The following is a 115,343-nucleotide window of genomic DNA, read 5'->3' as shown; positions in this document are numbered from 1 at the left end:
ACAAGGACCACGCCGGTGACTCCCGCTCCGAGCTGGACGCCGGTGGGTCGCAGGACGGGGGTCGGGTTGCGGATGGTGACGCCGGTGAGGGTGGCGCCCGAGGCGGTCACGGTGACGATCGCGCCGGTGTTGGCGGCGCCGATGCTGACGTCGTCGGCGAAGGTCGCACCGCCTCCGCTGACGGTGAACCGGCTGTAGAGCATCGAGGCGGCACTGCTGTCGAGGGTCATCGCCCTGGGGATCGTCAGCGCGCCCGTGAAGGCGTAGTCGTTCGGGTCGAACGAGACAGTGCCTTCCGACGGTGCGGCGTTGATCGCCGCCTGGAGGGTGAGCAGGGCGTCGTCGTCCGGGCGCTCGCCCGGCGTGCCGACCCACGCCATCCGGATCGTGTTGGCGTTCGGCACGATGTCGGGGGACGCGGGCGGAGGCATCTCGACGATGCTGTCGTCGGGCAGGGGGGAGGGCTCGTCGAGCCCGTCGGGCGTCGTCGGGTCGGCCGGGGGAGGCGGATCGCCGGTCTCGGTGGTGTCGGGCGGCGACGCCGCGACGGCCGGCGACGGCGCGGCAGGCAGCATCGCGGCGGCGAGCGACAATGCGGCGATGCCGAGTGCTGCGGCGCGCGCGCCGCCGCGGGGCGCCCGGGTGGAACCGTTGCGCCTGCGTCTCATCCCGACCTCCGGCAGTCCGTGGCGCGCGACCACGGGCCGCTTGTGAAGAATCGTGCGCTGACCGCGCGGCATCGGCAACCCGTCCGACCCGGGACCAGCGCGGGACGATCAGCCGCGGTTCCCGCGCAGCACGCGCTCGACCAGGGGGACGGCGCCGGTCGCCGGGGTCGGCGGCCGCACCCGCGAGACGGTGCCGGTCAGCGGCCGCGCCCCCCGGTCGATCTCGAACCACACCGTCTTGCCCTCCACCACGCCGGAGTGCCGCCCGACCGCGTCGGAGCCGTCGTGCCGCAGCACGCCCCACCGCGACGCGAGGCGGTCGAGGAACAGCACCCCGCGGCCCGACAGGTCCTGCGGCTGCGGGGACTGCAGCTCGGGCTCGGCCGTGCTGCCGTCGCGGACGCCCACCCGCAGGCGACGGCCGTCCACCTCGACCGTCGCGGTGATCGGCCCCTCGCCGTGCTCCAGCGCGTTGGTCAGCACCTCGCTGGTGAGCAGCATCGCGGTCCGTCGCTGCTCGTCGGACACGTCGCACGACTCGAGCACGTCGTCCACCCACCGGCGCGCGGGCCCGAGGTCGCTCAGGTCGTCGTCCGCGACGCGGCGCTCCGCCTTCGCGGGCCCGGCCGACGTCGGCGGGCCGGACGGCGCGGGCACCCGCACCCGCAGCGCCAGCACGGCGACGTCGTCGCGCTGCGTGTCGCCCACGAGGCCGCGCACCAGCGCGCGCGGGACGGCGGACGTGGCCTCGCCGTGCGCGGAGCGCAGCACCTGCTCGAGGTCGGACAGCCGCTGGTCGCTGGGCACGCCGCGGCGCTCGACCAGCCCGTCCGTGTAGAGCACGAGGGTGTCGCCCGGCAGCAGGCGGACGGTGCGGTCCTGGCGGGGGGTGGTCGGGACGACGCCCAGCAGCAGGTCGGGGGTCTCCGACAGCCGCTCCACCCGGCCGTCGCGGCGCAGCACCATCGGCGGCGGGTGTCCGGCCACGGACCAGGTCAGCGTGAACGCGCGCTCGGGCGGGTTCGCCGCCGTGCCGCCGCCCTCCGGCACGTCCTGCGGGCACGGCGCCGGGTCGCGGTCCAGGCGCGCGACGACGGCGGTCGCCATCGCGCGCGGGCCGAGCCGCGCGTTCGCCTTGTCGAGGCGGGTCAGCAGCCCGGCCGGCGACTCGTCGTGGCTCCACGCGAGCGCCCGCAGCATCGAGCGCAGCTGGCCCATCTGCGCCGCGGCGTGCACGTCGTGGCCCGCGACGTCGCCGATCATGACGATCGCGGTGCCGTCGTCGCGCACCACCGCGTCGTACCAGTCGCCGCCCACCTGGTCGGTGCGGGCCGCGGGGGAGTAGGTGGTCGCGATGTCGAGGTGCGCCACCGTGGGCGGCGCGGTGAGCATCGACTCCTGCAGCGTGGTCGCCACGCGGCGCCGCGCCTCCAGCAGCGCCACCCGCTCCAGGGCGAGGGCCACGTACCGGCTGATCGTGGACTCCAGGGCGGCCGTGTCGGCGTCGTGCTCGCGCGCCTGGTCCCACACGCAGGCGATGACGCCCACGACCGTCCCGTTCGACATCACGGGCAGGAACGACCGGGCCCCCTCCGATACCGACCCCACCGGGCCCATCTCCGGGTAGGTCGCCACCATCTCCGCGTGGTCGCGGAACCGCAGGGGCGCACGGCTGCGCACGACGTGCGTGTCCGGCCGGGGCGCGTCGAGCCGCGTGCTGCGCAGCGCCGGCTCGCCGGGGTGGTGGTGCCCGACGGTGAAGAACGACAGGTGCCGCCGGTCGGCGTCCACCAGCGCCAGCGACACCCACCGGGCGCCCGTGCCCGTGCCGATGACGTGCGCGATGGCGTCCTCGACCTCGTCCAGGGTGGTGACGCGGGCGAACCGTTCGGACAGGCCCAGCAGGAAGCGCGACCGGCGGTGCGCGCGGAACGCCACCTGCTCGGCCAGCCGCGCGCGCTCCCGCTCGGCACGCAGCCGCAGCTCGCCCGACGCCGCGGCGGACAGGTCCGCGAGGGTGGCGAGGTCCGTCTCGGTCCAGGTGCGCGGCACGGACGACACCGCCCACAGCGCCCCCACGACGTGGCCGCGGGCGTCCTCGATCGGGTAGCCCGCGTACGCGGCCAGCACCAGGTCGCCGATCGTGTGCCGCCCCGACACGCGCGGGTCGTCCTCCGCGTCGGGCACGACCAGCGGGGTGCGCGTGCGGGCGACGATCGTCGTCAGCGGCCGGGGGAGCTCGAGGCGGCGGCTGCGCTGGGCGTCGTCGGGGAAGCCGACCGCGCCGGGGAGCGTCTTGACGTCGCCGTCGTCCGTGACCATGACCACGGCCGCCGCGGGCACGCCGAGCTGACGGTGCACGAGCCGCGCGATGCGGTCGAACACCTCGTCTGCGACGGGCTCACCGTGGGCCGGACCGGGCGGCGGACCGGCCACGCGATCGGACGCGGGACCGGGTACGGGACCGGGCGACGGACCGGACAGGGAGCCGACAGCCTGAGCTTCCGGCACGCGCCCAGTATGGACCTTGGGCGGTCAGACGCCGATCAGCCCGCGCCGGTGCGCGACGGCGACCGCCTCCGCCCGCCCCGAGACGCCGAGCTTCGCGAGCAGGTTCGACACGTGCACGCTGACCGTCTTGGTGGAGATGTACAGGCGCTCGCCGATCTGCCGGTTGCTCAGACCCTGCGCGACGAGGATCAGCACCTCCTCCTCGCGCTCGGTGAGGACCGACGTCGTGCGTCGGGTGCCCGGCAGCGGCACCCGGGCCCGCCGGCCCCACGCGTGGATCGCGGCCGTCAGCGGCGCGGCCCCCATGGACACGGCCTCGCCGAGGGCCTCGGCCGCCTCCACCTCGGCCGCGGGCACGTCGCCCGTCGCCCGCAGCGCCTGCGCCCAGCGGAACCGGGAGCGGGCCACCTCGTAGCGGTAGCCGAAGTCGAACTCGCGCACGGTCGCCTCCCACAGCGCCGGGTCGGCCGGGTCGTCGGTGAGCGCCGCGCGCAGCCGCGCGTGCTCGGCGTCGGCGCGCCGCAGCCAGGCGCGGCCCTCCGGTCCCAGTCGCCCGCCGCGGGGGCGGCCCCGCTCCGCGGTCTCGTGCGCCACCGCGAGCAGGGTGTCGCCGCGCTGGAGGAGATCGGCGGCCCGACCCTCCGCCACCGGGCGCGTCTCGGCGCTCTCGGCGAGGGCCGCGAGGGCCAGGGCGGTGATCCAGATGCGGCCCAGGAAGAACTCGGACCAGGCGGCCCCCAGGTGGGCGGCGACCTCCTCGGCGAGCGCGACCGCGTCCTCGTACCGACCGGCCCACGTCATGGCGTCCACCAGGGTGCCGCCGGCGATCAGGGCGACCTGGCCGTCGGAGTCCCAGTGCGGGCGTAGAGCCTCCGCGCGGGCGGACGCGTCGGCGCCGTCCCGGGCTACGGCCGCGTACAGGCGGCCCGCGTCGAGATAGGGGAGCACCCAGGCGGGGGTGCCGGGCGGGACCTCGCGCTCGGTCAGGTCGCCTCTGAGGTAGGGCAGGATCTGGGTGAGGTCGACCATCTCCACGCCGTACGTGGACCACACCATGCCGGTGGCGCGCGCCCGGGCGAGCCCCTCGTCGAGGGTGGCGCCGGCGGCGTCGAGCCGGCCGGCGTAGAAGTGGGTCGCGGACAGGTTGTACCAGGAGCGCAGCTCGGTGGGGAGGTCGCCCGCGTCGGCGGCCCGGTCCCGCGCCGCCTCCAGCCGGCCGGCCGCCGCGTCCGGCTCGGCGACCTCGAGGATGGCGAGCGTCGTCTGGGCGTCCGCCTCCGCGCCGGCGGCCCCGGCACGCCGCGCGACGTCGACCGCCAGCTGTGCGTGGGTGCCGGCCTCGTCGTCCCGGTCCACGCTGAGCAGCGCCCGCGCCCGAGCGGCGAGGGTCCACGCCAGGTCTGCCGTGGCCGCGGCTTCGTCGATCTCCGCCCCGCCCGGCCCGTCCGGGCCGGTGGCGCCCGGCAGGAGGACGTCGAGCGCGAGCGCCGTCTGCTGCAGCGCGTCGTTCGTCGCCTCGACGTTCAGCAGGTAGCGCACGAGCACGTGCCGCAGGCGGGCCTGTCTCTCCGGGTCGTCGCCCAGCCCGTCGACGGCCCGCCGCGCGAGCTGCTCCGCCCGGGTCGCCTGGCCCGCGGAGCTGGCCGCGGCCGCGGTGTCGAGGGCGACGGCGACCCGGTCGGTGCCCAGCAGGTCCTCGGCGTCGGACACGGACTCCCACAGCGACAGCACCTGCTCCAGGTGGCGCAGCTCCTCGGCCGGGGCGAGCAGCTCGGCCGCGGCGAGGGCGGCGTCGCGGGACGCGACGAGGGCGGCCGGCAGGTCATGACCCTGCAGGGCGTGGTGGGCGCGCTTCGCCGACGAGCCGAGGGCCGGGTCCGCCGTCAGCGCCTCCAGGTAGGCGCGGTGCATGGTGGTGCGCTCGCCCGGCAGCAGGTCGAGCACGAGCGCCTCGGCCACGAGAGCGTGCCGGAACGCGACGTGCTGGCCCTCGACGCCCAGCACCTGCTGGGTGACGGCCTCGCGCAGCGCGGCGTCCGCGGCACCGGGAGCGTCGAGGCCCGGCAGACGGGGCGCGGTGGCGCGCAGCAGCGCCTCGTCCACCTGGCGCCCGGCCACCGCGGCCAGGCGCACCAGCTGCTGGACCCCCGGGTCGAGCCGTTGCAGCCGCGTGTGCAGCACGTCCGTCAGCGACCAGGGCAGCCCGGCCGACGGCTGCCCCGCGTCGAGCAGCTCCTCCGCGAAGAACGCGTTCCCGTCGGACCGGGAGCGCACCGCGTCGAACTCCTGCTCGTCGAGCGGCTCGCCGCGGGTGGCCGTGGTGAACTCGCGCAGCTCGTCGGGGGTGAACGGGGACAGCTCGACGTGCTCCACGGGCCGCTGACGGTGCAGCTCCGCGAGGACGGGGCGCAGCGGGTGGCGGCGGTGCACGTCGTCGCTGCGGTACGTCACGACGAGCAGCAGGTGCTCCGAGCGCAGCCGGGCGACGACGAACCGCAGCACGTCGCGCGTGGACTCGTCCGCCCAGTGCACGTCCTCCACCACCAGGACCAGGGGCGAGCCCGCGTGCCCGGCGGCGGCGAGGCTGCCCGCCACGCCGTCCAGCAGCTGCAGGCGCTCGCCGTGCTCGTTGCCGTCGGAGCCGCCGTCGCCCCCGGCCGGGTCGAGCAGGCGGGCGAGGGCGGGGCGCTCGGCGACCACCTCGGCGACCGCGGGGACGCCCCGCAGCTGCGTCAGCGCCTCCGTGAACGGCAGGTACGGGATGCCGACGTCACCGAGGTCCACGCAGTGCGCGACGACGACGCGCGCCCCGGCGTCGCGGGCGACGTCAGCGAGGTGCGTGACCAGGCGCGTCTTGCCCACCCCGGCGTCGCCGCCGAGCAGCAGCACGCCGGGCTCGCCCTCGGCGGCGTGCTCCAGCGCACCGCGGAAGGCGGTGACCTCCGCCTGGCGGGCGATCAGGGGGACCTCGCTGGAACGACGCACGAGGTGATCGTCCCACCGGGCGCCCACACCCGCCGCCACGGTGGCCGAGCCCGCCGGGATCCTGGTCCCGACGGGCTCGACCGAGAGGGCGCTCGTCCCCACCACGGTCAGGCGGCCCGGCGCGCGGCGCCGTCCTGAGGGCGCAGCGCCTCCAGGCCGTGCGAGATCTGGTCGGCCCGGCGGGTCACCTGGATCTCCCACGCGTCGGCGTCGGTGCGCGCCGCCACCGCGTCGATCGTCGCCCCCAGCCGCTGCACCGCGTCGCGGGCCACGGCCCGGGCGCGCACCCGCCGCACCAGGCCCTTCGCCCAGCGGCCGGCGGCCCGCACCCACGCGGGCGTCCCACGCTGGTAGGTCTCGGCCAGCCGTGCCTGCCGGTAGTCCAGCTCCGCCAGGACGGTCAGGTCTCGCGACGTCATCCGGTTCATGTCCTCGTCCCCTCACCGGCCGGGGTGCCCGGCCCTGTGTCTGCTGCCTGCCGGCCACCGCCGGCTTCTCGTCGATCTCGTGGTGACGACGTTCGTCCTGAGGCCCCCGACCGTGGATCGGTCAACCGCCCCGTCTTCGGCCCCGGGGTACCTCAGACGGGGCCGTCACCAGGGCGTCGGCCCGTCTGAGGTGCCCCCGGGAGCGCCGGGCGCGCCGGTCGGGCAGCCTTCGCCCGCCCTATCCGTTGCGACCTGGGTCACACCCGTCGCACACTGGGGGTGACCGGACCGATACGGGGGTGGACTCGTGGCTGGATCTGTTTCAGGCGCTTTCGACGCGCTGCCGATGCTGGGGCGGGGGAAGCACCGCAACCCGAAGAAGGGCGCGTGCTTCATGGAGCTCGCGTCGTTCCTCGCCGGCGAGCGCTGGAGCGACCATCCCCAGTGCACGCACCCGCTGCTCGCGATGCTGGCCCGGGCCGTGAACGACCTGACCTCCGACGGGAACCGGCCGCAGCTGGCGCCGCTCATCCCGTCCGTGATCGGGCTCACGAGCCCCGACCCGCGGTGGGACGTGCAGATCGCGCTGCGCGCCGCGCAGACGGCGCTGCCCGTCGCGCCCGCCGACCGGCAGCAGACCTTGGCCGTCGCGATCATCGGCGCGGAGCGGATGCTCGACGTGCTCGACGGGCGCCCCGAGGGCACCCTCGACCCCGCCAGCGCCGACGCGCTCGCCGCGTCGCCGCGGACGGCCGAGTGGGCGTACCGGTTCTGCGAGGGCACGCGCGTGCGGCCCAAGCGGTTCGTGCGGGACGCCGCGCCGTCCGTCGTGTCGACGGCGGTGCAGGGCATCAGCGAGGCCTTCGTGCCCGACACCGACGCCCGGCTGCGCGGCCTTCTCGCGGCCACCATCGAGGACGCCCGGCGCTGGGCCGGGCGCACCGACGACGACCGCCCGGTGCTCGCCCCGGACGAGTGGGAGCCCGTCGTGAAGCGGGCGGCCGCGGCTGGCTGAGCCCCGCGTACGGTCGAGCCTGTCGGGACCAGGACCGGTCTCGGCAGGCTCAGCCGTGGGTGCGACGGTCTGGTAGACCGGAGCCGTGACCGACAACCCGCTGGAGCAGCTCACCCTCGACGACCTGCGCCGCCGGACGTCCGTGAAGTGGCGGGCGTACCCGCCGGACGTGCTGCCGCTGTTCGTGGCGGAGATGGACACGCCCGTCGCGCCACCCGTGGTGGACGCGGTGCAGCGGGCGCTGACCCTCGGCGACACCGGGTACGACGTCGGCACCGCGTACGCCGAGGCGCTCGCGCCGTTCGCGGAGCGCCGCTGGGGGTGGACGCCGGACGTCGCGTCCAGCCGCACGATGCCGGACGTCATGGTGGCGGTCGTCGAGGTGCTGCGCGTCCTGACCGCCCCGGGCGACGCCGTCGTCGTCACGCCGCCGGTGTACCCGCCGTTCTACGGCTTCCCCGGCAACGAGGGCCGGCAGGTCGTGGAGGCGCCGCTGGACGCCGAGCTGCGGCTCGACCTCGGCACGCTCGAGGCGGCCCTCGCGCGCGCCACGGGCGCGGCCGCCCACGGCGTCGGGCCGGGCTCCGGGCGGCGCGCCGTGCTGCTGCTGTGCAACCCGCACAACCCGACGGGCACCGTGCACACGCGGGCCGAGCTGGAGGCCGTGCTGGCGCTCGCGGACCGGTACGGGGTGCGGGTGGTGGCGGACGAGATCCACGCCCCGCTCACGTTCGCGCACCTCGACGACGCCGCGCCCGCGTTCGTGCCGCTGCTGTCGGTGACGGGGTCCGAGCGGGCCGTCGCCGTGCAGTCGGCGTCCAAGGCCTTCCACCTCGCGGGGCTGCGCGCGGCGGTCGCGCTGGGCGGCCCGGGCGCCGCCGACGACCTGCGCCGCATCCCCGAGGAGGCGGGCCACGCCGTCAACCACCTGGCGGTGCTGGCGCACGCCGCCGCCTACCGCGACGGCGGGCCGTGGCTCGACGCGCTCCTCGCCGGCGTCCAGGAGAACCGGCGACTGCTCGCCCGCCTGCTCGCCGAGCACGCCCCGGCCGTCCGGCTGCAGCCCGCCGACGCCACCTACCTGGCCTGGCTGGACCTGCGTGCCGCCCTGCCCGGCGGGGTCCCCGCGGCCGACGCGGCCGGGCACGTCCTGGAGCACGGGCGCCTCGCCCTCGAGGACGGTGTGCGCTTCGGCGCGGGCGGCGCGGGGTGGCTGCGGCTCAACCTCGCGACGTCGACGGCGGTCCTCACCGAGGCCGTGGAGCGGCTGGGCCGCGCGCTGGCCGCCTGACCCCGCTGGTCGAGCCCGTCGGGGCCCGGTCGGTGGGTTTCGACAGGCTCACCCGCCGGTCGGCGCGTAGTCGGGGGCCGGGGCGGCGCCGAACGCCTCCTCCAGCGTGGGGGTGTCGGCGAGGTGCATGAAGGTGGTCAGCGCGGTGCCCACGTAGCGCAGGTGCCAGGGCTCGGGGCTGTATCCCGTCACCGCCTGCTCGCCCTTCGGGTACCGCACGACGAACCCGTAGCGCCAGGCCTGGTCGGCCACCCACCGCCCGGTCTCGGTGCGCCCGAACCGCGTGTACGAGGTGCCCGCCTCGGCGACGTCGGCGGCGAGGCCGGTCTGGTGCTCGGAGAACCCGGGACGGGCGGAGAAGGTGTCGGCGGCGCGGCGGCCGTGGGCGTCGACGTAGCGGGCGTACAGCCGGCGCTGGTAGTCGGCGGAGCGGTAGCCGGAGGCGAGGACGAGCTCGTGACCGGTGGCGTCCTCGGCCGCGGCGGCCAGCCGCTCGAGGGCCCGCGCGGCGTCGGCGCGCAGACGGTCGTGCTCCCCGAGAGCCGTCACGTCGGGGCGCACGAGGTCGTCCGGCGCCCAGCCCGCCGGCGAGACGGGGTGCGCCTTGTTCACCAGGACCAGGGGATCGGCGGGGTCGAGGGCCGGCGTCCATGTCCGGCTCAGGACGGACTCGCCGCCCGGCCGTGGGTCGGGGAGCGCGGCGTGCGCGACGGCTCCCGGCGCGACGGTCCCCGCGATCGCCAGGGCGCCCACGACGGCAGCGCCGCGAAATCTTTGCAGGACCGTGACCGGGACACGGGGGGGCATGCCGACCAGAATGCCAGGAAGCCGATAATCTCGCCAAGGTGCACCGTCGCTACCGCCTCGCCCTCGCCGTCCTCCTGACACCGGTCGTGGGCCTGCCCCTGGTGGCCTGCACCGGGACCGACGTACCGCCCGCCGACGAGGCCGCCGCGGCGCTCGCCGCGGCGCTCCGTGCCGGCAAGGTGGGCGACGTGCCGCTGCAGGCTCCCGGATCCGTCGACGTGCAGACGCAGCTGTCCGAGGTGCTGGAACCGCTCGTGGACGCGGCCGGGACCCGGGAGCACACCGTGACCGTGGCGGACGTCGGCAAGCCCGTCACCAAGGACGGGGCGACGACCGCCGTGGCCACGCTGGACTGGTCGTGGCCCGTGGGGCGCGACGTCACCTGGGCGTACTCCACCGACGTCGACCTCACGTACGCGGTGCCGGAGAGCGAGGACGGCACCGGCACCTGGCGGCCGGTGTGGAGCCCGGACGTGCTGGTGCCCGACCTGGCGCCGGGCGAGCGGCTGAAGGTCACGACGCTCGACGCGGACCGGGGTGACCTGCTCGACGGCGACGGCGAGCCGATGGTCACCGAGCGGGGCGTGTGGCACATCGGGGTGGACAAGACGGCGGTCGAGGGCCTCGGGCAGGAGTCGGCGGCCCGCGACCTCGCGCAGCTCGTCGGGCTCGAGCCGAACGAGTTCTTCGCGCAGGTCGACGCGGCCGGGGAGAAGGCGTTCGTCGAGGCGATCACGATCCGCAAGGAGAACCCGGGCACGGACTTCTCGCTGGAGGACGCCCTGGACATCATCGGGGTCCGGGCGGTCGAGGACTCCCTGGAGCTGGGGCCCACCGGCGACTTCGCCAAGCCGATCCTGGGACGGGTCGGGGAGGCGACCGAGGAGGTCGTCGAGGAGTCCGACGGGGCCGTGCAGGCCGGCGACGTCGTGGGGCTGTCCGGCGTGCAGCGCGCCTACGACGACCGGCTCACCGGCTCGCCGGGCGTCCTCGTGAGCGTCGTGGCGGCCAGCGGGGCGGACGGCGACGTCGGCCTGGACGGCGAGCCCGACGAGGACGAGGACGAGGGCCGCGAGCTGTACCGCGTGGACGCCGTGGACGGCACCCCCGTGGCGACCACCCTGGACCAGCACCTGCAGAAGCTCGCCGAGAACGTGCTCGACGACGTCGACCCGGCCAGCGCGATCGTCGCGGTCCGCCCGTCCGACGGCGCGGTCCTCGCCGCGGCGAGCGGCCCGGGCAGCGAGGGCTGGTCCACCGCGACGCTCGGGCAGTACCCGCCGGGGTCCACGTTCAAGGTGGTGGACGCGCTGGCGATGCAGCGCGCCGGCCTCACCCCGGACACCGAGGTGGCCTGCACGGACACCATCACCGTCGACGGCCGGACGTTCGGCAACGTGCCCGGCTACCCGTCGTCCGCCACGGGCGACGTGCCGCTGCGCACGGCGTTCGCGCACTCGTGCAACACCGCGATGATCGCGCAGCGCGACAAGGTGGCGCAGGCCGACCTCGCGACCGCGGGGTCCGACCTGGGCCTGCTGGACGACGAGGCGGCGGCGGCGGCGATGGGCGTGCCGGCGTTCCTCGGCTCGGTGCCCGCCAAGGCGGACGGCACCGAGCACGCGGCGTCGATGATCGGTCAGGGCAAGGTGCAGGCGTCGCCGCTCGGGATGGCGACGGTCGCCGCGAGCGTCGCCGCGGGCCACCGGGTGGAGCCCGTGCTGGTGCAGGACGACGCGGCCGAGGAGGGCAGCGACGCGTCCGCGTCGCCGTCGGCGGAGGCCGAGAAGGAGCCCGCGACGCCCGGGGTGTCGGACGGCGAGGCGCAGGTGCTGCGCGACCTCATGCACGGCGTCGTCACCGACGGCAGCGCCGACATGCTGCAGGACGTGCCCGGCATCGTCGGGGCCAAGACGGGCACCGCGCAGTACGGCGACGGGTCGCAGCAGCACGTGTGGATGCTCGCGATCGTGGACGACCTCGCGGTGGCGGTCTTCGTCGAGGACGGCCACCGCGGGTCGGACACCGCCGGCCCGCTCATGGAGGACTTCCTCGACGACCTGTGACGGCCGGTGACGGGTCAGCGGGCGAACCGCTGTGACCGCTCGCGCACGCGGCCGGCGCCGCGGCCGTCGTCCGCGGTGCGGTCCCACGTGTAGACCTCCGTGCCCGTGACGAAGACGTGCTCGGCGCGCGACCCGACGTCGAGCGGGTCGCCCGACCAGACGACGACGTCGCCGTCCAGCCCGGGCGTCAGCGCGCCCACCCGGTCGTCGAGGCCGAGGAACGACGCCGGGTTCACCGTGAGCGCCTCGAGCGCGACCTGCGGGTCCAGGCCCTCCTTCACGGCGAACGACGCCTGGTGCACGAGGAAGTTGATCGGCACCACCGGGTGGTCGGTCGTGATGGCGACCCGCACCCCGGCCTCTGCCAGGCGGGCGAGGTTGGCGACGTCCCGGTCGCGCAGCTCCACCTTGGAGCGCGACGTGAGCATGGGGCCGTAGATGACCGGCACGTCCCGCTCGGCGAGCACGTCGGCGATCGCGGCGCCGTCCGTGCCGTGGTTCACCACGAGCCGGTAGCCGAACTCGTCGGCGAGGCGCAGCGCGGTGGCGATGTCGTCGGCTCGGTGGGTGTGCTGGTCCCACGCCAGCTCGCCGGCGAGCACGCGGGCGAGGGTCTCCTTGCCGAGGTCGCGGGCGAACGGCTCGCCCTTCAACTCCGCCGCGTCGCGCTGGGCGGCGTAGTGCTGGGCGTCCAGGAAAGCCTGGCGGATGACGGCCGCCACGCCCAGGCGGGTGGACGGCTGCTTCTTCTGCTCGCCGTACACGCGCTTGGGGTTCTCGCCGAGCGCCGACTTCACCGACACGGCGTCGCTGATGACCTGCTCGTCGACGGTGCGCCCGCCCCACGTCTTGATCGCGACCGTCTGGCCGCCGATCGGGTTGGCCGAGCCGGGCTTCACGACGACGGACGTCACACCGCCCGCGAGGGCGTCGCGGAAGCCCTCGTCCTCCACGTTGATCGCGTCCAGCGCGCGCAGGTGCGCGCCGTCGGGCCCGGTCTTCTCGTTGGTGTCGTCGCCGGCCCACCCCTCGGCCTCCTCGTGCACGCCCACGTGCCCGTGCGACTCCACGAAGCCCGGCAGCACCCACCGGCCGCCCGCGTCGAGCGTCGGCACCCCCTCGGGCACCTCGACGTCCGGCCCGACGGCGGTGATCACGCCGTCGGTGACCAGGACGGTGCCGCCGTCGACGGGCAGGCCGTCCACGGGGACGACGTAGCCGTTCGTGATCGCGACGGAGGAGCGAGCGGTGCGGATCGGTGTGGTCATGCCCGCCATCATGCCGCCGACCCGTGGTCCCTACAGGTAGTGACCGACGGCGGGGGACGGCTTCCAGCGGCCGGTCGCGGTGATGTCGAGGATGCGGCGCGTCGTCAGACCCTCGATGCCGTGCTCGAGGACGGCGCGGCGCGCGACCTCGCGGATCTCTGCGCCCGTCGCACCGTCGAGGCTCCCGGCGATCGCCGCGAGGTCGAGGCCCTCGCCCTGCCGCGGCAGGTAGATCTTCAGGATGGAGACACGCCCCTCGTGGCTCGGCAGCGGCACCTCGAGGATCGTGTCGAACCGACCGGGCCGCTTCACGGCCGGGTCGAGGGAGCCCGGGTCGTTCGTGGTCGCGAGCGTGAGGACGTCGTTGCGCACCCGCGCGCCGTCGAGCGCGTTGAGGAACTCCGAGAACCCCGACGAGCTGCGCATGTCGGCGTTCGCGACGCCGTCGATGTCCTCCATGACGACGAGGGTGGGGCCGAGCCGCTCGACCTCCTTGTAGAGGTTCTCCGACGCCTGCCGCAGCACGTCCGGCTCCACGATCATCACCGTCATCGCGCCCGCGACCTCCGCCGCGAGGATCCGGCCGAGCTTCGTCTTGCCCACGCCGGGCTTGCCCGCCAGCAGCAGGCCGCGCGTCGTCGGCAGGCCGAGGGAGAGCAGGTCGGCGCGGCGCGTCGTGCCGGACGACAGGAACAGGTCCACCTCGCCCCAGACGGCGTCGGCGAGCACGAGGTCCGCGCGCGTCTCGTGCGTCGCGGGCACCGGCTCGAACGCCACCTGGTTGCCGTAGCTGCTCACCGACACCTGGAGGATCCGGCCCCGGTACGGGTTGCCCTCGCCCTTGAGCGCGGTGAGGAAGTCGTCGAGGACGGCCTCGGCGAGGTCGCGCCGGCCCTTGCCGGCGTAGACGGTGATGTCGGCGGGATGCCCGCCGCAGATGTGGATCGCGACCGGCTCGTCGCGCAGGGTGCCCGCGGGGAAGAACACCGACAGGTGGAAGGGCACCGACACGGTGTGGTCCTCGCCGAGGCTCAGCGGACGCCACTCCGGCGTGCTGCCGTGGGGCCCGAGGATCTTGACCGCGGCCTGGTGCTCCGTCATCCAGCGGGCCAGGACATGCCCGTGCAGCAGCAGCTGCGAGTCGGAGAGCTCCCGCTTGACCTCCGACAGGGCGGCCTTCTTCACCCCCAGCTTGCGCGCGGCCCAGCCGGAGCTCGACGTCGGCTTCGACTTCTTCTTGCGCGGCGCGCCGAGGATCTCCGCGAGCACGCGGATCGTCTCGCGGACCTCGGTGGGGTACGGGCCGAGCTTGGGCCACAGCAGCGTGTCCTGCTGCCGCTCCGGCGTCGCGACGCCGTCCGTGGTCGTCCCCGAAGGCTGCCGCTCGCTCATGTCGCTCCCCGCGCTCCCTGCCGCCGTCCCCGGCGGAACGGCCCGAAGCACCTTATCTGCCTGCACCGACGCCTTCGGGGCCCGATAGCGTCGGTCGCATGCCGACCCGACACCTGCACGTGCTGCGCCACGGCGCCGCGGACCCGTTCGGCGAGCTGACCGGGGTGGGGGAGCGGCAGGCCGAGCTGGCCGGCCGCCGCCTGGCGGCGCTGCCCGTCGACGCCGTCTGGCACTCACCCCTGCCGCGCGCGGTGCGGTCCGCTCAGGTCCTGGGGGCGCAGCTGCCCGGCGTTCCCGTCGCGGAGGCGGCCGAGCTGGTGGACCACGTGCCGTTCATCCCGGACCCGCTCCCGCCGGCCTGGGCCGGGTTCTTCGACGGCGAGGACCGGGCCGAGGCGGCCGAGGGCGAACGGCTGGCCGCGGCCCTCACGGCCCGGTTCGCGTGCCCGGCCGAGACCGAGACGCACGAGGTGCTGGTCACGCACGCGTTCCAGGTCGCGTGGCTGGTGCGCGACGCGCTCGCCGCCCCGCCCGCGAGCTGGCTGGGGCTGCCGTACGGCAATGCCGCCCTCACGACCCTCGAGTACCGCGACGACCGCTCGGCGTCGCTGATCGTCTACAACGACATGGGCCACCTGCCGCCCGAGCTGCGCTGGACCGGGTTCGGGCCGGCCGCGCGCCCCTGACCGCAGTGTCAGCCCGCCAGGCGGAGGGGCACCAGCCGGTTGAGCGACACGTGCTGTTCCGCAGCCTCCACGGCGAGCTGACGGTGCAGCTCAGGCGGTCGGCACGTTCTCCTCCAGCTCGGCGAGCCAGGCGGCGGCGGAGGCGTCGGACGGCATCCGCCAGTCCCCGCGCGGTGACAGCGAGCCGCCGGCGGCGACCTTGGGGCCGTTCGGGATGGCGGAGCGCTTGAACTGCGACGAGAAGTAGCGGCGGAAGAACACCGTCTCCCACTTCCGGATGGTCGCCAGGTCGTAGGTGGACCGCTCGTCGTGGGGGAAGTTCGGCGGCCACTCGCCGGCGTCGGCGTCACGCCAGGCGTGCCAGGCGAGGAACGCGATCTTCGACGGCCGCAGCCCGTGCCGCAGCGTCCAGAACAGGGTGAGGTCCTGCAGCGCGTAGGGGCCGATCGTCGCCTCGGTGGACTGCGGCGCCTCGCCCTCCTCCGCGGGCACGAGCTCCGGGGAGATCTCCTGCCCCAGGATCTCGAGGAGCAGGGTGTTGGTCTCCGCCTCGAACCGTCCCGAGTCCGCCACCCAGCGGATGAGGTGCTGGATGAGCGTCTTCGGCACGCCGGAGTTCACGGCGTAGTGCGACATCTGGTCGCCCACGCCGTACGTGCACCAGCCCAGCGCGAGCTCCGACAGGTCGCCGGTACCGAGCACGATGCCGCCGCGGTGGTTGGCGAGGCGGAACAGGTAGTCGTAGCGCAGTCCGGCCTGGACGTTCTCGAACGTGACGTCGTAGACCTTCTCGCCGGACCCGTAAGGGTGGCCGAGGTCGCGCAGCATCTGCTCGGCGGCCGGGCGGATGTCGAGCTCCTCGAAGTGCACGCCGAGCGACGTCGCGAGCCGGGTGGCGCGGTCCTTCGTCTCGGACGACGTCGCGAAGCCGGGCATCGTGATCGCGTGGATGTCGGTGCGCGGCCGGCCGAGCCGGTCCATCGCGCGGGCCGCGACGATCAGCGCGTGCGTCGAGTCCAGGCCGCCCGAGACGCCGATGACGATCTTCGGCTGGCCGATCGACCGCAGCCGCTGCTCCAGCCCGGCCACCTGGATCGAGTAGGCCTCGTAGCAGTCCTGGGCGAGGCGCTCCGGGTCGTCGGGGACGAACGGGAACCGGTCCACCTTGCGGCGCAGGCCGACGTCGCCGGACGGCGGGTCGACGGTCCACGACACGGTGCGGAAGCCCTCCACGCGGGAGCCGAGCGCGCGGCGGTTGTCGTCGAAGCTGCCCTGCCGCAGACGCTCCTGGCGCAGCCTGTCGAGGTCGACGTCGGCCACGGAGCGTCGTGCGCCGTCCGGGAAGCGCTCGGTCTCGGCGAGCAGGTCGCCCACCTCGTAGACCATCGTCTGGCCGTCCCACGACAGGTCGGTGCTCGACTCGCCCTGCGCCGCCGCGTACGCGTAGGCGGCCAGCCCGCGGTGCGACGCCGAGCGGACCATGAGCCGCCGGTCCTCCGCCCGCGCCACGGTGATGGGGCTCGCGGACAGGTTGAGCAGCACCGTCGCGCCCGCCAGCGCCGCCTCGGCCGACGGGGGCACCGGCACCCACAGGTCCTCGCACACCTCGACGTGCACCACGAGACCGGCCACGTCGTCGGCGGCGAACAGCAGGTCGGGGCCGAACGGCACGGGTCCGTCCACGAACGGCAGCGTCACGGTGGCGCCGCGGCGGTCGTCGCCGGGGGCGAACCAGCGCTTCTCGTAGAACTCGCGGTAGTTCGGCAGGTACGACTTGGGCGCGACGCCGAGCACCCGGCCGCCCTGCACGACGACGGCGCAGTTCAGCAGCCGGTTCCCGACCTCGAGCGGGGCGCCCACGACGAGCAGCGGGCGCAGGTCCGCGCTGGCCTCGACGATCGTCGCTAGGGCGTCCGACGTCGCCTCCAGGAGCGTGTCGGCCAGGTGCAGGTCGTCGATCGCGTACCCCGAGACGCAGAGCTCCGGGAAGACGGCGACCGCGACGCCGTCGTCGTGGCACGCGCGCGCCTCGGCGAGGACCGCGGCCGCGTTCGCGCGGGGGTCGGCGACGGTGACGGGGACGGTGCAGGCCGCCACGCGGGCGAAGCCGTGGGCATAGGCCGAGGTGAAGTCCACCCCCCGAGTGTAGGAACGCTGCCCGTGCCCGCGAGACTTGTCAGACCCAGGACGGTCCATACCCTCTGTGGCTCTGACAGGTCGCGAGCCCCAGGAGTTGTCCGAGCCAGGGCGGGGCATACCCCCACGTGGCTCTGACAGGTCGGCGGGTCGCTAGGGTCGGGCCGTGCACCCCCAGACCGCGCGCCGCCGTCGCGCCCTCGTCGCCCTGCTCGCCGTCGCGCTGGCGCCCGTGCTCGGCGTCGCCGTGGCACAGCCCGCCAGCGCGCACGACCGGCTCCTCTCGTCCGACCCGGCGGACGGCGCCTCCGTGGACGGGGCGCCCACCGAGATCGCGTTGGTGTTCAGCGCCGAGGTGCTGGAGGCGGGGGCCCAGGTCGCCGTCACCACGCCGGACGGCACCGTGGCCGCGCAGGTGAGCGTCGACGGCGACGAGGCCACCGCGACGCTGCCCGACGACCTGCCCGGCGGCGACTGGGACGTGTCGTGGCGCGTCGTCTCCTCCGACGGGCACCCCATCGAGGGCGAGCTCGCGTTCAGGGTGGCGGGCGTCGCGACGCCGTCGCCCAGCCCGAGCCCGACGTCGAGCCCGACGCCGAGCCCGTCGGCCAGCCCGACGCCGAGCGCGACGACGTCCCCGGACGCTGCGGCGACGGCCGGGCACGTGCACGAGAGCGGTGGCACCCCGGGTGTGGACCTGAACTCCGACGGCGAGGCCGGGTGGGCCACGGCGTGGCTGTTCCCGGTGGTCGTGCTGGCGGCCGTGGGCGTGGCGGCGGCCGTCCTGCTGCAGCGCCGCCGTCACGCCGGCGCCGGCGAGCGGCACGACGCCGTCGACGGCGCCGACGGTATGGACGAGCCGGGCGAGCCGGGCGAGTCGGGCGAAAACCGCGAACCGGGCGACACGCCCGACGACGGGGGCCGTCCGACGCTCTGAGCGACTGCCGTCGAGCACGCGATCTGTCCCGTCATGACGGCAGATACCGGGACAGATCACGTGCTCGAAAGGTTCCCGGATCGAGGTGTACGGCACGCCACGCGCGGAAAAGTCGCAGGAATCCGCGGATGTTCCCTAGTGTGTTCCCCGTCCTCCCGGCGCGAGCCGGGTTGGCGTCGAACGTGACGACGCGCGGGTCGCGTGCGTCGTGAACCGGAGAAGGGATTCACATGTCGCTGAACAAGTCCGAGCTGGTCTCGGCCATCGCCGGCAAGGCTGAGCTCAGCAAGGCGGAGGCGGAGAAGTTCCTCAACGCCTTCCAGGCGGTGCTCGAGGAGTCGCTCGCCAAGGGTGAGGCTGTCAAGGTCACGGGTCTGCTCTCGGTCGAGCGCGTCGAGCGCGCGGCCCGCACCGGTCGCAACCCGCGCACCGGCGAGGAGATCCAGATCCCGGCCGGCTTCGGTGTGAAGATCAGCGCCGGCTCGCTGCTGAAGAAGGCCGTCGCGAAGTGATCCTTCGCTGACACGACGTCCGCGTCGTGTCGGCACCCCGGAGGCCCGCCGCTCGCCACCCGCGAGCGGCGGGCCTCCGGCGTCTCCGGACGACGACGGCACGGCGTGGCGTCTGGATCGAGTCCGTCGGCGTCCCGGTCGGCCCGGGCGTGGGCGCCCGTTGTTGCGACCAGCATGACGACGAACCCGATCGACGCCGCCGCGAGCACCGCGGCGGCCCCCACGACCAGCACGACGACGACCAGCCCGACGACCAGCACGACGGCCGGCGCCGCGACGGCGCCCCGCCCGCTCCCGCCGCGCCGCGCGGGGTTCGCGCTCGCCACGATGTTCCTGGGCAGCTTCTCGCTCGTGACGGCGGAGTTCCTGCCGCCCGGGGTGCTCACGCCCGTGGCCCTCGACCTCGAGGTCTCCGAGGGGGTGGTGGGCCTCTCGGTGAGCGTCACGGCCCTCACGGCGCTGCTCACCGCGCTCGGCCTGGGCGCCCTGTTCCCGCGGACCGACCGCCGCACGCTGCTGGTGGTGCTCGCGCTGGGGGCGGTCGTCTCCAACGTGCTGGTGGCGGTGGCGCCCAGCATCGGCGTGCTCATGGCGGCCCGCCTGCTGCTCGGCGCCGCCCTGGGCGGCTACTGGTCGATGTCGCTGGTCATCGCGACGCAGCTCGTCCCGGCCGACCGGGTGGGCCGGGCCATGATGGTCGTCAACGCGGGCACCACGGTCGCGACGGTGGCGGGCGTGCCGCTCGGCGTGATCCTCAGCGCCGCCGCCGGCTGGCGGGTCGTGTTCGTGGCGGCCGCGGTGGTCACGGTGGTGACGGCGGTGGCGATGCGCGTCGCGCTCCCGCCCGTGGCCCCGACGCCCGGCATCGGCTGGTCGGCGACGGGTCGGGCGCTGCGGTCGCCGGGCGTCGGGCTGGGCCTGGTGGCGATCGTCGCGGTGATCGGCGGGCACTTCGCCGGCTACACGTACGTGCGGCCCGCGCTGTCGCTGCTGCCGGGCTCGGACGTCGGGACGATCGCCGTGCTGCTCGCGCTGTTCGGCGTGGGCGGGCTGGTCGGCAACTTCGCGATCGGGGCGCTCGTCGACCGGCACCTGTCCGTGCTGCTGCTCACGGTGCCCGTGGCCATCGGTGCGGGCGTCGCCGCCGTGGGGCTGTCCGCGGCCGTTCCCCTGCTCGTGTACCCCGCGGTCGTGGTGTGGGGCGCGGCGTTCGGCGGTGTGCTCAACGTGGTGCAGGTGTGGATCACGCGGATGATGCCGGGCCAGGTCGAGGCGGGCAGCGGGCTCGTCGTGGCGGCGTTCCAGACGGCGATCATCCTCGGCTCCGCCGTCGGCGGCCTCGGCGTCGACTCGGTCGGGGTCGGCTGGACCTATCTCGTGGCCGCGGTGGCCGCCGTCGCGGGCGGGGTCCTGGTGCGCAGCACGCTGTCGCGGCGGTACTCGGACGGCGTCGCGCCGGTGTGACGGCGGAAGGCGCGGCCGAACGCCGTGTCCGATCCGTAGCCCAGGCGGCGGGCGATCGTCGCGACCGGGAGGTCGCCTGCCGTCAGGAGGCAGCGGGCGTGCGACACGCGCACCTGCGTCAGGTAGCGGCCGGGGGTCAGCCCCGTGGCGCCGCGGAACCGGGCGGCGAACCCGGAGCGGGAGGCGAGCGCCACGCGGGCCAGGTCGTCCACCGTCCACTCGCGGCCCGGGTCGGCGTGGATGGCCGCGACGGCGCTCGCCAGCCCCGGGTCCTCGCGCTGCATCAGCCAGCGCGCCGGGGCGCACCCGCGTGCGTACCAGGCGCTGATCGCCATGGACGCCACCAGCGTGACGACGCGGTCGCCCAGCACGCTGCGCGGGGCGCGGTAGTCCTCCACCAGCGAGCGCAGCATCGTCGCGGCCGTCGGCTCCGTCTGCGGCAGCTCGGTGAGGAGCACGACGGCGGGCAGCACGCCCGCGCCGCTGTCCGCCCCGACCGGCGCCACCCGCACGCACTGGACGGCCGCGTCCGACAGCGCGTGCACCTCGAACCGCGGGCCGTGCGGCAGGAACAGGAAGTCGCCGGGGGCGAGGTCGGCGATGTCGCCCCCGGCGCGCACGCGCACCAGACCGTCGGTGACGAGCAGGAGCGCCGCGTCCCCGGAGGTGTGCTCCGCCCACTCGCCCGCGGCGAGCGTGTGCCGCGCCCGGGCCACGAACCGCCACTGCAGCCCGGCGAGCACGCGGTCGAGCTCCTCCGCGGCGGCCGACGCGGAGGTCGACGACGTCATCGAGCCGGGGCCGTCGGGGCTGACGTCGCACGACGGCGTCCGCAGGTCCGTCACGGTCATCGCGCCTCCCGGGGGCGACGACCGGCGCGTCCGGCCCGGGCCCTCCAGGAGCATCCCACGCGCGCTGACCGCCCGCGCGACCGTCCCGGGACGCGCACCCGGGGCGGTCCACGGTCGGCCGGCGTCTCGCGGCCGGCGGGCGGTCGTGACTACGCTCCGGGGGATGCCCCGCGACGACCTGGAGAACGTTCTCGACCCGAACCCGTCGCAGCTCGCCCTGCTGACCGCCACGGAGCGTCTCGTGGCGCGCCACGGCCTCCAGGGGGCGAGCTCGCGGGCCATCGTCCGCGAGGCGGGGCACCGGAACCACTCCGCGGTGACGTACCACTTCGGCTCTCGCGAGACCATGCTCGACGCGCTGTACCACTGGCGCAGCAAGCCGATCGAGGCCCATCGCTCGCACCTGGTCGCCGAGCTCGTCGCCGAGGGCAGGGAACAGGACCCGGAGGCCCTGGTGCGGGCGTACGTGGTCCCGTTGGTCACGGCCGTCGAGGGGCTGCGGCCCAGCGCGTGGGCCCGCTACACGCAGGCCGTGCTGCAGCACCGGCCGCTGGTCTTCATGGACTGGGTGCGGCGCGACGTGAAGCGCTACGAGGGGGTCGACGTGCCCGTGGTCGGCACCCTCGACCTGCTCGACCGGATGCGCGCGGTGACGTGCGACGGCGTCGAGCCCGTGGCCGCGCTGCGCGTCGCGATGGTCTCGCGCGCGGTGGTCGCGGCCGTCGCCGCGTGGGAGGCGGACGACGAGCGGGGCGACCTCGACGTCCCGCCGCTCGACGTCCTCGCCGACCAGCTGGTGCGGTCCGCCACGGGGATGCTCGCCGCCTGACCGCGGGGTCGCCCCCGGCGGTCAGGCGGCGAGCGTGACGCCGTCCCCCCGGACCGACGTCAGCTCTCGGCCGCGCCCGTGCCCCGCCGGCGCGACGCGCGCAGCAGCAGCCCTCCCGCGGTGACCAGCAGCAGCGCCCCCAGCGCGGCCGCGCCGACGTCGGCGCCTGTCGCCGGGAGGCTCCCCGTGCCGTCCGTCGTGGCGGGTCCGTCGCCCGACGCCGCGGGTCCGTCGCCCGGCGAACCGGGGTCGGGCAGCGGCGCGGTCGGGCTCGCGGACGGGTCGGGCGACGGGCTCGGCGCCGGGGTGGCGTCCTGCGCGGCGAGCACGAAGTCGAGCCCGGTCACCTCGCCCCCGACGACGTCGAACGGCAGCGACGCCTCGCCCTCGACGACGTAGCCGTCGGGCGGGGTGACCGTCGCCGTGTACCCGCCGTCCGGCAGGTCGGCGGTCCACGCGCCGTCCTCGTCGGTGGTGGCCGTGGCGACCTCCGCGCCGTCCGCGTCGGTGACGGTCACCTCGGCGTCGGGGACCGGGCCGCCGTCGGTGTCGGTGACGGTGCCGCCGACCGGCTGGGCCGGCGGCGCGACGACCTCGCGCTCCAGGGCGAAGTCGATCCCCGTCACGTCGTCGGTGCCCACATTGACGTCCTGCGTGGCCGGGCCGTCCACGGTGTAGCCGTCCGGCGCCTCGACGGTCACGGTGAGGTCGCCGGGCAGCACGTCCTCGAACGTGTAGGTGCCGTCCGCGCCCGTGGTGGTGCTGCGGTCGCCGAGCGTCACGACGACCCCCGCCACGGGCTCCCCGCCCGCCGTGACGGAGCCGGAGACGGCCGGCGGCCCTTGGACGATGAAGTCGTTGCCGGTGCTGGCCTCCTCCTGCCCCACGTCGACCGTGAGGTTCGGCGGTGCGCCGGTGACGACGTGGCCCTCCGGCAGGTCGCTCAGGGTGAACTCGTACTCCTGCGGCTGCTCGTTCTCCACGTCCCACGCGACGTCGTCCACGAGGTACTCGCCGCGCGAGTTCGTGACGGCCGTGATCGGCTCTCCGCCACCCACCGGCGTGAGCGTCACGGTGGCGCCCGGCACGGGTTCGCCGTCGTCGTCGAGCACGGTGCCGCTGACGGCGACGGGCTCGATGTCGCGGGCCTGGAAGTCGGCGACGCCGTCCGTGTCGGTGAGGTCGACGTCGTCGACGACGGACGAGCCCACCGCGACGAGTCCGAACGGGTGGTCGTCCGACGGACCGGGCAGCTCGGTCAGCTCCACCCGGTAGCCCGGCGCGGCGGTGTAGCCCTCGAAGGCGTACGCGCCGTCGGCGGCCGAGGTCGTGGTGGCGAGCGCGGTGCCGTCGGGTCCGAGCAGCGTGACGGTCGAGCCCTCGAGCGGGCTCCCGTCGTCGAGCGTGACGGTGCCGGTGATGTCGCGCGCGAGCGAGGCGAACCACGTCTGGTAGACGGGGAACCCGGACCGCCAGGCGAACTCGATCGTGAGGCTCGTGACCGGCACGGAGGGCTGGAACCAGCCGCTGGCGCCGTTGGTGTCGGTGGCGGTCGCGTTGCCCGTCAGCGTGCCGGTGGCCGGGTCCGAGGTGGGGACGTCGACGTCGGTGCACGACGGGGTGCCCGCGCCCTGGCAGTAGTTGAAGGCCTCCTGCCAGCCGAGCTCGTCGGCGCTCAGGGGCTGCCCGTCCTCGCCGAGCGCGGAGACGCGGACCCGGTCGGCGTCGATGTCGCCGAGCACGAACGCCCAGCCGCCGGCCGGTGTCGGGCGCTCGAACGTGTAGGTGGTGGTGGACGGCGTCGTCGGCCGGTCGGCCTGCGGGCGCAGGTTGAGGTAGGGCTGGTTGCGGCTGGAGCCGAACGTCTCACCGGGCGGCGTCGAGGCGGCCAGCCACGACGAGGCCCCCGAGATGACGCCGACGCCGCCGCCGCGCGAGTTGCTGGTCACCGTCGCGGCGGGAAAGTCGCCCGCGGGCAGCTGCATCGTCGTGGACCAGTCGCCGGCCGACCCGGTGAGCGGGTCCCACTCGGCCCAGCCCGCGGTGGTGGCCGCGGTGGCCGTCGTGGGTGTCACGACGGCGGACAGTGCGGCGATCGAGAGCGCCGCGAGCGCGCTGAACATCCCCCTGGCACGGTTCACGGGGCCACGCTATGAGACGGCTGTCTTGAGCGCGCGGCGGGCGGGGCGCCCTGAGGCGACTCAGAGGTCGCCCGTCTTCTCCAGACGCCGCATCGCCACCCAGCCGATCGGCACGCGCGCCCAGTAGGTGACGACGCGGTAGAGGATGGTCACGGAGAACGCGAGGGACGGGGGGATTCCGGCGGCCGTGAGCCCGGCGATGAGCGCGCCCTCCACGCCGCCCAGGCCGCCGGGGGTGGGCACCAGGGCGCCGACGGAGTTGCCGACCAGGTAGATCACGGCCACGTCGACGAGCTTGAGCGACTGCCCGAACGCGGCGAGGGCGGCGTCGAACGCGAGCACGTAGCCCAGCGTCATGATGACGTTGCCGCCCAGTCCGAGCGCGAGGCGGGTGGGCTGACCGAGCATCTGCGACAGCCGCGGCCACACCTGCTCGAGCGTGGGGCGGGCCTTCTCCCACGCCCACCGGCGCACCGACGGCACCAGGAGGGTCGCGACGACGGCGACGGCGACTCCCGTGATGGCGAGCAGCACCGTGGTCGAGGGCAGGTCGATGAGGCCGCCGGAGCCGGTGGACACCGACAGCACGACGAGCAGCAGCACCGTGACGACGAACTGCGACAGCTGCACCAGGGCGACGGTCGCGACCGCCATCGGGGTGGAGACGCCACGGCGGGTGAGCATCCGCAGGTTGAGTGCCGCGGGACCGATGCCGGCGGGGGCGGCGAGCGCGACGAACGACCCTGCCATCTGGGTGAGCGTGGCCCGCCACAGCGGCAGCTTCTCGGGCGCGAACGCGCTGAACGTCAGGGCAGCGCCGAACCAGGTGATCGCGCCGAACGCGAAGGATGCCGCCACCCACCACGGGTTCGCCTCGGTGATCGCCGAGGCGATCTCCTCGAAGTTCATCGTCGTGACGATCACCGTGACGGCGACGATCGTGAGCGTCAGCATGATGACCGTGCGCGCGCCGAAGCGCGTGATGTTCTGCGGCTGCACGTCCGCCTGGGGCAGCCGCTCCACGAGGGCGTCGCGCAGCTCGTTCAGCAGGCCCTTGGCCTTGCGCACCTCCTCGCGCGTCGGGCTGGGCAGGGCGATCGACTGCAGCAGCGGCCCGATGGCGGCGATGTCGTCGTCGGGCAGGGCGCGCACGGCGGAGGCGAGCGCGCGGCGGGCGCCGACGCGCAGGGCCAGCAGCGCGAGCATCTGCGTGAGGTCGAGCCGTCGCGACAGCGTGCCCGACGCGATCTCGCCCTGCTCCCACCCGGTGAGCCAGACGTGCGGCTCGTCGCCGGTGTCGTGGTGCACCAGCACGACGTCGGGGGTCAGCGCGTGATGGGTGAGGCCGGCGTCGTGCGCGCGGCGCAGCTGCTCCCACGCCTCGGCGAGCACCGCGTCGCCGCGCGGCCCCTCGAGCTCGGCGTCGTCCATGTCGCGGAGGGAGACGGCGCCGCGCGCGTGCTCCTGGACCAGCACCACGGAGTCGTCCGCGACGCCGATGCCCTCCAGCCGCGGGGTGCGCACGCCGGCGGCGGTCGCCGCGTACGCGAGCAGGGCGGTGCGCTCGGCCGCGGCGCGCAGCGAGATCGACGCCCGGCCCTCGAGGCCGCGCAGCCGCAGCGCGCGCCACAGCCGCTGCACGGTGGTCAGCACCTGGCGGTCGCCGTCGAGCACGACGACGTCGCGGCGGGGCTCGTCGTCCGTGAACAGCGCGTACACCCGGTTGTCGCCGGACCGGGTGAGGGCCACGGCTGCCGCGTCGGCGGTCGTGGGGTCCGGCGGGAGCGTCTGGCCGTCGTCCTCCGGCGCGTCCACGGCGTCGCCGTCGGCGTCGTAGGAGGCGACCGGATCCTCGGGCAGCGCGGGCGCGCCGTCGGCGTCCACGTCGTCGACGACGGCGGAGACGTCGCGCACCCGCACCAGCGCCGTGGGGTGGAAGCCGGCGCGCCGCACCGCGGCCACGAGGTCCGCGCCGTACGCACGCTCGCTGCGCACGCCCGAGACGTACTGCACGGCCTGCCCGGCGAGGCGGCCGAGCAGCAGGGCGACGAGCACCCCCGGCAGCGACACCTGCCCGGTGATGAGCACGATGAACAGGGCCAGGTACAGCACGTTCCACGACCAGCGCACGGTGCGCCGGCGGGTGCGCGGCCCGGCCGTCGTGAGCAGGCCGGCGATCGCGGCGACGTACCCGGGGACGGTGAGCTGCCAGGCGCCGTCGGAGTACACGGACAGCCCGCGCACCAGCTCGTCGCTGCCGAAGCTGGCGATCGTCAGGGTGGTGACGACGCCCAGCACCAGGCCGAGCGCGGCTGCGCAGATCGACTCGACCACCTGTCGTCCCAGCCGGCGCCAGCCCAGCTCGATCAGCACGGCGGCCGGCACGAACAAGGTGATGAGGCCCTCGAGCAGGGCGACCGGCACGAAGAGGATGCGGGCCAGCAGCGTGCTGAAGCCGCGCACGTCCTGGGTGACGCCCTCGGTGGTGGCGTGCGCGACCACCGACAGCACCAGCACGAGCGCCACGGCCAGCGCGCTGACCACCATGCCGAGCATGTCCGAGGGGTGCCGGACCCGGGCCTCGGGGGTATCGACGACGCGCACCAGGTCGGAGCCCGTCCGCTGGTCAGAGGTGTCGCCGCCCAGCAGGGCCTGCAGCGGGCCGGTGGGCGGCGCCGGTTCCTCGGCCGGGTTCCGGTGCGACGGCTCCCGGGCGGGACCCGCGGTGCTCGCTCCGGACATGTCGGGAAGTCTAGGTGTTGCGAGGCCTCACGGCCTGTGACACGAGGCAGAGAGCGGTGGTAGGTTCCCGGACCACGATGCCATCACCGGCCCGGGAGTGACCCACACCCGTGACGGGGGCGACACACCGGCGTGCTAGAAACGCCCGCATCGTGACGAGCCCGCGGCCACCCGCCGCGGCCGGCCAGGACGAAGGGGACCATGACCATGAGTGCCATCAGAGGCTCGCGACGGCTGATCGCCGGCGCCGCAGGGACCGCAGCGCTCGCGCTGGTGCTGACCGCGTGCGGCGGCGGCTCCGACGACGGCGGCAGCGGTGACGGCGGCGGGGGCAGCGCCGAGTCGATGGTCATCGGTACCACGGACAAGATCACGTCGCTCGACCCGGCCGGGTCGTACGACAACGGGTCGTTCGCGGTGATGAACCAGATCTACCCGTTCCTCATGAACACCCCGTACGGCAGCCCGGACGTCGAGCCGGACATCGCGGAGTCGGCGGAGTTCACGTCGCCCACCGAGTACACGGTGAAGCTCAAGCCGGGCCTCAAGTGGGCCAACGGCAACGACCTCACCTCCTCGGACGTGAAGTTCACCTTCGACCGCCAGCTCGCGATCGCGGACGAGAACGGCCCGTCGTCGCTGCTGTACAACCTGGACTCGGTCGAGACGCCGGACGACACCACCGTCGTGTTCAAGCTCAAGAGCGAGAACGACCAGATCTTCCCGCAGATCCTGTCGTCGCCGGTGGGCCCGATCGTGGACGAGGACGTCTTCTCGGCCGACGCCGTCACCGACGACCAGGCCATCGTGGACGGTAAGGCGTTCGCCGGCCAGTACTCGATCACGAGCTACAAGGCCAACGAGCTCATCAGCTACGAGGCGTACGACGGCTACCAGGGCGTCCTCGGCGCGGCCAAGACGCCGAAGATCGCCGCCAAGTACTTCACCGACGCCTCCAACCTCAAGCTCGAGGCGCAGGACGGCTCCGTGGACGTCGCGTTCCGGTCGCTGTCGCCCACCGACATCGAGGACCTGCGCGGCGACGACTCGGTCAAGGTCGTGGACGGCCCCGGCGGCGAGATCCGCTACATCACGTTCAACTTCAACACCCAGCCGTACGGCGAGAAGCAGTCGGACGCCGACCCGAAGAAGGCGACCGCGGTGCGCCAGGCGGTGGCCGACCTCATCGACCGTCAGGCGCTGGCCGACCAGGTCTACAAGGGCACCTACACGCCGCTGTACTCCTTCGTGCCCGACGGCCTGACCGGCGCCACGGAGCCGCTCAAGGAGATGTACGGCGACGGCCAGGGCGGCCCCGACACCGACAAGGCGAAGAAGACGCTCGAGGACGCGGGCGTCACCACGCCGGTCGAGCTGAACCTGCAGTACTCGAACGACCACTACGGCCCGTCGTCGGGCGACGAGTACGCGCTCATCAAGGACCAGCTCGAGGAGAGCGGCCTGTTCAAGGTGAACCTGCAGACCACCGAGTGGGTGCAGTACTCGAAGGACCGCACGGCCGACGTCTACCCGGCCTACCAGCTCGGCTGGTTCCCGGACTACTCCGACGCGGACAACTACCTCACGCCGTTCTTCCTCAAGGAGAACTTCCTGGCCAACCACTACGTGAACCAGGACGTGGAGGACATGATCCTCGAGCAGGCCGTCACGGCCGACGAGGCGAAGCGCACCGAGCTGCTGGGCCAGATCCAGGAGGCCGAGGCCAAGGACCTGTCGACCGTCCCGTACCTGCAGGGTGCGCAGGTCGCGGTCACCGGGGCCGACGTCACGGGCACGGAGGACACGCTCGACGCGTCGTTCAAGTTCCGCTACGCCGCGCTGGCCAAGGGCTGAGAGACGGACTGAGCTCTTCCCGTGGCCTCGCGTAGTACGGCAGGAAGCGCACTGGGACGCTACATCCTGGTGCGCTTCCTGCTCATCATCCCCACCGTGTTCATCCTGGTCACCACCGTCTTCGCGCTCATGCGCGCGACCGGTGACCCCATCACCGCCGCGCTGGGCGGCAAGCTGCCGCCCGACCAGCTCCAGCAGCTGATCCACGCGGCGGGCTACGACCGCCCGATCCTGGTCCAGTACTGGGAGTACCTCACCAACATCTTCTCGGGCGACTTCGGCACCACGATCAGCGACAACCGCCCCGTCACCGAGGTGCTGACCACCTACGGTGCCGCGACGCTCGAGCTCGCGTGCTACGCGGTCCTCGTGGCGCTCGTCCTGGGCGTCCCGTTCGGCATGGTCAGCGGCTACTTCCGCGACCGGCTGCCGGACGCGGTGCTCCGCATCCTCGCGATCCTGGCCTACGCGACGCCCGTCTTCTTCGCCGGCCTCATCCTCAAGCTCGTGTTCTCCGTCTGGCTGGGCTGGTTCCCCGTGGCGGGCCGCGTGTCCACCGACGGGGAGATCGCGATGCAGCTCGCCGGGGCGGACTCCGGGTTCATGCTCATCGACGCCTTCAAGACCGGGGACCCGGCCGTCGTGCTCGACGTGCTGTCCCACGCCGCCCTGCCGGCCATCGCGCTGGGCCTCCTCACCGCCGGTGTGTTCCTGCGCCTCGTGCGCACCAACATGATCGGCACCCTCGGCACGGGCTACATCGACGCCGCCCGGTCGCGGGGCGTCAAGGAGGGGCGTCTGGTGCGCAAGCACGCGTGGCGCCCGGCGCTCATCCCGATCATCACCGTGGCCGGCATGCAGGTCGCGATGCTGCTCGTGGGGGCCGTGCTGACCGAGACCACGTTCGAGTGGCGCGGCCTCGGCTTCCAGCTGTCGGAGTACCTGCAGGCGCGCGACTTCGTGGCCGTGCAGGGCATCGTCGTGCTGATGGCCGTGGTCGTGGCGGTGACGAACTTCCTCGTCGACGTCATCGCCGCCCTGATCGACCCGAGGGTGAGGTACTGATGACCAGCGGAGAGATCACCAGCGTCGGCACCGCCGGCGCGGCCCCGGAGCACGTCGGAGGCCGGGGAGCCTGGTTCAAGAAGCTGCCCGTGGTGCACCAGGTGCGCCAGAGCGTCGGGCTCCAGCGGGGCATGCTCATCGCCGGTCTCGTCCTGACGGCCGTGTTCGTGCTGGTCGCGGTGTTCGCGCCGCTGCTGGCCCCGTACGGCTGGTCGCAGCTGCGCGACCTCGACGGCGCGTTCGGCGCCCAGCAGCCGCCGTCGGCGGAGCACTGGTTCGGCACCACGGTGGGCGGGTACGACGTGCTGTCCCGCGTGATCTGGGGTGCCCGTACGGCGCTGCTGGTCGTGCTGGTCGCCGTGGCCTCGTCGATCGTCGTGGGCGTGCTGCTGGGCCTGGTGTCCGGGTACTTCGGCGGCTGGCTCGACCGGTTGCTCGTGGTCGTCGCCGACGCGATCTACGCGTTCCCGTCCCTGCTGCTCGCCATCCTGCTCGCCATCGTCATCTCCGGCGGGCAGTCGAGCATGTGGGGCGGCATCCTCGCCGCCGCGCTGTCGATCACGGTGGTGTTCGTGCCGCAGTACTTCCGGGTGGTGCGCGCCGAGGTGGTGCGCATCAAGGCGGAGGCGTTCGTCGACTCGGCGCGCGTGCTCGGCACCGGGCACTGGCGCATCATGACGCGCCACGTGCTGCGCAACTCCACGCGCACGCTGCCGCTCATCGTCACGCTCAACGCGTCGGAGGCGATCCTCACGCTCGCCGGGCTCGGCTTCCTCGGCTTCGGCATCGAGCCGACGGCCGCGGCGGAGTGGGGGTACGACCTGCAGCGCTCGCTCGCCGACGTCACCTCCGGCATCTGGTGGACGGCGCTCTTCCCCGGCCTGGCCATCGTGCTGGCGGCGATGGGCATGACGCTCATGGGTGAGTCGCTGAACGACCTGGCCGACCCGCGGCTGCGTTCCCGCGCCCGCTCCGGCCAGGTGTCCGGCGCCGTGGCGGCGACGGCCGTCGAGCCGAACCCGAAGGGAGACGACGCATGAGCGCCGTCGCATCGATCACGGACCTCGCGGTCTCGTTCGCCACGGATGCCGGCCCGGTGCGGGCCGTCGACGGCGTGAGCCTCGACGTCCAGCCGGGCGAGGTGCTCGCCGTCGTCGGGGAGTCGGGGTCGGGCAAGACCGTCACGGCCAAGACCATCCTCGGCCTGCTGCCGGAGACGGCGACCACCAGCGGCGCCGTCGTGCTCACCGGGCGCGACGGCGCGACGACCGACGTCATCTCGGTCTCGGCGGCGCGGCTGCGGCAGGTGCGCGGCCGGGACGTGGCGATGGTGTTCCAGGAGCCCTCCAGCGTGCTCAACCCCGTGTACACCGTGGGGTGGCAGATCGCCGAGGGCATCCGGGCGCACGGCGACGTGTCGAAGAAGGTGGCGCGGCGCCGGGCGATCGAGGTGCTCGGCACGGTCGGCATCCCCGACCCCGAGCACCGGGTGGACCACTACCCGCACCAGTTCTCGGGCGGGCAGAAGCAGCGCATCGTCATCGCGATGGCGCTGGTGCTGGGGCCGAGCCTCATCGTCGCGGACGAGCCGACGACGGCGCTCGACGTCACGGTGCAGGCCGAGATCCTCGACCTGCTGCGCCACCTGCGCGACGAGACGGGCACCGCCATCGTGCTCATCACCCACAACATGGGCGTGGTGGCCGACCTGGCCGACCGGGTCGCCGTGATGTACCAGGGCAAGGTCGTGGAGCAGGCGCCCGTCAAGGACCTGTTCGGGGACCCGCAGGCCGACTACACGAAGGCCCTGCTCAAGGCCGTGCCGCGCGTCGGGGAGGGCACCGCCCGCGCCCTCGAGCGGGCGGCCGCCCGGCCCGAGGGGTGGGAGGCGTCCGAGCCGGTCGTGCGGGCCGAGGGCCTCACGATCACCTATCCCGGCCGGTTCCGGCAGCCGGCGTTCACGGCCGTGAACGGCGTGTCGCTGGCGATCCGTCCCGGCGAGGTGCTGGGGCTCGTGGGGGAGTCGGGGTCCGGCAAGACGACGATCGCCCGTGCCATCGCGGGCCTCACGCCCGTCAGCGGCGGGTCGCTGCGCGTGCTCGGCACCGAGATGCACGGCGCAAAGGGTCGCGACCTCAAGGCGATGCGGCCGCGGCTGGGGTTCGTCTTCCAGGACCCGGCCACGTCGTTCAACCCGTTGCTGACCATCGCCGAGTGCGTGGCCGAGCCGCTGGTGGTGCACGGGCGGGCACGGAACCCCGAGGCCGCGCGCCAGCGGGTCGACGAGCTCCTCGAGGCGGTGCAGCTGCCGCGCAGCTACGGCGACCGCTTCCCGCACGAGCTGTCCGGCGGGCAGCGCCAGCGGGCGTCGCTCGCGCGCGGGCTGGCGCTCGACCCGGAGCTGCTCGTCGCGGACGAGCCGACGTCGGCCCTCGACGTGTCGGTGCAGGCCCGCGTGCTGGAGCTCTTCGCCGAGCTGCAGAAGGAGCTGGGCTTCGCCTGCCTGTTCGTGTCGCACGACCTGGCGGTCGTGGACCTCCTCGCCGACCGGATCGCGGTGCTCTACCGCGGCCAGCTGGTCGAGGAGGGCACGGGCGCGGAGGTGCTGGGCGCTCCCCGCGAGACCTACACCAAGCAGCTGCTGGCCTCCCTGCCGGTGCCCGACCCGGAGGCGCAGGCCGATCACCGGGAGGGGCTCCGCGCGCTGCGGGCGTCCGCGGGCTGACCCGCCGGTCGGGCCTGTCGAGACCCGGGTCCCGACAGGCCCGACGGGCGTGGCAGGTCCGACCGACGGGTCGTGCCGAGCACGACGCCCGCGCCGACGACCAGTGCGCCGGCGACGTCCGCCGTGCCGACGTGGCCGAGCCCGAGCACGACGGTGGTGAGCAGGGCGCCGACGGGGACGAGGCCGGCGAAGAGGCCCGCGCGGTCGGCGCCGAGCCGGCCCAGCGCGTCGTACCAGAGGAAGAAGGCGGCCGCGGTGACGACCGCGCCGAGGTATACGAACGCCGCCGCCTCGCCGGGGGTGGGCAGGCGCAGCGCCGCCGGGCCGTCCAGGGCGAGGCCCGCCACCAGCAGCAGGGGGGCGGCGAGCGCGGCGGGGTACGCGGCCACCCGCAGGGGGCCGAGCTTCGGCAGCAGCGGGACGGCGAGCAGGGAGAAGGCGACCTCGCCGGCGAGCGCGCCGACGGACAGCAGGAGGCCGGTGAGGCTGCCCGAGCCCAGCCCGGCGGCGACGGCGGTGCCGAGCGCGACGACGACGGCGGCCGTCACGGTGCGCGGGGCGGGGCGCCGTCGCTCCAGCAGCGGGCCGGCGAGGGCGAGGACCACGGGCACGCCCCCGATGACGGCGCCGATCATGGCGGGACCCGCGTGCCGGGTCGCCTCGACGAGGCACAGGTTGAAGCCGGCCAGGCCGGTGGCGGCGAGCGCGGCCACCAGCAGGACGTCGCGCGGCGTCAGACGGACACGGGGCGGCCGCCGGTGCCGCAGGACGGCGAGCAGGATCGCCGCGGCGAGCGCGTAGCGCAGGGCCTGCCCGACCAGGACCGGGTAGTCCGCGACGGTCGCGGAGACCGCCGTCGACGTGCCGACGAGCAGCATCGCCGCACCCGCCCCGACGGAGGCGCGGACGGTCGTGCCGCGGGGCGCGCCGACGGACCTCATGCGACCCGCTCCCGCGTGGTGGCGGGAGCGGACAGGACCGTGCGGGTGACGCGCTCGGCGAGGGCCGCGACCAGGGCGCGGGGACGGCGGGGCACGAGGTGCGCGGTGAGGGCGTTGCCGAGGCCGGGCGCCAGGTAGCCGCGGTCGCGGTCCAGGGCGCGCAGGGCGGCGCGCACGACGGGCGGCGGGGTGGTCATGGCGCCGGTGACGGCCGCCCGGCGGGTGCCGATGGTGTCGAAGAACGCGGTCTCGACGGGGCCGGGGCACAGGGTGAGCACGCGGACGCCCCGGTGGCGGTATTCCTGGCGCAGGGCGAGGCCGAAGCTCAGCACGAACGCCTTGGCGGCGCCGTAGACGGCGAAGTACGGGTCGGGCTGGAAGGCGGCGTTGGACGCGACGTTCACGACGGCGCCGTGGCCGCGGTCCAGCATGCCCGGCAGGAGCTCGTGGGTGAGGTCGACCAGCGCGACCACGTCGACCATCAGCAGGTCGTGGTCGCGCTCGGGGGCGATCTCCTCGAACCGTCCGCAGGTGCCGAAGCCGGCGTTGTTGACCAGCAGGTCGACGTGCAGCCCACGGGCGGCCACCTCGTCGGCGACGCGGCGGGCTGCGTCCGGCGCGGCGAGGTCCTGGACCAGCACGTGGGTGGCCACGCCGTGCTCGGTGGCGAGCCGCTCGGCGAGCGCGACGAGGCGGTCGCGCGAGCGGGCCACCAGGATCACGTCGTGCCCGGTGGCGGCGAGCTGGGCGGCGAACTCTGCGCCGAGGCCCGACGACGCTCCGGTGATGAGGGCGGTGGGGTGCACGACTGCTCCTTCGGTCGACGACAACTGAGTCATGACAGTACCGGGAAATACACAATATGCAACAGTTGTGACGCAGTTAGCTGAAATACTGCATCCGGCGTGTACGGTTGGCGTCAGTCCACGGATGAGCGGAGGCGTGATGGGTGAGGCGACGGTGCGGCCCCTGAGGGCGGACGCGGAGCGCAGCGTGCGCGCGATACTCGAGGCGGCCGTGCGGGTGCTCGCCGAGGACCCGGGCGCGTCCATGGATGCGATCGCGGCCGCGGCAGGCGTGGCGCGGACGACCGTCCACCGGCGGTTCGCCAACCGCCAGGCGCTGATCGAGGCGCTGGCGTCCACGGCCGCCCGGCAGCTCGCCGACGCGGTCGACGACGGCCGGCCGGACACCGCGCCGCCGCTGGTCGCGATGCACCGGATCACGGCCAACGTGCTCCAGGTCAAGGGTGCCTGGGCGTTCGCCCTGGAGCTGACGCCGGAGCCCGGCAGCGAGGCCGCCGCGCTCCAGCAGGACATCGACCGGCGCTGCGTCGCCGTGCTCGAGCGGGCCAGGGCCGAGGGGCTCATCGACGCGGGGGCCGACCTGGACTGGGTCCGCCGGGTCTACTACGCCCTCCTCGGCGAGACCCTGCGCGGTGACGCCGACGGCGACCCGGACGCCCTCGCCGCGCGCATCGTCGACACCCTGCTGCGCGGCGCCGGCCCGCGCGCCTGAGCCGTCGGTAGCGGTGCCGGGCGGGCGGGGTCGGCCGGCTACAGCCCGAGCGCGTCCTTCCACTCCTGGGGCAGCAGGGCGTACCCGACGAAGGCGACGACGTCGAGCAGGGTGTGCGCGACGACGAGCGGCACCACCCGCTGCCGCCCCCACCGGCTCGTGTAGAACCACGAGAAGACGATGCCCATGACGACGTTGCCGAAGAACGGCCCGATGCCCTGGTACAGGTGGTAGGAGCCGCGCAGCAGCGAGCTCCACACGATGAACCACAGGCGCGACCAGCCGAGGTCGCGGGTGCGCTCGTGCAGGTAGGCGACGGCCACGACCTCCTCGAGCAGCCCGTTCTGCAGGGCGGCCACGACGAGCACGGGCACCGTCCACCAGTGCTCGTTCAGGGCGCTGGCCTGCACGGACACGGTGATGCCGAGGGCGCGGCCCAGCAGGTAGAAGGCGAGCCCCGGGATCCCGATGGCTGCGGCGAGCCCGAAGCCCCACGCGACGTCGCGGCCGGGCCGGGCGCCGTCGAGCCCCCAGTCGAGCCCGATCCGACGGCGGGTGCCGCGCCACGTGGCGCCTGCTCGCCCGCTCAGCAGGTAGAGCGCCAGTGCGACAGGGACCAGCGCGAAGAAGACGCCCAGCAGCTGGTAGGTGAGGTCGAGCAGCGAGCGGTCGGACTGGCTGGCGTTGAGCGTCGCGGACTGGTCTGCGAGCGGGGTCTCGGCCGTGAGCCGCGCGACGATGTTGACCAGCGCGTACACGCCGCTCTGGCCCAGGCTGAGGCCGAGCACGATCCAGATCTCGGCGGTGGTCCGGCGGCGCTCGGCGGGGGTGGTCGCGGGCGCGACGGGGGAGAGGACGGCAGGTCGCTCGGCGGTCACGGGGTCAGCGTAGGCCGCGCCGCCGGGAACCTCGGCCGCGCGCGCCTGCCTCCGCGGCTGACGTCCTCGAGGGCGCGGCGCAGCGGCAGGCCGATCTGTGCGTTGACGCCGCACCGGCGCTCGTGCCATGCTTGACAAACCAGTTTGCAACGCAAAGTTCTCTGCGAGGTAGCGATGACCGACAGCCCAGACCGACCCGGCGGCGACGCCGTCGAGCTGGGAGCCGCGGACTCGCTGCGGCTCATCCGCGAGCAGCAGGATCGTGCCCGCGCCGCCCTCGAGCCGGACGGCCGCGCGCTCTACGGCGCCTGGGGGGTCGCGTGGCTCGCCGGCTACCTGGTCCTGTGGACCAGCGCCCGGGCCCACGGCGCACCCGAGGCGTGGGCGTACTGGGTGTTCGCCGGCGCGCTCGCCGCGGCCGTCGTCTTCACGATGGTGCACACCATCAGCCGGACCTCGGGCACGCGCGGCGTCTCCGCGCGGACGGGAGCGATGTACGGCTGGTCGTGGATGCTCGGCTTCCTCACCTTCAGCGTCTTCCTCGGCGGGCTCGCCCGCGCCGGCGCGGACGGCGAGCTGATGGCCCTCGTCAGCAACGGCGGCGCCTGCCTGGTGGTCGGGCTGCTGTACCTCGGCGGGGCGGCGGCCTTCGGCGACCGCAGCCTCTTCGTGCTCGGCGCGTGGATCCTGCTGGTCGCCGCGGCTGCGACCATCGCCGGTCTGCCCATGACCTACCTCGTCATGGCGCTCGCGGGCGGTGGCGGCTTCCTCGTGATGGCCGCCGTCGAGCACCTGCGGCTCCTGCGCGGGCGGCGCCGAGCGGACGGGGCGGTAGGCCGTGGCTGACGCCCTCGACCCCGTCATCCACGCGCCCGCCCGGCTGCGCGTCGTCGCGACGCTCGCCGCCCTGGACGCCGGTGACGAGCTGAGCTTCCCCAAGCTGCAGAAGCTGCTCGGCATGACCGCCGGCAACCTGTCCACCCACCTGCGCAAGCTCGAGGACGCGGGCTACGTCCGCGTCACCAAGACCCACGAGGGTCGCACCCCCGCCACGTACCTCGCGCTCGCCCCGCAGGGGCGCCGCGCGTTCGAGGACTACACCGAGGCCCTCACCGGCCTGCTGAGAGGAGCCGGATCATGACCCGCACCCACCCGCCCGAGCGTGCCCCCGTCGTCGCGCCCGCGCCGCCGGAGGCCGCGGCCGCCGTCGTCGCCGTGAGCGGCGTGACGCGCCGCTTCGGCGACGTCGTCGCGCTCGACGACGTGTCGCTCGACGTCGGCGCCGGCGAGCTCGTGGGCCTGCTCGGGCCCAACGGGGCCGGCAAGTCCACGCTGCTGTCGCTGGTCAGCGGCCAGCGCCGCCCCGATGCGGGCACGGTGCGCCTGCTCGGCGGCGACCCGCGCGACGCCGCCAGCCGCGCCGGGCTCGGCATCACCCCCCAGGAGACGGGGCTGCCCCCCACGCTGCGGGTGCGCGAGGTGGTCGACTTCGTCGGCGGGCACTTCGCCGACCCGGTGCCCACCGGCGAGCTGCTGGAGCAGTTCGGCCTCACGGACCTTGCCCGGCGCCAGACGGGCGCCCTGTCCGGCGGCCAGAAGCGGCGGCTCGCCGTCGCGCTGTCCCTCGTGGGGCGGCCGCGCGTCGTCCTGCTCGACGAGCCGACGACCGGGCTCGACATCGGCGCCCGCCAGGCGCTGTGGGACGCGATCCGCGCGTACCACGCCGACGGCGGCACGGTGCTGCTCACGAGCCACTACCTCGAGGAGGTGCAGGCGCTCGCACAGCGCGTCGTCGTCGTCGACCGCGGGGTGGTGCGCGCCGACGACTCGCTGGACGCGATCCTGCGGCGCGTGGGGCTGCGCCGCGTGGCGCTGCGCTCCGCGTCCGACCTCGCCGCGTGGCCCGGCGTCGTGCGTGCCGAACGCCGAGACGACGGCACGCAGGAGCTGTACACCGCGGACGCCGACACCCTCGTGCGTGAGCTCGTGCGCGGCGACGTGGACTTCCACGACCTCCAGATCCGGGGCGCGAGCCTCGAGGAGGCCTTCGAGGAGATGGTGATGCAGGAGGCGACCCGATGAGCGCGACGACGATCCCCGCGACGGGGCCCACGGTGGCGGCCGGGCCCGGCCCGCTGCGGCTCACGTGGCTGCACCTGCGGTACCAGTTCCTCGAGACGGTGCGCGTGCCGATCGCGGTGCTGGGCAACATGCTGTTCCCCGCGCTGGCGATGTTCTTCTTCGTGGTGCCGCAGAGCGACGTCGCCCAGAACCCGCTCTGGGCCACGATGTCGGTGGCGAGCCTCGGCCTGTTCGCCGTCTGCTCGGCCAGTCTGTTCACCTACGGGCTGGGCGTGGCCGAGGACCGGCAGCTCCCGTTCGACCCGTTCCTGCGCTCCCTGCCCGCCGGCCCCGGCCCGCGGATGGTGGCGCGGATCGGCAACGGCGCGATCTTCGCGCTCTTCGGCCTGGTGCCGCTGATCCTCATCGGCTGGCTGTTCACGGCCGCGACGGTGACGGTGGGGCAGCTGTTCGCCGGGGTGGGCACGATCCTGCTGGTCTCGGTGCCGTTCGTGCTGCTCGGCATGGCGGTGGGCTACTCGCTGTCCGCCAAGGCCGCGCTGCCCGTCGTCCAGGTGGTGCTGTTCCCGCTGGCGTTCGCGGGCGGGCTGTTCCTGCCGCCGCAGGCGTTCCCGTCCTGGCTCGACGCCATCTCACAGGCCACGCCCACGCGCGCCGGTCGTGACCTGCTGGTCCAGGCCCTCACCGGTCAGCCGGCGTATCCCGCCGCGTGGCTGGTGCTGCTCGGGTGGACGGCGCTGTTCGCCGTCCTCGCCGTCGGCGCCTACCGCCGCGACGAGGGCCGACGCTTCCGCTGAGCGTCGGGGTGTGCGACCGTGGCCCCGTCTCGACCCGGGACGGGGTCACGGCCGCACCCCCCACGTCTCCGACCCGTCACGCGAGGCAGTCGTCCACGACCTTGCCGACGATGCCGCCGATGGCGCCACCGAGGATCGCTCCGTCCCTGTCGCCGAGCACGCCACCGATCGCGGCTCCCGCCGACGCCAGCGTGGCCTGCCAGCCGAGGGACGACTTCTTGTAGACGACGTGGCCGTCGTCGCTCTCGGCGGAGATGTACGAGCCGACGTCGGCCGACGCGAGGGCGAGCGCGACGGGCGAGCCGCGCTTCACGACGAGCTCGGTGCGCAGGCGGCGGGCCTCGACGTAGGCCGTCTCCGCGTCCGTCGTCCCCGCGGCGGCGTCGAAGCCCAGGTCGTTGAGGCGCTCCAGCACCGTGAGGTCCTCGTCGGTGACGAGGTCCCAGGTCCGGAGCATGCGCAGCAGCGCGACGGTGGCGGCCCGGCGGTCGCCCTTGGCCCGTCTGATGATGCGGACGGCCTCCTGTGCGGCGGCGTCCTGCAGGTCGCCCACCCCGATCCCGGTGAGCTGCATGGTGGTGCTCATGACGTTCCCTCCTCGACGAGGCGACGGTGGCTCTCGGTGCGGACGCATCGGGGGCGCGTCATACCTGGAGGGAGGGAGCACATGCACGGGCAGGACCGCCGACCGGGGGGTGATCGGCGGCCCTGCCCGTGGGGTCGGACGCGGGAACGGTCCGGGCGTCAGCCGGCGCGGCGCAGGCGCAGCGAGTTGCCGACGACGATGACGGACGACGCGGCCATGGCTGCCCCGGCGATCATCGGGTTGAGCAGGCCCGCCGCGGCGAGCGGGATGGCCGCCACGTTGTACGCGAACGCCCAGAACAGGTTCTGCTTGATGACCCGCAGCGTGCCGCGGGACAGGCGGACGGCGGCGGGGGCGGAGCGCAGGTCGCCGCGCACGAGCGTGATGTCGCTCGCCTCGATCGCGACGTCCGTGCCGGTGCCCATCGCGAGCCCCAGGTCGGCCGTGGCGAGGGCGGCGGCGTCGTTCACGCCGTCGCCGACCATCGCGACGACGCGTCCCTCCGAGCGCAGCCGGGCCACGACGGCGGCCTTGTCCTGCGGCAGCACGCGGGCGATCACGTCCTCCTCGGCGATGCTGACCTCCCGGGCGGCGACGCGGGCCGCGCCCTCGCCGTCGCCGGTGAGCAGCACGGGCCGCAGGCCGAGGTCGCGCAGCTCGCGCACGGCTTCGGCGGAGGTCGCCTTGACCGGGTCGCGCAGCACGACCACGCCGCGGGCGGCGCCGTCCCACGCGACGACGACGGCGCTGGCGCCCGTCGCCTCGGCGTCGGCGAACGCGGCCGCGAGGTCGCCGTCGAACGCGACGCCCTGCCCGGTCAGCCACGACGGCTGCCCGACGAGGACCCGCCGGGCGTTGAGCCCGCCGTCGGCGGCAAGCCCGGCGATGCCCGAGTGGGCCCGCCGCACGACCGCCTCGACGCCGCCGCCCGCCGTGGCGCGGAAGTCGAACGCCTGCAGCGTGCCGATCCCGATGCCGTCCGCCCCCGTCCCGCCCGAGTTGTCAGAGTCACGTGGGGCCATAGCCCCCTGTGGCTCTGACAGCTCCGGGACGAGCACGCGCTCGACCTGCATGCGGCCCTCGGTGACGGTGCCGGTCTTGTCCAGCACCACGGTGTCGACGCGGCGCGTGGACTCCAGGATCTCCGGTCCCTTGATGAGGATGCCGAGCTGCGCGCCGCGGCCGGTGCCGACCAGCAGCGCGGTGGGCGTCGCGAGGCCGAGGGCGCACGGGCACGCGATGATCAGCACGGCCACGGCGGCGGTGAACGCGAGCTGCACGTCCGCGCCCGCCAGCAGCCAGCCCACCAGCGTGAGCACGGACAGCGCGATGACGATCGGCACGAAGACGGCGGAGATGCGGTCGGCGAGCCGGGCCACGGGGGCCTTGCCCGTCTGCGCCTGCGACACCAGGCGCCCGATCTGCGCGAGCGTCGTCTCCTCGCCCACGCGGGTGGCGCGCACCAGCAGGTGACCCGACGTGTTGACGGTCGCGCCGGTCACGGCGTCCCCGGGACCGACGTCGACCGGCACCGGCTCGCCCGTGAGCAGCGACGTGTCGAGCGCGCTGGCTCCCTCGACCACCTCACCGTCGGTGGCGACCTTCTCGCCCGGCCGCACGACGAACACGTCGCCGACGGCGAGGTCCGCCACCGCGACGCGCTCGGTGACGCGGCCGCCGTCGGGCCGGGTCCGGGGCGTGCCGTCCGGGGCCAGCAGCACCCGCTCGGCGTCCTTGGCGCCCAGCTCCAGCAGGGATCGCAGGGCGTCGCCCGCCCGACGGCGGGAGCGGTGCTCCGCGTAGCGGCCGGCGAGGAGGAACGTCGTCACGACGGCGGCGACCTCGAAGTACAGCTCGGGCGCACCGCCGGACTCGGACGGGATCAGCGACGGCCGCATCCGCATCCCGAGCTCCCCGGTGCCGCCCAGCGTGAGCGCCCACAGCGACCACAGGGTCGCGGCGACGACGCCGAGCGAGACCAGCGTGTCCATCGTGGAGGCGCCGTGCCTGGCCGCCCGTGCCGCCGCCGTGTGGAACGGCCACGCGCCCCACGTGACGACCGGCAGCGCCGCCGCGGCGACGACCCACTGCCAGCCCGTGAACTGCAGCGCGGGGATCATCGACAGCGCGACCACCGGGACGGTGAGGATCGCGGAGGCGACCAGCCGGCGGCGCAGGTCCGCGCCGCGTGCGTCACCGCTGATGGTCGGGGCTGTCGGTTCGCTGGTCGAGCCTGTCGCGTCGGTGGACGAGCCTGTCGAGACCCGGGTCTCGACAGGCTCGACCGGCGGGGTGTGCTCGACGGGCTCGGCCGACGGCGCCCGCGGGGCGACACCGCGCCGTGCGGTGACGCGGGCGCCGTAGCCGGCCTTCTCGACGGCCTCGACCAGCGCGGCGTCGTCGACGGGCGTGGTGAGCTCGACGTGCGCGCTCTCGAGCGGCAGGTTCACGGTGGCGGTGACGCCGTCGACGCGGTTGAGCCGCTTCTCGACGCGGGCCACGCACGACGCGCAGGTCATGCCCTCGATGGCGAGGTCGATCTCGAGGACCGGTGGCGTGGCCCCGGCCGGCTGGACCGGCGAGGGTGTGGGGGTGCTCATGGGGGGTGACTCCCTGAGGTGCTGGGGCGGAGGTCACCCGCGACGACCCGGGGTGGCGGGGTCGCGGTGGGGGCGCCGTGTCGGTGGACGACGGCGCGGCGCGGAGGGCCTGGGTCGCGGGGGCTCGGGGGAGCGCGGGGCGACGGTTCGGCAGGCGTACCGCGGGCGGTGGCTCGCTCGGCGGTCGGCGTCGGGCGAGCGAGGACTCAGGCGCGCGGGGGGACGGCCAGGTCGTAGGTCTTCTGCGCGGGCTCGTCGGTGGCGGAGGCTTCGCCGGCGCCGCAGCCGCACGCGCAGTTGTGCGCCTCCTGGCGGGCCGGCGCCTGGGCGGCCTGCTGGGCGGCGAGCGCGTCGGTCTGGACGGCGACGGACTCGACGTCGTACCCGGCCTCGTCGACGGCCTCGCGCAGCGCGGCCTCGTCGAGCGGGGCGTCGGAGAAGACGGCGACGTCGGAGGTGCCGCCGGCGTGCAGCTCGACGCTCACGTCGACGACGCCGGGGACGGCGGCGAGGTCCTTGGTGACGTGCGCGACGCAGTTGCCGCAGGTCATGCCGGTGACGCCCAGGGTGGTGACGGTGCTCATGCGTGCTCCTTCATCGAGGGTGGATCAGCAACGGGTGGATCAGGACCGGACGAGGCGGCCGATCGCGTCGGCGGCCTCCTTGACCTTCGCGGCGCCCTCGGCCTCGGACGCGCGGGCGGCGTCGACGACGCAGTGCCCCAGGTGGTCCTCGACGAGTCCGATGGACACGGCCTGCAGGGCCTTGGTCACCGCGGACACCTGGGTGAGGATGTCGATGCAGTACACGTCCTCGTCGATCATGCGCGCGATGCCGCGCACCTGTCCCTCGATGCGGCGCATGCGCTTGAGGTACGCCTCCTTGTCGGAGGCGTAGCCGTGCGGCCCGTCATGCTCGTGCTGGGCGTCCGGCGTGAGGGCGGCGGCGGGTGCGGTCGTGTCGGCCATGACCCCACCATACCCCTAGGGGGTACATCGTCAACCCTTCCGCCCCTGCCATGGACGTGGTCGGCCCCGCCATCCGGCCGGATGACGGGACCGATCACGTCCTCGACGGCGTCAGGAGATGCGGAACGGGGCCACCAGCAGGTCCTCACGACGCGAGCTCGGGCCGACCAGCAGCTCGAACTCGCCCGGCTCGACGACGCGGCGCCCGCCGGCGTCGACGATCGTGCAGTCGGCGGCGGGCACCTCGACCTCCACGGCGACGCTCTCGCCCGGCGCGAGCGGCACGCGACGGAAGGTCGTGAGCTCGCGGTCGGCCCACGTGACCGACGTGACCTTGTCGCTCACGTACACCTGCACGGTCTCGACGGCGGGCCGGCTCCCCGTGTTGGTCACGGTGACGCGGCCGCGCACGACGCCGTCGCGGGCGACGTCCTCGGCGTCCAGCCCCAGGTCGGAGTACTCGACGCTCGTGTACGAGAGACCCTCGCCGAACACGTACGGCGGCCGCTGCGTGAGGTCCGCGTACCGGGTGCCGTGCTGGCCGCGCACCTGGTGGTAGAACACCGGCTGCTGGCCGGCGTGCAGGGCGTAGGAGATCGGCAGGCGGCCCGTCGGCTCGATCAGCCCGAGCAGCAGCTCGGCGACCGCGCGCCCGCCGCGCATGCCGGGGTTGGCGGCGTGCACGAGGGCGGCGGCGCGGCGCGCGGCGTCGGGCAGCACGAGCGGCTTGGAGGCGACCAGCACGACGACGACGGGCGTGCCCGTCGCGACGAGGCGCTCCAGCAGCTCCACCTGGCCGCCCTGCAGCTCCAGCGTGGCCGTGGACCTGCCCTCGCCGGCGAGCGCGACCTCGTCGCCCAGGACGGCGACGACGACGTCCGCCGCGCGCGCCGCCTCCTCCGCCTCGTCCAGCAGGACCGGGTCGGACGGCGCGGGCAGGGCCGCCGGCGGGCGCGGCTGGCCGTCGGGGAAGTGCGTGCCGTCCGGGTCGGGGCCCAGCTCCACGATGTTCGCCCCGCGCGCGTACGTGACCTCCCACGACGACGGCGCGACGGCGCGCAGGCCGTCCAGCACCGTCTCGGTCAGCTCGCGCGGGTGCCCGTCGCGGATCCAGCTCACCTGCCCGGAGGCGCCGGCCCAGTCGCCGAGCTGCGCGTGCGGGTCGTCCGCGTTCGGCCCGACGACGGCGACGCGCAGCCCGTCGGTCGAGCCTGTCGAGACCAGCGGCAGCGTGCCGTCGTTCTCGAGCAGCACGAGCGAGCCGCGCGCGACGTCGAGGGCCAGGTCGCGGTGCTCCGCCGAGCCGACGACGGCCTCGATCCGCTCGGCCACGGGCGCGCGCGGGTCCTCGAACAGCCCGAGGTCCACCTTGAGGCGCAGGATGCGTCGCACCGCGTCGTCGAGCCGTGCCACGTCGATGCGGCCGTCGGCGACGGCCTCCTGGGCGCCCTCGAAGAACGTCGGCGTCGCCATGATCACGTCGTTCCCGGCGTCGACGGCGGCGGCCGACGCGTGCGCGTGGTCGGGGCTGACGAACTGCTCCCACACCATGCGGCCCACGTTGTCCCAGTCGGTGACGAGGGTGCCGTCGAAGCCCCACTCGTCCTTGAGCACGCCCTGCAGCAGCCAGCGGCTCGTCGTGATGGGCACGCCGTCGATGGCCTGGTAGCCGATCATCACGGTGCGCACGCCCTCGCGGACGACGCGCTCGAACGGCGGCAGGAACCACGAGCGCAGCTTGCGCGGCGAGAGGTCCGCCTCGGTGGCGTCCCGGCCGCCCTGCGTCTCGGAGTAGCCGGCGAAGTGCTTCGCCGTGGCGAGCACCGCCGTCGGATCGGTGAGGCCCTCGCCCTGGTAGCCGCGCACCATCGCCGCGCCGAGCTCCCCGACGAGGTGCGGGTCCTCGCCGAACGTCTCGTTCACGCGGCCCCAGCGCAGGTCGCGGGTGAGGCACAGGACGGGGGAGAAGGTCCAGTGCAGGCCGGTCGCCGCGGCCTCGACCGCCGTCGCGCGCGCCGCCCGCTCCACCAGGTCGAGGTCCCACGTGCCCGCCATCCCCAGCTGGCTGGGGAAGACCGTGGCGCCGGGGAAGAACCCGTGGCCGTGGATGGCGTCGTCCGCCACCAGCAGGGGAATCCCCAGCCGCGTCCCGCGGGCCAGCTCGATCGCCTCGACGACGCGTGCCGGCGACGCGTGCAGGATCGACCCGGCCAGCCGGTCGACGACGATCTCGGTGAGGTCGTCCATCGCGTTGAGCTGCAACATCTGCCCGACCTTCTCGGGCAGCGTCATCCGCGCCAGCAGGTCGTCCACCCGCTCGGCCGGGGACAGGGACGGGTCGCGGTACGGCAGGTGGGTCATGGCTCCGAGTCTTCCGTCGAGAGGTGGGGTGCGCCGGCGGCCGGCCGAACCGGCCTCGCCGAGGTAGTTCTCCTCCCCGCGAGGTAGTTCGGTCCTCGGCGAGGTAGTGGACCAGACCACTACCTCGCCGAGTCTCGAACTACCTCGCGGAGCTTCGAACTACCTCGGCGAGGATCGAACTACCTCGGCGGGTCAGCGGACGGTGAGGCCGTTCGCCTGCGCGACCGAGCCGAGCCAGCCGAGCGAGGGCTTCGGGCGGCGCTCGAACGTCTCCTTGTCGAACTCGACCAGGCCGAAGGTCGGGCGGAAGCCGGAGGCCCACTCGTAGTTGTCGAGCAGGCTCCAGTGCAGGTAGCCCCGCACGTCGACGCCGTCCTCGATGGCCGCGTGCAGGCCGGCCAGCGCCCCCTCGGTGTAGTCGACGCGGCGGGCGTCGTCCTGCGTGGCCATGCCGTTCTCGGTGACGAACACCGGCACACCCTCGGTCTTCTCCCACGCGGCGCGGACGCCGTGCTCCAGGGCCAGCGGGTAGAACTCCCAGCCGGTGAGGGTGGTCTCGACGCCCTCGGGCACCTGGCGCGGGCCGTCGGGGCCGATGATGGTGCGGGTGTAGGCCTGGACGCCCACCCAGTCGTCGCCGCGGGCGGCCTCGAGGTACCAGTCGTCGCGCTGGTGGCCGTACTCGTGGGCCACGTCCTCGCAGCCCGGCTCGGGCTGGAAGTCCTGGGTGGCGACGGTCCAGCCCGACTTGATGCCGCCCACGCCGGCGAGGATCTCGCGCGAGCGCCGGTGGGACTCCAGCAGCGTGTCGGCGACCTGCAGGTCGGGGGCGGGCAGGCCGTAGGCGACCAGGTTGGCCGGGTCCTCGCCGCCGGCGATCATCGCGGCGATGTTCGGCTCGTTGATGGTGCAGACGTAGTCGACGTCGTTCCCGAGGATCGGCAGCGCGAGCTCGGTGAAGCGGGCGAAGCGGTCGGCGGCCTTGGGGGAGCGCCACATGCCCTCGTCGTAGAACCAGCGCGGCACGGTGAAGTGCATGAGCGTGACCATCGGGGTGATCCCGAGCTCGAGGCAGGTCTCCACCATCCGGCGGTAGTGCGCGATCTCCGCGCGGGAGACGAAGCCGTCCTCGGGCTCGATGCGCGCCCACTCGATGGAGAAGCGGTACGTGTCGAGGCCGGCGTCGCGCAGGAGCGTCATGTCCTCGCGGTAGCGGTGGTAGCTGTCGGCGGCGTCGCCGCTGGGCTCCACGATCGAGGTGCCGGTGGCGTGCTCGCGCACCCACCAGTCGCTGGAGACGTTGTTGCCCTCGATCTGGTGGGCCGCGGTGGCGGCGCCCCAGCGGAAGCCCTCGGGGAAGTGCAGCACGGGGTGGTCCTTACGTTGCGGTGCGGGTGTGCGTGAGCGCGGTGGCTCAGCGCGAGGTCGTGGTCCAGAAGTTGGCCAGGAGGTCCGCCGTGGCGGCGGGGTTCTCGATGTTCGGCAGGTGCCCCGCGCCGTCGATCACGGCGTAGCGGGCGCCGAGCCGCTCGGCCATGGCGCGCTGCCACGGCTGCGGCCAGGCGGCGTCACAGGCGCCGTGCGCGACCAGCACCGGGAGGCCGGTGGCGGCCAGGGCGGGCGTGACGTCGTGGACGTCGGCGAGGACGTCGACGGCGCCCAGCAGGTTGTCGGTGCTGGTGGCGATCGAGCGGTCGCGGTGGAAGCGCGCGTCGGCGTCGAGACCGGCCAGGGCGGCCGGGTCCTCGGACAGCCGGCGGGCGAGCGCAGGGTTGTCGAGCGTCCACAGGTCGACCAGCCCGGCGGCGGCGAGCAGCCGGTCACGCTCGACGTCCTTGCGCCCGGGCCAGCCGTGCGGGCCGGAGCAGAGCATGGTCAGGCTGGCGAACGCGCGTGGCGCGCGGACGACCGTGGCCGCCGCCACGGTGCCGCCGAAGCTGTGCCCCAGCAGGTGCAGGTCGCCGGGCTCGGTTCCGGTCGAGATGCCCGCGGCCTCGGTCACGACGGCGGCCACGTCCAGCGCGTCGCCCGTGAAGTCGTCCAGGCGGTAGGCGTCCACCCCGTGCGGGGCGACCGAGTCGGCCTGCCCGCGCTGGGAATACGTCCACGCCTCGACGCCGCGCTCCGCCAGCAGCGGCAGCAGCAGCCGGTGGTCCTCCCGCGACCCGGTGAAACCGGGCACGAGCAGGGCCACCGCGCGCCGCTCCACGCCGTCCGGCACGACCGACCGCAGCGCGGTGAGCGGGCCCACCGGCACGTCGAGCACCAGCGGCTCGACGCCGTCCGGCAGCGGCAGCACCGAGAACGCCGCGCCCGGCCGGACCGTGCCGGTGGTCGAGCCTGTCGAGACCACGGACGGGGTCTCGACAGGCTCAACCACCGGCCCGGCGGGCGCGGTCACGACGCCGCCCCGCCGGCGAACCGGCGCGCGGGCTGCGGGATCGCGTCCAGCAGCTGGGTCGTGTACGCGTCCTCGGGGAAGCGCAGCACCTGGGTGGTGCCGCCGGACTCCACGACCTTGCCGTGGTGCAGCACCATGATCTGGTCGGTCACGACGCGTGCCGAGAGCAGGTCGTGCGTGATGTACAGCAGCGAGACGCCGAGGTCGGCCCGCAGGTCCTCCAGCAGGCTGAGCACGCCGGCCCGCAGCGACACGTCGAGCATGGAGACAGGCTCGTCGGCGATGAGCACCTGCGGGTCCGACGCCAGGGCGCGCGCGATGACGACGCGCTGGCGCTGCCCGCCCGACAGCTGGTGCGGCAGCTTGGCCGCGTACTGCTCCACCGGCGTGAGGCCCACGGTCTCCAGGAGCTGCAGCACGCGCTCGCGCGCGGCCTCGCCCTTGAGCCCGGTGAAGTTCTCCACGGGCCGGGTGAGCGTGTACTCCACGGTGTGCAGCGGGTTGAGCGCCGAGTACGGGTCCTGGAAGACCATCTGGACGTCCGCGTGCAGCGTCCTGAGCTGGCGGCGGCGCAGCCGGTCGACCCGCAGGTCGCCGAACGTCACCGTGCCGGACGTCGGGCGCTCGACGCCCGTGACCATCTTGGCGATCGTCGACTTGCCGGAGCCCGACTGGCCGACCAGCGCCATCGCGGCGCCGGGCTCCAGCCGGAACGAGACGTCGTCGACGGCGGTGACCGCCTTCTCGCCGCGGCGCGGCGGCGGGTACACCTTCGACACGTGGTCGACGACGATCGCGTCGTGCGCGGCCGCGCGCTCGGGGCGGGCCTCGCCGTTCCCGCCCGCGCGCTCCGCGGCGGACGCCTTGCGCTCGAAGCCGGGCAGCTCGACGACCTCCGCGCGCGGGTCGGCGTAGTGGCTCAGCAGCATCTGCGTGTACGGGTGGGCGGGCGCGGAGAAGATCTGCCGCGACGCGCCGTCCTCGACGATCTCGCCGTCGTGCATGACGACGACGCGCTCGGCGGACTCCAGCACCACGCCGAGGTCGTGCGAGATGAGCACGGCGGTGAAGCCCTCCGCGGCCTGCAGCTCGCGGACGGTGTCCATGACGGCGTGCTGCACCAGCACGTCGAGGGCCGTGGTGGGCTCGTCGAACACCATGAGCCGCGGCTCGAGCGACAGGGCGAGCGCGATGGACACGCGCTGGCGCATGCCGCCGGAGAGCTCGCCGGGGTACCGGTCGAGCACCGTGGACGGCAGCTGCACCTTGTCGAGCAGCTCGATCGCGCGCTGGCGCCGCCTGCCCTTCGGCACGTGGCCGTGCGCGGCGAAGATGTCGCCGAAGTGGTTCGCGATGCTGCGCACCGGGTTGAGCGCGTTCATGCCCGACTGCAGCACCATCGCGAACCCGCCGCGGCGCTGGGAGCGCAGCTCCTCGGCGTCCAGGTGCGCGATGTCGGTGCCGTCGAACACGATGCGCCCGCCGGAGATGCGCGCCGGGGCCTTCGCGAGCCGCGTGACGGCGAAGCCGAGGGTCGACTTGCCGGAGCCGGACTCGCCGACCAGGCCCACGAACTCGCCCTGCTCCAGGGAGAGGCTCGCGTTCTTGACGGCGTGCGTCGGGACGGCCCCGCGGGGCTCGTAGACGACGGACAGGTCCTGGATCTCGAGCAGGCTCATCGGCCGGTCCCTTCCCGCAGGCGCGGGTTGCTCAACCCGTCGACGCCGAAGTTCACGAGGGTCATGGAGGTCGCCAGCAGCGCGATGCACAGACCCGGGGCGAACAGGAGGATCCACTGGCCGGTGAGGATCGCCATCGAGTTCTGGGCCCAGAAGATCATCGAGCCCCAGCTCACCGTGGCCATGTCGCCCAGGCCGAGGAACGACAGCCCCGACTCGGCGAGCACCGCCGACGTCGCCGCGCCGAAGAACGACCCCGCGATCATCGAGGTCATGTTCGGCAGGATCTCGCGGAAGACGACGCGCGCCGAGCTCTCGCCGGAGAAGATCGCCGCGGTGACGAAGTCGCGCGAGCGCAGCGACTGCGTCTGCGAGCGCAGCACGCGCGCGCCCCACGCCCAGCCGGTGATGACGACGACCAGGATGATCATCGGCAGCCCGCCGTTCTGCAGGTACGCCGCGATGATGATCATCAGCGGCAGGCCCGGCATCACGAGGAACAGGTTGACGAGGAAGTTGACGACGTCGTTGCCCCAGCCGCGCAGGTAGCCCCACGACAGCCCGATGACGACGGCGACCACGGTCGACAGGCCGCCGGCGACGAAGCCGACGAGCAGGGAGACGCGGGCGCCGTAGATCACCTGGGACAGCACGTCCTCGCCGGCGCCGGTGGTGCCGAGCCAGTGCGCGGCGCTTCCGGGCTCGTTGCGGCCGAACGAGTCGTCGTGCGGGGAGTAGGGCGCGAGCAGCGGCGCGAAGATCGCCATGAGGACGAACATCCCCAGGATGACGAGCCCCACGCGGGCCTTCGGGTTGGCCCAGACGGTCGCGAACGCGCGGCCGAGCACCTGGCCGGTGCGGCCGAGGCGCGTGCGGGCGGGCCGCCGGGGGCCGTTGACCGACTCGGCGCCGCGGGCGGACTCGGGGTCGGCGATCGCGGGGGTCGCGGTGGTGGTCGGGTCAGCAGTGGTGTCAGCCATCGGGGTCACCGCCTCGTTCGGGGGTCGAGGACGCCGTAGAGGATCTCCACCAGGAAGTTCGCGAGCAGCACGCTCACGGTGATCATGAGGAAGAGCGCCTGCATCAGCGGGAAGTCCTGGTTGGTGACGGCGTTGAAGAGCAGGTAGCCGACGCCGGGGTAGGCGAACACCTGCTCCACGAGCAGCGAGCCGCCGACGACGCCGCCGAGCGCCATGCCGAAGCCGGTGAGGTTGGGCAGGATCGCGTTGCGGGCGGCGTAACGGATCGCGACCGTGCGGCCGCGCAGGCCGTTGGCCTCGGCGAACGTCACGTAGTCGTCGCCGAGCGTGTTGATCATGGTGTTGCGCATGCCGAGGATCCAGCCGCCGAGGCTCGTGATGAGGATCGTGATCGCGGGCAGGGCCGCGTGGTACAGCACGTCGCCGAGGAACTCCCACGACAGGTTCGGCACCGCGGTGGCGGAGTAGGCGCCCGAGGTGGGGAACCAGCCGAGCACGTAGCCGAGGAAGAAGACGATGAGCAGCGCGGTCCAGAAGTAGGGGAACGCGGAGAGGAAGCTGCCGGCCACGGTGGGCAGGGAGTCCATCCAGGTGCCGCGCTTCCAGGCGGCACCGATGCCGATCAGCGTGCCGAGCACGAACGCGATGACCGTGACGGCGCCGACCATGATCAGCGTCCAGGGCAGGGCGCCGGCGACGAGCTCGGAGACCTGCTGCGGGAAGAAGGTGTATGACACCCCGAAGTCGAGGTGGATGACGTTGTTCAGGTACGTGACGTACTGGTCCCAGATGCTGCCGCCGGGCACGCCGAGCTGAGCCTCGATCGCCGCCTGCACCGACGGCGTCACGGGGCCGTTCTGGGCGAGCTTGGCGATCGCCGCGTCAGCGGGCGAGCCGGGCATGAGGCGCGGGATGACGAAGTTCAGCGTCACCGCCGCCCACAGCGTGAGGACCAGCAGGCCGAGCTTGCGGAGCGCGTAGCGCAACGGAGCCTCCGGGTCGGTCGGGTCGCGGGTCGAGCCTGTCGGCTTCGGTGGTTGAGCTTGTCGAAACCGGGTTTCGAGAAGCTCAACCACCGAGCCGGCTCCACCGGCGAGGGGAAGGTCAGCCCTGGGCGGGCTTGAGGTGCGTGAGGATGAGCAGCGGGGTGGAGTCCCACGTCTTCGGGGAGGCGTAGGGGTCGTCCGCGCTGGGCCAGCCGGTGAAGTTCTTGTTCGAGAACAGGCCCCACGAGCCGCCGTAGAACAGGGCGATCATCGGCAGCTGCTCGTACGTGATCTGCTCGAGCTGGTGCGTGATCTCGAGCTGCTTCGCCTCGTCGGTGGTCACCTTGAGCTCGGCGAGCAGGTCGTCGGCCTCGGCGGACTCGAAGCGGCCGAAGTTGCCGGAGGCCGTCTTGCCGATGTCCAGGCGGAACTCCGACCCCATGAGGCCGTTGTAGTCCTGGAACGGCTGCCCGGTGCCGCCGACGGTGCCCATGATCATGTCGAAGTCGCCCGTGCGGAGCTCCTTCTGGTACGCGGCGGCCTGCGGCTGCACGACGGTGACGTCGATGCCGATCGCGGTGAGCTGGCTCTTGACCTGCTCCACGCCCTGCAGCCAGTCGGACCAGCCGTTCGGGGTGGTGATCGTGATCTTCAGCGGCTTGCCGGACGAGTCGACGAGCTTCTCGCCCTTCTTCGTGTACCCGGCCTTCTCGAACGACGCGAGGGCGGCGTCGGTGTCCTGGTCGACGTAGCCCTGGTTCGGGATCGACGTGTCGAGGATCGCCTCCTGGTTGGGCAGCATGAGGCCGGTCTGGCTGGCCCGGTCGACGTAGCCCTGCTCGGCCTTGTCGGCGATGACCTGCTTGTCCAGCGCCAGCGCGATGCCCTCGCGGAAGTCGACGTTGTCGTACGGCGCCTTGGTCATGTTCGGGATGAGCGAGATCGCCGCGCCCGCCGGGAACCAGTACGTGTTGTTCTCGGGGTCGGCCTTGACCCAGGTGTCGTCGACGTCGCTCATGAACGCGTAGGCCCAGTCGTAGCCGTTGTTGACGATGTCCAGCTCGGAGTTGGCGGCGGGCTGCACGAGCTCCTCGACGGCCACCTTGTCCGCCTGCCAGTACGTCTCGTTCTTGGTGAGGGTGTACTGGTTCGGCGTGAACTCGTCGAGCGTGTAGGGGCCGGACCCGACGGGCTCCTCGTTGGTGAAGGTGACCGGGTCCTTGACCTCGGACCAGATGTGCTCCGGCACGATGAGCTGCTGCGCGAGGATCTTCGCGGCGGGGACGTCCTCGTCCTGCAGGTGCGCGACGACGGTCTTGCCGTCCACCTCGACCGACTTCAGGTGCGACCACGCGCCCTTGAGGTCCATCTCGGGGTGCTTCTTGACGAGGTCGAAGGAGTACTTGACGTCCTCGGCGGTGAGGGGCTCGCCGTCGGACCACTTCACGCCGTCACGGATGGTGAAGACGACCGTCTTCGCGTCGGGCTGCTCGTACCCCGTGGCCAGCCAGGGGGTCTCCTCGCCGCTCATCTCGTTGATGATGACCAGGGGCTCGTACATGTACGTCGTCGTGTTGCGCTTGCCGGACGAGTACGGGTTGAAGTTCCGGTCGAACGTCGGCGAGCCGTTGTCGGCCGCGATGAGCATCGACGTCGCGCCACCAGCGGCGCTGTCGTCCCCCTTGTTCTGCACCGGTGCCGAGCAGGCCGCAGTGGCCAGCACCGCGACGGTGGCCGCGATGGCGGCCAGGCGCCGCCCCGAGCGCGCTGTGCGCGTCATGGACATCCACTCCTCTTCGTCGAGGCCTCTCCTGTGAGGGCCCGCGCACGCCGGGGTCGGCGTGCGACGTCCCGGCGAGTGTATGCGCATACATTTCGGAGCGGCAAACCGCGTGGCCAGTGGCCCGGACGCGGTCCGCGGCGCCCGCTCGCGAGGGTCGTCACGTGCAGCCGCAGCTCTCGCGGAGCAGCACCCGCACGGGCAGGTTCACCGTGGCGGGCGGGGCGGCGGGGTCGGTCAGCCGCGACCGCAGCAGCTCCACGGCCGCCCGCCCCAGCTCGACCATCGGCTGGCTCACGGTGGTGAGCCGGGGGAGCGACGCCTGCGTGGCGTCGATGCCGTCGAAGCCGGTCAGCGCGACGTCGCCCGGCACGTCGACCCCCGCCTCGGTGAGCACGTCGAGGAAGCCGAGCGCGGTCTGGTCGTTCGAGCAGACCAGCGCACGGGGGAGCGCGCTCCCGGTGTCGCCGGGGCCCCGGCCGGTCACGTGCGCCTCGAGCATCGTGCGGGCCAGCTCACGCGCGCCGGCCCGCGTGAAGTCGGAGCGCGCCGCCGGCTCGTCGGGCGCTTCCAGGCCGGCCGCGGTGAGCGCGTCCCGGAAGCCCTGGAAGCGCTCGTGCGCGTCAGGAGAGTCGAAGGGTCCGCCTACGAACGCGAGGTCGCGGATGCCGTGGTCGGCGACGAGGTGGTCCACCAGCGCGCGGGTGCCCGCACGGTTGTCCACCGAGATGTGGTCGTAGGCGTCGTCCTGCGGCGGGCCGGCCATGACGACGACGGGCACGCGGCGGGCGATGTGCGCCAGCAGGTCGTCGGGCACCGACTTCGACAGCACCGCCAGGCCGTCCACGCGCCCCGCGAGCTCGTTGACCGCCTGCGTGCGGCGCAGCCCGCGCGCCACGCCGATCATCACCGCGTGGCCGGTGCGCCATGCCTCGAGCTCGGCGCCGCGCATCACCTCGCCGAGGTACAGGTTGCTCCACCGGGCCGTGACCGGGCCGCCGACGTCGCGCACCACCTCGACGGCCTCGCCCACCCGGACCGGGTCGGGCAGGTCGTCGACCTCGTCGATGCCGTCCACGTCAGGGAAGCACAGGCCCAGCACACCCGTGGAGCGCGCCGCCAGCCCGCGGGCCGCGCCGGAGGGCACGTAGCCCAGCTCGCGGATCGCCTCGTGCACCACCGTGCGGGTGCGCTCGCGCACGTCGTCGGGTCGCCGCAGCACCCGCGAGACCGTCGCGATCGAGACCCCTGCGCGCTGCGCGACGTCGTACACCGTGGGGGCCTTCGCCACCGGAACTCCTTGACCGCGTGCGTCGCCCGCACGGCCGTGCGAGCGGTCCCACGATAGTGACTGCGCATACATCCGGCATCGTGCCTGGTCGCGAGCGTGCGGGCTCGCCGCGCGGTGCGGACGAGTCGCCCATACCGTGTGCTCACCCGCCGCCGACCCGGGGGCGGGCACCATACGCGACGAAGGAGTTGCCGTGCGCAGAACCACCAGGACCACCGCGGCCCTCGCCCTTGCCGGAGGCCTGATCGTCGGCTCGACCGCGACCGCGGTCGCCGTCGGCGAAGGGCCGGACTACGGGGGCAACGAGGTGATCACCACCTCGATCCTGTCCACCTACGACGAGGTCGCCGACTTCCTGCGGACGCAGGACGCGAAGCAGGACGCGATGGAGCTCGAGGTCATCGGCCAGACCGTCAAGGGCCGTGACATCCACCTCGTGAAGTACGTGAGCGACCCCGCCAACCCGACGATCCTCTACCTCGCCCAGCAGCACGGGAACGAGCAGCTCACCACCGAGGCGATGCTGCACTTCGTCAAGTCCCTGGGCTCCGGCCAGCAGGCCCGGATGCTGCAGGACGTCAACATCCTCCTGATCCCGATGTTCAACGCTGACGGCGCCATGGGCGACGTGAACTTCTCCCTGGAGGACTACCTCGCCAAGGGGGAGCGGCACCTCACGCGCTACAACGCGAACGAGGTGGACCTCAACCGCGACCACGTGGCCAAGGAGCAGCCCGAGACCCGCGCGCTGCACGAGAACGTCCTGGGCGCCTACGACGTCGACTACATGATCGACCTGCACCACCAGGGCACGCAGTCGCGCGTCGACGGCGACCTGGTGTCGGGCTCGATCCTCTACCCGACGTCGCCCGGCGCCGACCCGGCGGTCGTCGAGCGGTCCAAGCGCCTCGGCTCGGTCGTGTACCAGAACGTCGACCGGACCGGCTGGGGGCACATCGGCAAGTACGTCGGCGGCACCGCCGACACGATCGGCCGCAACGGCATCGCGGTGGAGTACGGCGTCTCCACGCTCCTGTTCGAGATGCGCGGCATGTCCGACCACGAGTACGCGCCGTACGTGCTCGGCCAGAAGAGCAACGGCTACCTCATCCGGCAGTCGGTCGTGACGCTGACCTCGACGGCGAAGGCCGTGGCGGACGGGTCGGTCGAGACGGCCGACACCTCGTTCTGGGACACGCTGCCCGAGCAGGACTGACCCCGGGCGCGGGGGCGTGCGCCCCCGCGCCCGGCGCTCAGGCGGTGGCGACGGGCACGGCGGAGGGCTCCGTGTCGACGGCGATGCGCAGCGCCGCCACCAGGTCGCGGTACAGCTCGTCCGTGGCGTGCAGCTCCTCGTGGGTGCCGCTCGCTCGCACGCGGCCGTTCTCCATGACGAGGATCCGGTCGGCGTCGAGCACCGTGGACAGCCGGTGCGCCACGGTCACGACGGCCCCGCGGCGGGTGTGCGCGCGGATCGCGTCGTGGATCGCCGCCTCGGTGAGGCCGTCCACCTGCGACGTCGCCTCGTCGAGGAGCAGCACGTCCGGCTCCTTGAGCAGCGCGCGGGCCAGGGCGATGCGCTGGCGCTGCCCGCCGGAGACGGCGGAGGACACGAGGGACGTGTCCAGCCCGTCGGGCAGCGCGTCCAGGTCGGCGGCGAGGCGCACCGCCTCGAGCACGGCGCGCACCTCCTCGTCGGTGGCGTCGGGGCGGCTGAACAGCAGGTTCTCCCGGACGGTGCCCGGCACCACCGGCGTCTCCTGCTCCACGTAGGCGAACCGTGCGCGCACCTGCGCGTGGGTCAGGTCGCGGTACGGCGCGCCGTCCAGCCGCAGCTCGCCCGACGTCGGTTCGAGGAACCGCAGCAGGAGCGACAGCAGCGTCGTCTTGCCCGCGCCGGACGGGCCGACCAGGGCGACGTGCCCCCGCCGTGGCACCTCGAGCGTCACGTCGTGCACCACCGGCGCGCCCTCGGCGTAGCCGGCGGTGACGCCGTCCAGCACGAGGACCGGCCCGGCGTCGTCGCGACCGTCGGCCCGGACCGCGCGGGGCGTACCGGCGCGGGCGGGGACGTCGTCCTCCTCGAGCTCCATGGTCTCCACCTCGCGGATCCGCTCCGCGGCGGCAAGCCCGGACTGCAGCGTGGTGAACGCCTGCGTGAGCTCGGAGATCGGGCCCACGATGTTGAACGCGTAGAGCAGGAACGCGACCAGGCTGGAGACGGCCAGCAGGTCCTCCGACACCCGCCAGGCGCCCAGGCCGAGGATCACGATGATCGCGAGCTGGATGCCGCCCCACGACACGGTCCAGGCCACGGCCTCGGTCTTCACCGCCGTCACCGCGTGCTTCCGCGCCTCCTGCGCGTCGCCGAGGATCGTGCGGCCCTGCCGCTCCTCCGCGCCGCTCGCCTTGACCGTGCGCACGGCGCGCACCGCGCCCTCGACGGCGCCGCCGAGCCGCCCCACCGCCGCCTGCGTGCGGTGCTGCGCCTTGCCGATGCCGGGCAGCAGCAGCGCCATCGCCACCGCGACCACGACGATCGCCACCACGGTGGAGGCCAGCAGCGTGAGGTCGAGCACCGCCATGAGGACGAGCGTGCCGACCAGGGAGATGAACCCGTTGACGAGGCTGACCAGGCTGTTCGACGTGGCCTCGCGCAGCAGCAGGGTGTCGGAGGTGACCCGCGTGACGAGCTCTCCCGCCGGCTTCGAGGTGATGGCGCCGACGCGGGCCCGCAGGTAGCGCGTGACGATCGACGAGCGGGCCTCGTAGACGACGTCCTCCGCGAGGCGGCCCAGCAGGATCCACTGGAACAGCCCCACCACCGACCCGAGGATCATCAGGCCGAGGAGCCAGGCCACCGGCCCGCTCATCGACGTGCCCGAGGACAGGGTGTCGAGCACCCACTTGGTGACCATCGGGGTGGCGAGGCTCATCGCCGTGGCGAGCAGCCCCAGCACCAGGCCGAGGGCGAGCGTGCGGCGGTGCGGGCGGACGAAGCCGAGCAGGATGCGCAGGCGCTCGCGGCCGGACTTCTCGGGGGCGACGGAGGTCGTGGCGTCGGTGGCGGGGTCGGGCGGCGGGGAGTCGGTGGCGGTCATGCTGTCAACCATGGTTGACACTCCTTGATCTCGTCAACCCTGGTTGACGATGCTGACGGCGGTTCGCTGGGGTCGGCCGGATTCCAAAGTGGAACACGAGTGTTCCAACCCGGTCAAGCACCGTTCCATTCCGCGGGTGTAGCGTTCGCCGCATGACGGACGTGCAGGACGTCGAGACGGGAGCCCGCGCGCGCACGCGGCGCGCGATCGTCGAGGCGGCGGTGACCCAGCTCGCGCGCGACCCGGGCGTGGCCCTCGGGCAGGTCGCGGACGCCGCGGGCGTCGGCCGCACCACGCTGCACCGCTACTTCCCCGAGCGCTCGGACCTTCTCGAGGCCGTCGGCGCCGAGACCGTGGCCCGGCTGGGGGAGGCCCACGAGCGGGCCCGGCTCGACCAGGGCACCGCCCGCGAGGCGCTGCGCCGGCTCTGCCCCGAGTACCTGCTGCTCGGCGACCACCTCACGCTGCTGTTCACAGAGGTCGTGCCCGACGCCCCCGCTGACGGGTGCGCGGACGACGACCCGATGGTCGCCCTGGTCGAGCGGGGCCGCGACGACGGCAGCCTCGACCTCGAGCTCAGCCCGTCATGGGTGATCGGCACCATCTGGGCGCAGCTGTACCTGGCCTGGGAGACCCTGCGCGAGGGGCACGAGTCGCGGCACGACGTCGTGCAGCAGCTGATGCGCACGGTGGACAAGGCGCTCGCCCCCTGACGTCGGGGCGGGGTCGAGGTCGTCCGGGTGATCCGTGGGTGACGTTGCCCATGGAACCGGAGAGTCGACTGTCCTGACGATTACCCTCGGTGAGTCACATTGCTCTCGAGGTTGGACCAGAGATGAAGCGCAAGATCGTGGCGTCCGTGCTCGGCGCCGTGCTGGCCGTCGGAGCCGTGGCCTCTCCCGCTGCGGCAGGCAGCGGCTCGACCACCGACAACGACTACGAGGGCCGGTCGGTGAGGATGACCGTCACCACCCCTACGTACGTGACGATCAACCGGGCGGGGTACACCAAGATCCCCGTCACGGCGAAGCTGTCGTTCTCCGGCCCGGGGACGTTCACCGGCTGGTGGGGGAACGCGGGTAGCGCCACCGCCGAGTCCATCAACGGCCCGTTCCAGTGGGAGTACGCGGACTTCACGAACAGCGTGTCGACGACGAAGAAGACCACGATCACGTTCCGCAAGTACGACCACCTCGTGCCGCAGCGGCTCGCCGTCGGCGCCGAGCTCGCCCCGGAGTACGGCGGGTCGCTGCTCTACCCCAGCAAGGACCACCTGACGACCGTCTACCTGCGCAACAAGCGCGCCGTCACGGGCACCAGCGCCTATCGGGCCAGCGGCTCCCGCGCGTACGTGCAGGTGCGCGGCACCGTCAAGGAGAACGTCTGGAAGAGCTCGTACTCGGACTCGGGCACGTGGAGGGGGAAGACGGGCGTGCGCGTCGCGATCCGCTTCAACCCGACCGGCCCGGCCGGGTGGCGCACGGTCAAGCACGTGACGACCCGCACGGGCGGGAAGGTCGTCACCCGGGTGAAGAGCTCGAAGGCCGGCACGTACCAGATCGTCGTGCCCGCGACGACGAAGACGACCGCGGCCAGCGGCAAGGACGGCGTCGCCCGCCGCTGACCCGGGTCAGGCGGTCGCCGCGGCGGCGGCGCGGGCGCCGGCGGGCAGGGCATCGAGGATGCGGTTCACGGCGGCGTCGTCGTGCGCCGCGGAGACGAACCAGGCCTCGAAGACCGACGGCGGCAGGTTGACGCCCGCGTCGAGCAGGGCGTGGAACAGCGCGCGGTAGCGGAAGGCCTCCTGCGCCTGGGCCTGCGCGTAGTCGCGCACCCCGTGCTCCGCGGCGAACGGCCCGAAGAACGTCGAGAACAGCGAGCCCGCGCGCTGCACGCGGTGCTCGACGCCCTCGGCGGACAGGGCCTCCCCGAGCGCGGTGGCCAGGGTGTCGGCGACGGCGTCCACCCGCGCGTACACGGCGTCGTCGGCGAGGCGCAGCGTCGTGAGGCCGGCCGCCACGGCCACCGGGTTCCCGGACAGCGTGCCCGCCTGGTACACCGGGCCGGTCGGTGCGAGCTGGTCCATGATCGACGCCGGGCCGCCCAGGCCCGCCACCGGCATCCCGCCACCCACGACCTTGCCGAACGTGAGCAGGTCCGGGACGTACCCCTCACCGCCCTCGCTGCGGATGCGCGTGTTCTCCAGGCCCCACCATCCGGACGGGCCGACGCGGAAGCCGGTGAGCACCTCGTCCATGACGAACAGGGCGCCGTGCTCGCGCGTGATGCGGCGCAGCCCCTCGTTGAAGCCCTCGGCCGGCGGCACCACGCCCATGTTCGCGGGGCTCGCCTCGGTGATCACGGCCGCGATCCGCGAGCCGTGCTGCGTGAACGCGGCCTCGACGGCGGCGAGGTCGTTGTAGGGCAGCACCAGCGTCTCGGCCGCGGACGCCTCGGTGACCCCGGCGGTGCCGGGCATGGCGAGCGTCGCGACGCCGGAGCCGGCCTCCGCGAGCAGCGCGTCGACGTGCCCGTGGTAGCAGCCGGCAAACTTCACGACCAGCGGCCGCCCGGTGACGCCGCGCGCCAGCCGGACCGCCGTCATCGTCGCCTCGGTGCCCGTGGACACCAGGCGCACGCGCTCGGCGACGGGCACCCGACGACGGATCTCCTCCGCGAGCTCCACCTCGGCCACGGTGGGCGCGCCGAACGACAGGCCGCGCGCGGCGGCGTCCTGCACGGCGGCGACGACCTCGGGGTGCGCATGACCCAGCAGGGCCGGGCCCCAGGAGCAGACCAGGTCGACGTACTCGCGCCCCGCGACGTCCGTGACGTACGGGCCGCGCGCGCTCGCGAGGAAGCGCGGGTCGCCGCCCACCGAGCCGTACGCGCGCACGGGGGAGTTCACGCCGCCGGGGATCGCCGCCTGGGCGCGCAGGAACGCGGCGTGGTTGCTCCGTTCCGAGCCCGTCGAGGTGTCGGTGCTGGCCATGGCGTTCACTTGATCCACTCCGCGATCTCGGGGGCCCAGTAGGTGAGGACGACGTCGGCGCCGGCGCGCTTGATGGCGGTCACCGACTCGAGCACGGCGCCCTTGCGGTCGATCCAGCCGTGCGCGGCGGCCGCCTCGATCATCGCGTACTCGCCGCTGACCTGGTATGCCGCGACCGGGACGTCGGAACGGTCCGCGACGCCGCGCAGCACGTCGAGCGACGTCCCCGCCGGCTTCACCATGACCATGTCCGCACCCTCGGCCAGGTCGAGGTCGGCCTCGCGCAGCCCCTCACGGGCGTTCGCGGCGTCCATCTGGTAGGTGCGGCGGTCGCCCTGCAGGGCGCTGTCGACGGCGTCGCGGAACGGGCCGTAGAAGGCGCTGGCGTACTTGGCGCTGTAGGCCAGGATGCTCACCTGGTCGAAGCCGGCGTCGTCGAGCGCGTCGCGGATGACGGCGACCTGGCCGTCCATCATCCCGGACGGCGCCACGACCTCCGCGCCCGCGCGGGCCTGCGCGACCGCCATCGACGCGTACCGGTCGAGCGTCGCGTCGTTGTCCACCACCTGCTCGCCGGACGGGCCTGCCGTGAGCACGCCGCAGTGACCGTGGTCGGTGAACTCGTCCAGGCACGTGTCGGCCATGACGACCGGGCCGGGGCGGCCGGTGTCGGCCTCGACCTGCGCGACCGCCTCGCGAGCGATCCGGATGCCGCGCTGCAGGACGCCGTCCGGGTCGTCGCCGGCGGAACCGGTCGCGTCACGCTGCGCGGGGATGCCGAACAGCATGACGCCGCCCAGGCCCGCGCGGGCCGCGTCGGCGACGGCGTCGCGCAGCGACGCCTCGGTGTGCTGCACCTGGCCCGGCATCGACGCGATGGGGGCAGGCTCGGTCAGCCCTTCCTTGACGAACAGCGGCAGCACGAGGTCCGCCGCGTGCAGGCGGGTCTCGGCGGCCAGCCGCCGCATGCGCGGGGTGGTGCGCAGGCGGCGGGGGCGGTACACGATGCCGGACGTGCTGCCCGAGGTGCTCACGGGTGCTCCTTCGTGGAGAGGGACGGGGTCGCCGCCGGGTGGGCGGCGAGGGAGTCGGGGGCGGTCGCGTCGAGGGCGGAGGCGACGGCCGCGGCGAGCGCGTCGTCGGTGGGCTGCGCCGCGACGGCGGCGACGGCCAGCCCGGCGTCGCGCGCGGCGTCGGCCGACGGGACGCCGATGGCCACGACGGGCGTGCCGGTCCCGACCTGGGCGGCGATCTCGCGCGCGACCGATCCGGAGGACACGACGACGACGTCGAAGCCGCCGCTGCGGGCGCGGGTCACGACGTCCGCGGGCAGCGCGTGGTGCACCGTCCGGTACGCCGTCACGACGTGCGGCACCCAGCCGCGGACGGCCAGCCCGTCGTCGAGGGTCGGGCTGGCCAGGTCGCCGAGCGGCAGCAGCACGGAGGGCAGATCCGGGTCGGTGACGGCCGGGTCGGGGAACGCCGCGACCAGCCCGGCGGCGGTGGCGTCACCTGCTGGCACGAGGTCGGTCGTGACCCCCGCGGCCTCGAGGGCGCGGGTCGTGGCCGGTCCGACGGCGGCCCAGCGGGCGTGGGACGCCGCGAGGCTCGTGCCGGTCCGGCCGGCGGCGTCGACGAGCGCGTCGACGGCGTTGACGCTGGTCACGACCGCCCACGCGTAGGCGCCGCGTGCCAGGCCGCGGACGGCGTCGTCGAGCGGGGCGACGTCGTCCGCGGGGGCGCGCTCGATCACGGGGGCGACGACGACGTCGTGCCCGGCCCCCTGCAGGAGCCGCGCGAGCGCAGCACCGCGGTCCGGCGCCCGCGCCACGAGCACGGCACGCCGGGGCCCTGCGGCGTCGTCGAGGATCACGCGCCCTCCGGGTCGTCCGTGCCGGTGGACGCGTGCAGCGGCGCGACGTCGGTGCGCGACACGACGTCGTCCGGCGTGGCGCTGCGCGGCTCGCCGGGGCCACCCACGAGCGGGGCCAGGCGGGCGGCACCGTCGGCGAGCAGGGCCTCGGCGACCCGGACGCCCAGCGTGGTCGCGGCGTCGTCCTGCGCGGTCGCGTCGGCCGCGGCGAGGGGCGCCGACGCGCTGTGCGTGAGCTGCTCCGTGCCGTCGACGCGCGCGACCACCGCGGTGAGCTCCAGCTCGCCCGCCTCGACCCGCGCGTGCGCGCCGACCGGGGCGGCGCACCCGGCCTCGAGGCGCGCGAGCACCGCACGCTCGGCCAGCACCGCGAGCCGCGTCGGGTGGTGGTCGAGCGCGGCGAACGCCTCGGCCAGCGGGGTGCCGGCCGCGAGGTCGCCGGTGCGCGCCTCGACGGCGAGCGCGCCCTGCCCGGGCGCGGGGGCGACGACGACCGGGTCGAGCGCCTGCGTGACCACCTCGGTGCGGCCCAGCCGGGACAGGCCGGCGAGCGCGAGGACGACGGCGTCGAGGTCGGCGTCCGGGCCGAGCGCGCGGGCCAGGCGCGTCTCGACGTTGCCGCGGATGTCCACGAGCTCGACGTCGGGCCGCGCGGCCTGCACCAGTGCGGCGCGGCGCGGGGAGCCGGTGCCGACGCGCGCGCCCCGAGGGAGCGTGTCGAGCGTCAGGCCGTCACGGGCGCACAGCGCGTCGCGCGGGTCCTCCCGCTCGGGGGTGACGATCGTCAGGTCGGCGGGCTGCGCCGTGGGCAGGTCCTTGAGCGAGTGCACGGCGACGTCGCATCGGCCGTCGAGCAGCGCCTCACGCAGGGCGGTGACGAACACGCCCGTGCCGCCCAGCGAGGCGAGGGAGCCCGTCTTCACGTCCCCCTCCGTGCGGATGCGCACCAGCTCGACCGGGCGGCCCAGCAGCTCCTCGAGCCGCCGCGCGACCAGTCCGGACTGCGTCGTCGCGAGGGCGCTGCCGCGGGTGCCGAGACGCAGCGGGGCGGGGGCGGGCTCGGGGGTGCTCACCCGTCCAGTGTCGCGCAGCCTGGCGGCCTGTGGACAACTCCGGGCGGACCTGGAGGCCGATCTCACACGGTGCTCCCGACGTCCTGACGCGCGGTCATGACGATGCGTCACGACCCCCGCGGATCTGCGAGCTCCCTCGTGGGTCAGAGGGCGGCGACGGCGGCCTGCGCGTGCGCGACGATCGCCGCGAGGCCGGTGCCGGCCACCCACCCGCCGGTGACGGCCAGCCCGGGGGTGTGCCCGACGGCGGCGGAGAACGCGGCGACCTCCGCGCGGTAGGCGGGGGTGGGCGGGGGCAGGGAGCCGTCCCAGCGCTGCAGCAGGTGGTCGCGCACGCGGTCGGCGAGGTCGACGCCGAGCAGCACGGACGCGTCGCGGGCGGCCTCCTCGGCGGACGGCGGGTCGGTCGGCGTGCCGATCCGGCCGTACGAGAGCCGCACCACGTGCACGCCCGGCCCGGCGGCGGCGCGGACGCGCTCGGCCAGCCACGGCCACTTCGCGGTCGCGTGCGTGAGCGCCTTGGCGCGCACCTCCGCGGCGCCGCCGCCGTCGGGCGCCACGAGGAGCCCGGAACCGCGGGGGGCGGCGTCGAGCCCGGGGGCGTCGAGCAGCAGCGTCGCGAGCCAGATGTCGGCGCCCCGCTCCGGCGTCGGCACGCGCACCCCGCCCGGGGCGGCGTCGCCCAGCCCCGTCACCCACGGGGCCAGCAGCGGCGCGACCCGCGGCGTCGTCACGATCAGCCGCGGTGCGCGCACCGTGTCGCCGACGGTCGTGGTCACCTGCCAGTCCGCGCCGACCCGCTCCACCCCGTCGACCTGCTGCCCCACGCGCACGGCGGCGTGGATGGGGCCGGTCGCGTCGGTGCGCGGGGACTCGGCGAACTCCTCGGCGCTCGCGGCGATCTCGCCGGTGAGCGCCTCGACGAGGGCGTGGATGCCGCCGTCGATGCCCCGCACGGCGGACCCGGCGGGTGCGGCCGCCCGCAGCTCGCCGACGGCGCGGGAGAGCGACCCGGTGCGGGCGAAGGCGTCGAGCAGCCCGGGCGCGACGGCGGCGACGTCGAGCCGGTCCAGGGGCGCGGAGTGCACCCCGGCGGCGACGGGCCCCACCAGCCGCTCGGTGACCCGCCTGCCCAGCCGCGACCGCACGAGCGAGCCCAGGTCGGTCCGGTCGGCGACGACGCGCGGCAGCACGCGGTCGAGGGCCGCCCGCGCGACGCCGGGCCAGCCGATCGCGCGCCGCACGTCGGGCGCCCACGGCACCGACGGGATGCCGAGCACGCCCGCCTTCGGCAGGGGGAAGGACTGCCCCGCCGCGTACCCCCAGGCGGACAGGGGAGCCGGGCTGACGACGTCGAGCCCGAGCTCGTCGGCCAGGTTGGTGACCGCCGTGCCGCGCGCCGCGAACGACTCCGCGCCGAGGTCCAGCCGCACGCGCGGCAGCGAGCCGAACGCGCCACCGCGCACGGGCCCGCCCACCCGGTCGGAGGCCTCGAGGAGCACCACCTGCAGCCCGCGCTGCACGAGGGTGCGGGCCGCGACGAGACCGCCGATCCCGCCGCCGACGACCACCGCGTCGACGTGCTCCGGCGGCCGCGAGGGTCGGCCGGAACGCACGTCGGGGGCGCCGAGCGGCGGGAGGGGGGTCACAGCGAGTGCACCAGCTCGACGACGCGCGTCAGCACGGTCGGGTCGGTGTCCGGCGGCACGCCGTGCCCCAGGTTGACCACGTGCCCCGGCGCGGCCTGCCCGCGGGCGACGACGTCGCGCACGTGCGCCTCGAGCACGGGCCACGGGGCGCCGAGCAGCGCCGGGTCGATGTTGCCCTGCACGGGCACGGCGCCGCGCGGGTGGTCGGCCAGCAGGGCCGCGGCCTCGTCGAGCGGGGTGCGGTAGTCGACGCCGACGGCGGGGTGCGTGACGCCGGCGGCGTCGAGCACGTCGCGCAGGGCGGGCAGCAGGTGCCCGGTGCCGGTGCCGAAGTGGATCGCCGGGAGGCCGTCGCCGGCGCTCCCGTCCGTGCCCGGCGTGCGAAGGTCGGCGACGTGCGCCAGCGCGGCGGTGGACGACGGCGCGACGTGCGCGGTGTAGTCCGCCAGCGCCAACGAGCCCGCCCAGGAGTCGAAGAGCTGCACGGCGGACGCGCCCGCGAGCACCTGGGCGCGCAGGAAGCGGCCGGTGAGCTCCGCAGTCCAGGCGGTGAGCCGGGCCCACGTCTCGGGGTCGGCGTGCATGAGGGTGCGTGCGGCGAGGTGGTCGCGCGACGGCCGGCCCTCGACGAGGTAGGCGGCCAGCGTGAACGGCGCGCCCCCGAAGCCCAGCAGCGGGACGTCGCCGAGCTCGGCGACGGTGAGGCGCACGGCCTCGGCGATCGGCGCGAGCGCGGCGTCGTCGAGGGTCCGCGACGTGAGCCGCGCGACGTCCTCCGCCGTCCGGTACGGCTGGTCCATGACCGGCCCGACGCCGGGCTTGATGTCGACGTCGACGCCCGCCAGCCTCAGCGGCACCACGATGTCGCTGAAGAAGACGGCGGCGTCCACGTGGTGGCGGCGCACGGGCTGGAGGGTGATTTCCGCGGCGAGCGGTGGCCGGAGGCAGGAGTCGAGCATCCCTACTCCCTGACGGACCTCGCGGTACTCGGGCAGGGACCTGCCGGCCTGCCGCATGAACCACACGGGGGTCACGTCCGGACGTTCACCCCGCAGGGCGCGCACCAGCGGGGCGCGCGACGTCCGGCCGTCGACCAGGGGGTGGTCGGCGGGCAGCAGGTGGGTCTCGCGGCTCGGCTCGGGAGTGATCGTGGGGGATGTCACGGTCCATGATTCTGCCCCGCCGGCTCGTCGCTCTTAAAGTGGAGGCACTGTGGTACTCCTCTCCCTCACCGCCTCGCACCGCGAGCTGGACCTGGACGCGCTCGAGCGGCTGTCCACCGGGTCGGGCTCCGTCGGGCGCGTCGCCGTGGGTTCGTGCGGCCCCGTGCGGGGCTCGGTCGTGATCTCCACGTGCAACCGGTTCGAGCTCTACCTGGACGTGGACGCGCCGGTGCACGGCGACGCCGTCCGGCACGCGACGCGGCACGTCGCGGCGCTCGTCGCGCAGAGCTCGGGGGTGTCCCAGGACGCCGCGGCCGACTCGTTCACGGTCCGCACCGGGCCGGAGGTCACCGAGCACCTCTTCACGGTGGCCGCGGGCCTGGACTCGATGGTCGTGGGGGAGCGGGAGATCGCCGGACAGGTGAAGCGGGCCCTCGCGGAGGCGCGCGCCGACGGCACCACGTCCAAGACTCTCGAGCTGCTGTTCCAGACGGCGTCGCGCACGTCCAAGCGGGTCGGCACCCGGACGGAGCTCGGCGCCGCCGGACGGTCCGTCGTCTCGCTCGGCCTCGACCTCGCGGGCAAGGACCTGATGCAGGGCCCGGCCGACCACGACGGGTCGTGGCGGGGCCTGCGCGTCGTGCTCATCGGCACGGGCTCGTACGCGGGCGCCTCCGTGGCGGCCCTGCGTGCCCGGGGCTGCGACGACGTGCGGGTGTACTCGCGCTCCGGCCGCGCCGAGGTCTTCGCCGAGGGGCACGACGTCGAGCCCGCGCGTGACCTCGTCGCCGCGCTGGCCGACGCCGACCTCGTGGTCTCCTGCTCGGGTGCCCGCGGCCGCCGGCCGGCTCCGTCGGTCGAGCCTGTCGAGGCCATGGGCGGCGGCCGGGCCGAGGTCTCCCTGGAGTACGTGCTCGACGCCGCCGCGGTGGTGCGGTCGCGCGAGCGCGCCGCGGCCGCCGCGGGCGACCCTTCGACAGGCTCAGGACGGCGCGAGACCGGCGGCCCCCTGGTGGTGCTCGACCTGGCGCTGCACCGCGACGTCGACCCGCGCGTCGCGGACGTGGAGGGCGTGCTGCTGTACGACCTGGGCACGCTCAAGGCGCACGCCCCGGCGACGGCGGCGGACGTCGTGGACCGCGCCCGCCGGATCGTGGTCGACGCGGCCGCGGACTTCGAGGAGACGCGCCTGGGCCGCGCGGCCGACGCCGCCGTCGTGGCGCTGTTCGACGCCGCGGAGGTCCGGGTCCGCCGGGAGGTCGACGCGGCCGTGGACCGGCTCGCCACCGAGCTCGCGGCCCGCGGGGAGACCCCGGACGAGTCCGACGTCGACGCGATCGCGCGCGGTGTCCGCCAGCGGATCCACTCCGCCCTGCACGGTCGGATCGTGGCCGTGCGCGCCGACGCGCTGGCCCGGGCCCGGGCCGCGGAGGCCGCCGTCGTGTCGGGTGCCGAGGAGCTCGTCGCGGACGCCGGACGCGCCACCCGCCGCTGACCGTCCCGGCTGTCGCGAACCTCCCGGAGCGACCGGTTCGCCGGGTGGAGGCCCAGATCACCCCGTTTCGACGCGCGCGTCCGGCATGTCGCTACTAGCGTTCCGAGCGCGGGCAACGGGTCCGCCACCGGTCGACCTGTCGATGGTTGGGACCGCTCGAAAGGACACCTGCGATGGAAACCTTCTGGGACTTCTTCTGGTACCTCGTCTGGATCTTCCTGTTCATCGCCTACCTCATGGTGCTGTTCCAGATCCTCACCGACCTGTTCCGCGACCGGGAGCTCTCGGGCTGGTGGAAGGCGGTGTGGGTGGTCCTCCTGATCTTCGTCCCGCTGATCACCGCCCTGGTCTACCTCATCGCCCGTGGCCGCGGGATGTCGGAGCGTCAGCTCACGGCGGTGAAGGAGGCCAAGGCCGGCACCGACGCGTACATCCGGGAGGTCGCGGGCTCCCCGGCCGAGCACATCTCAGCGGCCAAGAAGCTGCTCGACGAGGGCACGATCACGCCCGAGGAGTACGAGCGCCTCAAGGTGAAGGCCCTCTCCTGACCGCTCTCGGCTGAACGACCCAGCCCACGACCCGGCCGCACGACGCCCGGCCCCGCCCCGCGGGACCGGGCGTCGTCGTGCCCGGCCCCGCCGCTACGCTCGGCTGCCATGAGCAGCACAGCCACGACCCCGGCGCCCCGCCTCGGCGTCATCGACATCGGCTCCAACACGGTGCACCTGCTCGTCATGGACGCCCGGCACGGCGTGCGGCCGGTGCCGCACGCGGAGCGCAAGATCACCGTGCGGCTCATGCGGTACCTCGACGCCGACGGCGCGCTGTCGGCCGAGGGCGAGCGGGCGATGCTCGCTGCGGTCGACGACGTCCTCGACGTCGCGCGCGAGTCCGCCGTCGAGGAGCTGCTGCCGATGGCGACGTCCGCGCTGCGCGACGCCGCGAACGGCGCCGCGGTGCTCGCGGAGATCTCGCGCCGGGTGGGTCGCGACGTGCAGGTGCTCTCCGGCGAGGACGAGGCTCGGCTGACGTTCCTCGCCGCGCGGCGCTGGCACGGGTGGGCGGCCGGCCGGCTGCTGGTGCTCGACATCGGCGGCGGCTCGCTGGAGATCGCCTCCGGCGTCGACGAGGAGCCCGACCTCGCCGCGTCGGTCCCGCTGGGCGCCGGTCGGACCACGCGGGCCTTCCTGCCCGACGACCCGCCCGGACCCGACGAGGTCGAGGCCCTGCGCGTGCACTGCCGCACCCTGCTGGCGCCCGTCGTGGAGCGCCTCGCGGCCGTGCCCGCCCCCGACCACGTGGTCGCGACGTCCAAGACCTTCCGCTCCCTGGCCCGGCTCGCCGGCATGCAGCTGGAGGTCGTGGGCCCGGACGAGCGCTGGCGGATGCGCCTGTCGCAGCTGGCCGACTGGGTGCCGCGCCTCGCCCGCATCCCCGCCGAGGGCCGCACCGCGCTGCCGGGCGTCACGCCGGAGCGCACCTACCAGATCGTCGGAGGGGCCGTCGTGGCGGAGGAGACGATGCGGGCCCTCGGGGTCGACGAGGTCGAGATCTGTCCGTGGGCGCTGCGCGAGGGCGCGGTGCTGCAGCGGCTCGACCGTCTGTAGGGGTCAGCCGCCCGGGGCCTGCACCCAGGCCGCGCCGGACGCCGAGACGCGAGGACCGTCGGGTCGTTCGACGACGACGAGCAGGACGGCGGTGCAGGTGGCGCAGCGCACGACGGCGCCCATGGCGGTCAGATACACGGTGGCGCGGGCGAAGACGTCGGTGTGCCCGCAGCTCGCGCAGCGCACGACCGCGAGGGTGGCGTCGAAGGCGTAGACCTCGCTCAGCAGACCGGCCAGGGCGGACCCGTCGAGCGTGGGCCTGTCGTGGACGGGCGCGTCGTGCGTCGTCATCAGGCACCTCCGAAGCGTTCGGTGCGGACGCGGCCGGGCGGGTGCCCGAGCCCGGTGAGCAGCCCGGCGGCCGCCTCGACGAACCCGGTGGGACCGCAGACGAACACCGACGTGCCGTCGTCGGGACCGAACCCGGGGGCGGTGAGGTCGGCGGTCGTGATCCGCCCGGGCGGGGTGGGCCAGCCGGGCGGGGCCTGGCGGGTGTAGACCCACCGTGCCTGCAGGCCGGGGTCGGGGGCGTCGATCTCCTCGCGCTCGATCGCGTCGCCGGGGGCGCGCACGGAGCACACGAGGCGGAACGGGGCGTGGCGCCCGGGCTGCTGCCCGGCGCTGCGGCGGGCGCGCAGCATCGCGAGGAACGGCACGACGCCCGAGCCGCCGGCCACGAGGAGCACCGGAGCGGGGTCGTCGTCGTGCCACACGAAGTACCCGCCCAGCGGTCCGCGGATCTCGAGCTGGTCGCCGGGCCGCGCGTCGTGCACGAGGTAGGGCGAGACCTCTCCGCCGGGCACCTCGTCCACCACGAGGTCGACCCGCTCGTCGTGCCCGGCCCGGGCCAGGGAGTAGGCGCGGGTGGCCTGGTAGCCGTCCGGCGCGGTCAGCCGCAGGTCGACGTGCTGGCCCGGCAGCGCGCCGGCGAACCCGGGCGCGGACAGGGTCAGCGCGCGGGCCGTGCCCGTCAGGGGCCGGGCCCCGACGACGGTCGCGACGTGCCAGCTCACGCGTACCGCTGCTCGAGCCAGGGGTCGCCGTAGGCGTGGTACCCGTTCTGCTCCCAGAAGCCCAGGTCCTCGTCGTCCATCAGGTCCAGGCCGCGCAGCCACTTCGCGCTCTTCCAGAAGTACAGGTGCGGCACCAGCAACCGCGCCGGGCCGCCGTGCACCGGATCCAGCGGCTCGCCCTCGAACTCGAACGCCACCCACGCCTGCCCGTCGAGCAGGTCCTGCAGCGGCAGGTTGGTCGTGTACCCGCCGTAGGAGCGCGCCATGACGAACTCCGCACTCGTCTCCACGTCCGCCAGCAGCGTGTCGAGGGAGACCCCCCGCCACGTCGTGCCGAGCTTGGACCAGTGCGTGACGCAGTGGATGTCCGTCTCGACGTCCTCGGCCGGCAGCGCCATCAGCTGCTCCCACGACCACGAGGTGCCCTCGCCCGTCTCCGTGCGGACCGTCAGCTCCCAACGGGACTCGTCCACGTTCGGCGTCGGGCCCGCCGACAGCACCGGGAAGTCGTCGGTCACGAACTGCCCCGGCGGGATCTCGTGCTCCGGCTCGGGCCGTCGCCCCCCGAACCCCCGCGTCACGACCGCCATCGCCGACTCCTCCCGCCGCAGCCCGCCCGGGCGGTGCGCGCCGGGGACAGGTCCGATGAGACCAGAGGCGCGCGCTCCTCGCACCCGGCCGCCGCCGTCACGGCGACGACGGCGGCGGAGACGTCGCCCAGGCCCCGTGGTCGCCGCCCCACGGGTGAGCAGGTGCGGGGTGGTCGTCGTGCCCCGGGAGCGCGGGGCGAGCGGTCGTGACGCGCGGCCGGTGGCCGTGGCTCACGACGGCGTCCGGCCCGGGGACGGCGGCCTCCGGGTGCGCGGCGTCGCGGCCGTCGGCGTCGAGCAGCCACGCGGCCGTGCGGGCCAGCGCGGACGAGACGGTCCGCCCGCGCCCGTCGGCGCCGCGGGCGGCGAGCGCGTCGAGGACCCCGGCCGCGAGCAGGTACCCCGTCGCGTGGTCGAGCGCCTGCGCCGGCAGCGCGCCGGGGGCGTCGCCGTCGGGGGACTCGACCAGGGCGATGCCCGACGCCGCCTGCACGATCGAGTCGAACCCCCGTCGGCGCGCCCACGGCCCGTCGTCGCCCCAGGCGGAGACGTGCGCGACGACGGCGCCGGGCGGCGGGCGCAGCCCGAACACGTCGAGAGCCCCCGGCCGGTAGCCGGTGACCAGCACGTCCGCACCGGTCAGCAGCGCCTGGGCGCGCTCGCGGTCGCCCGGGTCGTGCAGGTCGAGCAGCGTGCTGCGCTTGCCCTGCCCGACGTCGAGGTGCTGGTGCCGGATCTCGGCCGGCACCGGGGGGTCGACGCGCAGCACGTCCGCGCCGAGCGCGGCCAGCGCGCGGGTGGCCACGGGGCCGGCGATGACGCGCGTCAGGTCGAGCACCCGCACCCCCGCCAGCGGGACCGGGCCGCCGGCCGGTGCCGCGGGACGCCCGACGACGTCGTCGCGGACGCCGGCTCGGACGAGCGGCCCCTCGTGCGCTGCCCGGCCGGGCGCCGACCCTCGCCACTCCGCCTCGGCCCGGACCCGGGCGACGACGGCGCCGACCACCGCGGCGTCGTCCTCGAGCGCGCCGGCGGAGGCGTCGGCGAGGCGGGCGGCGAACCCGTCGCGGTCGGTGTCGTCGGGCAGGTCCAGCAGGCGCAGCAGCCGGGCGCGGTGGTGCGGGTAGTTGGCGTGCGTGCGCACCCAGCCGTCGCCGGTGCGGAAGAACCCCGACAGCGGCGCGAACCCCGCCACGGGGCGGCCGTCGAGCCGCAGCAGCCGGTCCGAGCCGAACGACGCCGCGACCCGCGCGGGCGACGGTCCGCGCTCCACCAGCGGCCCCGTCGCGCCCGCCCGGGCGGCGGCGGAGCACAGCGCCGCGACCGACCCGAGCGCCAGGTCCGCCGCCGGCAGCGTCGCCGCGAGCCAGCCGTCGCGCTCACCGTCGAGGTCCGCGGTCCGGTGCGCCGCGCCGTCGTCGCGAGCGTCCGCCGCGTCGTCGTGCGCGAGCCCGCGCGCGACCCCCGACCGGTAGTCCGCCACCAGGCGGCGCCACCTCTCCATCCGGCCACCGTACCGACGCCCGATGCGGACTACCTCGCGCGGGGAGGGGGCGGTGCGGGGCGGATAGGATCGCGGACATGGTCAAGAGCTCTGCTTCCGCCCCCGTCCTGCGTCCGTTCGAGGGTCTTCCCGGGGAGGCGGACTGGGTCGCGCTGCGCGAGGTGGTGCCGTCCGCGACGGCGACGGCGCGGACGACGGCGGACCACGGCGGACGGGACGTCACCGTCACCACCGTCCTGCCGGGCGGCTGGTGCGCGCTGCACCGCGAGGACGGCACGGTGCTGCTGGCGCTGCACGGCATGGGCAGCTCCGACGACCTCAGCCGCGACCTCGCCGCGGCGCTGCTCGTGGCGCTGGCTGCGGAGCCGGGCACGGGCGTGCTGCCCGAGGAGCTGCCGGCCGTGCAGGACGGCGACCCGCGCCTGCAGGACGTGCTCGATGTCGACGTCCCGTTCGAGGTGAGCGTGCACGACGGCTACGACTACTGGATCGACTCCGGCACGCAGATGACGGACGAGATCCGCGAGTCGCTCGCGGAGGCGGCCGAGGCCTCGATCCCGACCGTCAAGCTGGCGTCGGTGCCGGCGGCGTACTGGTGCCAGATGTCGCGCGAGTTCCTGCGCTGGGCGCGCACCGAGGACGAGGACGCCGTCGTCGACGCGGTCGCGCGGCTGCACGCGCGCCGCGAGTCCGGCCTGGCCGGGGGCAAGTTCCTCGGGATGTTCCGTGCCTGCGGGCTCGTCGTGCCGGTCTGGGAGCTGCCGCGCGGCACCGAGGCGGCCGAGCTGGAGGAGCCGGTGGCGGAGCTCGCGCGCAAGCTCGACGAGGCGCTCGCCGTCACCGACCCGCTGGACGCGAACGAGCGACGCGCCCGGGCCGGTATCGTCTCCCGACAGGTGACGCTGCGCTGATGCAGCGGCGCGACCCGGCTCCGCACGATCTTCACGGCATGTCCCGGACGACACCGTTTCTTGACCCGAGGTCGGGCGTTCCGGGGGAGTACAGTTTCTCGGGAAAAGTTTGCTCTTCTGATCCTCGGTGATTCCCCCAAGGGGACACCGCACAGCACGCCGGGCGGGCTGCCCGGCCGACACGGGCGAGACCCAACAGGCAGGGAGTCGTGAACACGGACCACGGGGCGACCCGAACGGGCGCTGAGGTGTCCACCAGCCAGGACGATGCCGGCGAGCGGAATCGCGTCGCCGGCCACGAAGGCAGCGCCGGGGGCGCCGGGGGCGGCGCCTCCGTCGCCACCCGCGTCGGCGCCTTGCCGGTCGCGAAGACCCCACGGCCGCCGACGGCCCAGGGGCGTCGCAACCCGCAGCGCGTCGCGGTGATCATCCCCGCGAAGGACGAGTCCGCGCGCATCGCCGCGACCGTGCGCTCGGCCCGCGCCATCCCGCACGTCGACCTCGTCCTCGTCGTCGACGACGGCTCGACCGACGAGACGCAGCACGTCGCCCGTGACGCCGGTGCCGTCGTCGTGCGGCACTCGCACAACCGCGGCAAGGCGGCCGCGATGGAGACCGGCGCGGCCGTGGTCGCCATGCGCGACGCCGACGGCCGGGCTCCTCGGCTGCTGCTGTTCGTGGACGGTGACCTCGGCGACACGGCCGTGAACACGGCCCCGCTGGTCGCGCCGGTGCGCGAGGGGGTCGCGGACCTGGCGATCGCGCTGCTGCCCCGGCAGACCGGGGCCGGTGGCCGCGGCATCGTCGTCGGCACGGCGCGGCGCGCCATCCAGCACCTCACCGGGTGGAGCCCAAGCCAGCCGCTGTCCGGGATGCGCTGCCTCACCCGCGAGGCGTTCGAGTCGGCGACGCCCCTGGCCCACGGCTGGGGCGTCGAGACCGGCATGACGATCGACCTGCTGCGGCAGGGGTACGTCGCCGTCGAGGTGCCGTGCGATCTCAGGCACCGGGCGTCGTCGAACGACCTCAAGGGGCAGCTGCACCGGGCCGGGCAGTACCGCGACGTGGTGCTCGCGGTCAACGCGCGGCGGGTGCGCGGAGCGGTGGACGCGGTCCGCGGCATCGGCCGGTCGCACGACCACGCGTCGTCATGAGCCTGGACCGGGTCGGCGTCCGATCTGCATCCTGATCTGCACCGACACGTCGCGTCGACAACGTCGCAGGGGCGTGGCTAGGCTCGCAGCGCCGGGACGATCGCGTCCCACCCTGTCCCGACGGAGGCCCGATGCCCACCCCTGACACCGGAATCCTGGGCCCGCTGCGCGGGTCCGACGTCCTCGAGGTGCTCGACGCGCTGGTGTCCGGCGGTCCCGCCGGCGAGCCGGCGGTGGCCGAGGTGACGGGTCTGCCGCGTGTGACCGTCGCCCACGCGCTGTCGTCGCTCGCGGCGGCCGGCGCGGTCGCCACCGACGACGCCGAGGGGCGCTTCCGCGTCGACCCGGACGCCGCGTTCGGGCTCGGCGTGGACGTCGCCCGGGACCGGGTGCGGGTCGCCCTGGTGGACGCCACGGGAGCGGTCCGGGCGCGCGCGGAGCGGCGCGACGTGCAGCGCACGCCGGTGGCGCGGGCGCGCGCGGCGGCGGTGCTGGCGAACTCCTGCCGGGAGGATGTGGAGGCGCGGCTCGAGCCGGGCCGCCGGATCGAGGTGAGCCGCGCGGTCGTCGCCTTCCCCGCCGTGGTGGGGGACGACCGCACCACCGTGCTGCACGTGCCGGGCTACGAGAAGGGCGGGACGGCGCTGCACGACGCGCTGGTCGACGCCCTCGGCTGCCCGGTGTCGCTGGACAACGACGTGAACCTTGCCGCGGTGGCGGAGCAGCATCGTGGCGCCGGCCGCGGTCGGTCGTCGTTCGTCACGATCTCGTTCGGCGAGGGCTTCGGCGCCGGGATCGTGCTGGACGGTCGTCTCCACCGGGGAGCCGCGGGGATCGCGGGCGAGGTCGCGTTCCTGCCGCAGCCGGGGCACGCCCTGGGCGAGCAGGTGCTCGGCGACGCCGCGATCGCCGCCCTCGCGAAGGACCACGACCTGCCGGAGGACGTCACGGTCCGTGAGCTGATCGACCGCGCGGAGGCCGGGGACGGCGTCGCGGCGGAGGTCGTCGCGGAGCTGACGCGCCGGGTGGCCGTCGTCGTCGCGTCCCTGGCGATCGTGCTCGACCCGGAGGCCTTCGTCCTCGCGGACGAGGCTGCCCGCGCCCCGATCCACGCCCCGGTCGCCGCGTACCTGCGCGACCGCGTCGGCGTCCTGCCCGTGCGCGTCGAGGCGTCGCCGCTCGGCGCGGACGGCGCCGTCCTGGGGGCCGCGCACGCGGCGGGAGAGGCGCTGCGCGCCCGCGTGGCGGCGGACGCCGCGGCGGCCGTGCCGGGCGGCGACGCGAGCGTGGACGGGGCGCCCCGGTGAGCGCGGCCGGCGCACCGCTGTCCGACCTCACCGCGCGCCTCGGTCTCGGCCCCGACGCCCGCGCGATCATCCTCAACGCGGACGACCTGGGCATGTGCCGGGCCGCCAACCGCGCGATCCTGCCGCTGCTCGCGGCCGGGCACCTCGACTCGGCGACCGTCATGGTGCCGTGCCCGTGGGCGCCGGACGCCCTGGCCGCTGCCGCGGCCGACCCCGGCCTGGACGTCGGCGTGCACCTGGTCCTCACGAGCGAGTGGACCCGCTACCGGTGGCGGCCCCTCACGGGGGTAGACACGTCGCTCGTCGACGCGGCGGGGTACTTCCCCGCGGCGGTCGACGTCGTCGAGCGGCAGGCGCAGGACGACGACGTCGCGGCCGAGCTCGCGGCGCAGCTCGACGCCGCGCTCGGGGCGGGCGTCGACGTCAGCCACCTGGACAACCACATGGGGTCGGTCTACGGGCTCGTGACGGGGCGCTCGTTCCTGCCGCAGGTGCTCGCGCTCGCGGCCGAGCGCGGCCTGCCGTTCCGGCTCCCGCGCTCCCTGGAGGGGCTCGCGGCCGTCGGCGCGGACCCGGACGCGCCGGGGTCGCAGACGATCCTCGACACCGCCACGGCGGCCGCCGACGCGGCGGGCGTGGTCATCCTCGACCGCCTGTGGTCGCACCCGTTCGAGCTCGTGGGGGAGGGCACGCCCGACGCCGAGAGCTACGAGGCGGTGAAGGCCGGGTTCCTCGACCTCCTGCGGCGCGTCGGCCCCGGGGTCACCGAGATCTTCCTGCACCCGATGCTCCCGGGTGACGAGCTCACCGACGCCGTCGACTACGCGGCGCCCAAGCGCGGCTACGAGGAGCGGCTGCTGCGCGACCCGGACGTCGCCGCCGTGATCGCCGCGGAGGGGCTGGTGCGCCTGGGCTGGCGCGACCTGCGTGCCGTGCAGCGGGGGGAGCGGTGACCTCGCTCGCCGGGCTGCGCGACCGACGGCTCGTGGGCGCGCCCACCCGGACCCAGGCCGTCGCGTACGGGGCGTCGGCGTTCCCGGCGAACCTCATGCTGCAGACGTTCTCGGCGTTCGTCGTGTTCTTCTACGTCGACCGCCTGGGTGTGCCCGCCGGGTGGGTCGCCGGTGCGATGGTGGCGCACGGCATCCTCAACGCGGTGCTCAACCCGCTGGTGGGCGCGGCGTCCGACCGGCGGCGCACGCGCTGGGGCCGGCGGGTGCCGTGGATCGTGCTGGGGATCGTGCCGCTCGTCGTGGCGTTCGCGCTCGTGTGGATGCCGCCGCCACTGCCACCGGCGGGGCTGGTGGTGTGGTTCCTGCTCGTGGTGGCCGTGTTCGACGTCGCGTACGTGGCGGTCGTGCTCAACGTGTCCGCGCTGTTCCCGGAGATCTTCCGCACGACGGCGGAGCGGGCGCGCGGCAACGCGCCCCGGCAGCTCTTCGCGCTGGTCGGGATGATCCTCGGCACGGCCGGGGCCCCGCTGCTGTACGACGCGATCGGCTGGACCGGGATGGGCGTCGCGCTCGCCGTGGTGTGCGCCGCGTTCTTCGCGTGGTCCCTGCTGGGCATGGTGGAGCGGGACGCCGACGACGCGGTGCGCGCCCGGGAGTCCGCCGTCGGGCTGCGCGACCAGCTGCGGTACACGTTCGCCAACCGCGCGTTCGTGACGTACGTGCTGGGGTCGCTGCTGCTGCAGAGCACGACGGCGGTGCTGCTGGCCGGGATCCCGTTCTACGTGAAGTACACCGTGGGCGGCGCCGACGCCGACGCCACGCTGCTGCTGGCGCCGATCTTCGTGGCCGCGATCCCCGCGATCTGGGGCTGGTCGTGGGTGGTGCGCCGGCTCGGGCCGCGCACCACGATGCTCGCCGTCGTCGCCGTCTACGGGCTCGCGACGTGCCTGTACCTGCTGCCCACCACCGTGCTCGGCGCCGCGGCGGCCGGGATCGCCGTCGGCCTCGGCGTCGCGGGCCTCATGCAGGTGCTGGAGGTCGCGCTCGCGCAGGTGATCGACGACGACGAGGGCCGCACCGGCCTGCGCCGCGAGGGCATGTACTTCGGCGCCAACGGCTTCGTGGTGCGCGGGTCGGTGGTGGTGCAGGCGGTGGTCGTGGCGGGCGCGCTCGCCGCGAGCGGGTACGTCGAGGGCGCGTCGACGCAGGTGCCCGAGGTGGCCACCGGCATCCGCATGCTGATCGGCGGTGTGCCGGTGGTCCTCGCTGCCCTGGCGTTCGTCTGCTTCTGGCTCTACCCCTTGCGCTCCGCGGTGCCGAGCACTCCCGTCCCCGCCGTCGGTCCCTGAGCCGGACGGTCGGCCCGCCGGGCGACGAGCCGGTTGAGACGTTCGGACATGAGCAGGCCCAGCGCCACGAGCACGGCGAGGAACAGCGGGAAGATCCAGGTTCCTGCCCAGGTCGAGAGCACGCCGAAGGTGGGCGGAGCGAGCGTCGAGCCGGTGTAGGCCGCGGCCATCTGGATCCCGATCACGGCCTGGGAGTTGCGCGCGCCGAAGTTGACCGGGGTGGAGTGGATGATCGCGGGGTAGATCGGCGCGCACCCGAGTCCCGCGACGACGAGGCCGACCAGGGCAGGCACGGGCGTGCCGGCGGGGAGGGCGATCAGCAGGACCCCGAGCCCGACGGCCGCGAAGCCGCCGCGGATCAGGTGCTTGTCGCCGACGTGGTCGGCGAAGAAGCCGGCGAGGAACCGCCCGCCGGTGATGCCGAGGAGGAAGAGGGAGGCGAACGCGGCCGCGGTGGCGTCCTCGACCCCGCGGTCGGTGACCAGGTACGTCGACGCCCACAGGATCGCGGTGCTCTCGAGCGCGCAGTACGCGAAGAAGGCGGCCAGGATCAGGACGACGCCGGGGATCCGCAGCGCCGTCGCGAGCGGGACGTGGGAGTGTCCGCCTCCCGACGGCCCGGCGCCGGACGGCTGACCGTCGGGGGCCGCGTCGGTCCCGGCCGGAGGCGCCGGTCTGACCTTCCCCCAGAGCGGGATGCTGATGATCAGCACGAACGTGAGCACAGCCTGCGCGAGGCCGACGATGCGGTAGGCGCTGGACCAGCCCAGACCCGAGGTGATGGCGTAGCTCATGATGAACGGGCTGATCGAGGCGCCCAGCCCCCAGAAGCTGTGCAGCCAGTTCATGTGCCGCGCCGCGAAGTGCAGGGCGACGTAGTTGTTGAGGGCCGCGTCCACCGCGCCGGCCCCCAGCCCGTAGGGAACGGCCCAGAGGCAGAGCAGCCAGAACGAGCCCGAGACGGAGAAGCCCACGAGCGCAGCGGCGGTCAGCCCGACGCTGACGGCGGTGACGACGCCGACGCCGAACCGCCTCGTCATCCGCTCGGACGCCAGGCTGGAGAGGATCGTCCCGCCGGCGATGATCATGGTGATGATGCCGGCGAAGGCGACGGGGACGCCGAGGTCCTGGTGCATCACGGGCCAGCCGGCCCCGACGAGGGAGTCCGGGAGCCCGAGGCTGACGAAGGCGACGTAGATGATCGCCAGGAGGAGCGAGTACACGGCGGGGTGGGTCGCCTTTCACTGGCGTCTGGTGGGAGTACGAGCCAGCCGACCACCCTAGGACAGGTGATCGGCCGGCTCGACCGCGGGTGGTGTCAGGCGGGCGTCAGGACTGGAGCCAGGCGGTCGTCCCGCCGGGCAGCGCGCCGTCGGCCAACGGGCCGCTGGTCAGCAGCACCTCGCCGTCGGGCAGCGGCACGGCGTCGGACCCGAAGTTGGTGACGCTGGTCCAGCCGTTCGGGCGGCGGAACGCGAGCACGTCCGGCGAGCCGGTCTCGAGCCACTCGAGCTCCTCGGCGGTCTGCAGCTTGCGCCGCAGGTCGAGGGCGGAGCGGTAGAGCGTCAGCGTGGAGCCCTCGACGCCGTCCTGCACCGCCGCGGCGTGCTCGGCGAACCAGGCCGGCTGGGGCAGGTGCGACGGGCCGTCGCCGAAGCCGAGGGAGGGCCCGTCCGCGGTCCAGGGCAGCGGCACGCGGCAGCCGTCGCGACCGATCTCGACGCCCCGGTTGCGGAAGAACGTCGGGTCCTGGCGCTCGCCGTCGGGGATGTCCGCGACCTCGTGCAGGCCGAGCTCCTCGCCCTGGTAGAGGTACGACGAGCCGGGCAGCGCCAGCTCGAGCAGGGTCGCCGCGCGGGCCTTGGCCAGCCCGGCCTCGCGGTCGAGGTCGGACTCCGGGCCCCCGGCGAGCAGCCAGTCCGTGCCGCCCTTGCGGCGGTCGTCCCCGCGGGGTGGCAGGCCGTACCGGCTGGCGTGCCGCACGACGTCGTGGTTGGAGAAGACCCACGTGGTCGACGAGCCCGACGCGGCGGCCAGCGCCAGGTTGGCCGTGATGATGCGGCGGAACTGCGCGGCGTCGAAGTCGGCCTCGAGCAGGTCGAAGTTGAACGCCTGCCCCAGCCCGTCCCGGCTCGCGTACCGCGCGCGCCGCTCGGCGGAACCCACCCATGCCTCGGCGACGGCGGTGCGCGGCGGGTCGTAGGAGTCGAAGACCTCGCGCCACCCGACGTACACGTCGTGCACGTCGTCGCGGTCGAACAGGGGGTGCTGGCCGTCGCGCGGCAGCGCCTCGAGCTCGGCCTGGGACGGGAGGGGCTCGCCCGGGGCGGGCAGGTCCTTGGTGAGCATGTGCGCGACGTCGATGCGGAAGCCGTCCACGCCGCGGTCGGACCAGAAGCGCAGGGTGCGCAGGAAGTCCTCGCGCACCTCGGGGTTGTCCCAGTTGAGGTCCGGCTGCTCGACGGCGAAGTGGTGGAAGTACCACTGACCGTCGCCCACCGGCTCCCAGGCGGGCCCGCCGAAGGTGGAGGTCCAGTCCGCGGGCGGCAGCTCGCCGTGCTCGCCGAGCCCGTCGCGGAAGAGGTAGCGGTCGCGGGCGGGTGAGCCCTTCGGCGCGGCGAGCGCCTCGGCGAACCACGCGTGCAGGTTCGACGTGTGGTTGGGGACGATGTCGACGACGACGTGGATCCCGGCGCCGTGCAGCGCCGCCACCATCTCGTCGAAGTCGTCGAGCGTGCCGATCTTGGGGTCGACGTCGCGGTAGTCGGCGACGTCGTACCCGCCGTCGGCCAGCGCCGACGGGTAGAACGGGCTGAGCCACACGGCGTCGATCCCGAGGGCGGCCAGGTAGTCGACGCGGGAGGTGATGCCGCGCAGGTTGCCGATGCCGTCGCCGTCGGAGTCCGCGAAGCTGCGCGGGTAGATCTGGTAGACGGCGGCCTGGCGCCACCACGTGGGGTCGGACGTCGCGCCGTCGGCGGCGGGGAGGTCGAGCAGGTCGGTCATGGGTACATGCCCTTCTTCGTGTGGTGCGGTCGGGGTGCGGGACGCGGGGTCAGCCCTTCACGGCGCCCTGGGTGACGCCTTCCATCACCCAGCGCTGCGTGAACAGGTACGCGACGATCGCCGGGGCCATCGCCATGAGGTACGAAGCGAAGGAGACGTTGTAGTTGTTGCTGAACTGGGTCTGGAACAGCTGCTGCCGCACGGGCAGCGTCTGCAGGCCCGGGTCCGAGATGATGAGCGACGGCATCATGAAGTCGTTCCACGCGTAGAGGAACGCGAAGATGCCGACCGTGGCGCTCATGGGCGCGAGCAGCGGGAAGATCAGCTTCCAGAACGTCTGCCAGGTCGTCGCGCCGTCGATGCGGGCGCTCTCCTCGAGCTCCAGCGGGATCGACCGCAGGAACGCGGTGAACAGCAGCACGCTGAAGCTCAGCTGGAACATCGTGGCGAGCACGATCACGCCCAGCGGGTTGTCGAGCCCGAGACGCCCGGTGAGCTGGATCTGCGGCAGCGCGACTACGGGGAACGGGATGAACATGGCGCCGAGGAGGTAGAAGAACGACCACCGGAACAGGCGGCGCTCCCAGTTGCGCATGATCGCGAAGGACGCGACGGCGGCCAGGAGGATCGTCGCGGCCACCGTCCCGGCCGTCACCAGGAGCGACATCGCGAGGCCCACGGGGAAGTCGGTGAGCTGCCAGGCCTGCACGAAGCCCTGGACGCTGACGGGCGCGGGCAGCGAGAACGCGTTGCCGTCGACGGCCTGCTCCGTCGTCTTGAAGGCCATCGAGACGGTCACGTAGAGCGGCAGCAGCACGGTGACCGTGCACACCGCGAGGAGGATCGTGCCGGACGTGTTCCACCGTGGGCGCGACGCGCGGAGCCGGCTGCGGGCGGACGCCGGCGCGGGGAGCTCGGAGCGGTGCGGCGTCGTGGCGAGCGTCGTCATCAGAGGGCGTTCCTTCCGCGGGTGACCGAGAGCTGGAGGAACGCGATGAGGACGGTGACGACGAAGAAGATCGTCGCGTTCGCCATCTGGTAGGCGTAGTCGCCCCCGTTGAACCCGGTGATGATGGTCATCGCGATGCTCCGGGTGGCCGTCCCGGGACCGCCGTTGGTCAGGCCGACGATGATGTCGTAGGCGTTGAGGAAGTTCTTGAAGCCGAGGATGACGTTGATGACCACGTAGCCGGCCACGAGCGGCAGCGTGATCCTCGTCAGCCGCTGCGCCGGGGTCGCGCCGTCGATCTCGGCGGCCTCGTACACGTCGCCCGGGATGGCCAGCAGGCCGGCGATGTAGATGAGCAGCGTGCCGGGGACGGCCTGCCAGGCCGTCACGAGGACGATCGCGACCCAGGCGAGGTCGGGGTTCGCCAGCAGGCTCGTGGACAGGAACGGGATGCCGAGCGCTTCGCCCGCGGCGGGCAGGGAGTTCGAGAACAGGTAGCTGAAGACGTAGGCGATGATGATGCCGGAGACCACCATCGGGATGACGTACACCGCCCGCAGGCCCACCTTGAGCCGGATGCGGGAGGTGAGCCCGACCGCCAGCAGGAACGCGGCGACGTTCACCACGAGCACGGTCACGAGCGCGAACCCGAAGGTGAACAGGTAGCTCTGCCAGATGGCGGGGTCCCGGAACGCCACGGCGTAGTTGGTGAGGCCGATGAAGTTCCAGTCGCCGATGCCGACCGAGTTGGTGAAGCTGAAGAAGATGCCGACGAGCGCGGGGACCGGGATCGCCAGGGTGAACAGGACGAGGCTCGGCAGCAGGAAGAGGTAGTAGATCGGTTCGGTCCGCCTGGCGCCGCGTGGCGCGCGCCGGGCGGCGTCCGGGGCGGCCACGCCCGGCGTGGCCGTCGTGAGGGTGGACATGAGCAGGACTCCTTCGTCGCTCTGCAGGTCGGGCTGCTGCTACTGGCGCCGGGCCAGACGGGCCCAGTCCTCGTCGAGGGTGCGCATCACGTCGTCGACGTCCTCGCCGAACGCGATCCCCTGGGTGTAGGGCATGACCGGGATCGTCTTGGGCACGAGCACCGAGGCGCCCTGGTAGACCTTCCCGTCGTCGTAGTAGTCGGTCATCCCCGCGAGGCGGGGGTCCGAGGGCGGGGGCGCGTCGGCCGTGGGCGTGTAGCCGAGCTGCGACTCGTTGTAGCCCTCGATGACCTCGGGCCGGTAGAGGTACTCCAGGAAGTCGCGTGCGGCGTCCTGGTGGTGCGAGCCCTCGGGGACGATCGCGGCGAGGTCGACGTTGACCCGCACCTTCAGGTCGGCCGGGTCCTCGGTCATGGGCAGGGGAAAGGTGCCGAGCTCGAGGTCGGGTGCGGTCTTGGCGATCTCGCTGAAGGCCCACGGACCCTGGAGGTACATCGCGGCACCGCCCTGCGCGAAGGCGAGGTTGCCGTCGCCGTACCCGCGGCTCGCGGCGTCGTCGTTGACGTAGCCGGCGAGCTGCGTCATCTGCTCCAGCGGCCCCGCGAGGTCCTTCTCGAACGACACGGCCGACCGCGGGCCGACGTCGGCGCCCTCGGCGGCGAGCCGGTCGAAGAAGTCGAGGGTGTCGACCTGCCCGCCCACGGCGTAGTCGAACCACCCCTGGGCCACGGTCCAGTCGTCCTTGAAGGTGCCGTAGAACGGCGTCTCGCCGGCCTGCTCGAGCGTGTCCGCCACCTCGATCAGCTCGCTCCAGGTCTGTGGCACCTCGAGGTGGTGCTCGGCGAAGATCTCCTTGTTGTAGATCACCGAGGCCGCCATCACCGAGTAGGGCAGGGCGCTCGTGCGGCCCTCGCACCGGCCGTACTGGTCCATGAGGGGCTGCAGGTCCGGGCGGATCCGGCTCGCGGCCCGGGTGTCGCCCAGGTCGGTGAGCGTGCAGCGGTCGACGAACCGTGCGACCTCGTGGTTGTAGTTCGCGAGCATGAGGTCGGGCGGGTTGCCGCGGACGAAGCTCGCGGAGACGACGTCGACGCCCGAGGTGTCGAGCTCGACCCGGACGGCGTCCTGCGAGGCGTTGTAGTCGTCGACGACCTGCGTCATGTAGGGGATGGCCTCGCGCTTGCTGAAGGTGAACCGGACGTCCTCCGGGCCGCCGTCGCCCGGCCCGCAGCCGACGAGGAGGCCCGCCGTGAGGGTGATCCCCAGGGCTCCACCGGTCATCCGCGCGGCGCGTCGGCCTCGCGCGGGCGCCGTCGTCCTGGCCCGGGCAGTGCTCGATCTACCGGCCCTCATGCTCGCTCCGTTCGTCGTCGAACTTTGTTGGCGGAGAAAATCTAGCACTAGAATTTACTGCTCGACCATACTGGTCCCGACCTGGCCCCGGCGTCCTCGGGGCCCGGCGACGACGACACCGGAGCGACGATGACCCACGGCGCGGAGGCCACGACGCCCTCGACGCATCTCGTGCGCCGGCTCAACGCCGAGCGCGTGCTGCAGGAGGTGTGGGACGGCGAGCCCGTCACGGCGAGCGCGCTCATGGCCGCGACCGGGCTGGCCCGGTCCACGGTCCTGGCGCTGTGCCGGGAGCTCACCGACCGGGGATGGCTCGTGGAGCTCGACGACGCCCGAGCCGCCGGCGCGTACACGAAGGGGCGTCCGGCGCTGCGCTACGCCTTCCGCCCCGACGCCGCGCTCGTCGTGGGGGTGGACGCGGGGCAGCACCGGGTCTCGGCGGCGGTCGCCGACCTGCACGGACGGGTGGTCGCGGAGGAGTCCGTCCACCTCGACCCGGGGAGCGACGCCGCAGCCCGCCGTGCCAGCGTCCTCGACGCGGTGGGCGTCGCGGTGGCGCGCGCCGGCCGGACCGACCGCGAGGTCGTCGCCGCGGTGCTGGGCGTGCCCGCCCCGGTCGGCACCACCGGCGTGCCCGCGGGGGAGCGGAACCCGTTCTGGGCCCTGATGAACCCCGGCCTGGAGGACCTGTTCGCCGACCGCGGCTGGGACACCGTCGTCGAGAACGACGCGAATCTCGCCGCCGTCGCGGAGGCCGAGCACGGGGACGGCGCCGCGGCGTACGCCGCGCTCCTCGTGGGGGAGCGGTTCGGCGCGGGGATCGTGCTGGACGGCACCCTGCGGCGGGGGCCGCGCGGCGCGATCGGGGAGATGCGGATCCTCGACCTGGTGGAGGGCGTGGGGCGCAGCGACGGGCTCGGCGCGCTGGCCCGTGACGAGGCGCGCCGACGGCTCGACGCCGGTCGTGCTGCCGGCAGCGTGCTGGCGGACGTCCCGCGTGACCGCCTCGACGCCGAGCACGTCCTGGCGGCGGCGGGCGCGGGGGACGCCGTGGCCGGCGAGGTCGTCGACGGCCTCGCCGACCGGCTGGCGCGCGTGTGTGCCGTCCTGTCCGGGCTCCTGGACCTCGACCGGGTGATCGTCACGGGCGCGATGGCGCCCGCGCTCGGGCCGGTGGTCGAGCGGGCCCGCGCGCTGCTCCCGGACCACCTGCACGACCCGTCGGTCGAGGTGGTGGTGTCCGACCTCGGCCCGGACGTCGTGCGGACGGGCGCCGTGCGCCTCGCGGTCGAGCACGTCCGGTCCCGGGCGCTCGACCGCGACCTGCCCGCGGAGGGCTGAGCGGTCAGCGGGAGCGCAGCAGCTCGATGAACTCGTCGGCCATGGCGAGCTTGCGGGCCAGGCCCGCCCGGCGCTCCTCGGCCGCGGCGCGATAGCCGTCCAGACGGGCGCGGGCGTCGCCGGCCCCCTCGCCGTCGAGCGTGCCCGCCTCGAGGGCGTCGGTGATCTCCAGCAGCTCCGCCATCTCCTCGAGCGTGAAGCCCAGCGGCTTCATGCGGCGCACGAGCAGCAGCCGCTCGACGTCGTCCTCGGTGTACAGGCGGAACCCGCCCTCGCTGCGGGCCGACGGCCGTACCAGCCCCACCTCGTCGTAGTGCCGCAAGGTGCGCAACGACAGCTCGGTGCGGCTCGCGACGGCCCCGATGTGCAGCGTGGCGGCAGGGGAGGGGTCGGTCATGGGGTCCAGTCTGACGGATCGCGAGCGGGTAGAACTCTACCCTCACGTGAGGGTAGAGTCGGCGTCGCCGCGGACGCTCGTACCCACGTCCGCCCGCGGCCTCCCCAGCTTCTCGGCGCGACGGCGCGTGCCCTGCCCCGGGTGTGCCGCCGGCCGCCCCTCGACCGAACGGAGCCTCCGCGTGTCGGACGACCTGCGTGCCTCCCTGCCCGATCCCGCGCCCGCGCCGGTCCTCGTGACCGGCGCCCCCGACGCCACCGCCTCGGGGTCGTTCAGGGCGGCGTTCAGCTCGGCGAGGACCCTGCGCACCGAGGTCCTGGCGGGCCTCGTCGTCGCGCTCGCGCTCATCCCCGAGGCCATCGCGTTCTCGATCATTGCGGGAGTGGACCCGCGCATCGGCCTGTTCGCGGCGTTCACGATGGCCGTGACGATCTCGTTCGTCGGCGGCCGCCCGGCCATGATCTCCGCCGCCACGGGCGCCGTCGCGCTCGTCATCGCGCCCGTCGTGCGCGACCACGGCCTCGACTACCTCGTCGCCACCGTGATCCTCGGCGGCATCATCCAGGTCGTGCTCGGCGTCCTCGGCGTCGCCCGGCTCATGCGGTTCGTCCCGCGCTCGGTGATGACGGGCTTCGTCAACGCGCTCGCCATCCTCATCTTCACCTCGCAGCTGCCGCACCTGTTCGGCGACAAGGTCACGGCGGACAACCGCTGGTGGGTCTACGCGCTCGTGGCCGTCGGGCTCGCCGTCATCGTGCTGCTGCCGCGCTGGACCAGGGTCGTCCCCGCCCCGCTGGTCGCGATCGTGCTGATCACCGGCGCCGCCCTGCTGGCCGGGCTCGACGTGCCGACCGTCGGCGACGAGGGCGAGCTCCCGCAGTCCCTGCCGAGCCTGTTCTTCCCGGACGTGCCGTTGAACCTCGAGACCCTGCAGACCATCGCCCCGTACGCGCTGGCGATGGCGCTGGTCGGCATCCTCGAGTCCCTGATGACGGCCAAGCTGGTCGACGACATCACCGACACCCGCTCGAACAAGACCCGCGAGACGTGGGGGCAGGGCGTCGCGAACGTCGTGACCGGGCTCTTCGGCGGCATGGGCGGCTGCGCCATGATCGGCCAGACGATGATCAACGTGAAGGTGTCGGGAGCCCGCACGCGGCTCTCGACGTTCCTGGCAGGCGCGTTCCTGCTGGCGCTCGTCGTCGGGCTCGGCGACGTCGTCGCGACCATCCCGATGGCGGCGCTCGTGGCCGTGATGATCATGGTGTCCGTCGGCACGTTCGACTGGCACTCGGCCCGCCCGTCCACGCTGCGGCGCATGCCGAAGTCGGAGACGGCGGTCATGCTCGCCACCGTCGCGGTCACGGTCGCCACGCACAACCTCGCCTACGGCGTGATCGTCGGCGTGCTCGTGGCCGCGGTCCTGTTCCTGCAGCGCGTCGCCCACCTCACCACCGTCACGCGCCTGGACGCCTCCGACGCGGACGACGAGCGGGTGTACGCGGTGGACGGCGAGCTGTTCTTCGCGTCGTCGAACGACCTCGTCTACCAGTTCGACTACGCCGGCGACCCGCAGCGTGTCGTCGTCGACATGTCGAGCACGCACGTCTGGGACGCCTCCACCGTGGCCGCGCTCGACGCCGTCCAGCACAAGTACGCGCAGCACGGCAAGACCGTCGAGTTCCGCGGCCTGGACGCGGACAGCGCCGAGCGGCTCGAGCGCCTCGCCGGCAGGCTCGGCGCCGGCCACTGACGCCCCGGACGCCCTTGACACCAAGGCCGACGCCATGGCGGCGGGCCGGCGCGCGGTAGGTTCGGGCCATGCCCGCCGCCGGAGGAGTCACCACGTCGATCCCCAGCCCCGACCCCGCGTGGTCGGTGCTCGAGCTCGGGCCCCTGACGATCCACGTCTACGCCCTGTGCCTGCTCGCCGGCATCGCGCTGGCCACCTGGATCACGCACCGTCGCCTCGTCGCGCGCGGCGCCGACCGCGAGGTGACGCTCGACATCGTGATGTGGGCCGTGCCGCTGGGCATCGTCGTCGCGCGGATCTACCACGTGCTCACCCACCTGGGCGACTACTCGGACGGGACCGGTCCGTGGGGCTACTGGGAGTGGGTGCGCGTCTGGGACGGCGGGATCGCGATCTACGGGGCGCTCCTCGGCGGGGCGCTCGGCGTGTGGATCGGGTGCCGGCGGGCGGGCCTGCGGTTCTGGTCGTTCGCCGACGCGCTGGCGCCCGCCATGCTCGCGGCCCAGGCCGTCGGCCGCCTCGGCAACTACGTGAACCAGGAGCTGTACGGGGCGCCGACCACGCTGCCGTGGGGCCTGGAGATCGACGGCGCGGTGGCCGGCTTCCCGGACGAGACCCTGTTCCACCCGATCTTCCTGTACGAGATGCTCTGGAACCTCGTGGGCGTCGCCCTCCTCCTCCTCGTCGAGCGCGCGGTACGGCGGCGCGCCGAGCTCCGGGCCGACGCCGTCGGCGAGCCCGGGTACGGGCTGCGGTGGGGCCGGATGTTCGCGCTGTACCTGATCTGGTACGGGCTGGGGCGCAGCTGGCTCGAGGCGCTCCGTATCGACCCCACGAGCAACGCGTGGCTCGGGGTCCCCGCCAACATCTGGACGTCGTTCGTCGCCGTCGCGCTGGGCGTCGCGCTGTTCGTGGTCCGAGGGCGGATGCACCCCGAGCCCGAGACGTCCGTCTACGTGCCGGGCCGTTCCGCCCGCTCGGCCACCTCCGGCGACGCCGCCTCCGGCGACGTCACCCCTGACGACACGGCCGCCTCCGACGACGCGGGCAGCAGCTCCTCCGCCGCGGGCTGACCGCGGTCGTCGGGATCCTCGGTCATCCCCGTCCGCAGCACGATCAGCCCCACGAGCGGCACCGCCGCGGACAGCATGATCGAGACCATGCGGATGCCGTAGTCGTTGACGACCGCGCCGCCGACGCCGGCGAGCAGCAGGCTGACCAGCACAGGCCGCAGCAGGGGCCAGCGGGCCTCGGACCGCTCCAGCCACCGGGCCCGCAGGCGCGGCCCGCCCCAGAGGACGGCGACCAGGCCGACGAGCACGGCGAGCGCCAGCCACGCCGGCACGCCGCCGGTGAGGGAGCGCAGGGCGTACCCGGCCTTGCGCGCGACCGTCTCGATGGCGGTGCCGTCGACCACGGACTGCACGAAGGCGCCGAGGTGCGTGCGCTGCGCGGCCGGGCGCAGCCAGTCCACGACGCCGATCACGGCGACGAGCGCGACGCCCGCGAGGCCCGCGAGGATCAGCCGCTTCCAGGTGACCCGCGCCTCGAGGACGCCGAGCACGACGACGACGAACACGGGCACCAGCACGAGCCCGCCGCCGACGTCGGCGCCGAGGGTGGGCCAGACGCTCACCACCAGCGTGACCAGGCCGACCGCCGCGGCGACCACCCCGGCGGGGATCGTGCCCCACCGCCGGCGGACGGCGGTCGCGAGGCCCGCGGCGGCGATCACGGCCGCGGTGGCGTAGATCGAGTACGTGGGGTTGCCGAAGCCGTAGTACCGGCCGCCGAGCGTGGGCGCGGAGCCCAGCGGGCTGCCGCGGTGCAGGGGCGTGCCGAGCATCGCGTCGACGGTGAGCACGAGGAAGGTGAGCGTCGCGACCACGGTGGCCCCCGCCCACACCGGCCGCCGGGGTGCGAGGGCGCCGACGAGCGCCACGACGACGGTGCTCGCGCCGAGCGTCAGCCACAGCGCGGTGGCAGGCTCCGCGAGCCGCCACCAGCCCCACGCCGTCATGAGGAACGCGGCGGCCGGCACGGACGCGCACACCAGCAGCACGGCGTCGAGCACGCGCGCCCAGCGGCCCGCGGCCCGCGGGGAGGTGCGGCGCAGGCGAGGCAGCAGCAGCACGACCAGCGCGAACGCGGCGAGGCCCACGTACGCGGGGAGGGTCGTGACGGTGCCGGTCGTGACGCGCAGCATGTGGTCGCGCTCGGTGAGGCCGGCCAGCTCGCGCACGGTGGCCCCGGTGCCGCCCGGCCGCTCCGCCGCGAGCTCGATCGGGGAGCCGCTGAGGTCGGCGGGCACCGGCACGTCGAACGCGGAGACGAGGGTGGTCGGCACGTCGAGCAGCCGCACGACGCCGAGCCAGTGGGTGGCGCCGGACGTGAGGTAGGCGGGGGCGTCGTCGGCGTCCGCGTCGGCCACGCCGACCCCGAGGGACGGGCGGCCCGGTGCCGGGTTGCCGACGTCCATCACCAGCACGGTCGCGTCGGCGGGCGCCGTGGCCAGGACGCGCCCGACGGTCGCGTCCACGGCGCGCAGCGCGGTGTCGCGAGCGGGGCCGTCGGCCGTGACGTCGTCGGGCAGCGGGGCGAGGCCCGTGTAGCCCTCCGGGTCGGGGTGGTACGGCGCGCTGCCGGCGTCGACCACGGTGACGGGGCAGGAGAACGTGTCGGCCGGGTCGGCGAGCGCCGCGTCGAGGGTGCGGTAGCGCGCCACGGCGCCGTCACGGTCGGCGAGGGCGAGGGCCGCGCCGGGGGCGACGGCGGTGGTGCACACGCCGCCGTCGGCGAGGGCGTCGCCGAGCACGCCGAGGGTCGGGCGGAACTCCGACGACGACTGCAGCGCGGCGAGGTCGTCCCATCCGTCGACGGTCGCGGCGCCGTCGCCCGACGCGTCGCCGGAGGGGGCCGTGACCTCCCACGGCGCGCACGACCAGGCGCCGTCCGCGGTCTGGCCGGTCACCGGGCTGCGCCCGGACGACAGTCCGAGCCAGCCGGCGGCGGGGCACGTCGCGGAGGCCCCGCCGACGGCGGGCGTGACTCCGGCGCCGCTGGCGCCGTCGCGCAGCACGTCCCACAGGGTGGGGGTGGCGGACGGACTGACGTCCTCCCAGCGCAGACCCTGGGTGCCGACGATCACGACGGGGTGCGCGTCGTCCACCACGGGGGTGCCGGCGGAGGAGACGTCGCCCGCGCGCGCCGATGCCGAGCCGGGCAGCGCGGTGGTGCCGACGAGCAGCGCGACGAGCAACCCCGCCGACGCCCCGACGAGCACCGCGGGCACGCGGGCGAGCACCGGTCCGGCGGCGCGCGCGGCACCGGACCTGGGGGCGGTGACGGCCTCCTCGGCGTGGGCGAGGCGGCCGGCGAGGAGCACGGGCACGGCGAGGGCGAGCACGATCGCAGCCACCGCGACGCCGGAGTCGTTGAGCAGGGTGCCGACGCCGGCCGTCACGACCAGCGCGACGACGAGCCGCCACAGCACCGGGTCCTGCCGGTACGCGCGGGCGAGGCCGTCCAGGCGGGCGCGCCCCGGGGCGAGCACCGCCCACGCGGCGGCGACGCAGACGAGGAGCGCGGCGGCACCGGCCGGGTTGGCGACGGTCGCCCAGGCACCGGCGGCCTTGCCGGCGACGACGCCGAGGGCGCGACCCTCGACGACGGACTCGACGAAGCCGCCCAGATGGCTGCCGGGCCCGGGCAGCAGCCAGTCCACGACGGACACGACGGCGACCACGAGGACGGTGCCGGCGGCCACGAGCAGCATCCGGCGCCCCGTGATCCGCACGCCGGCCACGCCGAGGGCCAGCACCGCGAAGCCCGGGACGAGCGCGAGGATGCCGCCGAAGTCCGCGCCGAACGGCGGCAGGCCGTCGACGAGCACGGTGACCAGCCCCACCGCGGCCGCCGTCCAGCCGGCCCGTGCGGGGCTGCCGCCGCGGGCGCGCACGGCTGCGGCGAGCCCGGCGGCGAGCACCAGGCCGACGACGGCGTAGACGGCGAAGACGGTGTTGGAGAAGCCGTAGAACCGCGCCCCCAGGGAGGGCGCCGGGCCGAGCAGCGAGCCCTGCTGCAGGGTGGTGCCGGTGAGCCCGTCCACGGTCACGACCAGCCAGGTCACGCCCGCGAGGCTGGTGGCCAGGCGCCACGGCGAGGGCGGCAGCAGGCGGCGGGCGAACCACGCCACCAGCGCCGCGACCAGGGCCGCGACGGTGAGCGAGAGCACCAGCGTGGTGACCGGCGACGGCGCCGCCCACCACCGGGACAGCGTCGCCAGGGACGCCGCGACGGGAAGGCTCGACGCCACGACGAGGACCGCGAGGCCCACACGGCGGCCGTACCGCGGGCGGCCGTCGTCGGCCCCGCCGTCGTCGCGGGCGCCGCGGCGGCGCGCCAGCAGCAGCGCGCCGACCACGACGATGTCGGCCAGGCCGACGAGCCCCAGCACCAGGGGTGACAGGCGCGGCACGGTGTCGGTGAGCACGCTGAGGTACTGCCGGTTCTCCACGGTGCGGGAGACGGAGATGCGGCGGTCGTCGCCGCGCTCCAAGGGGGAGCCGGTGAAGGGGGCGAGGGCCTGGTCGAGCGTGTCCTCGCCGTCGTCGGCGGTCGTGCCGGAGCCGTCGTCGCCGTCGGAGCCGTCGTCCGTCGCGGCCTCCTCGTCGGTGGGCGACGTGCCGGACAGCGCGCCGCCGGTCACGGTGTCGGCGACGGTCGCGGACAGGTCGGCCAGCACGACCACCCCGGCCCAGCGGGAGGACGTCGAGCTGAGCCAGGTCGCGCGGCCGCCGGGCGCCGTCCAGTCGACGACCACCTGGAGGTCCGAGGGTCCGAGCGGGGTGTCGGAGATCCCGGCCACCACGAGGCGGCCGCCCGCGGGCAGCAGGTCGGCGAGCCGGCCCACCTGGTCGTCGAGCTCCTCGACGGCGGCGGTCCGCTCGCTCGCGGCGTCGGGCAGGACGCCCAGGTCGACGACGGTGGCCGGGCACTCGGCCACCTGCGCGGCCGTGAGCCGCCCCGCGTCGGAGAGGTAGCGGGGCACGTCGCCCCCGGCGTCCGCGAGCGCGACGGCGGCACCCGGGCCGACGGCGGTGGTGCACGTGCCCGCGACGTCGGCGACCTCGCCCAGCGCGCCGGGCTCGGCCGCGTTCGGCGTCAGGGGGTCGCTCGCGGCGAGCTCCGTCCAGCCCGGCACGTGCGCGCGCTCCGTGCCGTCGTCGGTGGTGGGCGGTACGGGCACGGTGGGGCAGCCCAGGGCGGGCGCGCCGTCGACGGAGTCCTGCGCGGTGTCCTCGCCGGAGTCTTCCGCGCCGTCGGGGACGGCGGGCTGGGCGACGGCCCTGCTGCCTGCGGACAGCGTGAGCCAGCCCTCGACCGGGCACGTGGGCGTGAGGGTGCGCACCGCGATCGACGCGACCGACCCGCCCCCGATGAGGCGCCACAGGTGCGGCGTGCGCACGGCGTCCACGTCGGACCACTGCAGCCCCGACACGCCGGCGAGCACCAGCGGCGTCTCGGGCGGCTCGGCGTCGGACGGCGCCGGGGCCGCGGACGCGGCCGGTGCTCCGAGGAGCAGGGCGGTGAGCGCGACGACGAGCGCGAGGACGCGAGCAGGGCGGATCACGCGGGCCAGCCTATGCACGCCCAGGTCCGGGCGGCCGCGGGGCCGTCACCGGGCGCGGGACGTTCACGCGATCATCCCGTCCGGACCACGAGGGCACCGGGCTCGACCCAGGTCTCCAGCTCGACGGCGCTGCCCAGCGGGTCGCCGTCGACCTGCGCCTGCTCGCCGTCGTCCACCCGGATCACGGCGCGCCGGGCGCGCGTGTGGTCGATCCGGCCGATCTTGCCGGGCAGGTCGTTGCGCACGCCCAGGCCCTGCGCCACGACCTCCCCGAGCAGCTGCGCCCAGCCGGCGAGGCCGCCGCGGGTGTCGATGGCGGCGACGTCGAGCTCGCCGTCGTCGATGACGGCGTCGGGCAGCAGGGTGAGGCCGCCGGGCAGCCGGCCGCAGTTGCCGACCATGATGCTGCGCAGCCGTGCCTCGACCGCCTCGCCGTCGTCGAGCCGGATGATCGCCCGCATCCGGCGGCCGTGCAGGTGCCGCGCGCCGGCGAGGAAGTACGCCACCCAGCCCACCCTCGCCTTGAGCTGGTCGTCCGCGTCCGCCACCATCGCGGCGTCGAAGCCCAGGCCGGCGATGACGAGGAAGATGTGCGCGCGGTGGGGGTCGCCGTCGACGAGCGGCTCGGCGTCCGGGGCGAACTCGCTGACCCGGGCCCGCCCGACGTCGATGGCACGGTCCGTGCCGCCCACCACGACGGCCACGGCGTCGGGGACCGAGGTGAGCGGAAGGTCGAGGTTGCGGGCCAGCAGGTTGCCCGTGCCGACGGGGATCAGCCCCATCGGGTGCCCGGTCCCGGCGAGCGCCTCCGCGACGGCCCGCACCGTGCCGTCCCCGCCCGCCGCGACGACGACGTCCGCGCCGTCCGCGAGGGCCTGCCGCGCCTGGCCGGTGCCGGGGTCGTCGACCGCGGTCTCGTAGAACAGGGGGTCGGGCAGCGCGGCCTCGGCGCACACGCGCTCGACGACGGCGCGCACGTCCGCGGCGCCCTCCTTCGACGGGTTGATGACGACGGCCAGCAGCATCCCCCTCGCTTCGCCGTCCCGTGTGCGCTGCGCGTCCCGCTCGGCGACGGCGTGCTGCTGCGTGCGTGCCCGCCGCCACACCACCAGGAGCGCCACGAGCGCGCCCAGCGCGACGACCAGCGCCACGACCAGCGCCACGATCCCCGCGTACTCATCCGGCATGACGGCAACCTATGCCGATTCGGGCCTCGAGACCCGACGAGGTAGCCCATCTCACGCCGAGGTAGTCCATCTCACGTCGAGGTAGTCCGGAATCCGGCGAGGTAGTTCGAGGCTTCGCGAGGTAGTCCGGGAGCCGGCGAGGGTGTTCCGGCCCCCGCGAGGTGTCCCGGCCGGGGGGAGCGGCGCGGATTCCCGTGGGGCCGCGTGCGACCCGGCCGTTAGGCTGGCGGGCGTGATCGACCTCCGACTGCTGCGCGACAACCCCGACGTCGTCCGTGCGAGCCAGCTGGCCCGCGGCGACGACCCCGCCCTCGTGGACGCGGCGCTCGACGCCGACGCGCGCCGTCGCTCCTCCCTGACGGAGTTCGAGTCGCTGCGCGCGGAGCAGAAGGCGCTCGGCAAGAAGGTGGCGAAGGCCCAGGGCGACGAGAAGGCCGAGCTGCTGACCCACACCAAGCACCTCGCGGAGCAGGTCAAGGCGCGGCAGGCGGAGGCGTCGGATGCGTCGACGCAGGTCGACGAGCTGCTCTACCGCATCGCGAACGTGGTCGAGGGCGCGCCTCCCGGGGGCGAGGACGACTTCCTCGTCGTCAAGGAGGTCGGCGCGCCGCGCGACTTCGCGGCCGAGGGGTTCGCCCCTCGCGACCACCTGGAGCTCGGCGAGGGCCTCGCGGCGATCGACACGGCGCGCGGCGCGAAGGTGTCGGGGTCGCGGTTCTACTTCCTCACCGGCATCGGGGCGCGCCTGGAGCTGGCGATCCTCAACGCGGCGGTCGACCAGGCGGTGGCGGCGGGGTTCACGCCGATGATCACGCCCACGCTGGTCAAGCCGGAGACGATGCGCGGCACCGGCTTCCTCGGCAGCCACGCGGACGAGGTGTACCACCTCGAGAAGGACGACCTGTACCTGGTCGGCACCAGCGAGGTGGCGCTCGCGGGCTACCACGCGGACGAGATCCTCGACCTGTCGGCCGGCCCGAAGCGGTACGCCGGCTGGAGCGCCTGCTACCGCCGCGAGGCGGGCGCCGCAGGTCGCGACACCCGCGGCATCATCCGCGTCCACCAGTTCCACAAGGTGGAGATGTTCAGCTACTGCGACCCGGAGGACGCCGCCGCCGAGCACCAGCGCCTGCTGGCCTGGGAGGAGGCGATGCTGGCCAGGGTCGAGCTGCCGTACCGCGTCATCGACACGGCCGCCGGCGACCTCGGCACCTCCGCCGCGCGCAAGTTCGACTGCGAGGCCTGGCTGCCCACCCAGGAGCGTTTCCTCGAGCTCACCTCGACGTCGAACTGCACCACGTTCCAGGCGCGTCGCCTGGGCGTGCGCGAGCGCACCGTGGACGGCACCACGCGCCCGGTCGCCACGCTGAACGGCACGCTCGGCACCACCCGCTGGATCGTCGCCATCCTCGAGAACCACCAGCAGGCGGACGGGTCGGTGCGCGTGCCCGAGGGCCTGCGGCCCTACCTGGGCGGCCTCGAGGTGCTCGAGCCCGTCCGGTGAACCAGCACCTCGTCGCCCTCGACATCGACGGCACGCTGCTCGGGTACGACGGCGGCCTGTCGCCCGCGGTGCGCGACGCCGTCGCGACGGTCCAGGCGGCCGGGCACCACGTGGTGCTGTCGTCGGGACGCTCGCTCATCGCGATGGCGCCGGTGGCCGAGCTGCTCGGCATCGCCACGGGCTGGATGGTGTGCTCGAACGGCGCGGTGACGGTGCGGCTCGACCCGGCCCTGCCGCAGGGGTGGGAGCTGGACGAGGTGCGCACCTTCGACCCCGGCCCGGCGCTGCGCCTGCTGCGGGAGGAGCTGCCCGACGCCCGCTACGCCGTCGAGGACATCGGCGTCGGCTTCCGCATGAACGCGTTGTTCCCCGAGGGCGAGCTCGACGGCGAGCACCAGCTCGTGGACTTCGAGCAGCTCTGGTCCCGTGAGGTGACGCGCGTCGTCATCCGCAGCCCCGAGCGCACCCCCGAGGAGTTCAGCGCGATGGCCGCCCGCATCGGGTTGGGCGACGTGACCTATGCCGTCGGCTGGACGGCGTGGATGGACGTGGCGCCGAAGGGCGTCACCAAGGCGTCCGGGCTGGAGCGGCTGCGCGAGCGGCTCGGCGTCGACCCCGCCGCGACCCTCGCCGTGGGGGACGGTCGCAACGACGTCGACATGCTGCGCTGGGCCGGGCGCGGCGTCGCGATGGGACACGCGGACGACGTCGTGCGCGCCGCCGCCGACGAGGTCACCGGCACGGTCGACGAGGACGGCGTCGTCCCCGTGCTCCTCTCTCTGCCGAGGTAGTTCGACGGTCGCCGAGACAGTTCGAGGGCCGGCCCGCATCTCCTGCGGACCGGCCCTCGAGCTCGCTCGGCGTGTCAGCCGCGAGCGGTGAAGACGACGGGGCCGTCGTCGGTGATCGCGATGGTGTGCTCGCTGTGCGCGCCGCGGGAGCCGTCGGCGGAGCGCAGGGTCCAGCCGTCCGGGTCGGTGAAGATCTCGTCGGTGGTCTCGAGGAACCACGGCTCGATGGCGATGACGAGGCCCGGCTTGAGCGGGAAGCCGCGGCCGGCGCGACCGTCGTTCGGCACGTGCGGGTCCCCGTGCATGGTGCGACCGACGCCGTGGCCGCCGAAGTCGGTGTTGATCTCGTAGCCGGCACCGCGGGCGACCTTGGCGATGGCGGCGGAGATGTCGCCCACGCGGTTGCCGACGACGGCGGCGGCGATGCCGGCCTCGAGGGCCACCTCGCTGGTCTCGATGAGCTTCGCGTCGGCGGCGGCGCGCTGCGGCGAGGCGGAGGTGCCGACGACGAAGGAGACGGCGGAGTCCGACACCCAGCCGTCGACCGACGCGGCGAAGTCGAGGGTGAGCAGGTCGCCGTCGCGAAGGGCGTAGTCGTGCGGCAGGCCGTGCAGCACCGCGTCGTTCACCGACGTGCAGATGACCTTGCCGAACGGCATCGCACCGAACGACGGGTGGTAGTCGATGTAGCAGGACTCGGCGCCGCGGTCGCGGATCATGCGGTGGGCGAGCGCGTCGAGCTCGAGGAGGTTCACCCCGACGTCGGCGGCGTCACGGACGGCCGTGAGCACCTCGGCCACGAAGCGTCCCGCAGGGCGCATCTGGTCGATCTCTCGCGGGCTCCTCAGCTCGATCATGGGGGTCCTCTCGAAGGGCTCGTGGCGGGGGTCCGGGTCTCAGGGTGTCATGAATCGTCACCGAGTCGTGACCGTGAAACTCGTTGCGGGAACTTGCATCGAGCGGTGCAGGTGCGATCGACTCTGGGTGGAGGCAGTATCCCGGTCTAGGGGGACCTGGGATCGCGGGCCGCCGACCGGTGGGCAAACTTCCGTGAACCACGACGCAGTGGAGGAGCTTGGCATGACCACACGAACGACGACGGCGCGGCGACGCGCCCTGGCGCTGGCGGCCACCGGCGCGAGCCTTGCGCTCGTGCTGGCCGCGTGCAGCGACCCGGACGGCGAAGGTGGGACGGGCGACGAGACCGGGGGTGGTAGCGCTTCCGCAGCGGGCATCGACTGTGCCGCCTACGACGAGTTCGGCGACCTCGACGGCAAGACGGTGAGCGTCTACACCTCGATCGTGGACCCTGAGGGCGCCACACAGCAGGACTCCTACAAGGCCTTCGAGGAGTGCACGGGCGTCACGATCGACTACGAGGCGTCGCGCGAGTTCGAGGCGCAGCTGCTCGTGCGGATCAAGGCGGGCAACGCGCCCGACATCGCCTACCTGCCGCAGCCCGGCCTGCTCAACACGATCGCCACCGACTACCCGGACGCGATCCAGCCGGCGCCCGACGCGACGGCCGCGAACGTCGACGAGTTCTGGAACGAGACCTGGAAGGGCTACGGCACGGTCGACGGCACCTTCTACTCGGCCCCGCTGGGCGCCAACGCGAAGTCCTTCGTGTGGTACTCGCCGTCGATGTTCTCCGACGCCGGCTACGAGATCCCGCAGACGTGGACCGAGCTGATGGACCTCACGCAGCAGATCCGCGACGACACCGGCGGCCAGGTCTGGTGCGCGGGCGTCGAGTCCGGCGACGCGACCGGCTGGCCGGGCACGGACTTCATCGAGGACATGATGCTCCGCACCGCGGGCGTCGAGGACTACGAGAAGTGGTACACCCACGAGATCCCGTTCAACGACCCGAAGGTGGTCAAGGCGTGGGACACCGCGGGTGAAGTTCTCAAGAACCCGGACTACGTCAACGCAGGGCTGGGCGGCGTCGACTCGATCGCCACGCAGTCGTGGACCGACGCCGGCAACGGCATCATCGACCAGACCTGCTGGATGCACCGCGCGGCGAACTTCTACCAGACGCAGTGGCCGGAGGGCACCGAGGTGTCCGAGCAGGGCGACGTGTTCGCGTTCTACCTGCCGACGGACCAGACCGACGTCAAGCCGATGCTCGGCGGCGGCGAGTTCGTGGCCGCGTTCAACGACCGGCCCGAGGTGCAGGCGTTCCAGACCTACCTCGCCAGCGCGGACTGGGCCAACCAGAAGGCGCTGAGCACGCCTGACGGCGGCTGGGTGAGCGCCAACAGCGGGCTCGACCCGAACAACCTCGCGACGGAGTTCGACCAGTACGTGGCGGGCGTCCTCACCGACCCCGAGACGGTCGTCGCGTTCGACGCCTCGGACCTCATGCCGGGCGAGGTGGGCGCTGGCACGTTCTGGACCGGCATCGTGCAGTGGCTCACCGGGGCGAGCACCCAGGAGGCCACCGACAAGATCGAGGCGTCCTGGCCGAAGTGAGCCGGTACGCCGCGTGATCTCGCTCGACGGCGCGGTCCGGGGACGTCCCACGACGTCCCCGGACCGCGCGTCGCTCCTGACTCCGTCCCCACTCCTCGAGGAGGTCATCGATGACCTGGTTGCTCGAGCCTGACACCACGGGGCAGAAGTTCATGCTCATGGTGGTCGCCGTGGTGCTCTTCGCCGCGGTGATGGGCCTCATCCTGTTCCTGGTGGACCGGCCGAAGCGGATCCCGTCGTGGGTGGTGGCGGCCGGCTTCGTCGGCGTGCCGCTGCTGTTCCTCGCCTACGGCCTGCTGCGCCCCGGGCTCATCACGCTGTGGCAGTCGTTCTTCAACCGCAACGGCTCCGAGTTCATCGGCTTCGACAACTACGTGCGCGCCTTCACCGAGGGCCAGTTCCAGCAGGTGCTGGTGGTCACCGCCGCCTGGGTGATCCTGGCGCCCCTGCTGAGCGCCGTCATCGGCCTCGGGTACGCGGTGCTCGTGGACCGCACCCGGTTCGAGAAGCTCGCCAAGGCGCTCGTCTTCGTGCCGATGGCGATCTCGATGGTCGGTGCCTCGATCATCTGGAAGTTCGTCTACGAGTTCCGCCCCGACCAGGCGAACATCAACCAGATCGGCCTGCTCAACCAGGTGCTGGTGTGGGTCGGTCTGCCGCCGCAGCAGTTCCTCATCGGGCAGCCGTGGAACACCTGGTTCCTCATCGTGGTGATGATCTGGATCCAGACCGGCTTCGCCATGACCGTGCTGTCCGCCGCGATCAAGGCCATCCCGGACGACATCGTCGAGGCGGCGCGCCTCGACGGGCTGCACGGCATGGGGATGTTCCGCTACATCACGGTGCCGAGCATCCGGCCCGCGCTGGTCGTGGTGCTCACGACGATCGCGATGGGCACGCTCAAGGCCTTCGACATCGTCCGCACCATGACGGGCGGACAGTTCGGCACGCAGGTCGTGGCCAACGAGTTCTACACGCAGGCGTTCCGGCAGGGGAACCAGGGGCTCGCGGCGGCGCTCGCCGTCGTCCTGTTCGTCCTGGTGATCCCGATCATCGCGTACAACGTGCGGCAGATGCGCAAGTCGGAGGAGATCCGATGACCTCGACCCCCACCCCCGGCCAGGCCGTCGCGGGCTCCGCGCTGGACGAGGACGTCCCGAGCCAGCAGCTCCGCAAGCTCTCGCGCCTGGAGCGCCGGGCGATCGCCACCAAGGGCAAGCTCAGCTCGCCGTGGGCGTCCGCGATCGCGATCATCATCGCGATCCTCTGGACGATCCCCTCGCTCGGGCTGCTCATCACGTCCTTCCGCCCGCAGGAGGACATCCGCCGTACGGGCTGGTGGACGGTCTTCACGGGCAACGCCTCGTTCACGATGGACAACTACAACGAGGCGCTCTACGGGAACAGCAACGACCTGTCCACGTTCTTCGTGAACTCGTTCGTCATCACGATCCCCGCGGTCCTCATCCCGATCACGCTCTCGCTGCTGGCCGCGTACGCGTTCGCGTGGATCAGGTTCCCGGGCCGGAACTTCCTGTTCGTCGCGGTCTTCTCGTTGCAGGTGGTGCCGCTGCAGATCGCCCTGGTGCCGCTGCTGTCCGACTACGTCGACTGGAACGTCAACGGCAGCTACTGGACCGTGTGGCTCTCGCACTCGATCTTCGCGCTCCCGCTGGCGATCTTCCTGCTGCACAACTTCATGAAGGACATCCCCGCGTCGCTGGTCGAGGCCGCCCGCGTGGACGGGGCGGGGCACGTCAAGATCTTCTTCCGCGTGCTCTTCCCGCTGCTGATCCCGGCGATCGCGTCGTTCGGGATCTTCCAGTTCCTGTGGGTGTGGAACGACCTGCTCGTCGGCCTGACGTTCGCGGCACCGGAGTACCAGCCTCTGACGGTGAAGATCGCGGAGCTGGCCGGTACGCGCGGCGGCGACTGGTACCTGCTCACCGCCGGTGCGTTCATCGCGATGATCGTGCCGCTGATCGTGTTCATCGCGCTCCAGCGCTTCTTCGTCCGCGGCATGCTCGCCGGGGCGGTCAAGGGCTGAGCGCCGCGCCGCGCGACGACGGCGACGCGACGGCGCCGGGTACGACGACGGCGGCCCGGGTCGAGGGGATCCCTCGGCCCGGGCCGCCGTCTGCCGTGCGTGGTGTCAGACCGCCGGCGCGCCGTACTGCCCGGCGGGGGCCTGCAGGCCCTTCGGGTCCGGGCCGAAGCGGTTCGGGCCCACGGTGCCCGCGGTGGCGTAGAAGACGATCATGATGATCGGGCCCGCCAGCGGGATGAGCGTCATGAACCAGAAGAAGCCCGACTTGTCCTGGTCGTGCAGGCGGCGGACCATGACGGCGAGCGTCGGCAGGAGCAGGGCCAGCCAGACGATCGAGATCAGCGCGGTGAGGACGTAGAACCCGGCGCCGAACGTGCCGGTCGCGGTGTCGAGGGACGCCGAGCCGACGATGCCGAGCAGGATGCCCCCCACCGCGGAGATGATCACCAGGAACAGGTACCAGAACCAGAACTCGGAGCGGCGCGCGCGGCCCGAGAACGTGGCGTACTGCGAGAAGACGGACTTGATCGCGTCCGGGAACGACATGACGGCCTCACTGGGTCGATGGAGGGGGCGCCGGTCCCGACAGGGTTCCGGTGCGCGCGGAGTCGCGCGCGAGCCCCCGGTAGCCCCGCGAGCGTAGGGGGCGCCCGCACGGTTCGTCCAGAGATCCCGCACGCGTCGTCCACATCCTGGCCGGGGAGAACTCCCCGTCGCGGGGCCTGGCCGTCCGCGCGGCGCCCGTATGCTCCCTGGGTGCCGACCCCCGCCCCTCCGCCGAGCGGAGCGCTGGACCGCGTGCCGGCGCCCGTCCTCTTCCTGGTCTCCGGGCTCACCCTGTACGCGGGAGCGGCCGTCGCCGTCGGCCTCTTCGACCGGCTCGGCGCCACGACCGTCAGCTGGTGGCGCATCGTCCTCGCTGCCGTCGTGCTGCTCGCGTGGCGGCGCCCCTGGCGTCGTCGCTGGACCCGCCGCGACCTCGTGTCGGCGGCGCTGTTCGGCGTCGTCCTCGCGGCGATGAACATCGTGTTCTACGTGGCGGTGGACCATCTGCCGCTCGGCGTCGCCGTCGCGATCGAGTTCCTCGGCCCCGTGGCGGTCGCCGCCGTCACGGGCCGCGGGTGGCAGGAGCGGGCCGCGATCGTCGTCGCCGCCGGGGGCGTGGCGCTGCTCGCCGGCGTCACGCTGGGTTCCGGGATCCCTCGCGAGGACGCCGTGATCGGGCTGGCCGCGGTGCTCGCCGCCGCCGCGTGCTGGGCGGGCTACATCGTGCTGGGCAAGCGTGTCGCAGGCGCGGGGAGCGGGGTCGACGGGCTCGCCGTCGGCATGGCGGCGGGAGCCGTCGCGTTCGCCCCGTTCTTCGCGTCGTCCACCGCGACGGTCGTCACGGACGTGCCGCTGCTGCTCTTCCTCCTGGTCGTGGCGGTCTGCTCGTCCGTCGTCCCGTACGTGCTGGACCAGGTGGTGCTGCGGCGCGTCGGCATGGCGACCTTCTCCGTGCTGCTCGCCCTGCTGCCCGCGACCGCCGTCCTCGTCGGCGCCGTCGTCCTGCAGCAGGTTCCTACCTGGCCCGAGCTGGCCGGCCTCGCCCTCGTCTCCAGCGCCATCGTGATGACGGCGCGCACTTGATTCCGGGCCCCGGCGCCTCCCCGGGCCGGTACCTGGAGCGGTCGGCCCGCGTCACGTGCCGACCGTTACAGGTACTGGCCAGGGGTGGGGCGTCGGTCGTCGGGCCCGGGCCCGGGCCCGCCAGGCTGGCCGGCGCCGTCGGGAGCGCCCGGGCCGGGCCCGAACGGCGCGGGGTGCGCTCCCGGCGGCAGGGCGCGGCGCATCTGCGAGAGCTGCGCCTGCGCGGCCATCTGCTGCGCGACGAGCGCGGTCTGGATGCCGTGGAAGAGGCCCTCGAGCCAGCCCACCAGCTGGGCCTGGGCCACGCGCAGCTCGGCGTCCGACGGCACTCCCTCGTCGGAGAACGGCAGCGTGATGCGGTGCAGCTCGTCGACGAGGTCGGGCGAGAGGCCCTCCTCCAGCTCGGTGAGGGAGCGCTCGTGGATCTCGGCCAGACGGGTGCGGGCGGCGTCGTCGAGCGGGGCGTCGCGCACCTCGTCGAGCAGCCGCTTGATCATGCCGCCGATGCGCATGACCTTGGCAGGCTCTTCGATGCGCGACGTCTCCTGCTCGTCGGCTGCGTCGCCGGTCGGTGCCTGTTCGCCCGTCGTAGGCCCGGCGGCGCCCCCGCCGGGGGTGACCACGCGGGGCAGGGTGTCGGCGGTCTCGCGAGTGCTGTCGTCGCTCTCGGTCATGCCTCCCAGTGTGGCCCACCCGGGTGACGCGGGCCGGTCAGGGCACCAGGAGCACCTTGCCGAACACGGCACCGGACTCGAGCAGCTCGTGCGCGGCCGGCGCCTCGGCGAAGGGCACGCGGGCATGCACCACGGGCCGCACCCGCCCGTCGGCGACCAGGGGCCACACCCGCTCGCACACGGTCGCGACCAGCGCGGCCTTCTCCGCGGCGCTGCGCGGGCGCAGCAGGGTGCCGGTCACCCACGCGCGCTTGGCCATGAGGGCATTGAGGTCGAGCTCGCCCCTGCGGCCCTGCTGGAGCCCGATGACGACCAGGCGGCCGCCGGGGGCGAGCGCGCGCACGTTGTCCGCGAGGCCGCCGCCTCCGAGCACGTCCAGCACGACGTCGGCACCGCGACCGCCGGTCGCGTCGCGCACGGCGGCCACGACGTCCTGCGTGCGGTGGTCGACGCCCACGTCCGCGCCGAGCTCGACGCAGCGTGCCGCGCGGTCCGGTCCACCCGCGGTGGCGACGACGCGGGCCCCCAGCGCGGCGGCGAGCTGGATCGCGATGCTGCCGACGCCGCCCGAGCCGCCGTGCACCAGCACCGTCTCCCCGGCGTGCAGCCGGCCGGTGTCGACGAGGTTGGTCCAGGCCGTGCAGACGGCCTCCGGCAGCGCGGCGGCGTCCACGAGGTCGACGCCGTCCGGCAGGGGCAGCAGCTGGGTGGCGCGGGCGACGACCTGCTCCGCGTACCCGCCGCCCTCGAGCAGCGCGACGACGCGGTCGCCGGGCGCCCAGGTGGTCACCCCCGGGCCGAGCGCGCGGACCGTACCCGAGATCTCGAGGCCCGGCCACTCGGGAGCACCCTCCGGCGGAGGGTAGTTTCCGGAGCGTTGCAGCAGGTCAGCGCGGTTGACCCCCGCAGCGCTGACATCGACCAGCACCTCGCCGGGGCCCGGTTTGCCCAGGTTGACGAGGGATAGGGTGAGTTTCCCTGGACCGCCAGGTGCCGATATCGTGACCGCTCGCACACCGATGGAGCCTACTCGCGCGTCTGGAAGCCCCGCCGGGCGCGAGGGGTGGTGCCGGACGTGATGGCACCCATCCGGGGATCGGGCGGCGACGGCCGCCCGCCTCGACGAACTGTGTTGGAGAGAGGTTCAGATGCTCCGCAGGTTGGGCGTTCGCGGGAAGATTCTTGCGACACTCGCCGTGCCGATCTTCGTCCTGGCGTTGACGGCGGGCTGGATCACCTGGCAGTCGCTGCAGGAGAACCGCAGCGCCGAGCAGACGGCGGCTCTCATGGAGTCGCTGGAGCTGCAGGACGCCGCGGGCTCCGCGGTCGCCGCCGAGCGCGCCACGAACATCGCCGCGGAGCTGGGGATCCCCGGTGCCACGAAGGCGTTGGTCAAGGCGCAGGAGACCACCGACCGTGCTCTCGACGCCCGTGACGAGGCGCTCGAGGTGCTCGACGTCACCGCTCTGCCGACCAACGTCCAGGACGCGGTGAGCCGCACGCTGCGCGACCGCACGGTGCTGGACGAGCTGCAGCGCAAGGTCACGTCCGGCCAGCTCACGGAGGCACGTGCCACCGAGCAGTACTCGTCGCTGATCGACAACGCGCTCGACGTGCCGCGCTCCGTCGCCCAGAGCGGCGACGACGCCGGGCTCACCCGACACATCAACGCCTATACCGCCCTCGACGAGGCGATGCTCTCCAACACCTTGGAGCGACCGATCGTGGGCGGCGCTCTCGCCGCCGTCGCACAGGGTGAGTCGCCGGGCGCCGACCTCAACGGGCGCATGGTCACCTCGCTGCAGCAGACGGACCTGCTGCGCACGGAGGCGCAGGAGCAGCTCGACCAGATCCCGGGCGAGTTCACGCTGCCGCCGTACGCGGACGACCTGGACCAGCTGCGGCTGCAGCTGCGCTACCTGAACCTGTCCGGTATCGACCCGGAGGCCGCCACGCAGTGGAACGACCTCTCCCAGGGCTGGGTCGACACCACGCAGCCGGTGCGCGACGAGGTGCGTGACGCGGCCGTCGACTACTCGAACGACCTGGCCAGCGACGCCCGCACGACCGCCCTGCTGACCGGTGCGGCCGCGTTCGGCGTCGTGCTCGTGTCGTTCCTCCTGGCGCTGCTCATCGCACGCCGCATCGTGCAGCCGCTGGCCCGACTCACCTCCGCGACGGCTGAGGTGCGCGACCGCCTGCCGCGCATGGTGGAGCAGATGGCCGTGCCGGGGCAGGCGCCGTCGATCGACCTCGTCCAGGTGCCGGTGGAGTCGGTCGACGAGATCGGTCGTCTGGCCGCGGCGTTCAACGAGGTGAACGAGACCACCATGGTCGTGGCCCGCGAGCAGGCCGCCCTGCGCGGCTCGATCGCCGAGATGTTCGTCAACGTGGCGCGTCGCGACCAGGTGCTGCTCAACCGCCAGCTGTCGTTCCTCGACGAGCTGGAGCGGTCCGAGGAGGACCCGAGCACCCTGTCCAACCTCTTCCGGCTCGACCACCTGGCCACGCGGATGCGTCGTAACGCCGAGTCCCTGCTGGTGCTCGCGGGCATCGACTCCGGCCGCCGCGTGCGCAACCCGATGCCGATCTCGGACGTCGTCCGCACGGCGTCGTCCGAGATCGAGCTCTACGACCGCGTCCGGCTCGACCTGGGCGTCGACCCCCACATGCTCGGCCACAACGCGCTGAGCGCCGCGCACCTCATCGCGGAGCTGCTCGAGAACGCCACGATGTTCTCCGAGCCGCACACGCCGGTCGAGGTGTCGACGGCGCGCGACCAGCGCGGCGTCGTGGTCACCGTCCGCGACCACGGCCTCGGCATGAGCCCCGAGGAGATCTCGGACGCGAACACGAGGGTCTCGAGCCGGTCGGCGTCGGACGCCGTCGGGGCGCAGCGCCTCGGCCTGTACGTGGTCGGCCGGCTGGCCGACCGCCTCAAGGCGCAGGTCCGGTTCCGCGGCGGCGAGTCGGGCACGGGCACCGAGGTCACGGTCGTCTTCCCGGCGGACCTGTTCCTGCCCGACGACGCGCTCCCGCTGCCCCAGCCGACCGACCCGCTGGAGGCCGCCACGCAGAGCGCGGCCGCCGACCTCGGCCAGCCCGTGGGCACCGTCGCGGCGCCCTCCGCCCCGATCGGCTCGGTGCCGGGCAGCGCCCCGGAGCCGGCTCCGGCGTTCGCTGCGCCGGAGGCCGTGGAGGCCCCGACGATGCCGACGCCCGCCGTCGCGTCGGCGGTGCGTTCCGAGGTGCCGGCCGAGCCCGAGCCGCCGGCGGCGGTCCCGGTCGACCTGAACGCGCTCACCGACGGCACGACGTCGGTCGGCATGCCGCGCCGTCGGCGCTCCGACGTCGGTATCGGTGACGCCGGCTCGCGCGTCGACACGGGCCCGATCGTGCTGCCGCCGCTCGCGACCCCCGACCTGCCGGACCTCGTGGACGAGTCGACCACCGACTCCTGGCGCCCGCCGGCCGAGGTCGAGGCGTCGGCCTCGTCGCTGCCGAGCCGGCACCGGGCGCAGCCCGAGCCCGTCGCGGAGCCGGAGCCGGTGTCCGCGCCGGTGCTGGGCGTCGACCAGCGCGCGGGGCTCTTCTCGAGCTTCCGGTCGATGGGGTCGATCGACACCTCCGACACGGAGAGCACGCTCCAGCTCGACGCGGTGACCGAGGACCCGGCTGCCCTCCCGGACGCGCTCGCCCCGCTCACCCCGGCCGACCCGGCGCCGGCCGTGCTGGCCCAGCCCGTCGCGGCGGTGCCCGAGCCGCAGGACGTCCCGATCGCGGCGGTGCCTTTCGCCGCGCCGGCTCCCGAGCCCGTCGCGGAGCCCGTCGCGCCCGTCGAGCCGGAGCCCTACCGTCCGGCTACCGAGGCGGCACCTGCCGTGGCGCTGCCGACGCGCGGGGGCGCGCCCGCACCGGCGGAGCCGGCCCGTCCTGCCGCGTTCGCGGAGCCGGCGTTCGCGGAGCCGGCACGCGCCGAGCCTGCGTTCGCCGAGCCTGCGTTCGCCGAGCCTGCGTTCGCCGAGCCTGCGTTCGCCGAGCCTGCGTTCGCCGAGCCGGCGTTCGTGGAGCCGGTGCGGCACGAGCCCGCGCCCGCCCCGTACGCCGAGCCCACGACGTCGGCGTTCGACCCGGTCGTGCGCGAGGTCTCGGAGCCCGTCTCCGAGCCGTTCCCGGAGCCCGTCCCCGAGCCGTTCCCGGAGCCTGTCGCCGGGCCCTCGTTCGACCCGGTCACGCCTGCGGCCTCGAGCCCGTTCGCGGCGCGCGACGCGCTCGCGCCGTCCGAGGCTCCTGCGCAGGACGTCCTGCAGGAGCTGCCGGCGTTCGAGGACCTGATCGCCGACCTGCCGTCCCGCCGGGGCGCGCGGGAGGCGGCGGCGCCGCAGGGCGGCCGCAAGCGCGGTCTGTTCGGTCGCAAGCCGTCGGCCGACGAGCCGGTGGCCCCTGCGGCATCGACCGCCTCGCCGTTCCCGCCGTCGACGGAGGTCGCGCCGGAGCCGGCCCGGCCCGCGGCGACGGCGTTCGGCGCGGCCCCCGCGGCCGACACGACCCGGGCCGACGCGCCCTGGCCCGAGGCGGTCGAGGAGCCGGCGGCGGCGACGTCGTACGGCGGCTCGGTCCTCCCGCTGCGTCCGACGGAGCCGGCGGGCTACGACCCGCTGGACCCGCACTTCGTGCCTGACACCGTCGAGGCACGCTCGGAGTGGATGGCCTCGGCCGTCCTGTACGAGGAGATGTCCACGATGCTGCAGCGCGGCGTCTTCCAGGAAGGGAACGTGACTTCGACGAACGACGAGCAGACGTACCGCCCGACGACGGTCGCGAACGAGGCCGGCGGCCTCGCGCGGCGTCAGCGGGCGGGGGAGTCGACGGCGTCGACCGAGCGGTTCACGGCCCGCATCGAGCGGGATCCGGAGCAGCTGCGGTCGCGGTTGTCGGCCTTCCAGTCGGCCACGAGCCGCGGCCGGAACGACGCCGGGGCCGTCCGGGCCTCGACGCAGCCCGCCCCTACCGTGAATGATGTCCCTGGATCCGCGCCGCAGCAGCGGTGACCTGCGCCTTCGGCGTATCGACGAGGAGGAAGCGTGACCCTCAGTACTGAAGCGACCAACTTCGGGTGGCTTCTCGACAACTTCGTGCGCACCGTCCCGGGCAGCCGCCACACGCTGGTGGTCTCGGCGGACGGTCTGCTCATGGCGATGTCCGACCAGCTCGACCGCACCAGCGGTGACCAGCTCGCCGCGATCGTCTCCGGCATGTCGAGCCTGACGCGCGGGGCGGCGCGCCAGCTCGACGGCGGCAACGTGCGGCAGGCCGTCATCGAGATGGACAACGGCTTCCTCTTCTTGATGAACGTCTCGAACGGGTCCGTCCTCGCCGTGGTGGCCGAGTCGTCCTGCGACATCGGGCTCATCGGCTACGAGATGGCGTTGCTCGTCTCCCGCACCGAGGCCACGCTCACCCCGCAGCTGATCTCGGAGATGCGTGGGAACCTTCCGGTGGACGGCTCGACGCGCTCCGCGCGGGTGGGATGAGGTCGCGACCATGACGCACGCATCGTTCGGTTCTCTGGGTGCGCACTCGGCAGACGGCTACGAGGCCTCGACGGTGCGTCCCTATGCGGTCACCGGTGGCCGCGTCCGTTCCGCCCTGTCCGACCTGCCTCTCGAGGCGCTGGTCGAGGTGATGCCCGGTGCTGTCTCGAGCGTCGGTCTCACCCCGGAGAAGCGGGCGATCCTGCAGCACGCCGCGCACACCTACGTGTCGATCGCGGAGCTCTCCGCGCTGCTGCGCCTGCCCCTCGGCGTCGTCCGCATCCTGGTCGCGGACATGCAGGAGGAGGGGCACATCACCGTGCACACCTCGACCCCGGTGAACGTCCACACGGGTCACGGCAGTTCCCACTCGGGCCTGTCACTGAGCGTCTTGGAGAGTGTTCTCAATGGCATTTCCGCCCTCTGACAGCCCGGCGCCCGGAGCCTCCGGGGGGATGTCCCCGGCGTGGGCCCCGGTCTCGCCGACCGTCGGCGCCGTGAGCGGGCCGACGGCCGGCGGCGCTCCGGCGGCGGTCGGCGCCCCGCAGCGGCAGAGCGTGCTCGGCGGCGCCTCGGCGGCCGCCCGTGAGGACGTGCGTCCTCCCCAAGCGGCCCAGGGCCCGATCACGTCGGTGCCGTCCGCCTCGGCAGCACCGGCCGGCGCCGCGACGGCGCGCCCGGTCGCGCAGCAGGTGCCCGCGGCGCCGCCCCAGGCGTCGGCCGCCCAGCCCGCGCCCGCGGCTGCCCCCGCGCAGCCGGCCGGCGCGCCCACGGTCACGAAGATCGTCGTGGCCGGTGGCTTCGCCGTGGGCAAGACGACGTTCATCGGCTCGATCTCGGACGTCGAGCCGCTGAACACCGAGGCCGCGATGACCGAGCACTCGGTGGGCGTCGACGACGCGGGCGGGGTCTCCGACCGCAAGACGACCACCACCGTGGCGATGGACTTCGGTCGTGTGAACCTGCCGGGCAACCTGTGGCTCTACCTCTTCGGCACGCCGGGCCAGGATCGCTTCCTGTTCATGTGGGACGACCTGATCCGCGGCGCCATCGGCGCCGTGGTCCTGGTCGACACCGACCGCCTCGAGCAGTGCTTCCCGGCGATCGACTATTTCGAGTCGCGGGGCGTGCCGTTCGTCGTGGGCGTGAACTGCTTCGACGGAGTCGCCAAGCACCGGCTCGAGGACGTCCGCGAGGCGCTGCAGATCCCGGCGCACGTGCCGATGCTCTACACGGACGCCCGTTCGCGCGCGGCGACGAAGCAGACGCTCATCTCGCTCGTCCAGCTCGCGATGCGCCAGCTGCGCTCGGGTGGCGGCGCGGCCTGAGCCCCGACGCCCGCAGGTCGGCCCGCGGCCCCGGAACGCCCCTCGGCGACCGGGGCCGCGGCCGTGCCCGGCCGGTACACTGCTGAGCCGGACGGGCGCCTGTGCGGCCGTCCTGGGAGGGCTGACAGAGCGGCCTAATGTGACGGTCTTGAAAACCGTTGTGCAGCAATGCACCGGGGGTTCGAATCCCTCGCCCTCCGCGTGACGACGCCCCGACGATGACCCGTCGGGGCGTCGTGCTGTCCAGCCCCGGCGGCTCAGGAGTGGCGGATCTCGACGAGCGGCAGGCGCAGCGCGCCGGGCGCGGCGGCAGGCACGGCGGGGCGCCGGGGCGCCGTCGGCGGGACGACCTCGTAGGCCGCGCCGAGTGCGGGCCGGGCGTCGGCCTCCCCGCGGTGGGGCCAGAGGGCGCACGCACGCTCGGCCTGCGCGGTGATCGTGAGCGACGGGTTGACGCCGAGGTTCGCGGTGACGGCGGACCCGTCGAGCACGTGCAGGCCCGGGTGACCGTGCACGCGGTGGTAGGGGTCGACGACGCCGGTCTCGGCGGTCGCCCCGATCGTGCACCCGCCGAGGATGTGCGCCGTCATCGGCACGTCGAAGGGGTCGCCGGCGCTGCCGCCGGCGAGCCCGCCCATGCGGGTCGCCATCGCGCGCACAGCGTCGTGCGCCGCGGGGATCCACGTGGGGTTCGGTGCACCGGTGCCCTGCCGGGACGTGAGGCGGCGGCCGAGCGGGCCGCGCCGCGTGAACGTGGTGAGCGAGTTGTCGCGGCTCTGCATGACCAGCGCGATGACGGTGCGCTGCGACCACCCGCGCAGGTCGTACAGGGAGCGCAGATGCCACCGCTGCCGCCACAGCTCGCGGAGCCAGCGGCGCCAGCGGGCCCCCTCCCCGGGGCCGACGCCGTCGACCAGCACCGTCTGCAGCAGACCCATCGCGTTGGATCCCCGGCCGTACCGCACCGGCTCGACGTGCGTCTGCGGGTCGGGGTAGAAGGACGACGTGATGGCGACGCCCTCGGAGTAGTCGGGCTCGCCGGCCCGACCGTGGCGCGCGGGGCGCATCGCGCCGAGGAGCGCCTCGGAGTTGGTCCGTGTGAGGTGCCCGAGGCGGTCGGACAGGTGCGGCAGGTCGCCGCTGTCCCGCATCGCGTGCAGCAGACGCTGGGTGCCGAGGGTGCCGGCCGCGAGCACCACCTGCCGCGCCCGGTACGTCCGTCGGGCGGCCCACCCCCGTCCGGTCCGGTGGGTGCGGACCTCGTACCCGCCGTCGGGACGGGGGACCACTGCGGTGGCCGTGGTCAGGGGGTGCACGCGGGCGCCGGCGCCCTCCGCGAGGTGCAGGTAGTTCTTCACGAGCGTGTTCTTCGCGTTGTGGCGGCAGCCGGTCATGCACTCGCCGCAGTGCAGGCAGGGGTTGCGGTCGGGACCGGCGCCCCCGAAGAACGGGTCCGCGACGGTGGGGCCCCGTGTGCCGCGGGGGCGGTCGCCGTCCTCCCCGAGGTACACCCCGACCCGGACCTTCCGGAAGGTGTGGCCCACCCCGAGGTCGTCGGCGACGTCCCGCATCAGCTCGTCCGCCGGGGTCGTGCGCCGGTAGTCGACGACGCCGAGCATGCGCTCGGCCTGGTCGTAGTAGGGCTCGAGCTCGGCCTTCCAGTCGGTGACGTGCGCCCACGCGGGGTCGGACCAGAACGGGTCGAGCGGCCGGTAGAGGGTGTTGGCGTAGACGAGCGACCCGCCGCCGACGCCCGCGCCCGCCAGGACCAGCACGTCCTTGAGGCGATGGATCCGCTGGATGCCGAAGCAGCCGAGCGCCGGCGCCCACAGGAAACGGCGCAGGTCCCAGGAGGTGCGTGGCAGCTCGTCGTCGGCGAACCGCCGTCCCGCCTCGAGCACGCCCACCCGGTAGCCCTTCTCCGTCAGGCGGAGCGCGGCGACGCTGCCGCCGAAACCCGAGCCGATCACCAGGACGTCGTAGTCGTCGTGCCCGGGGCGTTCCTGGCGTGCGTCGGAGGGCGTCGGGGGACGGTCCCTGCCCTGGTCGTGGCGGTGCCCGCGGTCCTGGTCGTCGTCGTCCAGCATGCGCCAGACCGTAGCGCGGCCCGGGTTGTGGCGGGGACGACGGCGCGCGGCTTTTGCTCCTGGGCGGCGTCGACGGTTAGTCTGGGCGCCGCGGTGTTGCTGTGCTACCGCGAGGAGACGTCGCATAGTCTGGTCTAGTGCGCCACCCTGCTAAGGTGGTAACGGGGCAACCCGTTCGCGGGTTCAAATCCCGCCGTCTCCGCCAGGAAGGCTCCGGCTGCTGAACGCCCGGGGCCTTTTCTGTTGCTCGGTGGTGGTCGCGCTCGCGTCCGCCGCCGCGGTCCCGGTGTCGTGCATCACGATGGGGCACCTCGGTTTGGGGAACCGGCCCGGGGGCTGTAATGTTCTCGTCGGTCGGTGCGAATGCGCCGGTCAGGACTGCGCCCGTAGCTCAACGGATAGAGCATCTGACTACGGATCAGAAGGTTGGGGGTTCGAATCCCTCCGGGCGCACCGAAAGACACAACGGCTCGATCCTCACCCAGGATCGGGCCGTTGGTCGTTTCGGCCCCCACGGGGTGGCCCAGCAGCGAGGTCAGCGCCGACCGCGTCCCGACCTGGCCCCGGTCCGTCGCGCACGTTGCGGCGGTCGGCGCGTCCAGCGCCAGACGCTGCACGACACGACCGAGAGGGTGATCGATCGCATGAGCGATCAGACCTGGCAGACGATCGCGATCGTCGCGTACCTGCTGGCGATGCTGGGCATCGGCTACGCCGCGTACCGCCGCACGGACGACCTGGACGACTACATGCTCGGCGGCCGGAAGCTCAGCCCGGGTGTGGCCGCGCTGAGCGCGGGCGCCTCCGACATGTCGGGCTGGCTGCTCATGGGCCTGCCCGGGGCGATCTACGCGACCGGGCTCGTCGAGGCGTGGATCGCGATCGGGCTCACCGTCGGGGCCTGGCTCAACTGGAAGTTCGTGGCCCCGCGGCTGCGCGCCTACACCGAGGTCGCGAACAACTCGATCACGATCCCCAGCTTCTTCGACAACCGCCTTCGCGACCCGGCGCACCTGCTGCGCATCGCTGCCGGGCTCATCGTGCTGGTGTTCTTCACGTTCTACGTCTCGTCCGGGATGGTGGCCGGCGGCACGTTCTTCGAGAGCTCGTTCGGGCTCGACTACCTCACCGGCCTGCTCGTCGTCGGCGGGGTGACGCTGGCGTACACGCTCTTCGGCGGGTTCCTGGGGGCCACCTGGACCGACGTCGCCCAGGGGCTCCTCATGCTCGCGGCGCTCGTGGCCGTGCCGGTCATCGCGATCGTGGACCTCGGTGGATGGGGCGCGGTGCAGGACGGGATCCGCGCCGCCGACGAGGCGGGCGGCACCCAGCACCTGTCGTTCCTCGCGGGGGCGTCCGCCACCGGGGTGATCTCCGCGCTCGCGTGGGGCCTCGGGTACTTCGGGCAGCCGCACATCATCGTGCGCTTCATGGCGATCCGCAGCCCGCAGGACGCGACGGCGGGACGACGGATCGGCATCGGCTGGATGTTCCTCACCGCACTGGGCGCCGTGCTGACCGGGCTGGTCGGCGTCGCCTACGCCACGGTGAAGGGGCTCGACGTGGACAACCCGGAGACGATCTTCCTGGTGCTCGCGCAGCTGCTCTTCCACCCGCTGGTCGCGGGGCTGGTCCTGGCGGCCGTGCTCGCCGCGATCATGTCGACCATCTCGTCGCAGCTGATCGTCTCCTCGTCCGCGCTCGTCGAGGACCTCGTGAAGATGACGGGCGTCCGGCTGAGCGCGCGGACCGAGGTCATGCTGGGGCGCGCCGGGGTGCTCGTCGTGGCCGTCGTCGCGGGACTCATCGCGCTGGACCGCACGTCGTCCATCCTCGACCTGGTGGGCTTCGCCTGGGCGGGGTTCGGCTCGGCCTTCGGGCCGGTGGTCATCCTCAGCCTCTACTGGCGCCGGCTCACGAGGTGGGGCGCGCTGTCGGGGATGGTCGCGGGGGCGGTCGTCGCCTTCGTCTGGGGACGGTCGTCCCTCGCGGACTCCTTGTACGAGATCATCCCGGGGTTCGCGATCGGTCTGCTCGTCGCTGTGGTGGTCAGCCTCCTGACACCGCGGCCCGACGGCGCCGTGCTCGAGGAGTTCGACGCCGCGCGCCGGCTCGCTCGTGGCGAGAAGCCGGAGCCGGTGAGCGCCTGACCTGAGCCGTCCGGGTGCCGATCCCGGGCCCCGTGGCCGGACGTGGCGCGCGCCACGTCCGGCCACGTTGCACAGGGCGCTCCGGCCGGGTAATGTTCTACGACGTCAGCCCGACGGGCCGACGGACACCGAGGAGACAGCCGAGAGGCTGGGTACCGGTGGCCGGGCCGGGACTGAAACCCACACCTTCACGGACGGGATGCTTCGCGCATTCTTTCCTGTGGGATCGGATCGTCTTTTCGATTCCTTCTGATCTTCGGATCAAGGATTTGGAAGAGGGAGAACGGTCTGGTAAGTTTGAGGGGTTGCCCCGGCGGGGCTGGGATCCTGGAAAGGGGTTCTGGTTGCGCGGTGTGCGTCGGTTGTTTGAGAACTCAACAGTGTGTTTGATAGTCAATGCCAAGTATTTTTGAACCTTTTTGGTTCCTTTGGATCGGACTGAGCAGTTCAGCTTGGTCTGGCCAGTATCGTTGAATGCTGCGGGCTCTTTTGGGGGTTCGTGGTGTTTCTCTTCTTTTACGGAGAGTTTGATCCTGGCTCAGGACGAACGCTGGTGGCGTGCTTAACACATGCAAGTCGAACGGTGAAGCCCAGCTTGCTGGGTGGATCAGTGGCGAACGGG

Annotated in this window: 92 protein-coding genes, 3 tRNA genes, 1 rRNA gene and 1 pseudogene (1 of these 97 running past the window's edge); 46 read left to right on the top strand and 51 right to left on the bottom strand. The window is 74.0% G+C overall.

Going from position 1 to position 115,343, the window contains the following annotated elements:
- The 4 genes from B5Y66_RS08530 to B5Y66_RS08515 all read right to left on the bottom strand — a co-directional run.
- Positions 1-668, bottom strand: partial view of a beta strand repeat-containing protein gene (locus tag B5Y66_RS08530; protein WP_139820804.1) — the 5' portion only. It extends 2,623 nt beyond the left edge of the window; only the first 668 of its 3,291 coding nucleotides appear in the window; its start codon is at positions 666-668; the stop codon falls past the left edge of the window.
- Between the two features lie 108 nt (positions 669-776).
- Positions 777-3,053, bottom strand: coding sequence for a SpoIIE family protein phosphatase (locus B5Y66_RS08525; protein WP_245807007.1), 2,277 nt, complete (start codon positions 3,051-3,053; stop codon positions 777-779).
- A 150-nt stretch (positions 3,054-3,203) separates the two neighbouring features.
- The gene (locus tag B5Y66_RS23120) at positions 3,204-6,164 is read right to left on the bottom strand and encodes a helix-turn-helix transcriptional regulator (protein ID WP_281251993.1); all 2,961 of its coding nucleotides are present in this window, start codon (positions 6,162-6,164) and stop codon (positions 3,204-3,206) included.
- A gap of 107 nt (positions 6,165-6,271) precedes the next feature.
- Positions 6,272-6,583, bottom strand: coding sequence for a hypothetical protein (locus B5Y66_RS08515; protein WP_139820803.1), 312 nt, complete (start codon positions 6,581-6,583; stop codon positions 6,272-6,274).
- Positions 6,584-6,938: 355 nt separating this feature from the next.
- Here B5Y66_RS08515 and B5Y66_RS08510 point away from each other — a divergent pair, with 355 nt between their 5' ends.
- Both B5Y66_RS08510 and B5Y66_RS08505 read left to right on the top strand, forming a co-directional pair.
- Entirely contained in the window at positions 6,939-7,607 is a 669-nt protein-coding gene (locus tag B5Y66_RS08510; protein ID WP_079573494.1) for a hypothetical protein, read from the top strand.
- An 85-nt stretch (positions 7,608-7,692) separates the two neighbouring features.
- The gene (locus B5Y66_RS08505) at positions 7,693-8,898 is read left to right on the top strand and encodes a MalY/PatB family protein (RefSeq protein ID WP_079573492.1); all 1,206 of its coding nucleotides are present in this window, start codon (positions 7,693-7,695) and stop codon (positions 8,896-8,898) included.
- A 48-nt stretch (positions 8,899-8,946) separates the two neighbouring features.
- On the opposite strand, the gene B5Y66_RS08500 is transcribed toward B5Y66_RS08505, so the two are convergent.
- Entirely contained in the window at positions 8,947-9,705 is a 759-nt protein-coding gene (locus B5Y66_RS08500; protein WP_139820802.1) for a M15 family metallopeptidase, read from the bottom strand.
- A gap of 38 nt (positions 9,706-9,743) precedes the next feature.
- Here B5Y66_RS08500 and B5Y66_RS08495 point away from each other — a divergent pair, with 38 nt between their 5' ends.
- Positions 9,744-11,771: a penicillin-binding transpeptidase domain-containing protein gene (locus B5Y66_RS08495; protein ID WP_079573488.1), complete on the top strand. Its 2,028-nt coding sequence runs from the start codon at positions 9,744-9,746 to the stop codon at positions 11,769-11,771.
- A 14-nt stretch (positions 11,772-11,785) separates the two neighbouring features.
- Here B5Y66_RS08495 and B5Y66_RS08490 read toward each other — a convergent pair whose 3' ends face one another.
- Together B5Y66_RS08490 and B5Y66_RS08485 are read right to left on the bottom strand one after the other, a co-directional pair.
- Positions 11,786-13,039: an amidohydrolase gene (locus tag B5Y66_RS08490; protein ID WP_079573486.1), complete on the bottom strand. Its 1,254-nt coding sequence runs from the start codon at positions 13,037-13,039 to the stop codon at positions 11,786-11,788.
- Between the two features lie 30 nt (positions 13,040-13,069).
- Positions 13,070-14,431: an AAA family ATPase gene (locus tag B5Y66_RS08485; protein WP_079573484.1), complete on the bottom strand. Its 1,362-nt coding sequence runs from the start codon at positions 14,429-14,431 to the stop codon at positions 13,070-13,072.
- A gap of 98 nt (positions 14,432-14,529) precedes the next feature.
- Between B5Y66_RS08485 and B5Y66_RS08480 the strand changes: the two genes are divergently transcribed.
- Positions 14,530-15,117, top strand: coding sequence for a histidine phosphatase family protein (locus B5Y66_RS08480; RefSeq protein ID WP_079573482.1), 588 nt, complete (start codon positions 14,530-14,532; stop codon positions 15,115-15,117).
- A gap of 8 nt (positions 15,118-15,125) precedes the next feature.
- Here B5Y66_RS08480 and B5Y66_RS08475 read toward each other — a convergent pair whose 3' ends face one another.
- Both B5Y66_RS08475 and B5Y66_RS08470 read right to left on the bottom strand, forming a co-directional pair.
- A complete protein-coding gene (locus tag B5Y66_RS08475; protein ID WP_245807052.1) occupies positions 15,126-15,188 on the bottom strand; it encodes a hypothetical protein in 63 nt (20 codons plus the stop codon).
- A gap of 19 nt (positions 15,189-15,207) precedes the next feature.
- Complete coding sequence (locus B5Y66_RS08470) at positions 15,208-17,253, bottom strand: NAD(+) synthase (RefSeq protein ID WP_079573480.1); 2,046 nt, start codon at positions 17,251-17,253, stop codon at positions 15,208-15,210.
- Positions 17,254-17,419: 166 nt separating this feature from the next.
- Here B5Y66_RS08470 and B5Y66_RS08465 point away from each other — a divergent pair, with 166 nt between their 5' ends.
- The 3 genes from B5Y66_RS08465 (at position 17,420) to B5Y66_RS08455 (ending at position 20,166) form a co-directional block, all read left to right on the top strand.
- Entirely contained in the window at positions 17,420-18,190 is a 771-nt protein-coding gene (locus B5Y66_RS08465) for a copper resistance CopC family protein (protein ID WP_079573477.1), read from the top strand.
- A gap of 230 nt (positions 18,191-18,420) precedes the next feature.
- Entirely contained in the window at positions 18,421-18,702 is a 282-nt protein-coding gene (locus tag B5Y66_RS08460) for an HU family DNA-binding protein (protein WP_079573476.1), read from the top strand.
- 174 nt (positions 18,703-18,876) lie between these two features.
- Positions 18,877-20,166: an MFS transporter gene (locus B5Y66_RS08455; protein WP_079573474.1), complete on the top strand. Its 1,290-nt coding sequence runs from the start codon at positions 18,877-18,879 to the stop codon at positions 20,164-20,166.
- Here B5Y66_RS08455 and B5Y66_RS08450 read toward each other — a convergent pair.
- The gene (locus B5Y66_RS08450) at positions 20,073-21,017 is read right to left on the bottom strand and encodes a helix-turn-helix domain-containing protein (RefSeq protein WP_245807006.1); all 945 of its coding nucleotides are present in this window, start codon (positions 21,015-21,017) and stop codon (positions 20,073-20,075) included. The two genes, B5Y66_RS08455 and B5Y66_RS08450, sit on opposite strands and share 94 nt — an antisense overlap.
- 163 nt (positions 21,018-21,180) lie before the next feature.
- Between B5Y66_RS08450 and B5Y66_RS08445 the strand changes: the two genes are divergently transcribed.
- Positions 21,181-21,846, top strand: a complete 666-nt coding sequence (locus B5Y66_RS08445; RefSeq protein WP_079573472.1) for a TetR/AcrR family transcriptional regulator — start codon at positions 21,181-21,183, stop codon at positions 21,844-21,846.
- Between the two features lie 59 nt (positions 21,847-21,905).
- On the opposite strand, the gene B5Y66_RS08440 is transcribed toward B5Y66_RS08445, so the two are convergent.
- Complete coding sequence (locus tag B5Y66_RS08440; protein ID WP_245807005.1) at positions 21,906-23,987, bottom strand: MSCRAMM family protein; 2,082 nt, start codon at positions 23,985-23,987, stop codon at positions 21,906-21,908.
- A 60-nt stretch (positions 23,988-24,047) separates the two neighbouring features.
- Positions 24,048-26,729: a lysylphosphatidylglycerol synthase transmembrane domain-containing protein gene (locus B5Y66_RS08435; RefSeq protein ID WP_079573468.1), complete on the bottom strand. Its 2,682-nt coding sequence runs from the start codon at positions 26,727-26,729 to the stop codon at positions 24,048-24,050.
- 207 nt (positions 26,730-26,936) lie between these two features.
- Between B5Y66_RS08435 and B5Y66_RS08430 the strand changes: the two genes are divergently transcribed.
- Genes B5Y66_RS08430 through B5Y66_RS08415 form a run of 4 tightly spaced genes read left to right on the top strand, consistent with a single transcriptional unit; the run spans position 26,937 to position 32,373 of the window.
- Positions 26,937-28,583: an ABC transporter substrate-binding protein gene (locus B5Y66_RS08430; RefSeq protein WP_407656378.1), complete on the top strand. Its 1,647-nt coding sequence runs from the start codon at positions 26,937-26,939 to the stop codon at positions 28,581-28,583.
- Positions 28,584-28,604: 21 nt separating this feature from the next.
- Positions 28,605-29,648, top strand: coding sequence for an ABC transporter permease (locus tag B5Y66_RS08425; RefSeq protein WP_079573464.1), 1,044 nt, complete (start codon positions 28,605-28,607; stop codon positions 29,646-29,648).
- The gene (locus tag B5Y66_RS08420) at positions 29,648-30,688 is read left to right on the top strand and encodes an ABC transporter permease (RefSeq protein WP_079573462.1); all 1,041 of its coding nucleotides are present in this window, start codon (positions 29,648-29,650) and stop codon (positions 30,686-30,688) included. Before B5Y66_RS08425 ends, B5Y66_RS08420 begins: the two co-directional genes overlap by 1 nt.
- Positions 30,685-32,373: a dipeptide ABC transporter ATP-binding protein gene (locus B5Y66_RS08415; RefSeq protein ID WP_079573459.1), complete on the top strand. Its 1,689-nt coding sequence runs from the start codon at positions 30,685-30,687 to the stop codon at positions 32,371-32,373. The genes B5Y66_RS08420 and B5Y66_RS08415 overlap by 4 nt, the downstream gene beginning before the upstream one ends.
- Here the strand turns inward: B5Y66_RS08415 and B5Y66_RS08410 are convergent.
- Both B5Y66_RS08410 and B5Y66_RS08405 read right to left on the bottom strand, forming a co-directional pair.
- Entirely contained in the window at positions 32,331-33,314 is a 984-nt protein-coding gene (locus B5Y66_RS08410) for a DMT family transporter (RefSeq protein WP_217700761.1), read from the bottom strand. The two genes, B5Y66_RS08415 and B5Y66_RS08410, sit on opposite strands and share 43 nt — an antisense overlap.
- Complete coding sequence (locus tag B5Y66_RS08405; RefSeq protein ID WP_139820801.1) at positions 33,311-34,120, bottom strand: SDR family NAD(P)-dependent oxidoreductase; 810 nt, start codon at positions 34,118-34,120, stop codon at positions 33,311-33,313. Before B5Y66_RS08405 ends, B5Y66_RS08410 begins: the two co-directional genes overlap by 4 nt.
- Positions 34,121-34,244: 124 nt before the next feature.
- Between B5Y66_RS08405 and B5Y66_RS08400 the strand changes: the two genes are divergently transcribed.
- Entirely contained in the window at positions 34,245-34,832 is a 588-nt protein-coding gene (locus tag B5Y66_RS08400; RefSeq protein ID WP_245807003.1) for a TetR/AcrR family transcriptional regulator, read from the top strand.
- 38 nt (positions 34,833-34,870) lie between these two features.
- Here B5Y66_RS08400 and B5Y66_RS08395 read toward each other — a convergent pair whose 3' ends face one another.
- Positions 34,871-35,710: a CPBP family intramembrane glutamic endopeptidase gene (locus B5Y66_RS08395; protein ID WP_245807002.1), complete on the bottom strand. Its 840-nt coding sequence runs from the start codon at positions 35,708-35,710 to the stop codon at positions 34,871-34,873.
- Positions 35,711-35,884: 174 nt separating this feature from the next.
- Between B5Y66_RS08395 and B5Y66_RS08390 the strand changes: the two genes are divergently transcribed.
- Genes B5Y66_RS08390 through B5Y66_RS08375 form a run of 4 tightly spaced genes read left to right on the top strand, consistent with a single transcriptional unit; the run spans position 35,885 to position 38,589 of the window.
- Positions 35,885-36,556, top strand: a complete 672-nt coding sequence (locus B5Y66_RS08390) for a hypothetical protein (protein WP_079573451.1) — start codon at positions 35,885-35,887, stop codon at positions 36,554-36,556.
- Positions 36,549-36,851 (top strand): transcriptional regulator, encoded by a 303-nt coding sequence (locus B5Y66_RS08385; protein WP_079573449.1) that lies wholly within the window; start codon positions 36,549-36,551, stop codon positions 36,849-36,851. Before B5Y66_RS08390 ends, B5Y66_RS08385 begins: the two co-directional genes overlap by 8 nt.
- A complete protein-coding gene (locus tag B5Y66_RS08380; RefSeq protein ID WP_079573447.1) occupies positions 36,848-37,792 on the top strand; it encodes an ABC transporter ATP-binding protein in 945 nt (314 codons plus the stop codon). The genes B5Y66_RS08385 and B5Y66_RS08380 overlap by 4 nt, the downstream gene beginning before the upstream one ends.
- Entirely contained in the window at positions 37,789-38,589 is an 801-nt protein-coding gene (locus B5Y66_RS08375) for an ABC transporter permease (protein ID WP_079573445.1), read from the top strand. Before B5Y66_RS08380 ends, B5Y66_RS08375 begins: the two co-directional genes overlap by 4 nt.
- A gap of 76 nt (positions 38,590-38,665) precedes the next feature.
- Here the strand turns inward: B5Y66_RS08375 and B5Y66_RS08370 are convergent, their stop codons facing one another.
- The 12 genes from B5Y66_RS08370 to B5Y66_RS08315 all read right to left on the bottom strand — a co-directional run bounded on the left by B5Y66_RS08370 (position 38,666) and on the right by B5Y66_RS08315 (position 54,221).
- The gene (locus tag B5Y66_RS08370; RefSeq protein WP_079573443.1) at positions 38,666-39,175 is read right to left on the bottom strand and encodes a hypothetical protein; all 510 of its coding nucleotides are present in this window, start codon (positions 39,173-39,175) and stop codon (positions 38,666-38,668) included.
- A 158-nt stretch (positions 39,176-39,333) separates the two neighbouring features.
- Positions 39,334-41,775: a heavy metal translocating P-type ATPase gene (locus B5Y66_RS08365; protein WP_079573441.1), complete on the bottom strand. Its 2,442-nt coding sequence runs from the start codon at positions 41,773-41,775 to the stop codon at positions 39,334-39,336.
- 206 nt (positions 41,776-41,981) lie between these two features.
- Positions 41,982-42,359, bottom strand: coding sequence for a heavy-metal-associated domain-containing protein (locus B5Y66_RS08360; RefSeq protein ID WP_079573439.1), 378 nt, complete (start codon positions 42,357-42,359; stop codon positions 41,982-41,984).
- Between the two features lie 39 nt (positions 42,360-42,398).
- Positions 42,399-42,743: a metal-sensitive transcriptional regulator gene (locus B5Y66_RS08355; protein WP_079573437.1), complete on the bottom strand. Its 345-nt coding sequence runs from the start codon at positions 42,741-42,743 to the stop codon at positions 42,399-42,401.
- Between the two features lie 111 nt (positions 42,744-42,854).
- On the bottom strand, positions 42,855-45,104 hold the full coding sequence (locus B5Y66_RS08350; RefSeq protein ID WP_079573435.1) for a glycoside hydrolase family 3 N-terminal domain-containing protein: 2,250 nt from the start codon (positions 45,102-45,104) through the stop codon (positions 42,855-42,857).
- A gap of 192 nt (positions 45,105-45,296) precedes the next feature.
- Complete coding sequence (locus tag B5Y66_RS08345) at positions 45,297-46,472, bottom strand: glycoside hydrolase family 1 protein (protein WP_079573433.1); 1,176 nt, start codon at positions 46,470-46,472, stop codon at positions 45,297-45,299.
- Between the two features lie 46 nt (positions 46,473-46,518).
- Entirely contained in the window at positions 46,519-47,505 is a 987-nt protein-coding gene (locus B5Y66_RS08340; RefSeq protein WP_079573431.1) for an alpha/beta fold hydrolase, read from the bottom strand.
- Positions 47,502-49,184: an ABC transporter ATP-binding protein gene (locus tag B5Y66_RS08335; RefSeq protein ID WP_079573429.1), complete on the bottom strand. Its 1,683-nt coding sequence runs from the start codon at positions 49,182-49,184 to the stop codon at positions 47,502-47,504. The genes B5Y66_RS08340 and B5Y66_RS08335 overlap by 4 nt, the downstream gene beginning before the upstream one ends.
- Positions 49,181-50,164, bottom strand: coding sequence for an ABC transporter permease (locus tag B5Y66_RS08330; RefSeq protein WP_079574344.1), 984 nt, complete (start codon positions 50,162-50,164; stop codon positions 49,181-49,183). The genes B5Y66_RS08335 and B5Y66_RS08330 overlap by 4 nt, the downstream gene beginning before the upstream one ends.
- Before the next feature lie 5 nt (positions 50,165-50,169).
- Positions 50,170-51,150 (bottom strand): ABC transporter permease, encoded by a 981-nt coding sequence (locus B5Y66_RS08325; RefSeq protein ID WP_079573427.1) that lies wholly within the window; start codon positions 51,148-51,150, stop codon positions 50,170-50,172.
- 118 nt (positions 51,151-51,268) lie between these two features.
- On the bottom strand, positions 51,269-52,930 hold the full coding sequence (locus tag B5Y66_RS08320) for an ABC transporter substrate-binding protein (RefSeq protein ID WP_079573425.1): 1,662 nt from the start codon (positions 52,928-52,930) through the stop codon (positions 51,269-51,271).
- 160 nt (positions 52,931-53,090) lie between these two features.
- Positions 53,091-54,221 (bottom strand): LacI family DNA-binding transcriptional regulator, encoded by a 1,131-nt coding sequence (locus B5Y66_RS08315; RefSeq protein ID WP_217700760.1) that lies wholly within the window; start codon positions 54,219-54,221, stop codon positions 53,091-53,093.
- A 193-nt stretch (positions 54,222-54,414) separates the two neighbouring features.
- On the opposite strand from B5Y66_RS08315, the gene B5Y66_RS08310 reads away from it, so the two are divergent.
- Complete coding sequence (locus tag B5Y66_RS08310) at positions 54,415-55,437, top strand: M14 family zinc carboxypeptidase (protein ID WP_079573421.1); 1,023 nt, start codon at positions 54,415-54,417, stop codon at positions 55,435-55,437.
- A gap of 37 nt (positions 55,438-55,474) precedes the next feature.
- Here B5Y66_RS08310 and B5Y66_RS08305 read toward each other — a convergent pair whose 3' ends face one another.
- Positions 55,475-57,322, bottom strand: coding sequence for an ABC transporter ATP-binding protein (locus B5Y66_RS08305; RefSeq protein WP_245807001.1), 1,848 nt, complete (start codon positions 57,320-57,322; stop codon positions 55,475-55,477).
- A 152-nt stretch (positions 57,323-57,474) separates the two neighbouring features.
- On the opposite strand from B5Y66_RS08305, the gene B5Y66_RS08300 reads away from it, so the two are divergent.
- Both B5Y66_RS08300 and B5Y66_RS08295 read left to right on the top strand, forming a co-directional pair.
- Positions 57,475-58,035, top strand: coding sequence for a TetR/AcrR family transcriptional regulator (locus B5Y66_RS08300; protein ID WP_079573419.1), 561 nt, complete (start codon positions 57,475-57,477; stop codon positions 58,033-58,035).
- Positions 58,036-58,157: 122 nt separating this feature from the next.
- Complete coding sequence (locus B5Y66_RS08295) at positions 58,158-58,946, top strand: hypothetical protein (protein WP_079573417.1); 789 nt, start codon at positions 58,158-58,160, stop codon at positions 58,944-58,946.
- A gap of 6 nt (positions 58,947-58,952) precedes the next feature.
- Here the strand turns inward: B5Y66_RS08295 and hemL are convergent, their stop codons facing one another.
- The 6 genes from hemL to hemE form a co-directional block, all read right to left on the bottom strand.
- Positions 58,953-60,314, bottom strand: a complete 1,362-nt coding sequence (gene hemL / locus B5Y66_RS08290) for a glutamate-1-semialdehyde 2,1-aminomutase (RefSeq protein ID WP_079574339.1) — start codon at positions 60,312-60,314, stop codon at positions 58,953-58,955.
- A gap of 5 nt (positions 60,315-60,319) precedes the next feature.
- Entirely contained in the window at positions 60,320-61,348 is a 1,029-nt protein-coding gene (gene hemB / locus B5Y66_RS08285; protein ID WP_079573415.1) for a porphobilinogen synthase, read from the bottom strand.
- Positions 61,345-62,187: a uroporphyrinogen-III synthase gene (locus tag B5Y66_RS08280; protein ID WP_079573413.1), complete on the bottom strand. Its 843-nt coding sequence runs from the start codon at positions 62,185-62,187 to the stop codon at positions 61,345-61,347. The genes hemB and B5Y66_RS08280 overlap by 4 nt, the downstream gene beginning before the upstream one ends.
- Entirely contained in the window at positions 62,184-63,260 is a 1,077-nt protein-coding gene (hemC, locus tag B5Y66_RS08275) for a hydroxymethylbilane synthase (protein WP_079573411.1), read from the bottom strand. Before hemC ends, B5Y66_RS08280 begins: the two co-directional genes overlap by 4 nt.
- Positions 63,261-63,403: 143 nt before the next feature.
- Positions 63,404-64,909 (bottom strand): protoporphyrinogen/coproporphyrinogen oxidase, encoded by a 1,506-nt coding sequence (locus B5Y66_RS08270; protein WP_245807000.1) that lies wholly within the window; start codon positions 64,907-64,909, stop codon positions 63,404-63,406.
- Positions 64,906-66,072 (bottom strand): uroporphyrinogen decarboxylase, encoded by a 1,167-nt coding sequence (gene hemE / locus B5Y66_RS08265; RefSeq protein WP_079573409.1) that lies wholly within the window; start codon positions 66,070-66,072, stop codon positions 64,906-64,908. Before hemE ends, B5Y66_RS08270 begins: the two co-directional genes overlap by 4 nt.
- 49 nt (positions 66,073-66,121) lie before the next feature.
- On the opposite strand from hemE, the gene B5Y66_RS08260 reads away from it, so the two are divergent.
- The 3 genes from B5Y66_RS08260 to B5Y66_RS08250 all read left to right on the top strand — a co-directional run bounded on the left by B5Y66_RS08260 (position 66,122) and on the right by B5Y66_RS08250 (position 69,174).
- On the top strand, positions 66,122-67,567 hold the full coding sequence (locus B5Y66_RS08260) for a glutamyl-tRNA reductase (protein WP_079573407.1): 1,446 nt from the start codon (positions 66,122-66,124) through the stop codon (positions 67,565-67,567).
- Between the two features lie 173 nt (positions 67,568-67,740).
- Entirely contained in the window at positions 67,741-68,115 is a 375-nt protein-coding gene (locus tag B5Y66_RS08255) for a PLDc N-terminal domain-containing protein (protein WP_079573405.1), read from the top strand.
- 108 nt (positions 68,116-68,223) lie between these two features.
- Positions 68,224-69,174: a Ppx/GppA phosphatase family protein gene (locus B5Y66_RS08250; RefSeq protein WP_079573403.1), complete on the top strand. Its 951-nt coding sequence runs from the start codon at positions 68,224-68,226 to the stop codon at positions 69,172-69,174.
- Positions 69,175-69,177: 3 nt separating this feature from the next.
- Here B5Y66_RS08250 and B5Y66_RS08245 read toward each other — a convergent pair whose 3' ends face one another.
- The 4 genes from B5Y66_RS08245 to B5Y66_RS08230 form a co-directional block, all read right to left on the bottom strand.
- Positions 69,178-69,465 (bottom strand): DUF6510 family protein, encoded by a 288-nt coding sequence (locus B5Y66_RS08245; protein ID WP_079573401.1) that lies wholly within the window; start codon positions 69,463-69,465, stop codon positions 69,178-69,180.
- Positions 69,465-70,187: an FAD-binding oxidoreductase gene (locus B5Y66_RS08240; RefSeq protein ID WP_245806999.1), complete on the bottom strand. Its 723-nt coding sequence runs from the start codon at positions 70,185-70,187 to the stop codon at positions 69,465-69,467. The genes B5Y66_RS08245 and B5Y66_RS08240 overlap by 1 nt, the downstream gene beginning before the upstream one ends.
- Positions 70,184-70,777 carry a sulfite oxidase-like oxidoreductase gene (locus B5Y66_RS08235; RefSeq protein WP_079573399.1) on the bottom strand — a complete coding sequence of 198 codons (594 nt, stop codon included), beginning with the start codon at positions 70,775-70,777 and terminating at the stop codon, positions 70,184-70,186. The genes B5Y66_RS08240 and B5Y66_RS08235 overlap by 4 nt, the downstream gene beginning before the upstream one ends.
- Before the next feature lie 97 nt (positions 70,778-70,874).
- Positions 70,875-72,281 (bottom strand): CoA transferase, encoded by a 1,407-nt coding sequence (locus tag B5Y66_RS08230; RefSeq protein WP_079573397.1) that lies wholly within the window; start codon positions 72,279-72,281, stop codon positions 70,875-70,877.
- 77 nt (positions 72,282-72,358) lie between these two features.
- On the opposite strand from B5Y66_RS08230, the gene B5Y66_RS08225 reads away from it, so the two are divergent.
- From B5Y66_RS08225 to B5Y66_RS08205, 5 genes are all read left to right on the top strand, one after another.
- On the top strand, positions 72,359-73,192 hold the full coding sequence (locus tag B5Y66_RS08225) for a DUF5926 family protein (RefSeq protein WP_079573395.1): 834 nt from the start codon (positions 72,359-72,361) through the stop codon (positions 73,190-73,192).
- 356 nt (positions 73,193-73,548) lie between these two features.
- Positions 73,549-74,346 carry a glycosyltransferase family 2 protein gene (locus tag B5Y66_RS08220; protein ID WP_139820834.1) on the top strand — a complete coding sequence of 266 codons (798 nt, stop codon included), beginning with the start codon at positions 73,549-73,551 and terminating at the stop codon, positions 74,344-74,346.
- A 131-nt stretch (positions 74,347-74,477) separates the two neighbouring features.
- Positions 74,478-75,653: an ROK family protein gene (locus B5Y66_RS08215; protein ID WP_079573391.1), complete on the top strand. Its 1,176-nt coding sequence runs from the start codon at positions 74,478-74,480 to the stop codon at positions 75,651-75,653.
- Positions 75,650-76,606: a polysaccharide deacetylase family protein gene (locus B5Y66_RS08210; RefSeq protein ID WP_245806998.1), complete on the top strand. Its 957-nt coding sequence runs from the start codon at positions 75,650-75,652 to the stop codon at positions 76,604-76,606. Before B5Y66_RS08215 ends, B5Y66_RS08210 begins: the two co-directional genes overlap by 4 nt.
- Positions 76,603-77,955, top strand: a complete 1,353-nt coding sequence (locus tag B5Y66_RS08205; protein WP_079573390.1) for an MFS transporter — start codon at positions 76,603-76,605, stop codon at positions 77,953-77,955. The genes B5Y66_RS08210 and B5Y66_RS08205 overlap by 4 nt, the downstream gene beginning before the upstream one ends.
- Here the strand turns inward: B5Y66_RS08205 and B5Y66_RS08200 are convergent.
- The 5 genes from B5Y66_RS08200 to B5Y66_RS08180 form a co-directional block, all read right to left on the bottom strand.
- Entirely contained in the window at positions 77,901-79,178 is a 1,278-nt protein-coding gene (locus B5Y66_RS08200; protein ID WP_079573388.1) for an MFS transporter, read from the bottom strand. The two genes, B5Y66_RS08205 and B5Y66_RS08200, sit on opposite strands and share 55 nt — an antisense overlap.
- A gap of 106 nt (positions 79,179-79,284) precedes the next feature.
- Positions 79,285-80,961 carry a glycoside hydrolase family 13 protein gene (locus tag B5Y66_RS08195; protein ID WP_079573386.1) on the bottom strand — a complete coding sequence of 559 codons (1,677 nt, stop codon included), beginning with the start codon at positions 80,959-80,961 and terminating at the stop codon, positions 79,285-79,287.
- A 49-nt stretch (positions 80,962-81,010) separates the two neighbouring features.
- On the bottom strand, positions 81,011-81,910 hold the full coding sequence (locus tag B5Y66_RS08190; RefSeq protein ID WP_079573384.1) for a carbohydrate ABC transporter permease: 900 nt from the start codon (positions 81,908-81,910) through the stop codon (positions 81,011-81,013).
- Positions 81,910-82,836 carry a carbohydrate ABC transporter permease gene (locus tag B5Y66_RS08185; protein ID WP_079573381.1) on the bottom strand — a complete coding sequence of 309 codons (927 nt, stop codon included), beginning with the start codon at positions 82,834-82,836 and terminating at the stop codon, positions 81,910-81,912. Before B5Y66_RS08185 ends, B5Y66_RS08190 begins: the two co-directional genes overlap by 1 nt.
- Positions 82,837-82,875: 39 nt before the next feature.
- Positions 82,876-84,117 carry an ABC transporter substrate-binding protein gene (locus B5Y66_RS08180; protein WP_079573379.1) on the bottom strand — a complete coding sequence of 414 codons (1,242 nt, stop codon included), beginning with the start codon at positions 84,115-84,117 and terminating at the stop codon, positions 82,876-82,878.
- Positions 84,118-84,318: 201 nt separating this feature from the next.
- On the opposite strand from B5Y66_RS08180, the gene B5Y66_RS08175 reads away from it, so the two are divergent.
- On the top strand, positions 84,319-85,530 hold the full coding sequence (locus B5Y66_RS08175) for an ROK family transcriptional regulator (RefSeq protein ID WP_079573377.1): 1,212 nt from the start codon (positions 84,319-84,321) through the stop codon (positions 85,528-85,530).
- Between the two features lie 4 nt (positions 85,531-85,534).
- Here B5Y66_RS08175 and B5Y66_RS08170 read toward each other — a convergent pair whose 3' ends face one another.
- Complete coding sequence (locus tag B5Y66_RS08170; protein WP_079573375.1) at positions 85,535-85,927, bottom strand: MerR family transcriptional regulator; 393 nt, start codon at positions 85,925-85,927, stop codon at positions 85,535-85,537.
- Between the two features lie 181 nt (positions 85,928-86,108).
- Between B5Y66_RS08170 and B5Y66_RS08165 the strand changes: the two genes are divergently transcribed.
- Both B5Y66_RS08165 and lgt read left to right on the top strand, forming a co-directional pair.
- On the top strand, positions 86,109-87,680 hold the full coding sequence (locus B5Y66_RS08165; protein WP_079573373.1) for a SulP family inorganic anion transporter: 1,572 nt from the start codon (positions 86,109-86,111) through the stop codon (positions 87,678-87,680).
- A gap of 68 nt (positions 87,681-87,748) precedes the next feature.
- Entirely contained in the window at positions 87,749-88,753 is a 1,005-nt protein-coding gene (lgt, locus tag B5Y66_RS08160; protein WP_079573371.1) for a prolipoprotein diacylglyceryl transferase, read from the top strand.
- 4,630 nt (positions 88,754-93,383) lie between these two features.
- On the opposite strand, the gene B5Y66_RS08155 is transcribed toward lgt, so the two are convergent.
- On the bottom strand, positions 93,384-94,499 hold the full coding sequence (locus B5Y66_RS08155) for a diacylglycerol/lipid kinase family protein (RefSeq protein ID WP_079573368.1): 1,116 nt from the start codon (positions 94,497-94,499) through the stop codon (positions 93,384-93,386).
- Positions 94,500-94,731: 232 nt separating this feature from the next.
- Here B5Y66_RS08155 and serS point away from each other — a divergent pair, with 232 nt between their 5' ends.
- Together serS and B5Y66_RS08145 are read left to right on the top strand one after the other, a co-directional pair.
- Positions 94,732-96,003: a serine--tRNA ligase gene (gene serS, locus B5Y66_RS08150; RefSeq protein WP_079573366.1), complete on the top strand. Its 1,272-nt coding sequence runs from the start codon at positions 94,732-94,734 to the stop codon at positions 96,001-96,003.
- Positions 96,000-96,794: an HAD family hydrolase gene (locus tag B5Y66_RS08145; protein WP_079573364.1), complete on the top strand. Its 795-nt coding sequence runs from the start codon at positions 96,000-96,002 to the stop codon at positions 96,792-96,794. Before serS ends, B5Y66_RS08145 begins: the two co-directional genes overlap by 4 nt.
- Positions 96,795-96,868: 74 nt before the next feature.
- On the opposite strand, the gene map is transcribed toward B5Y66_RS08145, so the two are convergent.
- Complete coding sequence (gene map / locus B5Y66_RS08140) at positions 96,869-97,651, bottom strand: type I methionyl aminopeptidase (RefSeq protein WP_079573362.1); 783 nt, start codon at positions 97,649-97,651, stop codon at positions 96,869-96,871.
- Between the two features lie 223 nt (positions 97,652-97,874).
- Between map and B5Y66_RS08135 the strand changes: the two genes are divergently transcribed.
- From B5Y66_RS08135 to B5Y66_RS08125, 3 genes are all read left to right on the top strand, one after another.
- Positions 97,875-99,272: an ABC transporter substrate-binding protein gene (locus B5Y66_RS08135; protein WP_079573360.1), complete on the top strand. Its 1,398-nt coding sequence runs from the start codon at positions 97,875-97,877 to the stop codon at positions 99,270-99,272.
- Between the two features lie 110 nt (positions 99,273-99,382).
- Positions 99,383-100,372: a carbohydrate ABC transporter permease gene (locus tag B5Y66_RS08130; protein WP_079573358.1), complete on the top strand. Its 990-nt coding sequence runs from the start codon at positions 99,383-99,385 to the stop codon at positions 100,370-100,372.
- A complete protein-coding gene (locus B5Y66_RS08125; protein WP_079573356.1) occupies positions 100,369-101,319 on the top strand; it encodes a carbohydrate ABC transporter permease in 951 nt (316 codons plus the stop codon). Before B5Y66_RS08130 ends, B5Y66_RS08125 begins: the two co-directional genes overlap by 4 nt.
- 105 nt (positions 101,320-101,424) lie before the next feature.
- On the opposite strand, the gene B5Y66_RS08120 is transcribed toward B5Y66_RS08125, so the two are convergent.
- The gene (locus tag B5Y66_RS08120; RefSeq protein ID WP_079573354.1) at positions 101,425-101,865 is read right to left on the bottom strand and encodes a DUF805 domain-containing protein; all 441 of its coding nucleotides are present in this window, start codon (positions 101,863-101,865) and stop codon (positions 101,425-101,427) included.
- A gap of 252 nt (positions 101,866-102,117) precedes the next feature.
- On the opposite strand from B5Y66_RS08120, the gene B5Y66_RS08115 reads away from it, so the two are divergent.
- A complete protein-coding gene (locus B5Y66_RS08115) occupies positions 102,118-102,948 on the top strand; it encodes an EamA family transporter (RefSeq protein WP_079573352.1) in 831 nt (276 codons plus the stop codon).
- A 65-nt stretch (positions 102,949-103,013) separates the two neighbouring features.
- Here the strand turns inward: B5Y66_RS08115 and B5Y66_RS08110 are convergent, their stop codons facing one another.
- On the bottom strand, positions 103,014-103,622 hold the full coding sequence (locus tag B5Y66_RS08110; RefSeq protein ID WP_079573350.1) for a bacterial proteasome activator family protein: 609 nt from the start codon (positions 103,620-103,622) through the stop codon (positions 103,014-103,016).
- A gap of 37 nt (positions 103,623-103,659) precedes the next feature.
- The gene (locus B5Y66_RS08105; RefSeq protein WP_079573348.1) at positions 103,660-104,637 is read right to left on the bottom strand and encodes an NAD(P)H-quinone oxidoreductase; all 978 of its coding nucleotides are present in this window, start codon (positions 104,635-104,637) and stop codon (positions 103,660-103,662) included.
- 133 nt (positions 104,638-104,770) lie between these two features.
- On the opposite strand from B5Y66_RS08105, the pseudogene B5Y66_RS23265 reads away from it, so the two are divergent.
- Positions 104,771-106,618 (top strand): annotated as a pseudogene (locus tag B5Y66_RS23265) (nitrate- and nitrite sensing domain-containing protein); the annotation flags it as partial.
- An 854-nt stretch (positions 106,619-107,472) separates the two neighbouring features.
- Here the strand turns inward: B5Y66_RS23265 and B5Y66_RS23260 are convergent.
- Positions 107,473-107,736 carry a hypothetical protein gene (locus B5Y66_RS23260; RefSeq protein ID WP_407656382.1) on the bottom strand — a complete coding sequence of 88 codons (264 nt, stop codon included), beginning with the start codon at positions 107,734-107,736 and terminating at the stop codon, positions 107,473-107,475.
- 970 nt (positions 107,737-108,706) lie between these two features.
- Between B5Y66_RS23260 and B5Y66_RS08095 the strand changes: the two genes are divergently transcribed.
- The 4 genes from B5Y66_RS08095 (at position 108,707) to B5Y66_RS08080 (ending at position 110,684) form a co-directional block, all read left to right on the top strand.
- Positions 108,707-109,156 carry a roadblock/LC7 domain-containing protein gene (locus B5Y66_RS08095; protein ID WP_079573344.1) on the top strand — a complete coding sequence of 150 codons (450 nt, stop codon included), beginning with the start codon at positions 108,707-108,709 and terminating at the stop codon, positions 109,154-109,156.
- 10 nt (positions 109,157-109,166) lie between these two features.
- Positions 109,167-109,583, top strand: coding sequence for a DUF742 domain-containing protein (locus tag B5Y66_RS08090; RefSeq protein WP_079573342.1), 417 nt, complete (start codon positions 109,167-109,169; stop codon positions 109,581-109,583).
- Between the two features lie 265 nt (positions 109,584-109,848).
- Positions 109,849-110,484 carry a GTP-binding protein gene (locus tag B5Y66_RS08085; protein ID WP_079574331.1) on the top strand — a complete coding sequence of 212 codons (636 nt, stop codon included), beginning with the start codon at positions 109,849-109,851 and terminating at the stop codon, positions 110,482-110,484.
- A 115-nt stretch (positions 110,485-110,599) separates the two neighbouring features.
- Positions 110,600-110,684, top strand: a tRNA-Ser gene (locus tag B5Y66_RS08080).
- Positions 110,685-110,741: 57 nt separating this feature from the next.
- Here B5Y66_RS08080 and B5Y66_RS08075 read toward each other — a convergent pair.
- Positions 110,742-112,571 carry a GMC oxidoreductase gene (locus tag B5Y66_RS08075; protein ID WP_079573340.1) on the bottom strand — a complete coding sequence of 610 codons (1,830 nt, stop codon included), beginning with the start codon at positions 112,569-112,571 and terminating at the stop codon, positions 110,742-110,744.
- Between the two features lie 113 nt (positions 112,572-112,684).
- Here B5Y66_RS08075 and B5Y66_RS08070 point away from each other — a divergent pair.
- The 4 genes from B5Y66_RS08070 to B5Y66_RS08055 all read left to right on the top strand — a co-directional run.
- Positions 112,685-112,776 (top strand) — tRNA-Ser (locus tag B5Y66_RS08070).
- Between the two features lie 175 nt (positions 112,777-112,951).
- Positions 112,952-113,024: transfer RNA gene (locus tag B5Y66_RS08065), tRNA-Arg, on the top strand.
- 191 nt (positions 113,025-113,215) lie between these two features.
- Positions 113,216-114,721: a sodium/proline symporter PutP gene (gene putP, locus B5Y66_RS08060; RefSeq protein ID WP_139820800.1), complete on the top strand. Its 1,506-nt coding sequence runs from the start codon at positions 113,216-113,218 to the stop codon at positions 114,719-114,721.
- 515 nt (positions 114,722-115,236) lie between these two features.
- Positions 115,237-115,343: ribosomal RNA gene (locus tag B5Y66_RS08055) — 16S ribosomal RNA — on the top strand; the annotation flags it as partial.

The organism is Krasilnikoviella flava (genome assembly GCF_900167525.1).
GTDB lineage: Bacteria > Actinomycetota > Actinomycetes > Actinomycetales > Cellulomonadaceae > Isoptericola > Isoptericola flavus.
Note: the sequence above shows the minus strand (reverse complement) of the source record. Positions and strands in the feature narration are given on the sequence as shown.

What these genes read in the sequence shown, in the direction of transcription:
- B5Y66_RS08130 (WP_079573358.1), top strand. Translation starts at nt 99,383, where the DNA reads ATGACCTGGTTGCTCGAGCCTGACACCACGGGGCAGAAGTTCATGCTC.
- B5Y66_RS08300 (WP_079573419.1), top strand. Translation starts at nt 57,475, where the DNA reads ATGACGGACGTGCAGGACGTCGAGACGGGAGCCCGCGCGCGCACGCGG.
- B5Y66_RS08305 (WP_245807001.1), bottom strand. Translation starts at nt 57,322, where the DNA reads ATGACCGCCACCGACTCCCCGCCGCCCGACCCCGCCACCGACGCCACG.
- B5Y66_RS08295 (WP_079573417.1), top strand. Translation starts at nt 58,158, where the DNA reads ATGAAGCGCAAGATCGTGGCGTCCGTGCTCGGCGCCGTGCTGGCCGTC.
- B5Y66_RS08110 (WP_079573350.1), bottom strand. Translation starts at nt 103,622, where the DNA reads ATGACCGAGAGCGACGACAGCACTCGCGAGACCGCCGACACCCTGCCC.
- B5Y66_RS08335 (WP_079573429.1), bottom strand. Translation starts at nt 49,184, where the DNA reads ATGAGCCTGCTCGAGATCCAGGACCTGTCCGTCGTCTACGAGCCCCGC.
- B5Y66_RS08195 (WP_079573386.1), bottom strand. Translation starts at nt 80,961, where the DNA reads ATGACCGACCTGCTCGACCTCCCCGCCGCCGACGGCGCGACGTCCGAC.
- B5Y66_RS08515 (WP_139820803.1), bottom strand. Translation starts at nt 6,583, where the DNA reads ATGACGTCGCGAGACCTGACCGTCCTGGCGGAGCTGGACTACCGGCAG.
- B5Y66_RS08450 (WP_245807006.1), bottom strand. Translation starts at nt 21,017, where the DNA reads ATGACCGTGACGGACCTGCGGACGCCGTCGTGCGACGTCAGCCCCGAC.
- B5Y66_RS08230 (WP_079573397.1), bottom strand. Translation starts at nt 72,281, where the DNA reads ATGGAGAGGTGGCGCCGCCTGGTGGCGGACTACCGGTCGGGGGTCGCG.
- B5Y66_RS08170 (WP_079573375.1), bottom strand. Translation starts at nt 85,927, where the DNA reads ATGACCGACCCCTCCCCTGCCGCCACGCTGCACATCGGGGCCGTCGCG.
- B5Y66_RS08380 (WP_079573447.1), top strand. Translation starts at nt 36,848, where the DNA reads ATGACCCGCACCCACCCGCCCGAGCGTGCCCCCGTCGTCGCGCCCGCG.
- map (WP_079573362.1), bottom strand. Translation starts at nt 97,651, where the DNA reads ATGATCGAGCTGAGGAGCCCGCGAGAGATCGACCAGATGCGCCCTGCG.
- B5Y66_RS08400 (WP_245807003.1), top strand. Translation starts at nt 34,245, where the DNA reads ATGAGCGGAGGCGTGATGGGTGAGGCGACGGTGCGGCCCCTGAGGGCG.
- hemL (WP_079574339.1), bottom strand. Translation starts at nt 60,314, where the DNA reads ATGGCCAGCACCGACACCTCGACGGGCTCGGAACGGAGCAACCACGCC.
- B5Y66_RS08480 (WP_079573482.1), top strand. Translation starts at nt 14,530, where the DNA reads ATGCCGACCCGACACCTGCACGTGCTGCGCCACGGCGCCGCGGACCCG.
- B5Y66_RS08135 (WP_079573360.1), top strand. Translation starts at nt 97,875, where the DNA reads ATGACCACACGAACGACGACGGCGCGGCGACGCGCCCTGGCGCTGGCG.
- B5Y66_RS08330 (WP_079574344.1), bottom strand. Translation starts at nt 50,164, where the DNA reads ATGGCTGACACCACTGCTGACCCGACCACCACCGCGACCCCCGCGATC.
- B5Y66_RS08445 (WP_079573472.1), top strand. Translation starts at nt 21,181, where the DNA reads ATGCCCCGCGACGACCTGGAGAACGTTCTCGACCCGAACCCGTCGCAG.
- B5Y66_RS08460 (WP_079573476.1), top strand. Translation starts at nt 18,421, where the DNA reads ATGTCGCTGAACAAGTCCGAGCTGGTCTCGGCCATCGCCGGCAAGGCT.
- B5Y66_RS08120 (WP_079573354.1), bottom strand. Translation starts at nt 101,865, where the DNA reads ATGTCGTTCCCGGACGCGATCAAGTCCGTCTTCTCGCAGTACGCCACG.
- B5Y66_RS08320 (WP_079573425.1), bottom strand. Translation starts at nt 52,930, where the DNA reads ATGACGCGCACAGCGCGCTCGGGGCGGCGCCTGGCCGCCATCGCGGCC.
- B5Y66_RS08215 (WP_079573391.1), top strand. Translation starts at nt 74,478, where the DNA reads ATGCCCACCCCTGACACCGGAATCCTGGGCCCGCTGCGCGGGTCCGAC.
- B5Y66_RS08485 (WP_079573484.1), bottom strand. Translation starts at nt 14,431, where the DNA reads ATGAGCGAGCGGCAGCCTTCGGGGACGACCACGGACGGCGTCGCGACG.
- B5Y66_RS08410 (WP_217700761.1), bottom strand. Translation starts at nt 33,314, where the DNA reads ATGAGGTCCGTCGGCGCGCCCCGCGGCACGACCGTCCGCGCCTCCGTC.
- B5Y66_RS08125 (WP_079573356.1), top strand. Translation starts at nt 100,369, where the DNA reads ATGACCTCGACCCCCACCCCCGGCCAGGCCGTCGCGGGCTCCGCGCTG.
- B5Y66_RS08375 (WP_079573445.1), top strand. Translation starts at nt 37,789, where the DNA reads ATGAGCGCGACGACGATCCCCGCGACGGGGCCCACGGTGGCGGCCGGG.
- B5Y66_RS08250 (WP_079573403.1), top strand. Translation starts at nt 68,224, where the DNA reads ATGAGCAGCACAGCCACGACCCCGGCGCCCCGCCTCGGCGTCATCGAC.
- B5Y66_RS08245 (WP_079573401.1), bottom strand. Translation starts at nt 69,465, where the DNA reads ATGACGACGCACGACGCGCCCGTCCACGACAGGCCCACGCTCGACGGG.
- B5Y66_RS08390 (WP_079573451.1), top strand. Translation starts at nt 35,885, where the DNA reads ATGACCGACAGCCCAGACCGACCCGGCGGCGACGCCGTCGAGCTGGGA.
- B5Y66_RS08225 (WP_079573395.1), top strand. Translation starts at nt 72,359, where the DNA reads ATGGTCAAGAGCTCTGCTTCCGCCCCCGTCCTGCGTCCGTTCGAGGGT.
- B5Y66_RS08255 (WP_079573405.1), top strand. Translation starts at nt 67,741, where the DNA reads ATGGAAACCTTCTGGGACTTCTTCTGGTACCTCGTCTGGATCTTCCTG.
- B5Y66_RS08355 (WP_079573437.1), bottom strand. Translation starts at nt 42,743, where the DNA reads ATGGCCGACACGACCGCACCCGCCGCCGCCCTCACGCCGGACGCCCAG.
- putP (WP_139820800.1), top strand. Translation starts at nt 113,216, where the DNA reads ATGAGCGATCAGACCTGGCAGACGATCGCGATCGTCGCGTACCTGCTG.
- B5Y66_RS08350 (WP_079573435.1), bottom strand. Translation starts at nt 45,104, where the DNA reads ATGACCCACCTGCCGTACCGCGACCCGTCCCTGTCCCCGGCCGAGCGG.
- B5Y66_RS08415 (WP_079573459.1), top strand. Translation starts at nt 30,685, where the DNA reads ATGAGCGCCGTCGCATCGATCACGGACCTCGCGGTCTCGTTCGCCACG.
- B5Y66_RS08235 (WP_079573399.1), bottom strand. Translation starts at nt 70,777, where the DNA reads ATGGCGGTCGTGACGCGGGGGTTCGGGGGGCGACGGCCCGAGCCGGAG.
- B5Y66_RS08435 (WP_079573468.1), bottom strand. Translation starts at nt 26,729, where the DNA reads ATGTCCGGAGCGAGCACCGCGGGTCCCGCCCGGGAGCCGTCGCACCGG.
- B5Y66_RS08510 (WP_079573494.1), top strand. Translation starts at nt 6,939, where the DNA reads ATGCTGGGGCGGGGGAAGCACCGCAACCCGAAGAAGGGCGCGTGCTTC.
- B5Y66_RS08075 (WP_079573340.1), bottom strand. Translation starts at nt 112,571, where the DNA reads ATGCTGGACGACGACGACCAGGACCGCGGGCACCGCCACGACCAGGGC.
- B5Y66_RS08500 (WP_139820802.1), bottom strand. Translation starts at nt 9,705, where the DNA reads ATGCCCCCCCGTGTCCCGGTCACGGTCCTGCAAAGATTTCGCGGCGCT.
- B5Y66_RS08365 (WP_079573441.1), bottom strand. Translation starts at nt 41,775, where the DNA reads ATGAGCACCCCCACACCCTCGCCGGTCCAGCCGGCCGGGGCCACGCCA.
- B5Y66_RS08360 (WP_079573439.1), bottom strand. Translation starts at nt 42,359, where the DNA reads ATGAGCACCGTCACCACCCTGGGCGTCACCGGCATGACCTGCGGCAAC.
- B5Y66_RS08190 (WP_079573384.1), bottom strand. Translation starts at nt 81,910, where the DNA reads ATGACGACGCTCGCCACGACGCCGCACCGCTCCGAGCTCCCCGCGCCG.
- B5Y66_RS08490 (WP_079573486.1), bottom strand. Translation starts at nt 13,039, where the DNA reads ATGACCACACCGATCCGCACCGCTCGCTCCTCCGTCGCGATCACGAAC.
- B5Y66_RS08175 (WP_079573377.1), top strand. Translation starts at nt 84,319, where the DNA reads ATGACCCACGGCGCGGAGGCCACGACGCCCTCGACGCATCTCGTGCGC.
- B5Y66_RS08185 (WP_079573381.1), bottom strand. Translation starts at nt 82,836, where the DNA reads ATGTCCACCCTCACGACGGCCACGCCGGGCGTGGCCGCCCCGGACGCC.
- B5Y66_RS08420 (WP_079573462.1), top strand. Translation starts at nt 29,648, where the DNA reads ATGACCAGCGGAGAGATCACCAGCGTCGGCACCGCCGGCGCGGCCCCG.
- B5Y66_RS08455 (WP_079573474.1), top strand. Translation starts at nt 18,877, where the DNA reads ATGACGACGAACCCGATCGACGCCGCCGCGAGCACCGCGGCGGCCCCC.
- B5Y66_RS08370 (WP_079573443.1), bottom strand. Translation starts at nt 39,175, where the DNA reads ATGAGCACCACCATGCAGCTCACCGGGATCGGGGTGGGCGACCTGCAG.
- B5Y66_RS08180 (WP_079573379.1), bottom strand. Translation starts at nt 84,117, where the DNA reads ATGACCGGTGGAGCCCTGGGGATCACCCTCACGGCGGGCCTCCTCGTC.
- B5Y66_RS08155 (WP_079573368.1), bottom strand. Translation starts at nt 94,499, where the DNA reads ATGCCGGATGAGTACGCGGGGATCGTGGCGCTGGTCGTGGCGCTGGTC.
- lgt (WP_079573371.1), top strand. Translation starts at nt 87,749, where the DNA reads ATGCCCGCCGCCGGAGGAGTCACCACGTCGATCCCCAGCCCCGACCCC.
- B5Y66_RS08090 (WP_079573342.1), top strand. Translation starts at nt 109,167, where the DNA reads ATGACGCACGCATCGTTCGGTTCTCTGGGTGCGCACTCGGCAGACGGC.
- B5Y66_RS08430 (WP_407656378.1), top strand. Translation starts at nt 26,937, where the DNA reads ATGAGTGCCATCAGAGGCTCGCGACGGCTGATCGCCGGCGCCGCAGGG.